Origin of the sequence: Streptomyces sp. NBC_01283, assembly GCF_041435335.1 — a bacterium.
In the GTDB taxonomy this organism is placed as follows: domain Bacteria; phylum Actinomycetota; class Actinomycetes; order Streptomycetales; family Streptomycetaceae; genus Streptomyces.
This window is the reverse complement of the sequence record NZ_CP108430.1, coordinates 4,531,383-4,644,741: the sequence shown is the minus strand read 5'-3', so window position 1 is coordinate 4,644,741 and position 113,359 is coordinate 4,531,383. Positions and strand designations below refer to the sequence as shown.

105 protein-coding genes and 3 tRNA genes (2 of these 108 only partly in view) are annotated in these 113,359 nt (G+C 69.8%); 57 read left to right on the top strand and 51 right to left on the bottom strand.

Annotation, left to right across the window (positions count from 1 at the left end):
- The 8 genes from dnaN to OG302_RS21115 form a co-directional block, all read left to right on the top strand.
- Window positions 1-300: the end of a DNA polymerase III subunit beta gene (gene dnaN, locus OG302_RS21150; protein ID WP_344518427.1), read on the top strand. The gene continues 831 nt to the left of window position 1, outside the view; only the last 300 of its 1,131 coding nucleotides appear in the window; the start codon falls outside the window, past its left edge; the stop codon is at window positions 298-300.
- Window positions 301-389: 89 nt separating this feature from the next.
- On the top strand, window positions 390-1,274 hold the full coding sequence (gnd, locus tag OG302_RS21145; RefSeq protein WP_371528205.1) for a phosphogluconate dehydrogenase (NAD(+)-dependent, decarboxylating): 885 nt from the start codon (window positions 390-392) through the stop codon (window positions 1,272-1,274).
- An 81-nt stretch (window positions 1,275-1,355) separates the two neighbouring features.
- The gene (gene recF, locus OG302_RS21140; RefSeq protein WP_371528204.1) at window positions 1,356-2,477 is read left to right on the top strand and encodes a DNA replication/repair protein RecF; all 1,122 of its coding nucleotides are present in this window, start codon (window positions 1,356-1,358) and stop codon (window positions 2,475-2,477) included.
- A gap of 22 nt (window positions 2,478-2,499) precedes the next feature.
- Window positions 2,500-3,063 (top strand): DUF721 domain-containing protein, encoded by a 564-nt coding sequence (locus tag OG302_RS21135; protein WP_371528203.1) that lies wholly within the window; start codon window positions 2,500-2,502, stop codon window positions 3,061-3,063.
- Window positions 3,064-3,328: 265 nt separating this feature from the next.
- Entirely contained in the window at window positions 3,329-5,398 is a 2,070-nt protein-coding gene (gyrB, locus tag OG302_RS21130; RefSeq protein ID WP_371528202.1) for a DNA topoisomerase (ATP-hydrolyzing) subunit B, read from the top strand.
- A gap of 42 nt (window positions 5,399-5,440) precedes the next feature.
- Window positions 5,441-8,041 carry a DNA gyrase subunit A gene (gene gyrA, locus OG302_RS21125; RefSeq protein WP_371528201.1) on the top strand — a complete coding sequence of 867 codons (2,601 nt, stop codon included), beginning with the start codon at window positions 5,441-5,443 and terminating at the stop codon, window positions 8,039-8,041.
- A gap of 18 nt (window positions 8,042-8,059) precedes the next feature.
- Entirely contained in the window at window positions 8,060-8,785 is a 726-nt protein-coding gene (locus OG302_RS21120; RefSeq protein WP_371528200.1) for a DUF3566 domain-containing protein, read from the top strand.
- A 259-nt stretch (window positions 8,786-9,044) separates the two neighbouring features.
- Window positions 9,045-9,121 (top strand) — tRNA-Ile (locus OG302_RS21115).
- A gap of 55 nt (window positions 9,122-9,176) precedes the next feature.
- Here OG302_RS21115 and OG302_RS21110 read toward each other — a convergent pair.
- The 11 genes from OG302_RS21110 to OG302_RS21060 all read right to left on the bottom strand — a co-directional run bounded on the left by OG302_RS21110 (window position 9,177) and on the right by OG302_RS21060 (window position 16,585).
- Window positions 9,177-10,334, bottom strand: coding sequence for a tyrosine-type recombinase/integrase (locus tag OG302_RS21110; protein ID WP_371528199.1), 1,158 nt, complete (start codon window positions 10,332-10,334; stop codon window positions 9,177-9,179).
- The gene (locus OG302_RS21105; RefSeq protein ID WP_371528198.1) at window positions 10,334-10,522 is read right to left on the bottom strand and encodes a helix-turn-helix domain-containing protein; all 189 of its coding nucleotides are present in this window, start codon (window positions 10,520-10,522) and stop codon (window positions 10,334-10,336) included. Before OG302_RS21105 ends, OG302_RS21110 begins: the two co-directional genes overlap by 1 nt.
- Entirely contained in the window at window positions 10,519-11,913 is a 1,395-nt protein-coding gene (repSA, locus tag OG302_RS21100) for a replication initiator protein RepSA (protein WP_371528197.1), read from the bottom strand. The genes OG302_RS21105 and repSA overlap by 4 nt, the downstream gene beginning before the upstream one ends.
- 7 nt (window positions 11,914-11,920) lie before the next feature.
- The gene (locus OG302_RS21095) at window positions 11,921-12,103 is read right to left on the bottom strand and encodes a hypothetical protein (RefSeq protein ID WP_371528196.1); all 183 of its coding nucleotides are present in this window, start codon (window positions 12,101-12,103) and stop codon (window positions 11,921-11,923) included.
- Between the two features lie 92 nt (window positions 12,104-12,195).
- Window positions 12,196-12,576 carry a hypothetical protein gene (locus tag OG302_RS21090; protein ID WP_371528195.1) on the bottom strand — a complete coding sequence of 127 codons (381 nt, stop codon included), beginning with the start codon at window positions 12,574-12,576 and terminating at the stop codon, window positions 12,196-12,198.
- A gap of 17 nt (window positions 12,577-12,593) precedes the next feature.
- Window positions 12,594-12,782 (bottom strand): mobile element transfer protein, encoded by a 189-nt coding sequence (locus OG302_RS21085; protein WP_371528194.1) that lies wholly within the window; start codon window positions 12,780-12,782, stop codon window positions 12,594-12,596.
- Between the two features lie 18 nt (window positions 12,783-12,800).
- Entirely contained in the window at window positions 12,801-13,454 is a 654-nt protein-coding gene (locus OG302_RS21080; RefSeq protein WP_371528193.1) for a DUF2637 domain-containing protein, read from the bottom strand.
- Window positions 13,455-13,724: 270 nt separating this feature from the next.
- Window positions 13,725-13,901 carry a hypothetical protein gene (locus OG302_RS21075; RefSeq protein WP_371528192.1) on the bottom strand — a complete coding sequence of 59 codons (177 nt, stop codon included), beginning with the start codon at window positions 13,899-13,901 and terminating at the stop codon, window positions 13,725-13,727.
- Between the two features lie 87 nt (window positions 13,902-13,988).
- Entirely contained in the window at window positions 13,989-15,329 is a 1,341-nt protein-coding gene (locus tag OG302_RS21070; RefSeq protein ID WP_371528191.1) for an FtsK/SpoIIIE domain-containing protein, read from the bottom strand.
- Window positions 15,330-15,331: 2 nt separating this feature from the next.
- Complete coding sequence (locus tag OG302_RS21065) at window positions 15,332-15,661, bottom strand: hypothetical protein (protein WP_371528190.1); 330 nt, start codon at window positions 15,659-15,661, stop codon at window positions 15,332-15,334.
- A gap of 186 nt (window positions 15,662-15,847) precedes the next feature.
- Entirely contained in the window at window positions 15,848-16,585 is a 738-nt protein-coding gene (locus OG302_RS21060) for a GntR family transcriptional regulator (protein WP_371528189.1), read from the bottom strand.
- 77 nt (window positions 16,586-16,662) lie between these two features.
- On the opposite strand from OG302_RS21060, the gene OG302_RS21055 reads away from it, so the two are divergent.
- On the top strand, window positions 16,663-17,112 hold the full coding sequence (locus OG302_RS21055) for an NUDIX domain-containing protein (protein WP_371750182.1): 450 nt from the start codon (window positions 16,663-16,665) through the stop codon (window positions 17,110-17,112).
- A gap of 1,431 nt (window positions 17,113-18,543) precedes the next feature.
- Here OG302_RS21055 and OG302_RS21050 read toward each other — a convergent pair.
- Complete coding sequence (locus OG302_RS21050) at window positions 18,544-18,873, bottom strand: DUF6344 domain-containing protein (RefSeq protein ID WP_371528188.1); 330 nt, start codon at window positions 18,871-18,873, stop codon at window positions 18,544-18,546.
- A 336-nt stretch (window positions 18,874-19,209) separates the two neighbouring features.
- Here OG302_RS21050 and OG302_RS21045 point away from each other — a divergent pair, with 336 nt between their 5' ends.
- Both OG302_RS21045 and OG302_RS21040 read left to right on the top strand, forming a co-directional pair.
- A complete protein-coding gene (locus OG302_RS21045; RefSeq protein WP_003999697.1) occupies window positions 19,210-19,338 on the top strand; it encodes a DLW-39 family protein in 129 nt (42 codons plus the stop codon).
- Between the two features lie 247 nt (window positions 19,339-19,585).
- Entirely contained in the window at window positions 19,586-20,938 is a 1,353-nt protein-coding gene (locus tag OG302_RS21040) for a hypothetical protein (RefSeq protein WP_371528187.1), read from the top strand.
- A 13-nt stretch (window positions 20,939-20,951) separates the two neighbouring features.
- Here OG302_RS21040 and OG302_RS21035 read toward each other — a convergent pair whose 3' ends face one another.
- Both OG302_RS21035 and OG302_RS21030 read right to left on the bottom strand, forming a co-directional pair.
- A complete protein-coding gene (locus OG302_RS21035; RefSeq protein ID WP_371528186.1) occupies window positions 20,952-22,448 on the bottom strand; it encodes a serine/threonine-protein kinase in 1,497 nt (498 codons plus the stop codon).
- Window positions 22,449-22,497: 49 nt separating this feature from the next.
- The gene (locus OG302_RS21030; protein ID WP_361828966.1) at window positions 22,498-23,046 is read right to left on the bottom strand and encodes a DNA-binding protein; all 549 of its coding nucleotides are present in this window, start codon (window positions 23,044-23,046) and stop codon (window positions 22,498-22,500) included.
- A 182-nt stretch (window positions 23,047-23,228) separates the two neighbouring features.
- Between OG302_RS21030 and OG302_RS21025 the strand changes: the two genes are divergently transcribed.
- Window positions 23,229-23,301, top strand: a tRNA-Ala gene (locus OG302_RS21025).
- 76 nt (window positions 23,302-23,377) lie between these two features.
- Here OG302_RS21025 and OG302_RS21020 read toward each other — a convergent pair.
- A complete protein-coding gene (locus tag OG302_RS21020) occupies window positions 23,378-24,100 on the bottom strand; it encodes a DUF5324 family protein (protein ID WP_371528185.1) in 723 nt (240 codons plus the stop codon).
- A gap of 250 nt (window positions 24,101-24,350) precedes the next feature.
- On the opposite strand from OG302_RS21020, the gene OG302_RS21015 reads away from it, so the two are divergent.
- Both OG302_RS21015 and OG302_RS21010 read left to right on the top strand, forming a co-directional pair.
- Window positions 24,351-24,884 (top strand): peptidylprolyl isomerase, encoded by a 534-nt coding sequence (locus OG302_RS21015; RefSeq protein ID WP_361828969.1) that lies wholly within the window; start codon window positions 24,351-24,353, stop codon window positions 24,882-24,884.
- Between the two features lie 117 nt (window positions 24,885-25,001).
- Window positions 25,002-25,898 (top strand): rhomboid family intramembrane serine protease, encoded by an 897-nt coding sequence (locus tag OG302_RS21010; RefSeq protein WP_371528184.1) that lies wholly within the window; start codon window positions 25,002-25,004, stop codon window positions 25,896-25,898.
- A 289-nt stretch (window positions 25,899-26,187) separates the two neighbouring features.
- On the opposite strand, the gene crgA is transcribed toward OG302_RS21010, so the two are convergent.
- On the bottom strand, window positions 26,188-26,442 hold the full coding sequence (gene crgA, locus OG302_RS21005; protein ID WP_160506128.1) for a cell division protein CrgA: 255 nt from the start codon (window positions 26,440-26,442) through the stop codon (window positions 26,188-26,190).
- Window positions 26,443-26,534: 92 nt separating this feature from the next.
- Between crgA and OG302_RS21000 the strand changes: the two genes are divergently transcribed.
- The 6 genes from OG302_RS21000 to OG302_RS20975 are packed head-to-tail and all read left to right on the top strand — an operon-like array spanning window position 26,535 to window position 30,981.
- A complete protein-coding gene (locus OG302_RS21000) occupies window positions 26,535-27,305 on the top strand; it encodes a DUF881 domain-containing protein (RefSeq protein ID WP_371528183.1) in 771 nt (256 codons plus the stop codon).
- 38 nt (window positions 27,306-27,343) lie between these two features.
- The gene (locus OG302_RS20995; protein ID WP_371528182.1) at window positions 27,344-28,036 is read left to right on the top strand and encodes a class E sortase; all 693 of its coding nucleotides are present in this window, start codon (window positions 27,344-27,346) and stop codon (window positions 28,034-28,036) included.
- Window positions 28,037-28,040: 4 nt separating this feature from the next.
- Window positions 28,041-28,229 (top strand): hypothetical protein, encoded by a 189-nt coding sequence (locus tag OG302_RS20990; protein WP_371750399.1) that lies wholly within the window; start codon window positions 28,041-28,043, stop codon window positions 28,227-28,229.
- Between the two features lie 23 nt (window positions 28,230-28,252).
- The gene (locus OG302_RS20985; RefSeq protein ID WP_371528181.1) at window positions 28,253-28,906 is read left to right on the top strand and encodes an aminodeoxychorismate/anthranilate synthase component II; all 654 of its coding nucleotides are present in this window, start codon (window positions 28,253-28,255) and stop codon (window positions 28,904-28,906) included.
- On the top strand, window positions 28,903-30,192 hold the full coding sequence (locus OG302_RS20980; RefSeq protein WP_371528180.1) for a class E sortase: 1,290 nt from the start codon (window positions 28,903-28,905) through the stop codon (window positions 30,190-30,192). The genes OG302_RS20985 and OG302_RS20980 overlap by 4 nt, the downstream gene beginning before the upstream one ends.
- A gap of 24 nt (window positions 30,193-30,216) precedes the next feature.
- A complete protein-coding gene (locus OG302_RS20975; RefSeq protein WP_361828983.1) occupies window positions 30,217-30,981 on the top strand; it encodes a class E sortase in 765 nt (254 codons plus the stop codon).
- A 122-nt stretch (window positions 30,982-31,103) separates the two neighbouring features.
- Here OG302_RS20975 and pknB read toward each other — a convergent pair whose 3' ends face one another.
- From pknB to OG302_RS20945, 6 genes are all read right to left on the bottom strand, one after another.
- Window positions 31,104-33,110: a Stk1 family PASTA domain-containing Ser/Thr kinase gene (gene pknB, locus OG302_RS20970; protein WP_371528179.1), complete on the bottom strand. Its 2,007-nt coding sequence runs from the start codon at window positions 33,108-33,110 to the stop codon at window positions 31,104-31,106.
- Between the two features lie 168 nt (window positions 33,111-33,278).
- The gene (locus OG302_RS20965) at window positions 33,279-34,736 is read right to left on the bottom strand and encodes a peptidoglycan D,D-transpeptidase FtsI family protein (RefSeq protein ID WP_371528178.1); all 1,458 of its coding nucleotides are present in this window, start codon (window positions 34,734-34,736) and stop codon (window positions 33,279-33,281) included.
- Window positions 34,737-34,915: 179 nt separating this feature from the next.
- Entirely contained in the window at window positions 34,916-36,343 is a 1,428-nt protein-coding gene (locus tag OG302_RS20960; protein WP_361828988.1) for an FtsW/RodA/SpoVE family cell cycle protein, read from the bottom strand.
- A gap of 26 nt (window positions 36,344-36,369) precedes the next feature.
- Window positions 36,370-37,926, bottom strand: coding sequence for a Stp1/IreP family PP2C-type Ser/Thr phosphatase (locus tag OG302_RS20955; RefSeq protein WP_371528177.1), 1,557 nt, complete (start codon window positions 37,924-37,926; stop codon window positions 36,370-36,372).
- Window positions 37,927-38,057: 131 nt separating this feature from the next.
- Entirely contained in the window at window positions 38,058-38,582 is a 525-nt protein-coding gene (locus tag OG302_RS20950; RefSeq protein WP_361828992.1) for an FHA domain-containing protein, read from the bottom strand.
- A 10-nt stretch (window positions 38,583-38,592) separates the two neighbouring features.
- Window positions 38,593-39,495 carry an FhaA domain-containing protein gene (locus OG302_RS20945; protein ID WP_371528176.1) on the bottom strand — a complete coding sequence of 301 codons (903 nt, stop codon included), beginning with the start codon at window positions 39,493-39,495 and terminating at the stop codon, window positions 38,593-38,595.
- 393 nt (window positions 39,496-39,888) lie between these two features.
- Between OG302_RS20945 and OG302_RS20940 the strand changes: the two genes are divergently transcribed.
- The 4 genes from OG302_RS20940 to OG302_RS20925 all read left to right on the top strand — a co-directional run bounded on the left by OG302_RS20940 (window position 39,889) and on the right by OG302_RS20925 (window position 43,142).
- Window positions 39,889-39,975 (top strand) — tRNA-Leu (locus OG302_RS20940).
- A 238-nt stretch (window positions 39,976-40,213) separates the two neighbouring features.
- Window positions 40,214-41,743, top strand: coding sequence for a DUF2252 domain-containing protein (locus tag OG302_RS20935; protein ID WP_371528175.1), 1,530 nt, complete (start codon window positions 40,214-40,216; stop codon window positions 41,741-41,743).
- A gap of 151 nt (window positions 41,744-41,894) precedes the next feature.
- Window positions 41,895-42,773 carry a J domain-containing protein gene (locus tag OG302_RS20930; protein ID WP_371528174.1) on the top strand — a complete coding sequence of 293 codons (879 nt, stop codon included), beginning with the start codon at window positions 41,895-41,897 and terminating at the stop codon, window positions 42,771-42,773.
- Window positions 42,774-42,794: 21 nt separating this feature from the next.
- Window positions 42,795-43,142: a rhodanese-like domain-containing protein gene (locus OG302_RS20925; protein ID WP_361828997.1), complete on the top strand. Its 348-nt coding sequence runs from the start codon at window positions 42,795-42,797 to the stop codon at window positions 43,140-43,142.
- Window positions 43,143-43,192: 50 nt separating this feature from the next.
- On the opposite strand, the gene OG302_RS20920 is transcribed toward OG302_RS20925, so the two are convergent.
- From OG302_RS20920 to paaA, 6 genes are all read right to left on the bottom strand, one after another.
- Window positions 43,193-44,326 (bottom strand): acyl-CoA dehydrogenase family protein, encoded by a 1,134-nt coding sequence (locus tag OG302_RS20920; protein WP_371528173.1) that lies wholly within the window; start codon window positions 44,324-44,326, stop codon window positions 43,193-43,195.
- A 127-nt stretch (window positions 44,327-44,453) separates the two neighbouring features.
- Window positions 44,454-45,530 carry a 1,2-phenylacetyl-CoA epoxidase subunit PaaE gene (gene paaE / locus OG302_RS20915; protein ID WP_371528172.1) on the bottom strand — a complete coding sequence of 359 codons (1,077 nt, stop codon included), beginning with the start codon at window positions 45,528-45,530 and terminating at the stop codon, window positions 44,454-44,456.
- A complete protein-coding gene (gene paaD / locus OG302_RS20910) occupies window positions 45,530-46,021 on the bottom strand; it encodes a 1,2-phenylacetyl-CoA epoxidase subunit PaaD (protein WP_361829000.1) in 492 nt (163 codons plus the stop codon). The genes paaE and paaD overlap by 1 nt, the downstream gene beginning before the upstream one ends.
- Entirely contained in the window at window positions 46,015-46,764 is a 750-nt protein-coding gene (gene paaC, locus OG302_RS20905; protein ID WP_371528171.1) for a 1,2-phenylacetyl-CoA epoxidase subunit PaaC, read from the bottom strand. Before paaC ends, paaD begins: the two co-directional genes overlap by 7 nt.
- Window positions 46,761-47,051 carry a 1,2-phenylacetyl-CoA epoxidase subunit PaaB gene (gene paaB / locus OG302_RS20900; protein WP_160506146.1) on the bottom strand — a complete coding sequence of 97 codons (291 nt, stop codon included), beginning with the start codon at window positions 47,049-47,051 and terminating at the stop codon, window positions 46,761-46,763. The genes paaC and paaB overlap by 4 nt, the downstream gene beginning before the upstream one ends.
- Window positions 47,048-48,046 carry a 1,2-phenylacetyl-CoA epoxidase subunit PaaA gene (gene paaA / locus OG302_RS20895; RefSeq protein WP_371528170.1) on the bottom strand — a complete coding sequence of 333 codons (999 nt, stop codon included), beginning with the start codon at window positions 48,044-48,046 and terminating at the stop codon, window positions 47,048-47,050. Before paaA ends, paaB begins: the two co-directional genes overlap by 4 nt.
- Window positions 48,047-48,270: 224 nt before the next feature.
- Here paaA and OG302_RS20890 point away from each other — a divergent pair, with 224 nt between their 5' ends.
- The 3 genes from OG302_RS20890 to OG302_RS20880 are packed head-to-tail and all read left to right on the top strand — an operon-like array spanning window position 48,271 to window position 51,129.
- Entirely contained in the window at window positions 48,271-49,071 is an 801-nt protein-coding gene (locus tag OG302_RS20890) for a DUF5819 family protein (RefSeq protein WP_371528169.1), read from the top strand.
- Window positions 49,068-50,333 carry an HTTM domain-containing protein gene (locus OG302_RS20885; protein ID WP_371528168.1) on the top strand — a complete coding sequence of 422 codons (1,266 nt, stop codon included), beginning with the start codon at window positions 49,068-49,070 and terminating at the stop codon, window positions 50,331-50,333. The genes OG302_RS20890 and OG302_RS20885 overlap by 4 nt, the downstream gene beginning before the upstream one ends.
- Before the next feature lie 16 nt (window positions 50,334-50,349).
- On the top strand, window positions 50,350-51,129 hold the full coding sequence (locus tag OG302_RS20880; protein WP_371528167.1) for a TrmH family RNA methyltransferase: 780 nt from the start codon (window positions 50,350-50,352) through the stop codon (window positions 51,127-51,129).
- Between the two features lie 22 nt (window positions 51,130-51,151).
- Here OG302_RS20880 and paaN read toward each other — a convergent pair whose 3' ends face one another.
- Window positions 51,152-52,843, bottom strand: coding sequence for a phenylacetic acid degradation protein PaaN (gene paaN, locus OG302_RS20875; protein ID WP_371528166.1), 1,692 nt, complete (start codon window positions 52,841-52,843; stop codon window positions 51,152-51,154).
- A gap of 196 nt (window positions 52,844-53,039) precedes the next feature.
- On the opposite strand from paaN, the gene OG302_RS20870 reads away from it, so the two are divergent.
- Together OG302_RS20870 and OG302_RS20865 are read left to right on the top strand one after the other, a co-directional pair.
- Window positions 53,040-54,557: a 3-hydroxyacyl-CoA dehydrogenase gene (locus OG302_RS20870; RefSeq protein ID WP_371528165.1), complete on the top strand. Its 1,518-nt coding sequence runs from the start codon at window positions 53,040-53,042 to the stop codon at window positions 54,555-54,557.
- Window positions 54,554-55,147, top strand: coding sequence for a TetR/AcrR family transcriptional regulator (locus OG302_RS20865; RefSeq protein WP_371528164.1), 594 nt, complete (start codon window positions 54,554-54,556; stop codon window positions 55,145-55,147). The genes OG302_RS20870 and OG302_RS20865 overlap by 4 nt, the downstream gene beginning before the upstream one ends.
- A gap of 3 nt (window positions 55,148-55,150) precedes the next feature.
- Here OG302_RS20865 and OG302_RS20860 read toward each other — a convergent pair whose 3' ends face one another.
- The gene (locus OG302_RS20860) at window positions 55,151-55,660 is read right to left on the bottom strand and encodes an Lrp/AsnC family transcriptional regulator (RefSeq protein WP_371750181.1); all 510 of its coding nucleotides are present in this window, start codon (window positions 55,658-55,660) and stop codon (window positions 55,151-55,153) included.
- A 205-nt stretch (window positions 55,661-55,865) separates the two neighbouring features.
- On the opposite strand from OG302_RS20860, the gene pdhA (OG302_RS20855) reads away from it, so the two are divergent.
- The 9 genes from pdhA (OG302_RS20855) to OG302_RS20815 all read left to right on the top strand — a co-directional run bounded on the left by pdhA (OG302_RS20855) (window position 55,866) and on the right by OG302_RS20815 (window position 65,769).
- Window positions 55,866-57,038, top strand: coding sequence for a pyruvate dehydrogenase (acetyl-transferring) E1 component subunit alpha (pdhA, locus tag OG302_RS20855; protein WP_371528163.1), 1,173 nt, complete (start codon window positions 55,866-55,868; stop codon window positions 57,036-57,038).
- Window positions 57,035-58,063, top strand: coding sequence for an alpha-ketoacid dehydrogenase subunit beta (locus OG302_RS20850; RefSeq protein ID WP_361829016.1), 1,029 nt, complete (start codon window positions 57,035-57,037; stop codon window positions 58,061-58,063). Before pdhA (OG302_RS20855) ends, OG302_RS20850 begins: the two co-directional genes overlap by 4 nt.
- Window positions 58,063-59,538 carry a dihydrolipoamide acetyltransferase family protein gene (locus OG302_RS20845; protein WP_371528162.1) on the top strand — a complete coding sequence of 492 codons (1,476 nt, stop codon included), beginning with the start codon at window positions 58,063-58,065 and terminating at the stop codon, window positions 59,536-59,538. The genes OG302_RS20850 and OG302_RS20845 overlap by 1 nt, the downstream gene beginning before the upstream one ends.
- 185 nt (window positions 59,539-59,723) lie before the next feature.
- On the top strand, window positions 59,724-60,791 hold the full coding sequence (locus tag OG302_RS20840) for an NTP transferase domain-containing protein (protein ID WP_371528161.1): 1,068 nt from the start codon (window positions 59,724-59,726) through the stop codon (window positions 60,789-60,791).
- The gene (locus OG302_RS20835) at window positions 60,788-62,371 is read left to right on the top strand and encodes a molybdopterin molybdotransferase MoeA (protein WP_371528160.1); all 1,584 of its coding nucleotides are present in this window, start codon (window positions 60,788-60,790) and stop codon (window positions 62,369-62,371) included. Before OG302_RS20840 ends, OG302_RS20835 begins: the two co-directional genes overlap by 4 nt.
- On the top strand, window positions 62,368-63,480 hold the full coding sequence (locus tag OG302_RS20830; RefSeq protein ID WP_371528159.1) for a TrkA family potassium uptake protein: 1,113 nt from the start codon (window positions 62,368-62,370) through the stop codon (window positions 63,478-63,480). The genes OG302_RS20835 and OG302_RS20830 overlap by 4 nt, the downstream gene beginning before the upstream one ends.
- Before the next feature lie 39 nt (window positions 63,481-63,519).
- Complete coding sequence (locus OG302_RS20825; RefSeq protein ID WP_371528158.1) at window positions 63,520-64,497, top strand: NAD(P)H-quinone oxidoreductase; 978 nt, start codon at window positions 63,520-63,522, stop codon at window positions 64,495-64,497.
- Window positions 64,498-64,683: 186 nt separating this feature from the next.
- Entirely contained in the window at window positions 64,684-65,106 is a 423-nt protein-coding gene (locus OG302_RS20820) for a hypothetical protein (protein WP_371528157.1), read from the top strand.
- Between the two features lie 120 nt (window positions 65,107-65,226).
- A complete protein-coding gene (locus tag OG302_RS20815; RefSeq protein ID WP_361829027.1) occupies window positions 65,227-65,769 on the top strand; it encodes a bacterial proteasome activator family protein in 543 nt (180 codons plus the stop codon).
- Between the two features lie 82 nt (window positions 65,770-65,851).
- Here the strand turns inward: OG302_RS20815 and OG302_RS20810 are convergent, their stop codons facing one another.
- Window positions 65,852-67,483 carry a protein kinase gene (locus tag OG302_RS20810; RefSeq protein WP_371528156.1) on the bottom strand — a complete coding sequence of 544 codons (1,632 nt, stop codon included), beginning with the start codon at window positions 67,481-67,483 and terminating at the stop codon, window positions 65,852-65,854.
- Between the two features lie 295 nt (window positions 67,484-67,778).
- On the opposite strand from OG302_RS20810, the gene OG302_RS20805 reads away from it, so the two are divergent.
- Complete coding sequence (locus tag OG302_RS20805) at window positions 67,779-69,356, top strand: protein kinase (RefSeq protein WP_371528155.1); 1,578 nt, start codon at window positions 67,779-67,781, stop codon at window positions 69,354-69,356.
- A gap of 103 nt (window positions 69,357-69,459) precedes the next feature.
- On the opposite strand, the gene OG302_RS20800 is transcribed toward OG302_RS20805, so the two are convergent.
- Together OG302_RS20800 and OG302_RS20795 are read right to left on the bottom strand one after the other, a co-directional pair.
- The gene (locus OG302_RS20800; RefSeq protein ID WP_371528154.1) at window positions 69,460-69,897 is read right to left on the bottom strand and encodes a pyridoxamine 5'-phosphate oxidase family protein; all 438 of its coding nucleotides are present in this window, start codon (window positions 69,895-69,897) and stop codon (window positions 69,460-69,462) included.
- 103 nt (window positions 69,898-70,000) lie between these two features.
- Complete coding sequence (locus OG302_RS20795) at window positions 70,001-70,663, bottom strand: response regulator (protein WP_371528153.1); 663 nt, start codon at window positions 70,661-70,663, stop codon at window positions 70,001-70,003.
- A 381-nt stretch (window positions 70,664-71,044) separates the two neighbouring features.
- Between OG302_RS20795 and pdhA (OG302_RS20790) the strand changes: the two genes are divergently transcribed.
- From pdhA (OG302_RS20790) to OG302_RS20780, 3 genes are read left to right on the top strand one after another with little or no spacing between them, the layout of a single operon-like run.
- Complete coding sequence (gene pdhA / locus OG302_RS20790; protein ID WP_371528152.1) at window positions 71,045-72,223, top strand: pyruvate dehydrogenase (acetyl-transferring) E1 component subunit alpha; 1,179 nt, start codon at window positions 71,045-71,047, stop codon at window positions 72,221-72,223.
- Window positions 72,224-72,225: 2 nt separating this feature from the next.
- Entirely contained in the window at window positions 72,226-73,206 is a 981-nt protein-coding gene (locus OG302_RS20785; RefSeq protein WP_371750180.1) for an alpha-ketoacid dehydrogenase subunit beta, read from the top strand.
- A gap of 11 nt (window positions 73,207-73,217) precedes the next feature.
- Window positions 73,218-74,726: a dihydrolipoamide acetyltransferase family protein gene (locus OG302_RS20780; RefSeq protein ID WP_371528151.1), complete on the top strand. Its 1,509-nt coding sequence runs from the start codon at window positions 73,218-73,220 to the stop codon at window positions 74,724-74,726.
- Window positions 74,727-74,839: 113 nt separating this feature from the next.
- Here the strand turns inward: OG302_RS20780 and OG302_RS20775 are convergent, their stop codons facing one another.
- Entirely contained in the window at window positions 74,840-75,730 is an 891-nt protein-coding gene (locus OG302_RS20775) for a D-alanyl-D-alanine carboxypeptidase family protein (RefSeq protein ID WP_371528150.1), read from the bottom strand.
- A 167-nt stretch (window positions 75,731-75,897) separates the two neighbouring features.
- Between OG302_RS20775 and OG302_RS20770 the strand changes: the two genes are divergently transcribed.
- Window positions 75,898-76,572, top strand: coding sequence for a GntR family transcriptional regulator (locus OG302_RS20770; RefSeq protein WP_371528149.1), 675 nt, complete (start codon window positions 75,898-75,900; stop codon window positions 76,570-76,572).
- Window positions 76,569-77,876, top strand: a complete 1,308-nt coding sequence (locus OG302_RS20765; protein WP_371528148.1) for a nitrate/nitrite transporter — start codon at window positions 76,569-76,571, stop codon at window positions 77,874-77,876. Before OG302_RS20770 ends, OG302_RS20765 begins: the two co-directional genes overlap by 4 nt.
- A gap of 14 nt (window positions 77,877-77,890) precedes the next feature.
- On the opposite strand, the gene OG302_RS20760 is transcribed toward OG302_RS20765, so the two are convergent.
- Window positions 77,891-78,715 carry a maleylpyruvate isomerase family mycothiol-dependent enzyme gene (locus OG302_RS20760; protein WP_371528147.1) on the bottom strand — a complete coding sequence of 275 codons (825 nt, stop codon included), beginning with the start codon at window positions 78,713-78,715 and terminating at the stop codon, window positions 77,891-77,893.
- Between the two features lie 169 nt (window positions 78,716-78,884).
- Between OG302_RS20760 and OG302_RS20755 the strand changes: the two genes are divergently transcribed.
- Window positions 78,885-79,688 carry a carbon-nitrogen family hydrolase gene (locus tag OG302_RS20755; RefSeq protein WP_371528146.1) on the top strand — a complete coding sequence of 268 codons (804 nt, stop codon included), beginning with the start codon at window positions 78,885-78,887 and terminating at the stop codon, window positions 79,686-79,688.
- Between the two features lie 55 nt (window positions 79,689-79,743).
- On the opposite strand, the gene OG302_RS20750 is transcribed toward OG302_RS20755, so the two are convergent.
- From OG302_RS20750 to OG302_RS20725, 6 genes are all read right to left on the bottom strand, one after another.
- Window positions 79,744-80,241, bottom strand: a complete 498-nt coding sequence (locus OG302_RS20750; protein ID WP_361829044.1) for an LURP-one-related family protein — start codon at window positions 80,239-80,241, stop codon at window positions 79,744-79,746.
- Between the two features lie 112 nt (window positions 80,242-80,353).
- Complete coding sequence (locus OG302_RS20745) at window positions 80,354-81,073, bottom strand: DUF4232 domain-containing protein (protein WP_371528145.1); 720 nt, start codon at window positions 81,071-81,073, stop codon at window positions 80,354-80,356.
- Window positions 81,074-81,206: 133 nt separating this feature from the next.
- Window positions 81,207-83,399 (bottom strand): BTAD domain-containing putative transcriptional regulator, encoded by a 2,193-nt coding sequence (locus OG302_RS20740; protein WP_371528144.1) that lies wholly within the window; start codon window positions 83,397-83,399, stop codon window positions 81,207-81,209.
- A 167-nt stretch (window positions 83,400-83,566) separates the two neighbouring features.
- Window positions 83,567-83,788, bottom strand: a complete 222-nt coding sequence (locus OG302_RS20735) for a DUF6458 family protein (protein WP_361829050.1) — start codon at window positions 83,786-83,788, stop codon at window positions 83,567-83,569.
- A 119-nt stretch (window positions 83,789-83,907) separates the two neighbouring features.
- Window positions 83,908-85,263, bottom strand: a complete 1,356-nt coding sequence (locus OG302_RS20730) for a M18 family aminopeptidase (protein ID WP_371528143.1) — start codon at window positions 85,261-85,263, stop codon at window positions 83,908-83,910.
- 194 nt (window positions 85,264-85,457) lie between these two features.
- The gene (locus OG302_RS20725; RefSeq protein ID WP_371528142.1) at window positions 85,458-87,284 is read right to left on the bottom strand and encodes an acyl-CoA dehydrogenase; all 1,827 of its coding nucleotides are present in this window, start codon (window positions 87,282-87,284) and stop codon (window positions 85,458-85,460) included.
- Window positions 87,285-87,420: 136 nt separating this feature from the next.
- On the opposite strand from OG302_RS20725, the gene OG302_RS20720 reads away from it, so the two are divergent.
- The 3 genes from OG302_RS20720 to OG302_RS20710 all read left to right on the top strand — a co-directional run bounded on the left by OG302_RS20720 (window position 87,421) and on the right by OG302_RS20710 (window position 90,185).
- Window positions 87,421-87,909 carry an SseB family protein gene (locus OG302_RS20720; RefSeq protein ID WP_361829056.1) on the top strand — a complete coding sequence of 163 codons (489 nt, stop codon included), beginning with the start codon at window positions 87,421-87,423 and terminating at the stop codon, window positions 87,907-87,909.
- Window positions 87,910-88,054: 145 nt separating this feature from the next.
- On the top strand, window positions 88,055-89,011 hold the full coding sequence (locus tag OG302_RS20715) for a pirin family protein (RefSeq protein ID WP_371528141.1): 957 nt from the start codon (window positions 88,055-88,057) through the stop codon (window positions 89,009-89,011).
- A gap of 82 nt (window positions 89,012-89,093) precedes the next feature.
- Window positions 89,094-90,185: an AI-2E family transporter gene (locus OG302_RS20710; RefSeq protein ID WP_371528140.1), complete on the top strand. Its 1,092-nt coding sequence runs from the start codon at window positions 89,094-89,096 to the stop codon at window positions 90,183-90,185.
- Here the strand turns inward: OG302_RS20710 and OG302_RS20705 are convergent.
- A complete protein-coding gene (locus tag OG302_RS20705; protein ID WP_371528139.1) occupies window positions 90,113-92,320 on the bottom strand; it encodes a SpoIIE family protein phosphatase in 2,208 nt (735 codons plus the stop codon). The two genes, OG302_RS20710 and OG302_RS20705, sit on opposite strands and share 73 nt — an antisense overlap.
- A 164-nt stretch (window positions 92,321-92,484) precedes the next feature.
- On the opposite strand from OG302_RS20705, the gene aspS reads away from it, so the two are divergent.
- Entirely contained in the window at window positions 92,485-94,269 is a 1,785-nt protein-coding gene (aspS, locus tag OG302_RS20700; protein WP_371528138.1) for an aspartate--tRNA ligase, read from the top strand.
- 103 nt (window positions 94,270-94,372) lie between these two features.
- Here aspS and OG302_RS20695 read toward each other — a convergent pair whose 3' ends face one another.
- Window positions 94,373-95,251: an NAD(P)-dependent oxidoreductase gene (locus OG302_RS20695; protein ID WP_371528137.1), complete on the bottom strand. Its 879-nt coding sequence runs from the start codon at window positions 95,249-95,251 to the stop codon at window positions 94,373-94,375.
- 104 nt (window positions 95,252-95,355) lie between these two features.
- On the opposite strand from OG302_RS20695, the gene OG302_RS20690 reads away from it, so the two are divergent.
- Window positions 95,356-95,964 (top strand): TetR/AcrR family transcriptional regulator, encoded by a 609-nt coding sequence (locus tag OG302_RS20690; RefSeq protein WP_371528136.1) that lies wholly within the window; start codon window positions 95,356-95,358, stop codon window positions 95,962-95,964.
- Window positions 95,965-96,132: 168 nt separating this feature from the next.
- Here the strand turns inward: OG302_RS20690 and OG302_RS20685 are convergent, their stop codons facing one another.
- The 3 genes from OG302_RS20685 to OG302_RS20675 form a co-directional block, all read right to left on the bottom strand.
- The gene (locus OG302_RS20685) at window positions 96,133-96,318 is read right to left on the bottom strand and encodes a hypothetical protein (protein ID WP_361829068.1); all 186 of its coding nucleotides are present in this window, start codon (window positions 96,316-96,318) and stop codon (window positions 96,133-96,135) included.
- Between the two features lie 202 nt (window positions 96,319-96,520).
- The gene (gene metG / locus OG302_RS20680) at window positions 96,521-98,152 is read right to left on the bottom strand and encodes a methionine--tRNA ligase (RefSeq protein WP_371528135.1); all 1,632 of its coding nucleotides are present in this window, start codon (window positions 98,150-98,152) and stop codon (window positions 96,521-96,523) included.
- 85 nt (window positions 98,153-98,237) lie between these two features.
- Window positions 98,238-99,431 carry a VWA domain-containing protein gene (locus tag OG302_RS20675; protein ID WP_371528134.1) on the bottom strand — a complete coding sequence of 398 codons (1,194 nt, stop codon included), beginning with the start codon at window positions 99,429-99,431 and terminating at the stop codon, window positions 98,238-98,240.
- A gap of 558 nt (window positions 99,432-99,989) precedes the next feature.
- On the opposite strand from OG302_RS20675, the gene OG302_RS20670 reads away from it, so the two are divergent.
- Window positions 99,990-102,098 carry a PhoX family phosphatase gene (locus OG302_RS20670; RefSeq protein ID WP_371528133.1) on the top strand — a complete coding sequence of 703 codons (2,109 nt, stop codon included), beginning with the start codon at window positions 99,990-99,992 and terminating at the stop codon, window positions 102,096-102,098.
- 85 nt (window positions 102,099-102,183) lie between these two features.
- On the opposite strand, the gene OG302_RS20665 is transcribed toward OG302_RS20670, so the two are convergent.
- Both OG302_RS20665 and OG302_RS20660 read right to left on the bottom strand, forming a co-directional pair.
- On the bottom strand, window positions 102,184-103,212 hold the full coding sequence (locus OG302_RS20665) for a hypothetical protein (protein ID WP_371528132.1): 1,029 nt from the start codon (window positions 103,210-103,212) through the stop codon (window positions 102,184-102,186).
- Window positions 103,213-103,419: 207 nt separating this feature from the next.
- Complete coding sequence (locus tag OG302_RS20660) at window positions 103,420-104,358, bottom strand: LysR family transcriptional regulator (RefSeq protein WP_371528131.1); 939 nt, start codon at window positions 104,356-104,358, stop codon at window positions 103,420-103,422.
- 219 nt (window positions 104,359-104,577) lie between these two features.
- Between OG302_RS20660 and snpA the strand changes: the two genes are divergently transcribed.
- Window positions 104,578-105,243, top strand: a complete 666-nt coding sequence (gene snpA / locus OG302_RS20655) for a snapalysin (protein WP_371528130.1) — start codon at window positions 104,578-104,580, stop codon at window positions 105,241-105,243.
- An 89-nt stretch (window positions 105,244-105,332) separates the two neighbouring features.
- On the opposite strand, the gene OG302_RS20650 is transcribed toward snpA, so the two are convergent.
- Window positions 105,333-105,725: a hypothetical protein gene (locus OG302_RS20650; protein WP_371528129.1), complete on the bottom strand. Its 393-nt coding sequence runs from the start codon at window positions 105,723-105,725 to the stop codon at window positions 105,333-105,335.
- Window positions 105,726-105,797: 72 nt separating this feature from the next.
- Entirely contained in the window at window positions 105,798-106,235 is a 438-nt protein-coding gene (locus OG302_RS20645; RefSeq protein ID WP_371528128.1) for an SH3 domain-containing protein, read from the bottom strand.
- Between the two features lie 180 nt (window positions 106,236-106,415).
- Between OG302_RS20645 and OG302_RS20640 the strand changes: the two genes are divergently transcribed.
- The 3 genes from OG302_RS20640 to OG302_RS20630 are packed head-to-tail and all read left to right on the top strand — an operon-like array spanning window position 106,416 to window position 110,372.
- Complete coding sequence (locus tag OG302_RS20640; RefSeq protein ID WP_371528127.1) at window positions 106,416-107,264, top strand: hypothetical protein; 849 nt, start codon at window positions 106,416-106,418, stop codon at window positions 107,262-107,264.
- Between the two features lie 48 nt (window positions 107,265-107,312).
- Window positions 107,313-108,353, top strand: a complete 1,041-nt coding sequence (locus OG302_RS20635; protein ID WP_371528126.1) for an endonuclease/exonuclease/phosphatase family protein — start codon at window positions 107,313-107,315, stop codon at window positions 108,351-108,353.
- A gap of 51 nt (window positions 108,354-108,404) precedes the next feature.
- Entirely contained in the window at window positions 108,405-110,372 is a 1,968-nt protein-coding gene (locus OG302_RS20630) for an FUSC family protein (RefSeq protein ID WP_371528125.1), read from the top strand.
- Window positions 110,373-110,527: 155 nt separating this feature from the next.
- Here the strand turns inward: OG302_RS20630 and OG302_RS20625 are convergent, their stop codons facing one another.
- Window positions 110,528-111,814 carry an SGNH/GDSL hydrolase family protein gene (locus OG302_RS20625; RefSeq protein WP_371528124.1) on the bottom strand — a complete coding sequence of 429 codons (1,287 nt, stop codon included), beginning with the start codon at window positions 111,812-111,814 and terminating at the stop codon, window positions 110,528-110,530.
- Window positions 111,815-111,998: 184 nt separating this feature from the next.
- On the opposite strand from OG302_RS20625, the gene OG302_RS20620 reads away from it, so the two are divergent.
- Both OG302_RS20620 and OG302_RS20615 read left to right on the top strand, forming a co-directional pair.
- A complete protein-coding gene (locus OG302_RS20620) occupies window positions 111,999-112,910 on the top strand; it encodes a LysR family transcriptional regulator (RefSeq protein ID WP_371528123.1) in 912 nt (303 codons plus the stop codon).
- 37 nt (window positions 112,911-112,947) lie between these two features.
- Window positions 112,948-113,359 carry the 5' portion of a MarC family protein gene (locus OG302_RS20615; RefSeq protein WP_361829088.1) on the top strand. The gene runs 218 nt beyond the window's last position, so only the first 412 of its 630 coding nucleotides appear in the window; its start codon is at window positions 112,948-112,950; the stop codon falls past the right edge of the window.

Here is a 113,359-nt window from a genome sequence, read left to right as displayed (position 1 = left end):
GAGCGGAACACTCCGGTCCGGCTCAGCTTCGAGCAGGGCGTGCTGATCCTGGAGGCCGGCTCCAGCGACGACGCACAGGCTGTGGAGAGGGTCGACGCCCAGCTCGAGGGCGACGACGTCTCGATCGCCTTCAACCCGACGTTCCTGCTCGACGGCCTGAGCGCGATCGACTCCCCGGTCGCCCAGCTGTCGTTCACGACGTCGACGAAGCCCGCACTCCTGAGCGGCAGGCCGGCCGTGGACGCGGAGGCCGACGAGGCCTACAAGTACCTGATCATGCCGGTACGTCTGAGCGGCTGAGCCCACAGGTGTGAGCGTGCGTCCGGGCGTAGGCTCGGACGCGGGTACGAAGGTGCCTCCACGCCACATCGCGACTTAAGGAACCACTGATGGAGCTCGGTCTCGTCGGCCTCGGCAAGATGGGCGGCAACATGCGCGAGCGCATCCGCCGCGCAGGCCACACCGTCATCGGATACGACCGGAACGCGGACGTCGCGGACGTCCACAGCCTCGAAGAGCTTGTGGGCAAGCTCAAGGGCCCGCGCGTCGTATGGGTGATGGTCCCGGCCGGAGCCGCGACCCAGTCCACCGTCGACGAGCTCGCCGAGCTGCTCCAGCCCGGTGACGTCGTCGTGGACGGCGGGAACTCCCGCTGGACGGACGACGAGAAGCACGGCGAGCAGCTCGCCGCCAAGGGCATCGGCTTCGTCGACTGCGGCGTCTCCGGCGGCGTCTGGGGCCTGCAGAACGGCTACGCCCTGATGTACGGCGGCGACACCGAGAACATCGCGAAGGTCCAGCCGATCTTCGACGCCCTCAAGCCCGAGGGTGACTTCGGCTCGGTCCACGCGGGCAAGATCGGCGCCGGCCACTTCTCGAAGATGGTCCACAACGGCATCGAGTACGCCATGATGCAGGCCTACGCCGAGGGCTGGGAGCTCCTGGAGAAAGTCGACTCCGTCACGGACGTGCGCGAGGTCTTCCGCTCGTGGCAGGAGGGCACGGTCATCCGTTCCTGGCTGCTCGACCTCGCGGTCAACGCCCTGGACGACGACGAGCACCTGGCGAAGCTGCGCGGCTTCGCGCAGGACTCCGGCGAGGGCCGGTGGACGGTGGAAGCCGCCATCGACAACGCCGTGCCGCTGCCCGCGATCACGGCCTCGCTCTTCGCCCGGTTCGCCTCGCGCCAGGACGACTCCCCGCAGATGAAGATGATCGCCGCGCTGCGCAACCAGTTCGGTGGCCACGCCGTCGAGTCCAAGAGCGAGAACTGATCCACAGCCTGTGGGGAACGCCAGCCGTTTCCCACAGGCCTCTCAGCAAGTGAAGTAAGCCGGGGGAGGTCGGCGCACACCATGCACGTCACGCATCTGTCGCTGGCCGACTTCCGCTCGTACTCCCGGGTCGAGGTCCCTCTCGATCCGGGAGTCACCGCGTTCGTGGGCCCGAACGGCCAGGGCAAGACGAACCTCGTGGAGGCCGTCGGCTATCTCGCCACGCTCGGCAGCCACCGGGTCTCCTCGGACGCCCCCCTGGTGCGCATGGGCGCCGAGCGTGCCGTCGTCCGGGCCGCGGTCCAGCAGGGCGAGCGCCAGCAGCTGGTCGAACTGGAGCTCAACCCGGGCAAGGCCAATCGCGCCCGGATCAACAGGTCCTCGCAGGTCAGGCCCCGCGATGTGCTCGGGATCGTCCGCACGGTGCTGTTCGCCCCCGAAGATCTGGCGCTGATCAAGGGCGACCCGGGTGAGCGCCGTCGGTTCCTAGACGAGCTGATCACGGCGCGTTCCCCGCGCATGGCCGGTGTGCGGTCCGACTACGACCGTGTGCTGAAGCAGCGCAACACCCTCCTGAAGTCGGCGGCCCTGGCACGGCGGCACGGTGGCCGCACCATGGACCTGTCCACCCTCGACGTCTGGGACCAGCACCTCGCGCGCGTGGGTGCGGAGCTGCTCACCCAGCGGCTCGACCTGATCGCCGCGCTGCAGCCGCTCGCCGACAAGGCGTACGAACAGCTGGCACCCGGCGGCGGCCCCGTCTCGCTGGAGTACAAGCCGTCGGCGCCCGGCGATGGCCACACCCGCGAGGTGCTGTTCGAGCAGCTGATCGCCGCCCTCGAAGAGGTGCGCAAGCAGGAGATCGAGCGGGGCGTGACGCTGGTCGGCCCGCACCGCGACGACCTGCTCCTCAAGCTCGGCCAGCTCCCCGCCAAGGGGTACGCGAGCCATGGCGAGTCCTGGTCGTACGCCCTGGCGCTGCGCCTGGCCTCGTACGACCTCCTGCGCGCGGAAGGCAATGAGCCCGTGCTCGTCCTGGACGACGTGTTCGCGGAGCTCGACGCGCGCCGCAGGGAGCGCCTCGCGGAGCTGGTGGCGCCGGGCGAGCAGGTCCTGGTCACGGCCGCGGTCGACGACGACGTGCCGGGCGTGCTCGCCGGGACGCGGTTCGCGGTGGCGGACGGCGCGGTGGAGCGCGTATGACGCACGTCAACAGGGAGCGCGCATGAGCGCCGAAGAGCCCGCCAAGGACACCCCCTTGGACGCTCCCCAGGAGAAGCCGAAGACCCCCGAGCCCTCCGGCGTCGACCTCGCCCGGGTCGCCCTCCGCGCGGCCAAGGAACAGGCACGCGCGCGTGGCGACGCCGCGCAGCAGAAGAAGCAGGCCCGCAGGGGCGGCCTGCGCTCCGGCGCGCGCGCCGACGGGCGTGACCCGCAGCCGCTCGGCTCCGCCATCAACCGCCTGATCACCGAGCGCGGCTGGGAGACGCCGGCCGCGGTCGGCGGGGTGATGGGCCGCTGGCCGCAGATCGTCGGCGAAGACCTGGCCAACCACTGCGTCCCGCAGCGGTACGACGAGAACGAGCGCGTCCTGACCGTCCAGTGCGACTCCACGGCCTGGGCGACGAACCTGCGGCTCCTGGCCCCCCAGCTGGTCGCGCGCCTCAACGAGGACCTGGGCCACGGCACCGTGCGCCTCATCAAAGTCCTCGGTCCCGGCGGCCCCGCGCGCCGCTTCGGACCCCTGCGCGCGCCGGGCAGCATGGGCCCCGGGGACACCTACGGCTGAGGCCGTACCGGGTGGTAGCTCAAGGTTGACACCCCGAAGCGCTGAGTGCCGCTGTGAGCCTCTTAGAGCCCCGGGCCGCATATGGGGAGTCGGATGATGCCGGTTCAGGACGGCACATGCGGACTCAGGTACCGGCAAACCCCCATCACTGTCGGCGCTACCGGTAGACTGGAAGCTAATCGCGCCCCACGCGTGGGACGCATAGAACAACGCTGACTATCGCTGAACGACGCAGCCGCTCCGGCCACCGCCGGGTGCTTGGCCTGTGCTGTGCCAGAAAGGGCGCTTCGTGGCCGATTCCGGCAACCCCAACGAGAACATCCCGTCCACCGTCGCTGGCGAGAACGGCGAGGTCACAGCCTTGTACGACGCCAGCGCGATCACCGTCCTCGAGGGTCTGGACGCGGTCCGCAAGCGACCTGGCATGTACATCGGGTCGACCGGCGAGCGTGGCCTGCACCACCTCGTGCAAGAGGTTGTCGACAACTCCGTCGACGAAGCCCTCGCCGGGCACGCGGACACAATCGACGTCACGATCCTCGCCGACGGCGGCGTACGCGTCGTCGACAACGGCCGAGGCATCCCGGTGGGCATCCACCCCGTCGAGAAGAAGCCGGCCGTCGAGGTCGTGCTCACCGTGCTGCACGCGGGCGGCAAGTTCGGCGGCGGCGGATACGCGGTCTCCGGTGGTCTGCACGGCGTCGGTGTCTCCGTCGTGAACGCACTGTCGACGAAGCTCGCCGTGGACATCAGGACCGACGGCTACCGCTGGACCCAGGACTACAAGCTGGGTGTGCCGACGGCCCCGCTCGCCAAGCACGAGGCGACCGAGGACACGGGCACCACGGTCACCTTCTGGGCCGACCCGGACGTCTTCGAGACGACCGAGTACTCCTTCGAGACGCTGGCACGGCGCTTCCAGGAGATGGCGTTCCTCAACAAGGGTTTGACGATCAAACTCACTGATGAGCGCGATTCGGCGAAGGCGACGGCGGGTGCGGACTCGGCCGAGGCCACCGACGACGAGGCCGCCGAGGCCCGCACGGTGACGTACTACTACGAAGGCGGCATCGTCGACTTCGTGAAGTACCTCAACTCCCGTAAGGGAGAGATGATCCACCCGACCGTCATCGACGTCGAGGCCGAGGACAAGGAGCGCATGCTCTCGGCCGAGATCGCCATGCAGTGGAACTCGCAGTACACCGAAGGTGTCTACTCCTTCGCGAACACGATCCACACGCATGAGGGCGGTACGCACGAGGAGGGCTTCAGGGCCGCGCTGACGGGCCTGGTCAACCGGTACGCGCGCGAGAAGAAGCTGCTGCGCGAGAAGGACGACAACCTCACGGGTGAGGACATCCGCGAGGGCCTGACGGCGATCATCTCGGTGAAGCTGGGCGAGCCGCAGTTCGAGGGCCAGACCAAGACCAAGCTGGGCAACACGGAGGCGAAGACCTTCGTGCAGAAGGTCGTGCACGAGCACCTCACGGACTGGTTCGACCGGAATCCGAACGAGGCCGCGGACATCATCCGCAAGGGCATCCAAGCCGCCACGGCCCGCGTCGCCGCCCGCAAGGCGCGGGACCTGACCCGTCGCAAGGGCCTGCTCGAATCGGCCTCGCTGCCCGGAAAGCTCAGCGACTGCCAGTCGAACGACCCGACGAAGTGCGAGATCTTCATCGTCGAGGGTGACTCCGCCGGTGGTTCGGCGAAGTCCGGCCGTAACCCGATGTACCAGGCGATCCTGCCCATTCGAGGCAAGATCCTGAACGTCGAGAAGGCACGGATCGACAAGATCCTTCAGAACCAGGAAGTCCAGGCCCTCATCTCGGCCTTCGGCACGGGTGTGCACGAGGACTTCGACATCGAGAAGCTCCGCTATCACAAGATCATCTTGATGGCGGACGCCGACGTCGACGGTCAGCACATCAACACCCTGCTCCTGACGTTCCTGTTCCGCTTCATGCGGCCGCTCGTCGAGTCCGGCCACGTCTACCTCTCGCGGCCGCCGCTCTACAAGATCAAGTGGAGCCGGGACGACTTCCAGTACGCGTACTCGGACCGCGAGCGCGACGCGCTGGTCGAGCTCGGCCGCCAGGCCGGCAAGCGCTTCCGGGACGACTCGGTCCAGCGATTCAAGGGACTCGGTGAGATGAACGCCGAGGAGCTGCGCATCACGACGATGGACCAGGACCACCGCGTGCTCGGCCAGGTCACCCTGGACGACGCGGCGCAGGCCGACGACCTCTTCTCGGTGCTGATGGGAGAGGACGTCGAGGCACGGCGCTCGTTCATCCAGCGCAACGCCAAGGACGTCCGCTTCCTCGACATCTGAGTCGGCCGTACAAGCCGCACCTCGAAAGGACTTTGACCAGCAATGGCCGACGAGAACACCCCTGTGATGCCCGAAGAGGAGCCCGCCATCCCCGGCGTGGGCATGCGTGTCGAGCCTGTCGGGCTCGAGACGGAGATGCAGCGCTCGTACCTCGACTACGCGATGTCCGTCATCGTGTCGCGTGCGCTGCCCGACGTACGGGACGGCCTGAAGCCCGTGCACCGTCGCGTCCTGTACGCGATGTACGACGGCGGATACCGCCCCGAGAAGGGCTTCTACAAGTGCGCCCGCGTCGTCGGCGACGTCATGGGCACCTACCACCCGCACGGCGACTCCTCCATCTACGACGCCCTGGTCCGCCTGGCCCAGCCGTGGTCGATGCGGATGCCCCTGGTGGACTCCAACGGCAACTTCGGCTCCCCGGGCAACGACCCGGCGGCCGCCATGCGGTACACCGAGTGCAAGATGGCGCCGCTGGCCATGGAGATGGTCCGTGACATCGACGAGGAGACCGTCGACTTCACGGACAACTACGACGGCCGCAACCAGGAGCCGACGGTCCTGCCGGCGCGCTTCCCGAACCTGCTGATCAACGGCTCGGCGGGCATCGCGGTCGGCATGGCCACCAACATCCCGCCGCACAACCTCCGCGAGGTCGCGGCGGGCGCGCAGTGGGCGCTGGAGCACCCGGACGCCTCGCACGAGGAGCTGCTCGACGCTCTCATCGAGCGCATCAAGGGCCCCGATTTCCCCACCGGCGCACTAGTAGTGGGCCGAAAGGGCATCGAGGAGGCGTACCGCACGGGCCGTGGCTCCATCACGATGCGCGCGGTCGTCGCGGTCGAGGAGATCCAGAACCGCCAGTGCCTGGTGGTCACCGAGCTCCCCTACCAGACCAACCCCGACAACCTCGCGCAGAAGATCGCCGACCTGGTCAAGGACGGCAAGGTCGGCGGCATCGCCGACGTCCGCGACGAGACGTCCTCGCGCACGGGACAGCGCCTCGTCGTCGTCCTCAAGAGGGACGCGGTCGCCAAGGTCGTACTGAACAACCTCTACAAGCACACCGACCTCCAGTCGAACTTCAGCGCCAACATGCTGGCGCTCGTCGACGGCGTGCCGCGCACCCTCTCCCTGGACGCGTTCATCCGCCACTGGGTGACGCACCAGGTCGAGGTCATCGTCCGGCGTACGAAGTACAGGCTGCGCAAGGCCGAGGAGCGGGCCCACATCCTGCGCGGCCTGCTGAAGGCCCTGGACGCCATCGACGAGGTCATCGCACTCATCCGGGCCAGCCAGACCGTCGACGTCGCGCGTGAGGGCCTGATGGGCCTGCTCTCGATCGACGAGATCCAGGCCAACGCCATCCTCGAGATGCAGCTGCGCCGCCTCGCCGCCCTGGAGCGCCAGAAGATCGTCGCCGAGCACGACGAACTGCAGGCGAAGATCAACGAGTACAACGCGATCCTGGCCTCGCCCGAGCGGCAGCGCCAGATCATCAGCGAGGAGCTCGCGGCGATCGTCGACAAGTTCGGCGAGGACCGTCGCTCGGCGCTCGTGCCCTTCGACGGCGACATGTCCATGGAGGACCTGATCGCCGAGGACGACATCGTCGTCACGATCACGCGCGGCGGTTACGTCAAGCGTACGAAGACGGTGGATTACCGCTCCCAGAAGCGCGGCGGCAAGGGCGTCCGCGGCACGAAGCTGAAGGAGGACGACATCGTCGACCACTTCTTCGTGTCGACGACCCACCACTGGCTGCTGTTCTTCACCAACAAGGGCCGGGTCTACCGCGCGAAGGCGTACGAACTGCCGGATGCCGGACGCGACGCCCGCGGCCAGCACGTCGCGAACCTGCTCGCCTTCCAGCCGGACGAGAAGATCGCCGAGATCCTCGCCATCCGGGACTACGAAGCGGTGCCCTACCTGGTGCTCGCCACCAAGGGCGGTCTCGTGAAGAAGACCCCGCTCAAGGACTACGACTCACCGCGCGCCGGTGGCGTCATCGCGATCAACCTCCGTGAGACGGACGACGGCAAGGACGACGAGCTGATCGGCGCCGAGCTCGTCTCGTCCGAGGACGATCTGCTGCTCATCAGCAAGAAGGCACAGTCGATCAGGTTCACCGCAACGGACGATGCGCTGCGTCCCATGGGGCGCGCGACCTCGGGCGTCAAGGGAATGAGTTTCCGCGGTGGCGACGAACTGCTCTCGATGAATGTCGTCAGGCCGGGTACTTTCGTCTTCACCGCAACCGACGGTGGGTACGCGAAGCGCACCAACGTCGACGAGTACCGCGTCCAGGGCCGTGGCGGCCTCGGCATCAAGGCCGCCAAGATCGTGGAGGACCGCGGGGAGCTCGTGGGCGCGCTGGTGACGGAGGAGACCGACGAGATCCTCGCGATCACCCTGGGCGGCGGTGTGATTCGTACGCGAGTCAACGAGGTCAGGGAGACGGGCCGTGACACCATGGGCGTCCAACTGATCAACCTGGGCAAGCGCGATGCCGTGGTCGGTATCGCTCGTAACGCCGAGGCCGGGCGCGAGGCCGAAGAGGTCGACGGAGACATCGTCGTCGATTCGGCCGAGGGCGAGCAGGCCGACGGTACGGACGAGGGCACGGAGTCCGCGGCCGAGTAGCGCGAGGAGAGAGTCATCGTGAGTGGAGCCACGGGCGCCGGAGCTAGTGGAGCCGGCCCAGCCGGTACAGACGGTGTCCGTGGCTCCGCCACTGATTCTCCCGACTCGCATGAGTCTCGTGGATCCCAGGGGGGAACCGTGACAGACACCCGAGGGCCGCAGCCCGCACAGTCAGCGCAGTACGGCGGCGGGACTCAAGGAGCCCAAGGGACCCAAGGGGGCCAGGGGGCGCAGAACGCCACCGGTGCTCTGCCCGGCGAGCGCCAGCCCCAGCAGCAGGGATCGCAGCCGTACCACCCGCCGCAGGCCTACCAGCAGGGATCCCAGACGGGCTCCGTGCGCAGGCCGCGGACGGGGGCGCGCACGATGCCTCGTACGCGCAAGGCGCGGCTGCGGGTGGCCAAGGCCGATCCCTGGTCGGTGATGAAGGTCAGCTTCCTGCTCTCCATCGCGCTCGGCATCTGCACGATCGTCGCGGCCGCCGTGCTGTGGATGGTCATGGACGCCATGGGCGTCTTCTCCACGGTGGGCGGCACGATCTCGGAGGCGACGGGCTCGAACGAGTCCAACGGCTTCGACCTGCAGTCCTTCCTGTCGCTGCCGCGCGTCCTGATGTTCACGACGATCATCGCGGTCATCGACGTGGTCCTCGCCACGGCGCTGGCGACGCTCGGCGCGTTCATCTACAACCTCTCCGCGGGCTTCGTGGGCGGCGTTGAGCTGACGCTGGCCGAGGACGAGTAGTTCTCGCCTCTCGTTTCCCGTTCTCTTCCCGCTCTCTTGGTTACTGGTCCAGGGTCTCGCTCGTACGGAGCGGGGCCCTGTTCCGTATTGCGGCTGGGCCGGGCAGTGGGGTGGTCGGACCCTGGGGTGGACCAGCCTGAGCCGGGCTGAGCCCGGCCCGCACGGCCGGCCCGGTGCCCGCGGAGGTATCGATTTTGGGACTGGCCCGCACGTGCGCTAATCTTCAGAGGTCAGCGCGCGGGACATACCGCAGCGCGGCGGGGCTATAGCTCAGTTGGTTAGAGCGCATCCCTGATAAGGATGAGGCCACAGGTTCAAATCCTGTTAGCCCCACCAGCACAAAGACCCCCAGCCAATCGCGGCTGGGGGTCTTTGACATCTACGGCTGACATCAGCCGATGAGCGGATCTTCCAACAGGTCGGCGAGCAGCGAGACGGCTTCCCGCTCCCCGTCGCCCACAACGTGTGTATAGACATCCATGGTCATGCTGATCTGGCTATGCCGAAGGATCGCCTGAGCGACCTTGGGATGCACCTTCAGGAACGCGAGCAGGGTGCCGCAGGTGTGCCGAGCGAGCCGGACCGTGATCCGGCGGACTCCGGCACGCTTCACCAGAGCGTTGAACATCCGCGAGAACCCGACCGGGTCCGTCAGCCCACCGCGCTCGGACGAGAAGATCACGTCGTAGCCCGGCTCTTGCGCCCAGGCATCACCGACGATCTTCCGCTCCAGCTCTTGCAGCGTTCGCCGCTCCTCCAGGGCTCGGGCGCAGAACTCTGGCAGGGGTAGAACCGCCTGTGAGGACTCAGTCTTGAGGTCCTTGAGGACCAGGCCCACGCCCTTCTCGCGCTGGACCTGCTTGGTCGGCGTGAACTGTCCGGTCTCGAAGTCGATGTCCTGCCAGCGCAGGCCCAGGACCTCACTGCGGCGAAGGCCGAGGACGAGCACCAGGACGCAGGCGGCATAGAAGCGGTGAGCACGCGACGCCCGGAGGAAGGTGATCGCCTCCGGGGCGTTCCACGCCTTGCTCTTGTCCTTGCTGACCTTGGGCATGTCGACCAGCAGGGCGACGTTCCGCGTGAGGATCTCCTCTTTCACGGCGCGATTGAGCGCGTTCCGGAGGGTCCGCAGGACCTCGAAGCGGGTAGCCGCGCCGACCTTCGCGCGCGTGAGAGCACTCATGAACGCACGGAGCTGCGCCGGAGTGAGCTTGACCATCGACTTCTTGCCCAGGTGGGGTTCGAGGTAGAGCCGCACCTTGGACTCGTACTTCACGTACGTGTTGTGCTCCTTCTCCGGCTTCACGATGTGCTCTAGCCAGTAGGCCAGCCACTCGCCGAGCGACCACGAGCGAGACGGCACCGGGATGCCGTTCCGTTCCTGGTCCTGGAGCTTGCCGAGCTTCTCGTTGGCTTCGTCCCACGTCCGGCCGTACACGTACTTACGGACGCGGTTGCCGTCCGAGTCGGTGACGTACGCGGCTCCCTGGTAGCGGCCATCTGCCCGCTTGGTGATCGTTCCTCCGCCGTTGGGGCGTCGCTTGGCCATCAGGCAGCCTCCCCGATCTGACCGGTGATGAAGTCGCGAACCGCCTGGTCCGGGATACGGCGGCACCCGTCGACCTTGATGGACACCAGACGGTGCGTGCGGATCAGGTCGTAGACCTTGGTCCGACCTACCTTGAGTCGCGCCATGACATCGGGCACGGTCAGCAACTCGGGTACGGCGGTGGTCACGTGACGGCTCCTTCCATGTCGAGGAGCGTGGCTTTCTCCTCGCGGGCGAGTTCGCGGTTCTGCTCGATGTCGCGGCGGATGTTGGCCGCCAGCCAGGATTCGCCGGGGGTGTGGCCGTGCCCGGCGTAGGTCCAGTGGGCGAGGGTGAGGGTGGTCTCCTCCGGGATGTCGCCGGGGTCGGGCAGCCCGAGGGCGGCACGGTGTTGAGCGGCGCGGTAGTCGGCGCGGACCTGGCGCAGGGCGCCGAGGGTGGTCGAGTAGCGGCGCGACTTGGTGGAGAAGTGGCCACGGAAGCCGAGCATGTGGGCCCAGTCGCGGAGCTTGCGGTCTGGGTAGGCGTGGTGGAGGTCGAGGCAGGCTTCGATGAGCCGTCGGGGGTGGTCGGGCACGCCAAGCAGGGCCAGAGCCTCCTTGTTGCCGATGCGGCGGTCGACGGTGCCGGTGGTCTCGGCGGCCTTGGTGGCGTACTTCGCGACGTAGGAGGCCACGGCCTGTTCCGTGATCTCGGAGCCGTCGCCGAACGCTTTGACCGGCTGGACGTCGAGCCGGTCACCCCAGCGCAGGACGCGGGCGGGCTGGTCGCCGGAAGCCAATAGGTCGACACGAACACGGGACGCGGCGGCATGAATGGCGTCGGTGAGCAGCTGGAGGGTTGCCCAGAGCGGGGGCGGGGTGTCGGGTCCCTCTGGACCGTCGAACCGAATCACGGCGTGGAAGTGGATCGCACCGCGCTTCTGGTACTCGGCGACCTTGCCGAAGGACAGCCGGGCCTGTTCCTTCGCGGCATTCTGGGTGAGCCCGGCGCGGGCGGCGATCTCGCGGCGCAGGTAGATCGTGAAGAAGCGCCACAGCTCGGAGGCGTGGTTGTTCCACAGCACCGAGCCCGCGTAGTCGTAGGTCTCCGGGTCGAGCGGGGTGCCCAGCTCGGATGCGTCCTCCGAGTGCCGGGTGCCGCAGCGGCAGGCACGGGAGCCAGGCCGATTGTGGACCGGGCCGAAGCTGGGTGCGGTGAGGGTGGCGAAGACGCGGGGGTGTTCGCGCACGGTGTGCGGGGTGCCCTTGTCCGGGTCGCCGACGAGACCGGCACGGATCAGGTGGTAGGTGTCCCCGGCGTAGGTCCAGGCGCACGAGGGGCAGCGCGAGGCACGGCGGTTGCCGCAGGCGACCCGGAGTCTGCCGCCGGGTTCGTGCTCGGTGGAGTAGGAGTAGAGGGCCTGTCCGGTGGTGCGGTCGCGGGTGACGGTGGCGCCCTGGAGGTGGATCGGGTCGGAGCAGCCGCCGGTGCGGCGGATCTGGTCTTGGACGCGGTCGAAGCCGGGAGATCCGGCCACCCTCAGGATGTCGATGAGGGTGGCCGGGTCCAGGCCCGCCATGGTGGCGGTGTCGGTCATCAGCAGGTCACCGTCCGGCGCGAGCGAAGGCGGCGGCCGGGGTGGTGTGACCGTGGCCGTTGCAGGTGCGGCAGTCGGCCTGAAGGGTCACGCGGGAGCCGTCGCGGTTGCGGGCGCCGGTGGTGATGGCGACGGTGGCAAAGCCGTCGCAGTCGCGGCAGATACGACGGGCAGGAGTGGGCTGGGCCATGATGGGACTTCCCTTTCGGGTCCGTTGGATCTGGATGGGCGGAGCCGTCCGGGGCGGCGGAAGTTTGGCGACCGAGGCCGCCCCGGGGGGCGCTAGTACCTGCGAGAGCGACTCTTGGACCGAACAGGCCGTGAGCGCGTAGGGCGCCTGCGAGGTGAGCGGGAGCGGCCCTTGGAGGTGCGGCCGGATGAACCGCTGCTCTTGGATGCGCGGTTGAGCGTGTAGCTGAGACCGCAGCTCGCGGAAAGGACCGCGATGATGGATGCGGCGATGATCTGGACGACGAAGGCGAGCACCAGCAGCACGACCGCGCATCCTGCGGTGATGGCCAGGGTGAGCAGGATCGGGCCCTTGTAGGAGCGGGGGGCCTCCTGCACGATCACGACCGCTCGCGGGTCGGTGCCGGGCGGAAGACGCTCGTAGAGATCGGCGGGGATGTGACCGGCACGGAACTGTTCGTCAGGCAGTCGCATGGGACGGCGCTCCCTCGTCAGACCGTGCAGCGGTGGGTGCGGGCCGCGAGTTCAGCCGCCGAGCGATTGCCATGCTCGGTGGAGAAGCCGCAGTTCGGAGCCGTGCAGGCGGCAGTGTGCTTGGTGCGTCCGCGTCCGTCCTTGTAGCTGGCGACCTTGACGGGACCGATAAGGATCAGGTCGTAGAAGCGGTTCGGGCGAGGCATGGTGGATCTCCTCTCGTGTCAGGCGAGTTGGGCGACGAGCGTGCTGGCGAGTGCTTCGGGGACCCCGAGCCGGGCGCGCAGGGTGGCCGCGTCGATCCGGGTTCCGGTCCGTGTGTGGTGCTCGGTTGCGACCTTCCGGGCGTGCTCGATGAGCGCCGGGGGAACCGCAGGGGCCACCGCTTCGGGCAGCGCTGCAACCGGCTCGGAAATGGGGATCTCTTCGTGCTCGGGTTCCGGGTCCGGGGTGGGATTTTCAGGTGCGGGGGCCGGGGCTGCGGGCGCCGGCGGAACCGGCACCCGGTCCCCAGCCGGGTTGGGTGAGTGGGCCAAGAGTGTGCCGCCGAGGAAGGCCAGCGCGGGCCATCCGGCAACGCCGAACCGCAGCCAGGCCGGGGGGTGCTGCATGTCCAGGAATCCGGCGGTGGCCACGTTGGCGCCCAGCGAGGCCACCAGGGCGACCACGAACCAGCACCAGGCCAGCCGGGACGGTCCACCGGCCCGGAGCCGACGCCAGGCGGCGACCAACAGCAGGTCAACCGAGATCGGGTAGGCCCAGGCTTTCCAGCCGTCTTGTCCGGCAGCGGCGGCAAGGTCATGCAGGTGAGCGAAGGACAGCGCACCGGCGATGACGGCTTGCACGAGCACCGCATCCACGCGGATCGAGCGGTTCATGTCCTCACCTCCTTCGTGGGGTTGAGCCAGGGCGGGGATTCGTGTCCTGTCGCCCACCCCGGCGCGGTCAGCGTCGGTCGAAGCCGGGGCACCCGTTGACCATGTGGTCCACGCACTGCGGGCAGTCCCCCCTCAGGCCCCTGTGCACCGTGCGGTCATGGGCGTGCCTCCAGCACTGCGGGCACTCGTCCTCAGGCGTGGACTCAGCGGTACGCGGCGACTTTCCGAACAGAGCCATCACGGGGTTCCTCTCCTGTTGGCGGCGGGTGTTCAGTCCTGGAGCGCTTCGCCGGTGCCCCAGCACTTGGTGCACAAGGCGGTCTGCTGGTTGGCGGTGGCGCGTCCCTTGCGGGCGCCGACCCGGACGGTTTCGGTGATCTCGCCCTTGCCCTTGCACTCCGAGCACTTCTTGACCCGGGGCTTGGCGGCGGGCTTGCGTACGGCCATGAGCGGTCTCCCATCTGGCTTTTGGCATGGGGCGGGTAGGGACGTGGCGCGAGATGGTCACGCCGACCGGGAAGCGGGGATGCGCTGTTACTCGGTGACCGGCCGTGGATTCACCAGCGGCGGGGCAGGCTCCGGCGGCTCGGGGCGCACGAGCGGCCGGAAGGGGGCCAAGAAGGCCAGCTCGGGAGTGAGATGAGTGAACTCCCGGCAGATAGCCGCAGCCTCAGCGGGCGTCATGGCGGGAGTGCGGATACGGGACCAGCCGCCGGAGGAGTCACCGGCCACCGCCACCCCGGGGCGATCCGGTGCGATGGTGGTCACAGCCTGGACCGCTTCAGGGGCGATGTCCCCCAGGCCCATCTCACCGGTCTGTTTGTCGTTGACGCGGTGCACGACGCGGCCGGTGAGCTGGGCTCGGAGTGTGGTGGCGCCCTTGCCGAGTTCGGAGCCGAAGCGCTGCCCGCAGATCTCCAGGTAGATGCCGATCGCGCGGGCCATCTGCGAGAGCCGGACCATCTGCATGACCATCTGGTCCCGGGCCGCTTCATCCTTCTTGGCGGCCACGAGGAAGAGTTCGGCGACCTCGTCGACCAGGACCACCAGCGGCACCGGGCGGGCATCCTCCGGCAGGTCCCACAGGTCGGAGGCGCCGTGCAGGCTGAGCAGGTCGAAGCGGTCTTCCATCTCGATGACCAGTGCGTCCAGCAGGCGTCCGGCCTCTTGGGGGGTGGTCGCCAGCGCCGACAGGCGAGGGGCGTACCGGCTCTGTTCCACCCCGCGCTTGCAGTCGATGCCGACCAGCCCCACTGGCAGTTTCGCCAGACCGGCGACCAGGTTGCGCTGATACATCGACTTGCCCGACTGGTTGGCACCGAGCGTCAGGGCGTGCGGCACCTGGGGATAGTCCCGGGCGAACACCGAGCCGTCCTCCCGCAGCGCGACGGGAACGACCATCGGGCCGTCGACCTTCGAGCGCGGCATGCGGACCCGGGCAAGGACGTCATAGCCGGTCATCCGGAGTTCGACGATGCCTGGACGGGTCTCCCGCACGATTACCGAGCGAACTCCCCACGCGTGCCGCAGCCGTTCAGAGGCCGCCGCCAGATCCGCTGGTTCCAGCCCGGCGGGGAGCCGCAGGGAGATTCGTAGTCCGGTGGAGGTGGGCCGCACCCGGCGGACCTTCGGGGGCTGCGGCCGAACCTCCCGCCGGGCCACGTTGCGGGTCATGAACGCCCGCAGGCCCGAGGGCTGCACCGTGAGCCCGCAGACCTCCATCGTGGAGCGGTAGGTCAGCATGAACCGGCCCCAGGTGAGCGGCAGGCCGACCAGCGACCAGTACACGCGAGGAGCGCGGACCTTCGCGAAGCCGAGTCCACCGGCGACCGCCGCGACAGCGGCAAGCAGTAACCAGCCGGTCAGGTTCTCCATGATCAGGACCCCGTCGTGATGGCGACGGCACGGAAGGAGATGCCGTGGCGCTTCTGGCCGTTGAACTCGTTCTCCCAGTCACGCGCCTTGAGGCCGACCACCGAGACATGCATGCCCGGCGTCAGGCTCTCCGGGATACCCGTCTCCGGCACAGTCACCTGGTAGAGGTTCCCCTCTCCCTCGTCCGAGATGAGCAGGCCCACCGTCGACAGAGCCGCGCCGGTTTCCCGGTCCATGGCCCGCTCGCCGGTCTGCTTGTTGATGACCTTGGGCGTCGGGGCGGTCGCCACGAACACCACAGCGGTCGAAACGTCGATCTTGAAGGACGGCATGGAAGTTCTCCTCACAGAGGGTGAGAGCGGGAGTGGAATCAACCTCCCTAGGGAGATTGAAGCGCACCTCCCTAGGGAGGTCAACCATCCTTTTCAAGGGTGCCGTCACAAAGCGACTCAAGGGCACAGCAAAAAGGCCCACCGAAGTGGGCCTTTGTGTTCACTTGCTTAAATTCTGATGGAGCGTCAGCTGTCGAAGGTGTAGCGCAGGGCGTAGGCGCCAGCATCCAGCAGCATCCGGTTGACCTCGACCGCGCGCCCCTCCGATGTGAGGGCCGTTCGACAAATCTCGATCACTGGCGTCCCCGGAAGGATGGCCAGAGCCGATGCTTCCTCAGAGTTGGGCATACGAGCTCGCAGGTCCTCGCCGAAGCGAACGGGTTCAGCTCCAAGCTCCGCCAGGCGCTTATAGATACCGCCCTCGCCGGGGTCAGGTTGAGCGATACGAGACCCTCGCACCAGATCGGCAGACAGATAGGAGACAGCCCTGAGCACCGGCTCATCGTCCACTAGGTACCGCCGACTGCGCACAACCACGCGCGCACCTTCATCGAGCCCAAGCGCGCGGGCCGCCCAACGAGGAGCCTCCTCCTCGCGAACCTCCAGATCGGCGACGGTCATTGGGCGCTCGCCGACATCGCTCGACCAGATCGACTCACCCGCATCCCGCCGTTCCCGCGAAAGGCGCTTCGTGGCGTCACGAAGGATCGGCTTGAACTCCCGCACGTACGTGCCGGAGCCGGGGCGTGAGACCGCAGCACCTTCCGCCACGAGCAGTTTCAGTGCGCCGCTCGCTGTCATCTTGGCCACGCCGTATTCCCTGACGAGCGCGGGCTCCCCTGGGAGTCGAGCACCAGGCCCGAACTCACCATCATCGATCCGTGCCCGCAGGTCGTCGGCGATCTGCCGCGCCGTTTCGGGCATCGATCAGCCTCCAGGTCCCTAGGGTGGTTCCACCGTACCGGTGACTACCACCGAGCGCGAAGACAAGAGCGGAAGGAATTCACAGAGTGCGCAAATCCCTACATTCGGTATCCGTGGTGGGGGTCGTCATACGTGAGGACGGACGCGTGCTGGTGATCCGTCGTGCCGACAACGGGCGGTGGGAACCGCCAGGCGGTGTGCTTGAGAGGGACGAGAAGATCGAGGTTGGGGTGTGCCGCGAGGTCTATGAAGAGACCGGGATCAAGGTGCACGTCGAGCGGCTCACCGGGGTCTACAAGAACATGACGATGGGTGTCGTCGCCCTGGCCTTCCGATGTCGGCCGAATGGTGGTCGCGAACAGCTCTCGGACGAGTCGACCGCTGTGGAGTGGCTACCCCCGGACGAAGCCATGACCAAGATGAGTGAGGCCCACAGCGTCCGCATCGCAGATGCCCTGACCGACGACCTGGTGCCCCACATCCGAACCCATGACGGCCGCAAGCTCATCGAGCCGGACGGCAACTAGGCCAACTGCCCGTGGGTCGAAGAGCTGTTACGAGTTTCTCTACCTCATCAAGCACCCGGCTGCGCTCCGCTCCGCCGGGCGGGCTTCCCGGCTCCGCTCGGGGCTGCCGCTCCTGCCTCCGGCCCGCTCCGCCCCGGCTGCGCCGACGCCCGCCCACACATGGATAAGGCCCGGGGCCATGAGCCGAACACCGTAACCATGGCGGCCCTGGTCAAGGACATGCCTCCGGCGGGGGCGCTCTGACTCTGGGATGGCGGGGGCGCCGCTTGCGAGTGCCGGGCGAATGGGGCGGGCGTAGGAAGCTCCCATCCCGTCTGCCATCGACCCAGGCAGAGCCGAGCGGACGCGGCCCAGGGCGTCAAGGTCGTTCGTACAGTGGCGCGCTCCACCTTGACGCCCTGAACCACGCCCACTCCACGGTGTGTGGGTCGACGGCAGACGGGATGGGAGCTGGGGTGAGTGGTGGGTGGAGGACGGGGCGCGAGGGGATACTGCCGACGTGAACGCCACCGTCGCAGTCGCAGCCATCACAGCCGGATCTACTCTTTGTGGTGCTGCGTTAACCGGCGGTTTCACCCTCTGGTTGCATGCGAAGCAGAGTGCTTCCCAGCGCGCGTCAGCTCGGGAAGAAGCGCGTCGCACTGCCTACGCCACGTTTCTGACCGCAGCGACACAAGCATGGATGGCGCTCGACGACATATGGACGTTGAGGCCGCCCTCACACCTCTCCGAGCAGGCGCCAGCCCAAATCGCCACAGCCGAAGCGGCCCTCAAAGACCTGGACCACGCTATGCACGTGGCAGTGCTCCACGGCCAGTAGAGGTGAGCGAGCCCGCTGGAGCCATCTACTTCAAAGCAGTCGAGGAGTATGTGACCGCTACCGGCCTGCTGCTGAATGGCACAGGCCGACGTGAGACAGCGTCACAGCTTCACGGAAGAACGGCCCCCGACCGAGCAGGCCGCCTAAGTCAGCGACATGTCTTCGTCGTGGTGGCTCGCCGGGCATCCGGAGGGGAACAGCACCTCTGAGCAGCCCACAGCGAGTGTCGCTGGAAGTGAAATCGTGTTGTCGCTCTCGTGCCAAAACAGATGGAGCTGGACGCGCATACCTCGGGAGAGGCAGGGGGCGCCTTTTCAAGACGGCCCGGACTCGTGACATCAGCACCTGACACCAACACGGACGGACGACGTCGGTCTACGCCGAACCTCGGCAGCCGTCGAGCAGGGGCAGGCGTGCGGTTAGACGAGGTCGAGGAGCCCCATTGATCGACCTGATAAGGATGAGGCCACAGGTTCAAATCCTGTTAGCCCCACAGATACGAAGAAGACCCCCAGCCGACGGGCTGGGGGTCTTCTTCGTATCTGTGTCTTCGTCTGTCTTCGTCTGTCTGTGTCTGTGGGGCTGTCTGTGTCTGCGGGGCCCTGGTGTGACTACGGCTCCGCGGCGAGCCCGCCCGGATGGGCTTCGGCCTCAATGGCCGTCTCCGTGCCGTCCGTGGGGAGGTGTCGGCAGCTCGGGGACGATCCGTGGGCCTCGGCGCGGATGCGTTGCTTCATCGTGGGCGGCAGGGACCGTTCGTACGCTGCTGCCCAGTAGGCCGCGAGCGGGGCCGTCATGGCCGGCGTGCTCTTGCACGTTTCCGTGGCCTGCTGCACGGGCGTGGCCGCCGTTGCCGTGGTCGTGAATCCCAGTGTGGCGAAGAGTGCGAGGAAGGCGGTGATGAGCGTGGTCCACAGCTTCATGGCCTTGGTGCCGGTCATGGCGTCTCACTTTCGGGTTGGGCGATTTGCGTACTTTCCTCATGATGTGTATGCGGGGCCGAGAGTGGGGGACCGACGCTCGTGGCGCGTCGATGTTCAGATGAACACCACCCGTATGGCCGTAAAAGGCCCCTGGAGGGCCTGGCAGAGGTCCGGGCGAGGTCCGGAGCGGTGAATGTCGCGGCGGGCCGTGAGGCGGCGGAGAGCGGCGATGCCCGATTCGACTGCTGTGTTCAGGGCGGCAGTTGGGGTGGATCCAGGTCACCGATCGGTATCGGTCGGTGTGTATAGTCGGGCGCCAGAGGTCCCTTACGTCAAGAAAGACGAGGTCGCGCGGTGAAGAAGCTTCTCCTGGTCGCACTGGCCGCCATCGGCGGGCTCCTCGTGTACCGCCAGATCCAGGCGGATCGCGCCGAGCAGGATCTGTGGACGGAGGCGACTGACTCCGTGCCCACGGGTTCGTGAGTACCGACAACAGTCTCTTTACAGAGCCCCGGTCGCTTCTGCGGCCGGGGCTCTGTGCTGTCCGGATCTCTTCGGTCCTGCGGCCGATCCGGTTTGCGCGGGCAAGCTCTCGCCTTGCGTGAGCAAAGACTGTCGGGCTTCCGCGTGAGCAGAGGTTGTCGTGCTTCCGCGTGGGCATAGTGGGCGGGACGGCTGGGGCTCAGGGGAGGGGTGGCGCGTGATGGGGCGGCTGGGCAGAGGCCGGGCGATGTCGGCCGTGGGGGCGGCAGCACTGTGCGCGGTGATGGCGTTCCAGGCCCCGGGACAGGCCGGGGCCGCGGCGGGCGGCACGTCGAGTCCGAACCCGGGTCCGAACGCGAGCCCGTACGCCTTCGCCGAAGGGGCCACGTCGGTCGACGGCGCGCAGAACAGCGTGGACAGCGTGAGGCTTACGCCCGGGGCTACGTACAAGAGCTCCCTCGCGCGCGGGGGCAAGGTCTACTACCAGCTCCGACTCGACGCCAGTGAGACCGTGTACGTCTCAGCGACCGCCGTTCCCGGCCTTGATGCCAAGGTCGCCTATGGGGACGGCGTAGAGGTGTCCTTGCAGGACGCGAACGGCAACAACTGCGACTCCGGAGACGCGCGATTCGGTACGTCGCAGAGTCCGCGGCCCATTTCCGCCTGGGCGGTACGTGCGGTGGGCCCCGCCGAGAACCGGTGCAAAGCGGCCGGCACGTACTACGTGGTGGTGGAGCGGAACAGTGACCCCGGCTCCAGTACGGAGACGTGGGACACGGAGCTTCGTGTCGTCTCGGAGCCCGGAGTGTCCAAGAGAGGCTCCACGACGCCACCCGACTCGTGGAACTCCGCCTCGCCCACGCCGGCCGACGGTACACGCGAGGAACGCAGGGGCGGCACGGGCTTCAACGATGCGCGGGCGCTGAAGACGGGCGTCTGGGGCGACCGGATCAAGCCGGGCCAGACGCTCTTCTACCGTGTGCCGGTCGACTGGGGGCAGCAGATCTCCGCCAGTGCCGAGCTGGGCAGTGCGAGCGGGGGCAGGGACGAGTACGTCACGTCGGCGCTCGTGATGTCACTGGCCAATCCGGTTCGCGCACGCATCGACGACGCCGACACGGCATACGACGGCCAGCAGAAGACGACCGCGCTGAAACCAGTGGCTCCCGTGGCGTACGAGAACCGCTTCTCTCCGATGGACCGCGTGGCCGGAACCCGGTTCGCCGGGTGGTACTACCTCTCGGTCCACCTCAACCCGCAGGTCGCCCGGCAGTTCGGCAAGGGGCCGCTGGACCTGACGCTGCGGGTGAACGTCGACGGGGTGGCGAAGGAGGGGCCCGCGTACGTGGGGACAGCGCGGCCCGCCGACGAGTTCAGCGTCACCGGTGAGGACGAGGACGCGGCGGTGCGGGGTGAGACGGATGCCGGGAGCGGTGGCGGCAGCGGGAACGGCAAAGGCGACGGAGACGCCATGAAGGTGGTTGCCGCCGGTGGGTTCGGTGGTGGGGCCTTGCTGCTGACGGTCCTGGGTGTGTGGACGCTGATCGGGCGGCGGAGGGCTGCGGCTGCGGCTTCCGCTTCGACCGCGAACGGCAGTTGAGGGCGGCCAGACGTCAGATCTGGGTCAGGGCCCAGATGCCCACCGCGAAGCACGCCAGAGCGGCGAGCAGCATCGGGATCGCCACCTTCGCGGGCGGTCCCGGTCGTTTCTGTCGCCTCTGCCGGTGCGGAACCGGCCGGTGCTGGAGTGGAACCTGCGGGGCGTGGGCGGTGTATGGATAAGTAGGGGCGGATACGCCATGCGCCAGTTCCATCACGGAATGTGACGGATGGTGCGCCGGGAGCTGGGCGGGGGTCTGAGCCGGTACGTGGACTGGGACCGGAGCGGGAGCGGGAGTCGGAGCCGGAAACGAGTGGGGGGAGGGGACATGCGGGGACTGAGCGGGGGGACCGGGCGGCGGAGGCGGCGTTGCCGGTTGCTGTATCGGCTGGACCGGTGGCTGGGCCTGTACCTGCTGATCGTGCTGAGCCTGCTGCACCGACTGCACCGACTGCACTGGCTGCACCGGTTGCACCGACGGCGGCGTGGCCTGCGGTGGCATCGACTGCGGTGGCGTCGCCTGTGGAGGTGGTGGCGGAGGCGTCTGCGGGTAGCTGCCGGTCTGGGGTGCGGAGAGAGGCGGGGGCGGTACGGAAGGGGGAGCGAAGCCTGGCTGCTGCGGTGGGGCCGTGAGAGGGCCGTCGGGCCCGAACCCCTTTGGGAGCGGACCCAGTTGGTCGAAGATCTCCACGATCTCGTCGTCGGGCCCCGGCTCGGGCAGCAGCTCGGTGGCCGAGTTCAACGCCTTGCGCGCGCCCGTGGCGGTGCGGAACCGCGCTTGCGGATCCGGCTGCAGAAGCGTGGCGACGACCTGCCACAGCGGCTCCGGCACGCCCTGCGGCGCCCCAGGTGTGCCCTGCGCGGCGAAGTGCTCGATCAGCGCCTTGGCGTCCGGCTTGGCGCCCTGCAGCAGATAGAGGGCGACCAGGCCGACGGCGAAGAGATCGGCCGTGAAGTGCGGCTCGGCGCCCAGCATTTGCTCGGGCGCGAAGTAACCGGGCGTCCCCACGACGTGGTTGGTCTCCGTCAGGCGTGGCTCGCCCATCCGCATGGAGATGCCGAAGTCGGAGAGCCGCAGATGCGGGCGCGCGATGCCGGTGGCCTCGAGCAGGATGTTGGCGGGCTTGATGTCGCGGTGCACGACCCCCTCGGCGTGCACCGCCGCGAGCCCGGAGAGCAGCTGGTCCAGGAGCGTGCAGACCAGGCGGGGCGGCAGCGGGCCGTAATCCCCGACCACATGGGCCAGCGAGCCGCCGGCGACCAAGGCCATGGTGAACAGGACCTTGTCGTCGTCGGCGGCCCAGCTGGCGGGCGCGAGTACATGAGGGTGGTCGATCCGCAGCGCCTGCTCCCGCACGAAGCGCAGCAGCGCGTGCGCGTCGCTCTGCTGGAGGACCTTGGCCGCCACATAACGGCGCCGCCGGTGGTCCCAGGCGCGCCAGACCGCTCCGACTCCCCCGCGGCCGACCGGGTCGACCAGTTCGTAGCGGCCGGCGAAGACCTCACCCATGGTCGCGCATTGCTCCCCCTCCGGGCCGCCCGGTGGCCCGGTCGACGGCTCAGTTCTGGTGCGCCTCGTAGTGGGCGACCGCGTCCGCGGTGCGTCCGGCACCGTATACCCGGAGGAACTCTGCCAGTTCCGGGTGGGTCGGGGCGAGGGAGTCCGCGGCATCGATGATGTCGCCCGCCGCCGCGACGGAGCGCAACAGCGACTGGATCTCGCGCACCACGCGCTTCACCGTGGGCGCACCCGAACTCGTCGTCGCCTGCGTCGTGTTGGTCAGTACGGAGCCGCCCTGGGACTTCTTGATCTCGTCCATGCGGTCGGTGGCCTCGGCGGCGCTCACGCTGCCGTCGGCGACCTGGCCCGCCAGCTCCTGGAGGAGCTGGACGCGCTGGACGACCGCCGGGTTGCCGATCTTGGCGCGCTGTCCGCTCATCAGCTGGGACAGCATGGGCGCGGACAGACCGAGGACGCCGGCGAGGCGTGCCTGGTTGAGGCCCAGATCATCGATGAGACGACGGAAGAGCGCCCCCAGCGGCTCTCCGTACCAGTTCCGCTGGAGCTCTCGTGCTCTCGCGGTCGTCTCTTGTTGTGCGGCGTCCATTGCGTCTCCCCATCGCTTCCCCAAAAACCGTGGTTCGCTGCCGCGAACCACGCCGAGCATCTTACGGAGCGTGGTCGTTCACCGGGACCCCCAATCCTTTTGCGAGATCTGGGGGGAGACCCGGTACTCTGGTCTGCGTTGCTCACCGGAGCGGGAATCTTCCGGCTGGGCGCACCATTTTTGGGGCCTTAGCTCAGTTGGTAGAGCGCTGCCTTTGCAAGGCAGATGTCAGGAGTTCGAATCTCCTAGGCTCCACAGAAACGCCGTAGGGCGGGTGGTCCCCAGCTGGGGACCACCCGCCCTACGGCGTTTTCAGTACGGTCAGCGCAGGTCAGCGCAGGTCGTCGCGCTCCGAGGCTTCCGACTCGGCCTGCTTGGCCTGGACCTCGGGGTCGAGTGAGGCCTGACCGCTGCCGTCGACCGAAGTCAGCGGCGCGCTGTCGGGGACCTCGGTCGCGGCCGGCGGCTCGACGAGCCAGTCCGGGTTGGCCTGCTTGTCCCACCACTTCCAGGCGGCCACCGCGCCACCCGCGAGGACGCCCAGGACCACGAGGCCCTTGGCGACGCGTCCGGCGCGGGCCCGGCGGTTGTGCTTGCGGGCCAGCCGCTGGATCTCCTTGGGAGTGACCTCACCGCGCAGCGCGGCGAGGGCCGCGGCCCCGCGGGACGCCGCCTCGTCGCGGACGGGCTGAGCCACGGCCACGGCGTGCTCGATCCGGGGCTTCGAGTAGTCGGCGGCCTGCTTGGCTGCCTTGCGGGTCTGCTTGGCCGCCTTGCGGGTGCGGACAGCGGCTTCGTGCGCGGCGTGGTCGACCTTCGGCGGCACATGCGTACGGGCCTGCTCGATGCGCGGGCCGACGTGAGCGCCGTACTGGACACGGGCTTGCTCGGCGGCCTGCGACACCTTGGGCGCGAGGCGGGCACGGCTTTCGTGCGCGTAATGGACGGCCTGCTCCTTGGCCGTTCCGGCGTAAGGGGCCACCGCCTCCGCGGCATGCCGCACGCTGTCCCTAGCCGAACCGGTCGCGGCGCGCACGCTGTCGATGCGGGTCACAGGATCCTCCTCCTCGGTGGCTTATAGGTATGTCACCTTTCCACCCTTTCAAGGATCATGCCTTCCGGATCGCTCCGAGGCATGACGCAGCCGGGCATCCGGGTGCGATCATTCTGATCAAATCGGCACAAGGGGAGTGCTTTGCCGACAATGCCACGGATCGTCGCGGCGCGCGCCCACTCGGTGACTACTCGTCGCAATCCGGTCCGTGGGAGGATCGAACGTCACAGAGGACAACGGAAGGCAGACCGTGGCCGAGCAGCTTTACGCCACCCTGAAGACCAACCGAGGCGACATCGAGGTGCTGCTGCACCCCAACCACACGCCGAAGACGGTCAAGAACTTTGTCGAGCTCGCTCAGGGCGAGCGTGAGTGGGTCCACCCGGCGACCGGCAAGAAGACCACGGACCGGCTCTACGACGGCACGGTCTTCCACCGCGTCATCAGCGGCTTCATGATCCAGGGCGGCGACCCGCTGGGCAACGGCACGGGCGGCCCGGGCTACGAGTTCGCGGACGAGTTCCACCCCGACCTCGCCTTCGACAAGCCCTACCTGCTCGCCATGGCCAACGCCGGCCCGGGCACCAACGGCTCCCAGTTCTTCGTGACGGTCTCCCCGACCGCCTGGCTCACCCGCAAGCACACCATCTTCGGTGAGGTCACGGACCCGGCGAGCCAGAAGGTCGTCGACGAGATCGCGGCCACGCAGACCAACCCGCGCACCGACCGCCCGGTGAACGACGTGGTCATCGAGTCCGTCGTCATCGAGACCCGCGACGCCTGACACCGGCGCATCCCACCAGGGAACCAAACCGCCCCGCTCATCCGTAAGGAAGGGCGGGGCGGTGCGTTCGCACGCGTGGGCGTCGCCGTGCCTTCGTACGGAAATTGAGGGGACCCCATGGACCAGGCACCAGGCAGCCCGCAGGGGCCGAAGGACGCATCGCGCCTCCCCGGCTGCTATCGGCATCCGGACCGCGAGACCGGCATCAGCTGCACCCGCTGCGAGCGTCCGATCTGCCCGGAGTGCATGATCAGCGCCTCGGTCGGCTTCCAGTGCCCCGAGTGCGTGAGCGAGGGATCGGGCACCGGCCACGCGCCCACCGCGAACCAGCCGCGCACGCTCGCGGGCGGTTCGATCACCGACGACCCGCGTCTGGTCACCAAGATCCTGCTCGGTCTGAACGTCGCGGTGTTCATCGCCGTCCTCGCCATGGGCGACCGCCTGGTCAATGAGCTGGTCCTGATCGGGGCGTGGCCGCCGGAACCCTTCGTGCCGACCGAAGGCGTCGCCGAAGGCCAGTGGTACCGCCTGGTCACGTCGATGTTCACGCACCAGGAGGTCTGGCACATCGCGTTCAACATGCTCGGCCTGTGGTGGCTCGGCGCCCCTCTGGAAGCAGCGCTCGGCCGCGCCCGCTATCTCTCGCTCTACCTGCTGTCCGGCCTGGCCGGCGGGGCACTGACGTATGTCGTAGCGGCCCCGGACCAGGCCTCGCTCGGGGCGTCCGGGGCGATCTTCGGGCTGCTCGGCGCGACGGCGGTCCTGATGCGGCGCCTGAACTACGACATGCGTCCCGTCATCGCGCTGCTCGCGCTGAACCTGCTCTTCACCTTCACCTGGAGCGGCATCGCCTGGGAGGCGCACGTCGGCGGTCTGGTCGCCGGTGTCGCGATCGCGTACGGGATGGTGCACGCGCCCCGCGAGCGGCGGACGCTCGTGCAATGGGGGACCTGTGCCGTGGTGCTGGTCGTCATCCTGGTGACCGTGGTCGTCAGGACCGCTCAGCTCATCTGAGAACCCCCGGGACGGCCCCGTTGTCGTCCGATGGCCAAAGTTGTCCACAGCGTGTGCCCACGCTTGTGCATTCTGTGGGGAACAACAGTGCCCCTTGTCGCTGACCTGGGTTTCCCCAGGAAGGACAAGGGGCCTGTGAGGGCTTACGGGCGATCAGCCAGTCATACCGGCGTCAACACCGAGAGGGTTATCCACAGATCGTCGTTCTTTTCCCCAGCCCGTGCCGGAATGTGGATAGCGCTGTGGATAACTCAGGGCAAGGCTTGCGCACAGCCCTGCGGAGGTGGGGCTACTTCCACTGTGTGGAGACGCCGAACCCCGCAGCGATGAAGCCGAAGCCGACCACGATGTTCCAGTTGCCCAGCGGGTCGATCGGCAGCTTGCCGTCGGTGACGTAGAAGACGACGATCCAGGCGAGCCCGATGAGGAACATCGCGAGCATCACCGGAGCCACCCAGCTACGGCTGGTCAGCTTGATGTTCGTCGCCTTCTTCGCGGGCGGCGTGTAATCGTCGGCCTTCTTGCGGATCCGTGACTTCGGCACGAGGGTCTCTCCTGTCGATACGGGGAGCTGAGCCCTCCCCCGGGCGTCCGTTAGCGTAGTGCTTCCGCGGCGCTGAAGGAGATAAGGGTACGTTGAGCAATTCTGCCGACTCCCCCACAGGTCCGGGTCGTCGCCCTCGCTGGCGGCCGGTCCGGTTGCTGACGGCCGCCGTTTTCGCCCTCGCGGGCCTCATCTTCTTCACCAGCTTCAACACGGCCAAGGGCACGAACATCCGTACCGACGCCTCTCTCCTGAAGCTCTCCGACCTGATCCAGGAACGCAGCCACAAGAACGGCAAGCTGGACGAGTCCAACGGCTCGCTGCGTGACGACGTCGAGTCCCTGGCCGAGCGCGACAACGGCGGCACCAAGGCCGACGAGGCGCGGCTCAAGGCCCTGGAGAAGAACGCGGGCACCAAGAAGCTCAGCGGTGACGCGGTCTCCGTCACCCTCGCCGACGCCCCACCGAACGCCACCGCCAAGCTCCCCGGCTACCCCGAGCCCCAGCCGAACGACCTGGTCATCCACCAGCAGGACCTCCAGGCCGTCGTCAACGCGCTCTGGCAGGGCGGAGCCGAGGGCATCAAGGTCATGGACCAGCGGCTCATCTCCACCAGCGCCGTCCGCTGCGTGGGAAACACCCTGATCCTCCAGGGCCGCGTCTACTCGCCCCCTTACAAGGTGACCGCGGTCGGTGACCCGGAGAAGCTCAAGACGGCGCTCGCCGCGTCCCCGGAGATCCAGAACTACATGCTGTACGTGAACGCGTACGGCCTCGGCTGGAAAGTCGATGACGACGGGGCGATGACTCTTCCCGGCTACTCGGGCACAGTGGATCTCCACTACGCGAAGCCCGTGGAGTAAGCCGCCCGTCGAGCAAGCCGCTGGGGGAGCCTGTGTCGGTGCGAGTGCTCGTCAGGACGTTCAGCGAACTGTGCATCACCGTCGGCACATTGATCGTGCTCTTCGTGGTGTACGTCCTGTTCTGGACCGGCGTGAAGGCCGACAACGCCATGGACAGCCAGATCGACACACTGCAGGACCAGTGGGCGCAGGGTTCGGTGCCGGCGCAGGCGGATGACGCGCCTTCGGAGACGTCGTCCCCGAAGCAGCCCCCTTCTTACGAAGACGGCAAGCCCTTCGCCGTGATGTACATCCCGCGCTTTGGTTTCACGTGGAACAAGCCGGTGCTCCAGGGCACGGGCACCGACGTACTCAAGAAGGGCCTCGGTCACTACGGGGACACCGCGCAGCTCGGCCAGCGGGGCAACTTCGCCGTGGCGGGCCATCGCCGCACCTACGGAGACCCGTTCAAGGACTTCCCCGAGCTACGGCCGGACGACCCCGTGGTCCTGACCGACGGCACCACATGGTTCACCTACCGCATCGACAAGAAGCCGTACAAAACGCTGCCCGGCGACATAGGTGTCATCGATCCGGTTCCGCGCAAGTCCGGATACGAGGGGCCGGGCCGTTACCTCACGCTTACCACCTGTGAGCCAGAGTGGGGCCACAGCCACCGGTTGATCGTCTGGGCACACCTTGATGCCACCCAGCCCGTCGAGGCCGGGAAACCGGAGGCACTGCGCCGTTAGTCTGGTGCCGTACGGCTACGGAAGGGACGGCATGTACGGCTGGATCTGGCGGCATCTGCCGGGAAACGCTTGGGTAAGGGCGCTGCTTTCGCTGATGCTCGTCTTCGCTGTGGTCTACGTACTCTTCCAGTACGTCTTTCCCTGGGCCGAGCCGCTGCTTCCCTTCAACGATGTGACGGTGGACGGCCAGTGAGTCCTGTGAGCCCGGTGAGCCCTGTGAGTACCGAAGAGCGCCCCCGCCGCATCCTGGTCGTCGACAACTACGACAGCTTCGTCTTCAACCTCGTCCAGTACCTCTACCAGCTCGGTGCCGAGTGCGAGGTCGTGCGCAACGACGAGGTCGAGCTGCGCCACGCACAGGACGGCTTCGACGGCGTCCTGCTGTCCCCGGGACCGGGCACCCCGGAGCAGGCGGGTGTCTGCGTCGACATGGTGCGCCACTGCGCCGGCACCGGTGTGCCCGTGTTCGGCGTCTGCCTCGGCATGCAGTCGATGGCGGTGGCGTACGGCGGAGTGGTGGACCGTGCGCCGGAGTTGCTGCACGGCAAGACGTCCCCGGTGGTCCACGAGGGCAAGGGTGTCTTCGCCGGTCTGCCGTCGCCGTTCATCGCGACGCGCTATCACTCGCTCGCCGCCGAGCCGGCCACGGTTCCGGCCGAGCTGGAGGTGACCGCGCGTACGGAGGACGGCATCATCATGGGCCTGCGCCACCGTGAACTGCTGGTCGAGGGCGTGCAGTTCCACCCCGAGTCCGTCCTCACCGAGCACGGCCATCTGATGCTCGCCAACTGGCTCGTCGAGTGCGGCGACAAGGGGGCGGTCGGCCGGTCGAGCGGGCTTGCCCCGGTGGTGGGCAGGGCCACGGCGTGACCGCGTTGCGTCCCGAGCGCGATTCCTCCGGAGTTCCGTACGACGAGCAGTACGCGTCGTACGGGGAGCCTGGGGCGTTTGAGGAGCCCGGGGCGTTCGAAGCGGCTGTCGATCACCTTGCCGATCCGCTGACCGACCCACTGCCGGGTCAGCACCCTTCACCGTGGTTCCGCAGCGGTCCCGCCGAGCCGGAGCCGCCACGGCAGCCGGTGCCGCCGCAGCAGCCGGAGCAGCCTCAGGAGCGGGAGTGGTACGACCCCGAGGGGTACGCCCGCGACTGGTACGGGGTGCGGGAGCCGACGTACGAGGAGCTGTACGGCGCGTACGCCCCTCAGCAGGCGGCATCCGAAGTCCCGCAGCCCCAGCCCCAGCCGCCGGTCGACGACGAGACCGTAGGCCTGCGTACGGCGGACACGCGCCGAATAGCGGATCCGGAACCGGCCCACGACGCACCGCTGGAAGGCGAGGGCCGCGCCGCGCGCCGCAAGGCCGCCAGGAAGGGCTCCCCGCGCCCCTCAGGCAGTGGCGGCGCCTCCGGCAGCTCCAGTGCCACCGCGGGCTCCGCCGCCCCCCTCTCCCGCGTGGAGGCCCGTCGCGCCGAGCGCGCGCGCAGGCCCACCACGGGCGCCGTGGTGAGCCGGGGGATCGGCGAGCTGTTCATCACCGTCGGCGTCCTGATGCTCCTGTTCGTCACGTACCAGCTGTGGTGGACGAACATCCGCGCCCACCAGCAGGCCAACGGCGCCGCCAGCGACCTTCAGGAGAAGTGGGCGAAGGGCAAGGGCAAGCCGGGCGCGTTCGAGCCCGGACAGGGCTTCGCGCTCCTGCACATCCCCCGCCTCGACGTGGTCGTGCCGATCGCCGAGGGCATCGACAAGTCGAAGGTCCTGGACCGCGGCATGGTCGGGCACTACAACGAGGGCGGCACCAAGACGCCCATGCCGGACGCCAAGAAGGGCAACTTCGCGGTCGCCGGGCATCGCAACACCCATGGTGAGCCGTTCCGTTACATCAATCAGCTCGAACCGGGCGACCCCATCATCGTGGAGACGCAGGACAAGTACTTCGTCTACAAGATGGCGAGCATCCTGCCGCAGACCCAGCCCAGCAACACCTCGGTGATCGGGCCGGTACCGCCGGGGTCGGGCTTCACCAAAGAGGGCCGGTACATCACACTGACCACCTGCACCCCGGAATTCACGAGTAAGTATCGAATGATCGTCTGGGGCAAGATGGTCGAGGAACGACCGCGCGGCAAGGGCAAACCGAGCGCGCTCGTCAATTAGAACGGTGAGAACGGGGCGGAACCAGTGGCAGCCACGACCGACAACGACGAGGAGCAGGCCGAGGAGCGGTCCGAGGAGCAGCAGGCCGAGAAGCCCGCGCCCTCCCGCGCACCCCGGCCACGGGGCCGGGGCCCCGTCGCCACCGCGGTCAGCGTCTTCGGTGAACTCCTCATCACCGCGGGCCTGGTGCTCGGCCTCTTCGTCGTCTACTCCCTGTGGTGGACCAACGTCGTCGCGGACCGCGAGGCGCACAAGCAGGGCGACAGGGTGCGCGACCGCTGGGCGGGCGGCCCGGGGAACCTGAACACCAAGGACGGCATCGGCTTCCTGCACGTGCCCGCGATGGGCAACGGCGAGGTCCTGGTCACGAAGGGCACCAGCAGCAAGGTGCTCAACCACGGTGTCGCGGGCTACTACGAGGACCCCGTCAAGTCGGCTCTCCCCGAGGACAAGGAAGGCAACTTCACGCTGGCCGCGCACCGCGACGGCCACGGCGCGAAGTTCCACAAGATCGACAAGATCAAGAAGGGCGACGCGATCGTCTACGAGTCCCGGGACAAGTGGTACGTCTACAAGGTGTACTCGACGCTCCCCGAGACCTCGAAGTACAACGTGAAGGTCCTGAACCCGGTCCCGAAGGAATCGGGCGCGAAGAAGCCCGGCCGCTACATCACCCTGACGACGTGCACGCCGGTCTACACGTCCAACTACCGCTACGTGGTGTGGGGCGAGCTGGAGCGCATCGAAAAGGTCGACAACAAGCGCACGCCGCCGGCGGAGCTGAACTAGCCGCCCGGCACGTATCCGTACGCATACGAACGCATACGACGCATACGAAAGAGCCCCGGACACCGTGCCTGCTGGCCGGTGTCCGGGGCTCTTCTCCGTACTGCTGGGGGTTCCTGGACCCGTCAGTCCTCGCTGTCGCGGGAGAAGCCCATGCCGCCTCCGAAGAGGGTGCCTCCGCCGTCGTCCCCGCCGTTGCCGCCGCCGTTGTCGCCCTGGTTGCCGCCGGCCGTGGTCAGGTTGATCGCGGTGTCGGGATCGACCTGCTGGTTGGCGGGCGGATCCGAGAGGACCACGAGGGCGTTGTCATCCTGCGGGCCCTGGATGTTGCCGACCGTCAGGCCGGCGTCCTCGATGGCCTTGCGGGCGTCCTTGAGCTTCTGGCCGGTGAGGGCCGGGACGGTGGCCTGTTCGGCCTTCTTGGCGACCTTCAGCGTCACCGTCGAGCCGGGGTCGGCCTGGCTCTGCGGGGGGAGGCTCTGCGAGATGACCTTGCCGGGGTCGACGGAGTCGCTCTCTTCTTCCTCGCAGGTGCCGACGAGGTCGTTGGTCTGCAGCTGGGCCTTGGCCTCGTCGCAGGTCTTGCCGGTGACGTCGGGCACCGTGGCCTTGTCGGCCTTCTTCGCCACCTCAAGGGTGATCTTGCTGCCCTTCTCCACATCGGTACCCGCGAACGGGTCCTGGTCGAGGACCTCGTCCGGCGTACCGCTGGACTCCACGGGCTTCGTGTCGACGTCGAACTGGTACTTGGGGCTCTCCAGCTTCTTCGTGGCGGCGTCGATGTCCAGGCCGATGACCTTGGGCACGGAGACCTTCGGCGCGCCCGTGGAAACCGTCACGGAGATCGTGTCGCCCTTCTTGACCGTGGCGTTCGCGCCCGGGTCCTGGGAGCAGATCTCACCCTTCGGGTACTTCTCGCACGGCTTGTGGGTGGAAGCGTCCAGTACGAGGTCCACGTTCTTGGCCGACTGCTTCGCGTCCGCGAGCTTCTCGCCGACGAAGTTCGGAGCCTTGATCGAATCGTCGCCGCCACCGCCCCCGGTGAACGCCCACTTCCCGATGAGGATCGCGCCGACCAGGACGAGCAGCCCCGCCACGACCAGCAGGATCGTGGAGGTGTTGCTCTTCTTCTGGCGGCGCCGCGAGTGGTCGTCGTAGCCGTCGTCCGGGCCGACCGGCGGCATCATCGATGTCTGGCCGCCGCCGTTCTGCGGGCGCAGCATCGCCGTCTGCTGGTCATCCGGGTGGCCGCCGTAGCCGACCGCGCCCATGGCGGCCGTCGCCTGGACGGGCTGGCCGTCGAGGCAGGCCTCGATGTCGGCGCGCATGTCGTCGGCCGACTGGTAGCGGTAGTCCGGGTCCTTGGTGAGGGCCTTCAGGACGATGGCGTCCATCTCCGGCGTGATCTCGCCGTCGAAGACGCTGGGGGCCTGGGGCTCTTCCCGTACGTGCTGGTAGGCGACCGCCACCGGGGAGTCCCCGACGAACGGCGGGCGCACCGTGAGGAGTTCGTAGAGCAGGCAGCCCGTCGAGTAGAGGTCGCTTCGCGCGTCGACCTGCTCGCCCTTGGCCTGCTCCGGCGAGAGGTACTGCGCGGTGCCGATGACCGCCGCGGTCTGCGTCATCGTCATACCGGAGTCGCCCATGGCGCGGGCGATGCCGAAGTCCATGACCTTGACCTGGCCGTTGCGCGTCAGCATGACGTTCGCGGGCTTGATGTCACGGTGGACGATGCCGTTGCGGTGGGAGTACTCAAGGGCCTGGAGGATGCCGATCGTCATCTCCATGGCGCGCTCGGGCAGCAGCTTGCGCCCGGAGTGCAGCAGCTCACGCAGGGTGGAGCCGTCGACGTACTCCATCACGATGTACGGGATCGAGACCCCGTCCACGTAATCCTCGCCGGTGTCGTAGACCGCGACGATCGCAGGATGGTTGAGCGAGGCGGCCGACTGGGCCTCGCGGCGGAACCGGGCCTGGAATGACGGGTCGCGCGCGAGGTCAACGCGCAGCGTCTTCACCGCCACGGTGCGTCCGAGGCGGGTGTCGTGCGCGAGGTATACCTCCGCCATCCCGCCTCGGCCGAGCACCTGGCCCAGCTCGTACCGCCCGCCGAGGCGACGCGGCTCTTCCATAGCTAATCCAGCCCTCTCCGTCGGTCCCGACCGCACCCTTGTGTGGTCCGGCGGTGTGCTGTCCGGGCATACCGTACCCGGCTCGCCTTACGTGACCCGGCCACGACCGTCACCCGATACATGACCGGTATCGCAACGTGCACTGATGCGAAGAGGCCGTGACGGGGGTCACTTCTTGCTGTCGAGAACCGCCTTCATCACGTCCTTGGCGATGGGGGCGGCCAGACCACCACCGGAGATGTCGTCACGGCTGGCGTCACTGTCCTCGACGACCACGGCGACGGCCACCGGCGAACCGGATTCGGTCTTGGCGTAGCTGATGAACCAGGCGTACGGGTTCTCGCTGTTCGCGACACCGTGCTGGGCCGTACCCGTCTTGCCGCCGACCGTGGCACCGGGGATCTTGGCGTTCGTACCGGTGCCGTCGTTGACGACCGTCTCCATCATGTCCTGGAGCTTCTGCGCGTTCTCCTCGGAGAGCGGCCGGCTCATCTCCTTGGGCGCGTGCTTCTCGATCACGTCCAGGTTCGGGGCCTGCAGCTCGCTGACCATGTACGGCTCCATCAGCTTGCCGTCGTTGGCGATGGCCGAGGCGACCATGGCCATCTGCAGCGGTGTCGCGGCCGTCTCGAACTGGCCGATGGACGAGAGCGCGGTCTGCGGCTTGTCCATGTCCTTGGGGAAGACCGAGGCGTTCGAGCGGACCGGCACGAACTGCTCTTCGTTGAAGCCGAACTTCTCGGCCGTCTCCCGCATCTGGTCCTTGCCGAGGTCCGAGCCGATCTTGCCGAAGACGGTGTTGCAGGACACCCGCAGCGCCTCGCGCAGCGTGGCGTTCTTGCAGGGGATGTTCCCCTCGTTCTTCAGCTCGGTCTGGGTGTTGGGCATCGTCCAGGGCAGCGGCGACTTGGTCGGCGAGTCGATGCCGTCGTACAGGCCGTGCTCCAGGGCCGCGGCGGCGGTGACCGCCTTGAAGGTGGAGCCGGGCGGATACGTCTCGCGCAGGGCGCGGTTCAGCATCGGCTTGTTCTTGTTCTTGTCCAGCTTCTGGAAGGCCTCACCGTCGGACCCGGCGAAGGTGGACGGGTCGTACGACGGAGCGGAGGCCAGCGCCAGGATCGCGCCCGTCGACGGGTCGAGCGCGGCGACCGCACCCTTGCCGCGGCCCTTCAGACCGTCGTACGCGGCCTTCTGCGCGGCCGAGTCGAGGGTCGTGACGACATTGCCGCCCTCCTTCTTCTTGCCGGTCAGCATGTCGAGGCTGCGGCGGAAGAAGAGACGGTCGTCGTTGCCGGTCAGGATGCCGTCCTCGATGGACTCCAGCTGCGTCGCGCCGACACTCTGCGACGCGAAGCCGGTGACCGGGGACCACATGGAACCGTTCGTGTACGTCCGCTGGTACTTGAGGTCGTTGCCGCCGCTCGTCTCCTTGGAGCCCGTCACCGGCTTGCCGTCCACGATGATGTCGCCGCGCGGAGTGCCGTACCGCTCGATGGTCACGCGGCGGTTCTTCTCGTCCTTGGCCAAAGTGTCGGCCTGGACGTACTGGAGCCAGTTGTCCCGGACGATCAGGGCCAGGACGAGCAGACCACAGAAGATAGCGATCCGGCGTAGCGGTTTGTTCACGGTCCGAACCTCTTCGACTTGCGGTCACCATGGCCAGGTCCGGAAGATTCTAGTACCAGGGCCTGTCGCCTTACGGTGAGTGATTACGGGCAGCCCGGAGGCGGAATCGAGCCGTACAGCGCGGCATTTCCCCGGGCGGCGGACAGGGCGGGCGCCCTCACACTCGCCCGCCACGCGGCTCAGCCAGGCCGGACCACCTGGGTCATCTCGGCATCGGGATTCGGGGCAGGCGCGGGCGCGGGACGGCGGGCCGTGTCGCTGATGCGGATCAGGATCCCGATCAGCGCCCAGTTGGCGATCACCGATGAACCGCCGTACGCGAGGAAGGGCATCGTCATACCCGTCAGCGGGATCAGGCTCATGACGCCGCCGGCGACCACGAAGACCTGAATGGCGAAGGCGCCGGACAGGCCGATCGCCAGGAGCTTGCCGAACGGGTCACGCGCGGCGAGGGCGGTGCGGACACCGCGCTCCACGATCAGACCGTAGATCAGCAGGATCGCCATGATCCCGGCGAGGCCGAGCTCCTCGCCGAAGGTGGCGAGGATGAAGTCCGAGTTGGCGGCGAACTTGATCAGGTCGGAGTTGCCCTGACCGAGACCGGTACCGAGCGTGCCACCGGAACCGAAGGCCCACAGGGCCTGCATCGCCTGCTCGGAGTGGCCGACCACACCGTCCTGGCTCAGCGTGTACTCACGCATGGGGTCGAGCCACGCGTCGACACGCTGCTTGACGTGCGGCTCGAACGACGCGACACCGACCGCGCCGACCGCGGACATCAGCATGCCGAACACGATCCAGCTGGTGCGCTCCGTGGCCACGTACAGCATCACGACGAACATGCCGAAGAACAGCAGCGACGTACCGAGGTCGGTCTCGAAGACCAGGATCAGGATCGAGATGATCCAGATGACGACGATCGGGCCCAGGTCACGGCCACGCGGCAGGTACAGCCCCATGAAGCGGCGGCTGGCCAGCGCCAGGGCATCGCGCTTCACCATGAGATAGCCCGCGAAGAAGATGGCGATGACGATCTTCGCGAACTCACCGGGCTGGATGGAGAACCCGCCGACGTGGATCCAGATCTTGGCGCCGAACACGTTCATGCCGAGGCCGGGAACCAGGGGCAGCAGCAGCAGGATCAGCGCGCCGACCATCGAGATGTACGTGTAGCGCTGCAGGACACGGTGGTCCTTCAGTAGAAGCAGCACACCGACGAACAGGGCGATGCCCACCGCGGAGTACATGAGCTGGTTCGGCGCGGCAGGGCTGAAGTTGGGCAGCGCCTGCAGCCGCTTCGACTGGTCGAGCCGCCAGATGACCACCAGACCGAGCCCGTTGAGCAGCGTCGCCAGGGGCAGCAGCAGAGGGTCGGCATACGGGGCGAACTTGCGCACCACGAAGTGGGAGATGCCGGCGAGTAGACCGATTCCCGCCCCGTACCCGAGCATGCCGGAGGGCAGCTCCCCGTCGATCGCCAGGCCTACGTTGATGTAGGCGAACAGCGGGATGACGACGGCGAACGCGAGGAGCGCGAGCTCGGTGTTGCGCCTGCTGGGCGCTCCGATCGCGCCGATGGTCGACGTGTGTGTAGTGCTACTGCTCATGGCGTGCAGAGGCCCCCAACGGCTGCTTACTGCTTACCGCACAGCGGGACCAGCTTCTCCTCATCGTCGGAGAGGCTGGGGCCGGGTGTGGGAGTCGGCGCGGTCTTGGACTTGTTCTTGTCGGTCGAGCTGTTCTTGTCGTTCGTGTCGCTCTTGTCGTTCTTGCCCGCCGGGTCGGTCGGATCGTCGCTGGGAGCCTTGGCCGCCAGGCCGGTCGTACCGCCCGCCTCGCCCTCGCCGGGCTTGGCGTTCTCGCGCTCGGCCTCGCGGCGCTTCGCATCCTTCTCACAGGCCGAGGCCTGCAGACCGAGCTCCTCGATCTTGCTCTTGGCGTCGTCGAGATTGCCCTCGGCGATGGTCGCCTCGACCTGCTTGCGCTGATACGGCGGCAGGTACTTGAGTTCGATCTTGGGGTAGTCCTTCTCGACCTTCGACAGGCTGACCCACGCCAGATCCTGGTCGATGCCGCGGTACAGGGCGACGTTCTCTTCGTTCGTGCCCACGTAGTACTGCGTCTGGGTCCAGCGGTAGCCGCCGTAGAGACCGCCGCCGATGACCGCCAGGGCGAGCACGGTGTACAGAGATCTCTTGAGCCACTTGCGGCCGCCGCGGGGCTTCACGAAGTCCTCGTCGCTGTACGCGCCGAAGCTCCCCTCAGGCACGTACCCCGCCGTGTCGCCGCTCCCGGGCGGCCCGAAGCCGCCTCCGGAGGGCTGCGGCGGCACCGGACGACCGAGGCCCGACGCGCGGCCCGCGGGAGTCTGCATCGCGCCGTCGTCCTGCGACTGGAGCTGGTTCTCGGCGACCGCACCGACGACCACGGGGGTGTCGGAGAGCTGTCCGGCGAGGGTGTCGCCGCTGTCGATGTCCAGGACATCGGCGATGATCACCGTGATGTTGTCGGGGCCGCCGCCGCGCAGAGCGAGCTGGATGAGCTCCTGCACGGTCTCCTGGGGGCCCTGGTAGCTCGCGAGGGTGTCTTCCATCGTCTGGTGCGACACGACGCCGGAGAGGCCGTCCGAGCAGATCAAGTAACGGTCGCCGGCGCGGACTTCACGGATGGAGAGGTCCGGCTCGACGTGCTCACCACTGCCCAGCGCGCGCATCAGCAAGGAGCGCTGCGGGTGAGTGGTGGCCTCCTCCTCGGTGATCCGGCCCTCGTCGACCAGCCGCTGCACCCAGGTGTGGTCCTGAGTGATCTGCGTGAGGACGCCGTCCCGAAGGAGATAGGCGCGCGAGTCACCGACGTGCACGAGACCGAGGCGCTGCCCCGTCCACAGCAGCGCGGTCAGGGTCGTCCCCATGCCCTCGAGCTGGGGGTCCTCCTCGACCATCAGCCGCAGCTGGTCGTTGGCCCGCTGCACGGCGGTGCCGAGCGACGTGAGGATGTCCGACCCCGGTACGTCGTCGTCGAGAGTGACGAGCGTCGAGATCACCTCGGAGCTCGCCACCTCACCCGCGGCCTGGCCCCCCATGCCGTCGGCGATCGCGAGGAGACGCGGACCGGCGTAACCGGAGTCCTCGTTCCCCTCCCGGATCATGCCTTTGTGCGATCCGGCGGCGAAGCGCAAAGACAGACTCATGCGCACCTCGCCCGTCGGCTCCGGGTACATCCGCACGGTGCCCACCCTCCGGTCGGGAGCGCGCTGGCGTCCAGTGTGTGGACAGCCGTTTCGGCTCGCTCGCTCCGCTCGCGCTCTGTCATGACGTAGTACTACTTCCGCAGCTCGATGACGGTCTTGCCGATGCGGATCGGCGCGCCCAGCGGAACGGGCGTCGGGGTGGTGAGTCGGGTCCGGTCGAGATACGTGCCGTTGGTGGACCCGAGATCCTCGACGATCCACTGACCGTCACGGTCCGGGTAGATCCTGGCATGCCTGCTGGACGCGTAGTCGTCGTCCAGCACGATCGTCGAATCGTGCGCACGGCCCAGCGTGATCGTCTGACCCTGCAGGGCGACCGTCGTACCCGCCAGGATCCCTTCGGATACGACCAGCTTGCTGGGGGCGCCACGGCGCTGCCGCCCGCCGCCCTGCTGCTGGCGCTGGGGAGGTGGTGTTGCCGCCTGCTGTTGCTGGCGTGCGGCCTGCTGCGGTCGTGCGTTCTCACGGCGCGAACCGCGCTGTGTGACGCGCGTACCGAACAGGTCGCTGCGGATGACCTGGACGGCCACGATCACGAACAGCCACAGAACGGCTAGGAAACCCAGCCGCATGACCGTCAGGGTCAGCTCTGACATTGCCCCCGCTTCACCCTTCGGCTTGCCGGTAAACGATGGTGGTTTGGCCCACGACGATCCGCGAGCCGTCGCGGAGCGTAGCGCGGGTGGTGTGCTGCCCGTCTACCACGATGCCGTTGGTAGACCCGAGATCCTGGATCGTCGAGGGCGTTCCGGTCCGGATCTCACAGTGCCGGCGCGATACGCCGGGGTCGTCGATCCGCACATCGGCGTCGGTGCTGCGTCCCAGCACCAGCGTCGGGCGGGAGATCTGATGGCGATTGCCGTTGATCTCGACCCAGCGCCGCACCTGCGCACCCGGAAGAGGTCCCGCGCCGGGCCCCTGAGGGCGGCTCGGAGCCGGTGCGGCCCCGCCGGGACGACCGCCGGGAGGCGGCGCGGCGGGCATGGGAGGGGCACTGGAGGGCTGAGGGGGCTGTGGGTAGCCGTAGCCGCCACCCGCGCCGCCTCCGCCGCCGGCGGGCGGCCTGGCGGGGCTGTGGCCGGCGCCTGCGGGGCCCGAGGGGCCCGCAGGGGCACGCTCAGGGCTCTGCGAGCTGCTGGACGCGAGCGTGCGGCTGCGCACCCGGTACAGGCCCGTGTCGAGGTCCTCGGCCTTCTCCAGGTGGACCTTGATGGGACCCATGAAGCTGTACCGCTGCTGCTTGGCGTACTCGCGCACCATCCCGGAGAGCTCGTCGCCGAGCTGCCCCGAGTAGGGGCTCAGGCGCTCGAAGTCGGGCGCGCTGAGCTCCACGATGAAGTCATTGGGGACGACGGTCCGCTCGCGGTTCCAGATCGTCGCGTTGTTGTCGCACTCGCGCTGCAGGGCGCCGGCGATCTCGACGGGCTGGACCTCGGACTTGAACACCTTGGCGAAGGTGCCGTTGACGAGACCTTCGAGTCGCTGCTCGAACTTCTTCATGACTCCCATGGGGCACCTCCTCCGTCGTAGTCATCCTGGTACTGCTTACTGATCGTATCCACGCGCCGGGAAATCGGCTGGTTCCCCCTGTCCGCCCAGTCGATGAGTGTCGCCTCTCACAAGGCATGCCCGCACCAGGGTTCCGGGATCCTTCCGGGCTCCTCTCAGGCTCCTCTACCAGGGATCGTAGAGGGGGCCTCAAACCAGTGTCGCGCACCCGACTGCGGACCTTCGCCGGGTACGGCGCAAGTCGGTCGGTCGGACCCGTATCTCTCCGGATCACCAGGGCAGGTGCCCGCGAATACGGATGTGAATCCACCGTCTGCAGCGTGCTAATCTTCTGGATGTCGGCAGGCGCTCGCACCACAGAGCAAGCGGTGAGAGACCCAAGACAACACCCATGCGCGGGTGGCGGAATAGGCAGACGCGCTGGATTCAGGTTCCAGTGCCCGAAAGGGCGTGGGGGTTCAACTCCCCCCTCGCGCACCATGTGGAGCGGGTCTCCACCAGGATGAAAGTCCTGGTGGGGGCCCGCTTCTCGTTGTGCTGCGGCGGGTCGTGCCGTGGGTGCCCGGCACGGTGATGTATGTCACCGGCTATCGGTTCGGTGCGCCGAGTTGTCCACAGGCCGCGGGTTGTCCACAGGCTCTGACGCTGTTCCGCACCCGGCGGTACCTTCATGCCAGGTGAGGCCCGCGGGGGGCCGCCCGGACGGCTGGGGGTGGGCATGACGGAGTTCAAGGGTGCGCGGCTGCCGTACGTAAAGGGGTTCGCGCGGTGGCCCTCACAGAGCGGGGCGGCTTCGGGCGGTTCGGCTGGTTCTGACGGCTCGGCGGGCTCGGGGGGCTCGGGGGGTTCTTCGGGCTCGGGCGGTCCGGGCGGCGGCCCGGGTGGTTCGGGCTCGGTGGCTTCGCCGAAGCGGAAGGGCAAGGCGCTGCGGGAACGCGTCAGCCGTGCCTCGCACGAGTGGTTCGCCGAGGACGACAACCGCCCCGATCCGGTCCAAGCCGTCGAGGAGTCCAACCACAGCAGGCTCCCCGAGCTCACACCCATCCGCATGGGCAGGATGGCCGCGTCGCCCTTCGCCTTCCTGCGCGGCGCCGCCGGACTGATGGCGTACGACCTCGCGCGGACCCCCGTGACAGGGATCGGCGCCCAGATATGCGGAGACGCCCACGCCGCGAACTTCGGTCTGTACGCGGACGCGCGCGGCGGCCTCGTCATCGACCTGAACGACTTCGACGAGACGGTGCACGCACCCTGGGAGTGGGACGTGAAACGCCTCGCGGCATCCCTCGTACTCGCGGGACGCGAGGCGGGAGCCGACGAGGACGTCTGCAAGGAAGCGGCGTTCGACGCGGTGGGGGCGTACCGGCGCACGATGCGGCTGCTCGCGAAACTCCCCGCGCTCGACGCGTGGAACGCCATCGCGGACGAGGAACTCGTCTCCCACACGGACGCGCGGGACCTGCTCGGCACCCTGGAGAGCGTCTCCGAGAAAGCACGGCAGAACACCAGCGCCCGGTTCGCCGCCAAGTCGACCGAGCGCGTCGAGGACGAGGCCGGCCACGCGGTACGCCGCTTCGTCGACGCCCCGCCGGTGCTGCGGCGAATACCGGACGCGGAAGCGGCCGAGGTCGCGTCCGCCCTCGCGGAGTACGTGGGCACGCTGCCCGAGGACCGGCTGCCGCTGCTCGAACGGTACGCGGTCCAGGACGTGGCATTCCGCGTCGTGGGCACGGGCAGCGTCGGCCTGCGGTCGTACGTGGTGCTGCTGCTCGACCACCGGGGCGAGCCGCTGGTGCTCCAGGTCAAGGAGGCACGGCCCTCCGCGCTGCTGCCGCATCTGCCCACGGTGGGCTTCACGGTGCCCGAGGTCGCGCACGAAGGGCACCGGGTGGTGCTCGGACAGAAGCGGATGCAGGTGGTCAGCGACTTCCTGCTGGGGTGGACGACGGTGGCCGGGCGGGCCTTCCAGGTACGGCAGTTCAGAAACCGCAAGGGCAGCGTGGACCCGGCGGCCCTGGCAGCCGACCAGATCGACGACTACGGCCGGATGACCGGCGCCCTGCTGGCCCGCGCCCACGCACACAGCGCCGACCCACGGCTCATCGCGGGATACGTCGGCAAGAACGACGAGCTGGACACGGCGGTGGCCGCGTTCGCCGTGGCGTACGCGGACCGGACCGAGACCGACCACGCGGAGCTGGTGCGCGCGGTCAAGGAGGGGCGGGTGGAGGCGGAGGTGGGGGTTTGAGGGGGGTGGGGTGAGGGGGGTGGGGTGAGGGGGGAGGGAGGGGGGAGGGGGAGGCCCCCCGGAGAGGTTGGGTGGCGAGGCTTCGGGGGGCCTCAGGTGGCATGGCCCGTCACGCGGACAGGGCGGTGTCGCGGTGGCCTACGCTGGACGGGTGACGACCCCGGAAGCCGAGCCTACGCAGCCCCAGACACCCGATCCCGATCCTGTGACCGCCGGTCGCGAGGCTCCTGACGGGGCGGCGGGCCAGGGCGGTGCCGCGCGGCCGGAGGACCGGCTGGAGAAGGCCGTCCGGGCGGCCGAGCAGGCGCTGATCGAGTACGAGATCGCCGTGGAGACGTTCCGCGTCGAGGTGGAGAACTTCTCCCGGCTGCACCACCAGAAGCTCGGCCCGATGTACGCGCGCCTCGACGAGCTGGACGCGGAGATCGCCGAGGCCCTGGCCGCCCGCAGTGGTGACCCGGAGGACCGGCGCAAGGCGGACGAGGCGCGGGCGCGGGTCATGCCGATGCCCGGGGTCGAGGAACTGTTCCACGGCTGGATGGACGGCGACGGCCTCTATCCGGAGGCCGCCGCGATGCTGACCGATCAGTCGGTGCGGCCGCCGCAGCGGGTGCGGCCCAGTGACGAGGCACGCAAGCTCTACCGCGAGCTCGTCCGCAAGTCCCACCCCGACCTGGCCCAGGACGACCAGGAACGCGGCCGGCGCGAGGAGTTCATCACGCGGGTGAACGCCGCGTACGCGCGTGGCGACGAGCCCCTGCTTCGGGAGCTGTCCGAGGAGTGGGCCGCGGGGCCGGTGGCCGAGCAGCAGTGGCCGAGCAAGAGCGAAGAGCTCTACGCCCGCCTGGAGTGGCTTTCCCAGCGCAAGGAGCTCCTTACGGTGGTCGCCCGGGAGCTGGAGGAGGGGGCGATCGGCGCGATGCTGCGGATGGCTCCGGACGATCCGGACCAGCTTCTCGACGAGATCGCTGAGCAGTTGCTCACGCAGGTCACCGAGCGCGAGGCGGAGCTTGCGCGGCTGAGCGCTTAGCGGGTCGGGTAGCGTCGGGGCATGGCTTTCGGATCACAGGTGCCCACGGTCGGGATCGGCGAACTCGCGCCCGACGCCTTCATCCTCGACGTCCGCGAGGACGAGGAATGGCAGGCGGGCCACGCGGCGGGTGCGCTGCACATCCCGATGAGCGAGTTCGTCGCCCGCTTCGGTGAGTTGACCGAGGCCGCCCCGCAGGACGGCAAGGTCAATGTCATCTGCCGGGTCGGTGGACGCTCGGCGCAGGTCGCCATGTACCTCGTCCAGCAGGGCATCGACGCGCTGAACGTGGACGGCGGCATGCAGAGCTGGGAGGCCGCGGGCCGGCCGGTCGTCGACGACAAGGGCCAGCCGGGCGTCGTCATCTAGTTCGTTCGGCTTCCTCTGGTTCGGCTGGTTCAGCCGGTTCGGCTTCGGCTTCAGCCGAGTGGGTGGGCGGCCAGCAGGTCGCCCAGTGCCTCCTCGTGCGCCGCTGCCGGGCCGAGGGACAGCTCCAGCTGCTTGGCCCACGCGTGGTAGCGGTGGAGGGGGTAGTCGGTGTCGGATCCGAAGCCGCCGTGCAGATGCTGTGCCGTCTGCACCACCCGGCGTACGCCGTCCGACGCCCAGATCTTGGCGACGGCCACGTCCCCCGAGGCGGGCAGGGCGCCGCTCGCGCCGGTGCTGATGCGCCAGGCGGCCTGCCAGAGGGTGACTTCCATCGCGCGCAGGTCGATGTAGCGGTCGGCCGCTTGTACGGCCACGGCCTGGAAGGTGGCGACGGGGAAACCGAACTGCTCGCGTTTTCCGGTGTATTCGCTGGTCATACTCAGTACGCCCTCTCCGAGGCCGAGTGCGAGCGCGCAGGTCCCGGTGGCGAGCAGATCGCGCAGCCAGTCCCAGGCCCCTTCGGCCTCGATGACGTCGGCGCCGGCGATCCGTACGGACTCCAGGCTGAGCTCGCCGAGGCGCTCACCGCTGGTGGACACCTGGTCGGCGAGGGTGAGGCCGTCGTGGTCGCGGGGGATCAGGGCGAGGACGGTCCGGCCGGCCGGTGTGTGGGCGGGCACCACGACGAGGTCGGCGTTCTGCGCCCAGGGCACGGCCGTCTGTGTGCCGTCGAGCAGCCAGTCGTCGCCGTCCCGCCGTGTGGTGACGGCGAGTTCGGCGGGGTCGTGCCCGCTGCGGCCGTTCGCCGCGACGGTCAGGACGAGCTCGCCGCGGGCGGCCTTCGGCAGGATCCGCTGCTTCAACTCCTCGCTGCCGTAGGTCTGTACGGCATACGCGGCAGCGCTGCTCTCCAGGAGCGGGACTCGGGCGAGTTTCTTCGCCGATTCGCGCAGGACCAGGCAGAGGGCGATGGCGTCGAGGCCCGCACCGCCGTGCTCGGGGTCGATGAGCAGGCTCAGCAGATCGGCTCCGGCGAGCTTGGCCCACAGGGCGCGGTCGAAGTCCTCGGCGACGGCGCCCGGCACGAGGGCGGGGCTCGGCACTCCGTCGGGGGCGACGGAGGCGAAGAGCGCCTTCGCCGCCTCGACGGCCGCCTGCTGTTCCTCGGTGAAGGTGAAGTCCACTGCTTGTCCTCCCGCGCACCGGCCCGACGGTCTGTCCTTGCTGTGCCCGCCGTTTCTGACGGGTCGTCAAGATAGAACAGGTTCTACGGGAAGGGAACAGTGGCGGTCCTCCGAGCCGCTGGAGCACTCAGCGGTCGAAGTCCAGCTCCACCGTGTCCGTGGCCGGATGGGACTGGCACGCGAGCACATACCCCGCCTCGGTCTCCTCCGGCTCCAGCGCGAAGTTGCGGTCCATCCGCACCTCGCCCGAGACCCGGAAGGCCCGGCAGGTCCCGCACACCCCGCCCTTGCAGGCGTAGGGAGCGTCCGCGCGGTTGCGCAGCACGGTGTCGAGGAGGGATTCCCCGTCCTGTACCGGCCACGTGCCGGAGCGCCCGTCGAGCGTCACCGTCACGGTGCTGTGCGCGGGGGCGGCCGTCGCGGCTGCGGGTGCCGGGGCGGTGAGGCCGCCGTCCACGTGGAATATCTCCTCGTGGATGCGCTGCCTTGGCACGCCCAGTCCGCGCAGTGTCTTCTCCGCGCCCTGCACCAGACCGAACGGGCCGCACAGGAACCAGCCCGCGACCTCCTCGACGGACAGCAGCGCAGGCAGCAGGCTGCCGAGCCGCTCCTCGTCGAGCCGTCCGGAGTCGAGACCGGACTGCTGCTCCTCCCGGGAGAGCACGGTGACCAGCTGGAACCGGTCCGGCCAGCGGTCCTTGAGGTCGGCGACCTCCTCCAGGAACATCGTCGACGCGGCGGTGCGATCGCTTCGGATGAGACAGAACGTGGCCTGCGGTTCGCGTTCGAGGAGCGTCGTGACGATGGAGAGCACCGGGGTGATCCCGCTGCCGCCGACGACCGCCGCATAGCGCCCGGGTGCCGGATCCAGCGTGAAGCGCCCGGCCGGGGTCATGACTTCGAGTTCATCGCCGACGGCGATTTCCTTCAGGGCGTACGTCGAGAAGGCGCCGCCTTCGACGAAGCGCACCCCGACCCGCAGGGTCCGCGGCTCCGTGGGGCTTTCGGGGCGGGGCGCCGGTGCGCAGATCGAGTACGTACGCCGGATCTCGGTGCCGTCGACGAAGCGGCGGAGGGCGAGGTGCTGGCCCGGCACGAAGCGGTACTCCTCGCGCAGGGCGGGGGGCACGTCGAAGGTCAGCGTCACGGAGTCGTCGGTGAGCCGCTCGACCGCCGCTATCCGGAGCTGGTGGAAGCGTGCCATCACAACTCCTTGAAGTGGTCGAACGGTTCCCGGCAGGAGACGCATCGGCGCAGGGCCTTGCAGGCCGTCGACGAGAAACGGCTGAGCAGCTCGGTGTCGGTCGAGCCGCAGTGCGGGCAGCGGACCGAGAGGGTGAGGGGTATCGGCCCGCCCGCGCTGTGCGGGCGCGGGGGCGCTATGCCGAACTCCGCCAGTTTGCGGCGGCCCTCGGCGCTGATGTCGTCCGTCGACCAGGCGGGGGAGAGCACGGTACGCACGGAGACCTCCGCCATGCCGCGCGCACGCAGGACCTGCTCGATGTCGGCGGTCATGGCCTCGATGGCCGGACAGCCGGTGTACGTGGGGGTCAGCTCGACGTCGACCTTGCCGATGCCGCGGACGTGCACGCCGCGCAGCACCCCGAGCTCGGCCAGCGTGATGACCGGCAGCTCCGGGTCGGGCACGGAGCCCGCGAGGGCCAGGAGCTCCTCCTCCAGGGCGGTGGTCACCATGACGCCCCCGGGTGGCTGCGGTGCAGGTGCTGCATCTCGGCGAGCATCCGCCCGAAGGATTCGGTGTGCAGGCCCTGGCGGCCCGCACCGGCGGCCCAGGCCCCTTCCTGCGGGCCGGTGGGCACGGTCAGGGTCGCCTTCTCGATGACGGAGGTCACCGAAGCCGTCCAACTCGATTGCAGCGCTGCCCAGTCGAGGCCCGCGGAGCCGTCCGCGCCGTCGAGGCCCTCCACCGGCTGGAACATCTCGCCGGTGAACCGCCAGAGCGCGTCGAGCCCGCGCTGCATCCGCTCATGGCTCTCCGCCGTGCCGTCGCCGAGCCGCAGCGTCCATTGCTCCGCGTGGTCCTGGTGGTAGGCGACTTCCTTGACCGCCTTCGCCGCCAGCGGGGCGAACGTGCCCTCTCCGCTCGCCAACTGGCCGTACAGCAGCGTTTGGTACGTGGAGAAGTAGAGCTGGCGGGCGATGGTGTGGGCGAAGTCGCCGTTCGGCTGCTCGACGAGCTGGAGGTTGCGGAAGGCGCGCTCCTCGCGGAGGTAGGCCAGTTCGTCCTCGTCCCCGGCCAGGGAGAGCAGGACGCGGGCCTGGCCGAGCAGGTCGAGGGCGATGTTCGCCAGGGCGACCTCTTCCTCGAGGACGGGCGCGTGGCCCGCCCACTCCCCCAGCCGGTGCGAGAGCACCAGTGCGTCATCGCCCAGGGCGAGGGCGGTGGCGGTGGCCGTCGGGGCCAGCGGCGCGGTCACAGGTGCTTCACCCCGTCCGGGATGTCGTAGAAGGTCGGGTGGCGGTAGGGCTTGTCGCCCGCCGGTTCGAAGAAGGAGTCCTTCTCGTCGGGCGAGGAGGCGGTGATCTGGGTGGACGGCACGACCCAGATCGAGACGCCTTCGCTTCTGCGGGTGTACAGATCGCGGGCGTTGCGCAGGGCCATTTCCGCGTCCGGCGCGTGCAGGCTGCCCGCGTGGGTGTGGGAGAGCCCGCGGCGGGAGCGCACGAACACCTCCCACAGCGGCCAGTCGGTCGAGCTGCTCATGCCTTCGCCTCCCCGTGCTTGGCGGCGAACGCCGCTGCTGCCTCGCGCACCCACGCGCCTTCTTCGTGTGCGCTCCTGCGCTGCGTGATCCGCTGTTCGTTGCAGGGGCCGTTCCCCTTCAGGACCGCCCAGAACTCCGTCCAGTCGATCGCGCCGAAGTCGTGCTGTCCCCGCTCCTCGTTCCACACGAGGTCCGGGTCGGGGAGCGTGAGTCCCAGGGACTCGGCCTGGGGGACGCAGATGTCCACGAAGCGCTGGCGCAGCTCGTCGTTCGAGTGGCGCTTGATCTTCCAGATCATCGACTGCTCGGAGTGCGACGACTCGTCGTCGGGCGGGCCGAACATCATCAGGGACGGCCACCACCAGCGGTCCACGGCGTCCTGCGCCATCGCGTGCTGGGCCTCGGTGCCCCGGCTGAGGGCGAGCAGGGACTCATATCCCTGGCGCTGGTGGAACGACTCCTCCTTGCAGACGCGGACCATCGCGCGGGCATAGGGGCCGTACGAACAGCGGCAGAGCGGGACCTGGTTCGTGATCGCGGCGCCGTCCACCAGCCAGCCGATCGCGCCGACGTCGGCCCAGGTCAGCGTCGGGTAGTTGAAGATCGATGAGTACTTCTGGCGGCCCGAGTGCAGCTTGTCGAGCAGCTCGTCCCGGCTGGTGCCCAGGGTCTCGGCCGCGCTGTACAGATACAGGCCGTGGCCGGCCTCGTCCTGGACCTTGGCCATCAGGATCGCCTTGCGCCGCAGGGACGGGGCGCGCGTGATCCAGTTGGCCTCCGGCTGCATGCCGATGATCTCGGAGTGCGCGTGCTGCGCTATCTGCCTGACCAGCGAGGCGCGATAGGCGTCGGGCATCCAGTCCCGCGGCTCGATGCGCTCGTCGGCCGCGACGGCGGCGTCGAAGGCCGCCTCGTGCTCCGCCGTGCGTGCGGCGTCGGCCGCTGCCTGGTCCGGCTCGGACCGGGCCGTCTGATGCTCGGCTGCTGTCGCCATCGCGGTCCCCCTCGACCTTTAGCTAGCTACCGACCGATCGTTCGGTTCGTGGAATTCAATGGTGCGGCTCAGCGCCATAAGGTGTCAACCCTGTGGATAACTTCACGGACGCTGTGCCTGGCGCGCAGGCATGAGTACCGTTCCGCTGCGACGGGCGGGCAGAGAGCCGTGTGACGAGCGGGCCGACAGGCGCATCACCGTGCGGGATCGGGAATCGGGGCGGAATGGACGCGAACGACAGCAACGCGAGCGAGCCGCCGTCCCCATCCTTCGACACCGTGCCCCCGCCCCCGGACGGCACCACCGCCGCCCCGCCGGCCCCCGGCATCGTGCCCGCACCCGCACCAGCGCCCCGCATCGGCATCGCCGTCCTCTCCCCGCGCTACCAGGTGGCGGCCGCCCTCGCGCTCGCACTCATCGCCGTCACGGCCTGCGTCCACGTCGGGATGCTCTTCCTCCACGTCGCCCCCGCGAACACCATGACCAAGCAGCACGGGCAGGCCGTCGACGACTGGATCTACCCGGAGTTCGAACAGAACTGGAAGCTCTTCGCGCCCAATCCGATGCAGCAGAACATCGCGGTGCAGGCCCGCGCCCAGATCCGTACGAAAGACGGAACCACCCGGACCACCGGCTGGTACGACCTCTCCGCACGCGACGGCGCCGCCATCGACGGCAATCTGCTGCCCAGCCACACGCAGCAGAACGAACTGCGCAGGGCCTGGGACTTCTACGTCGCCGCCCACGACACGCAGAATCGTCCCCGCGGCCTGCGCGGACAGCTCTCGGAGCGCTACATCCGCCGCATCGCGATGATGCGCGTCGAGCGTGAGGGGGCCCTGGACCGGGGCGCCACCGTCGAGCGCGTCCAGGTCCGCTCCAGAACCACGAACGTGCCGCCCCCCGAGTGGAGCGATGAGAAAGTCACGACGAAACCGGCGCTCCGCCAGCTGCCGTGGTGGTCCGTGACGCCCGACGACATGCCCCTGGGCAAGGCTCAGGGAACCGAGGGGGACGCCCGATGAACCGCTTCGGCTCCCTGCTCGGGCGCGGCATCGAACGGATCACCGCGTCCGCTCTCGGCCCCTATCAGACCGCCGTGATCCGCATCGGATTCGCCGCCACCTGGCTGCTCTTCCTGCTGCGCGAACTCCCCCACCGCCATGAGCTCTACGGGCCCGACGGCCCGTGGAACTGGGACATGGCCCAGCAGCTCATCGCGGAGAACGACGCCTTCACGGTCCTGATGTGGTCCGACGGACGTCTCTGGTTCGAGGTCGTCTACGCGCTCGCCGTCCTCAGCAGCGTCCTGCTGGTGGTCGGCTGGCGCACCCGCACGGTGTCCGTGCTCTTCATGATCGGCGTGCTCTCGCTGCAGAACCGCTCCATCTTCATGGGCGACGGCGGTGACAACGTCATCCACCTCATGGCCACCTACCTGGTGTTCACGCGCTGCGGCCAGGTCTGGTCGCTCGACGCCCGGCGCGCGGCACGCGCGCGTAGGGCGCCTGCCGAGCAGGGGGAGGCACCGCTCGACCTGGCGAAGACGGCCGGCCCCGTCGACAAGGCCGACCGGACCGGCCCTGTCCTGTGGTGGGTCCTGGGGCTCGCTCTCTCCGTGGTGACGTTCATGGGGGAGCTCAGCGGGGGCTGGCTGCTGGTCTTCTGGGGGCTGTGGCTCGCGCACGGCCTGTGGTGGGCCGTCGGACGGCGCGCGCCCGACAGCGAGGCGCGCGAGCTGCTCGACGTCATCGTCAGGCTCGCGCACAACGCCGCACTGCTGGTGATCATGGTCGAGGCGTGTCTGATCTACGCGACGGCCGGCTGGTACAAGATCCAGGGCAGCCGCTGGCAGGACGGCACGGCCGTCTACTACCCGCTGCGCCTGGACTACTTCTCCCCCTGGCCCGCGCTCTCCGACCTGCTCGCCTCGCACGGCCTCATGGTGATGCTGGTGACGTACGGGACGGTTGCCATGCAGGTCGCCTTCCCCTTCACCCTCTTCAACAGGCGGGTCAAGAACGTCCTCCTGGCCGCCATGATCTTCGAGCACGCGGTCATCGCGGTCGTCCTCGGCCTGCCGTTCTTCTCGCTCGCGATGATCGCGGCCGACGCGGTGTTCCTGCCGACGTCGTTCCTGCGCCGCGTCGGCGGATGGGCCACGCGCGCGCGTGACGCGCTGTTCTCGCGGTTTCCGCGCGGCAGGGCGGTGCCGGGGCAGCGCGGGGCGGACGAGGAACCGGCCCCGGAATCCGCCGAGCACGCGCGCGTAGGCTTTCCTTCGTGAACGGGACGTGTGCGGGATGAACGGGACGCGGCAGAGTGACCCGGACGACGCCGTCCGTGCCTGGCGAGGGCTCGCCGGCACCTCGGTGCTGCTCGACGGCTTCCACGCCATCAAGCACGCGTTGCGCTTCGAAGCACTCATCCCCTCGGCGCTGACCAGCGACAAGGCCGCCGTCCTCGCCCTCGCCGACGAGCTCGCGCCCGATGTGAAGGACGCCCTCGACACGCTCCTCGTCCAGGTCCCGGACGCCACCCTGCGCGCCCTTGTGCCGCGTCTGCACCCCACGGGGGTGGCCGCTCTCGCGGTACGGCCGTCCCGGGCGGCCAACCTCGACGCCCTGGCCCGCATGCCGAGGACCGCGCCGGTCGTCGTCCTCGACGATCCGCGCAATCTGGGCAACGCCGGGGCCGTGATCCGGCTCGCCGCGGGCTTCGGGGCGACAGGCGTCGTCACGACCGGCACGCTCGACCCGTGGCACCCCACGGTCGTGCGCGGTGGCGCGGGCCTGCACTTCGCCACGGCCGTCGAGCGGATGGACGTAGACGAGCTGCCGCAGGGCCCGGTGTACGCGCTCGACGCGGAGGGCGTGGACATCCGCGGCCTCAAGCTGCCGGACGACGCCGTGCTGGCCTTCGGGTCCGAGCGGAGCGGCCTGTCCGCGCGGCTGAGGGAGCGCGCCGACCACTTGGTGTCCCTGCCGATGCGGCCCCAGGTCTCCAGCTACAACCTGGCCACCAGTGTCGGGATGACGCTCTTCCACTGGTCGGCGGGCAGGCCCCCGGGCGCGGAGGCCTGAACCCGCCGTCAGGCGTCAGGAATCAGGCGTCCCTGCGGATCTCCACCACACGGAAGCGGTTGGCCACGAAGGCGCCGTCGCACAGGGCGGCGTTCGCGGCCGGGTTGCCGCCCGAGCCGTGGAAGTCCGAGAACGCCGCCGTCTGGTTCACATAGACGCCGCCCGTGAGGTTCAAGGAGAGCTGGGCGCACTCCTCCAGGCAGGTCTCCTCCACGGCGTCGGACACCTCGTCCGACGTCGTGTACGCGCCGACCGTCATCGCGCCCTTGTCGCGCACCGTGCGGCGCAGCAAGTCCACGGCGTCCGAGGACGAGTCGACCGCGACCGCGAAGGAGACGGGCCCGAAGCACTCGTTCAGATAGACCGCCTCGGAGTCCGGCTTCGCGCCGTCCAGCTTGACGATGACCGGGGTGCGGACCACGGCGTCCGGGAACTCCGGGTTGGCGATCTCCCGTGAGGGGAGAGCCACTTCGCCGAGTCCGGACGCGGCCTCCAGGCGGGCCTTCACATCCGGGTTGACCAGGGCGCCGAGGATGCCGTTCGCCCGTGCGTCGTCGCCGAGCAGGCCGTTCACCGACGCGGCGAGGTCGGACACCACGTCGTCGTACGACTTCGCGCCGGCGTCCGTCGTGATGCCGTCCCGGGGGATCAGGAGGTTCTGCGGGGTCGTGCACATCTGGCCGCTGTAGAGGGACAGGGAGAAGGCCAGGTTGGACAGCATCCCCTTGTAGTTGTCCGTCGAGTCGACGACGACCGTGTTCACGCCGGCCTTCTCCGTGTAGACCTGCGCCTGGCGGGCGTTGGTCTCCAGCCAGTCACCGAAGGCCGTCGAACCCGTGTAGTCGATGATCTTGACCTCGGGGCGGACGGCGAGGGTCTTGGCGATGCCTTCGCCCGGCCGCTCGGCGGCCAGGCACACCAGGTTCGGGTCGAAGCCCGCGTCGGTGAGGGCCTCGCGCGCGATGCGCACCGTCAGCGCGAGCGGGAGCACCGCGCGCGGGTGGGGCTTGACCAGCACGGGGTTGCCGGTGGCCAGGGAGGCGAACAGGCCCGGATAGCCGTTCCACGTCGGGAAGGTGTTGCAGCCGATCAGGAGCGCGATGCCGCGCCCCACGGGCGTGAAGCGCTTGTCCAGGGCGATCGGGTCGCGCTTGCCCTGGGGCTTGGACCACTCCGCGTTGTCGGGGGTGCGGGCCTGCTCCACGTACGCGTACGCCACCGCTTCGAGGCCGCGGTCCTGGGCGTGCGGGCCGCCCGCCTGGAAGGCCATCATGAAGGCCTGGCCGCTGGTGTGCATGACCGCGTGCGCCAGCTCGTGCGTGCGCGCGCTGATGCGCGACAGGACCTCCAGACAGACCATCGCGCGCACTTCCGCGCCCGCGTCGCGCCAGGCGCGCATTCCGGTGCGCATGGCGGGCAGCAGCGTGTCGATGTCCGGGTGGGGGTACGTGATGCCCAACTCGGGCCCGTACGGAGAGACTTCCGCGCCCGTCCAGTCGTCCGTGCCCGGTTGGTCGAGCTCGAAGCGGCTGCCCAGGAGCGCGTCGAAGGCGGCCTTGCCCTCGGGCAGACTCAGGCTGCCGTTCTCTCCATAGGCCTTGGGGTGCTCGGGGTGCGGCGACCAGTACGCGCGCGTGCGGATCGTCTCCAGCGCCTGGTCGAGTGTGGGCCGGTGCGTGGCGATCAGCTGGTGCGCGGTGAGTTCGGCGGCCATATCGGACCAACTCCTCGTCGAGCCGGCTCTTCGTCGAGCCGGCGAGCTGGGCAGGGCAGTGGGCAGGAACGGACAGACAGAGCTAGAGTAACCGAACGATCGGTCGGGACAAGGGGGTCCGCCGAACCTGTGGACAACTTCTCGCCGGGCACCCCCGCACCCTCCGGCGGACACCTCGTGCGGGAGGATCGCGAGCATGACAGCACTCGAGCTCAGCAGCCCCGTTGCCGTGGTCGGCACCGGCACCATGGGTCAGGGCATCGCCCAGGTCGCCCTGCTGGCGGGCCACCCCGTGCGGCTGTACGACGCCGTGGAGGGCCAGGCCAAGGCCGCGGCCGCCGCGATCGCCGCACGCCTGGACCGGCTGGTCGAGAAGGGCAGGCTCACCGCCGGTGACCGGTCCGCCGCGGGGGAGCGCCTCGCGCCGGTCGAGAGCCTCGCCGAGCTGGCCGGGTGCGGACTCGTCGTCGAGGCGATCCTGGAGCAACTGGCCGTAAAACAGAGCCTCTTCGAAGAGCTGGAAGAGATCGTCGCCGAGGACTGTCTGCTCGCCACGAACACGTCCTCCCTCTCCGTCACCGCCATCGCGGGCACCCTCAAGAAGCCCGGCCGCTTCGTCGGCCTGCACTTCTTCAACCCCGCCCCGCTCCTCCCCCTCGTCGAGGTCGTCAGCGGATTCGCGACCGACGAAACGGCCGCCACGCGCGCGTACGAGACGGCGCGGGCCTGGGGCAAGACGCCGGTGCGCAGCGCGGACACCCCCGGCTTCATCGTCAACCGGATCGCCCGCCCCTTCTACGCGGAGGCGCTGCGCCTCCACGAGGAGGGGGCCGCCGACCCGGCCACCATCGACGCCGTCCTTCGCGAGTGCGGCGGCTTCAAGATGGGCCCCTTCGAGCTCACGGACCTCATCGGCCAGGACGTGAACGAGGCCGTCACCCGCTCCGTGTGGGAGTCCTTCTTCCAGGACCCCAAGTTCACGCCGTCACTCGCCCAGCGCCGCCTCGTCGAATCCCGCCGCCTGGGCCGCAAGTCGGGGCAGGGCTGGTACGCGTACGGCGACGACGCCCCGCGCGCGGAGCCGCACACGGCGGCGCCCGCACCGGCCCCGGCGTCCGTCGCGGTGCACGGTGACCTGTTCCAGGCGCACGACCTTGCCGGGCTGATCGACGACGCCGGGATCGGCCTCGTGCACAAGGAGCCCTTCGACCCCGGCCGCCCCGGCTGGATCGAACTGCCCAGCGGCGTGCGGATGTTCCTGAGCGACGGTTCCACCGGGAACGACGCCGAGACCGCGGTGGTCCAGTTCGATCTCGCGCTGGACTACCGTTCCGCGACCAGGATCGCCCTGGCTCCCTCCGTGGCGGTGAGCGAGGAGCAGCTCCAGGAGGCCGTGGGCCTCTTCCAGGCGCTGGGCAAGCAGGTCAGCGTCATCGCCGATGCCCCGGGGATGATCGTGGCCCGTACCGTCGCCATGCTCGTCGACTTCGCCCAGGACGCCGTCGCGCGCGGTGTCGCCAGCAGAGAAGACATCGACACGGCGATGCTCCTGGGCGTCAATTACCCCCGCGGACCCCTCGCATGGGGCGACGCGCTCGGCGCGCACTGGGCCATCGACACCCTGGAATGCCTGCACCAGGAGTACCCCGCCGGCCGCTACGCGCCGTCCCAGGCGCTGCGCCGCGCGGCAGCGCGAGAGGACCTCAACGCATGAACACCACCAGGCGCGACACGTACACCCCGGAGACCCTCCTGACGGTGGCGGTCCGGATCTTCAACGAGCGCGGGTACGACGGCACCTCCATGGAGCACCTCTCCAAGGCGGCCGGCATCTCCAAGTCGTCGATCTACCACCACGTCTCCGGCAAGGAGGAACTGCTGCGCCGCGCGGTGAGCCGGGCGCTCGACGGGCTCTTCGGGATCCTCGCCGAGGAGCACGCGCGCGTGGGCACCGCCGTGCAGCGCCTGGAGCACGTAACACGGCGCACCGTCGAGGTGCTGATCGCCGAACTGCCCTATGTGACGCTGCTGCTGCGCGTGCGGGGCAACACGGACACCGAGCGGTGGGCCATGGAGCGGCGCAGGGAGTTCGACCAGCAGGTCGCCGATCTGCTCAAGGAAGCCGTCGCCGACGGCGACCTGCGCTCCGACGTCGAGCTGCGCCTCGCCACCCGGCTGCTCTTCGGCATGATCAACTCCATCGTGGAGTGGTACCGCCCCGACGCCCGGGGTGCCTCCTCGGGCGAGCAGGTCGCCGACGCCGTGGTCCAGATGGCCTTCGCGGGGCTGCGCAGCGGGATCTGACGGTCAGCTCTCCGGTTCCAGGTCGTCCTCCTCGAAGACCAGCAACGTACGCGTGCTGAGCACTTCGGGGATGGACTGCAGCCGGGTCAGGACCAGCTCGCGCAGCGCGCGGTTGTCCGGCGTGTGCACCAGGAGCAGCACGTCGAAGTCGCCGCTGACCAGCGCGATGTGAGAGGCCCCCGGCAGCGTGCGCAGATGCTCGCGGACCGTGCGCCAGGTGTTCTGGACGATCTTGAGCGTGATGTACGCGGAAGCGCCCTGACCTGCTCGTTCATGGTTGATACGGGCGCCGAATCCGCGGATGACCCCGTCGTCGATGAGGCGGTTGATGCGCGCGTACGCGTTGGCGCGCGACACGTGCACCCGCTCGGCCACGGCCCGTATCGACGCGCGACCGTCCGTGTGCAGGATCTGCAGGATGTCGCGGTCGATCGAGTCCAGCGGCCGGGGCAGGGGCTCCTGGCGGTCGCCGGACCGGCCCTCCGGGCGATCACCGTCGCGTCCGTCGGCCATTCGTTCAGATGCCATGTCCCCCCGCCTCCCTACCATGGACGTACTGCATCCATCCCAGGCTGTGCAGAACCGTTTGTCCACAGCCCGGAGGTGCCTGTAGCCAAAATGTGCCGACGACCGAACAATCGGTAGGTGAGGCGCCTCACATTGCCGCGCCTCTTTTGCCGCTCCCAAGAGGAGATCGCTTCCACATGGAGGTGCCGACATGACGGTCATGGAGCAGCGGGGCGTCTACCGGCCCACCCCGCCACCCGCATGGCAGCTCAGGACCGATCCCGCCCCGCTGCTGCCCGACGCCGAGCCGTATCGCGTCCTGGGCACCGAGGCCGCGGGCAAGGCCGACGAGGAGCTCCTGGGCCGCCTGTACGCACAGCTGGTGCGCGGACGGCGGTACAACACGCAGGCGACCGCCCTCACCAAGCAGGGCAGGCTCGCCGTCTACCCCTCCAGCACCGGCCAGGAGGCGTGTGAGGTCGCCGCCGCGCTCGTCCTGGAGGAGCGGGACTGGCTCTTCCCCAGCTACCGGGACACGCTCGCCGCGGTCGCCCGCGGCCTCGACCCCGTCCAGGCGCTGACCCTGCTGCGCGGCGACTGGCACACCGGCTACGACCCGCGTGAGTACCGCATAGCACCCCTGTGCACACCGCTGGCGACCCAGCTCCCGCACGCCGTGGGGCTCGCGCACGCCGCCCGCCTGAAGGGCGACGACGTGGTCGCGCTCGCCATGGTGGGCGACGGCGGCACCAGCGAGGGCGACTTCCACGAGGCGCTGAACTTCGCGGCCGTCTGGCAGGCGCCCGTCGTCTTCCTGGTGCAGAACAACGGCTTCGCGATCTCCGTGCCGCTCGACAAGCAGACGGCCGCCCCGTCCCTGGCCCACAAGGCCGTCGGGTACGGAATGCCGGGACGCCTGGTGGACGGCAACGACGCGGCGGCGGTGCACGAGGTGCTGAGCGAAGCGGTCTCCCGCGCGCGTGAGGGCGGCGGCCCCACGCTCGTCGAGGCGGTCACGTACCGCATGGAGGCTCATACGAACGCCGACGACGCCACGCGCTACCGCGGGGACGCCGAGGTCGAGGCCTGGCGCGCGCACGACCCGATCGTGCTCCTGGAGCGGGAGCTGACCGAGCGCGGCCTCCTCGACGAGGACCGGATGCGGGCGGCCCGCGACGACGCCGAGGCCATGGCGGCCGATCTGCGGGGGCGGATGAACCAGGACCCCGATCTCGACCCCATGGACCTCTTCCGCCATGTGTACGCCGAGCAGACCACACAACTGCGCGAGCAGGCAGCCCAGTTGCGGGCCGAGCTCGAGGCGTCGAACGAAGAGCACACAGACGGAACAGACGGCACGGACGGCGAGGAGAACGCGCGATGAGTACGGTCGCGGCCGAACGGGCCACCAAGAAGGCAGCCAAACCGGCCACCATGGCGCAGGCGCTCGGGCGCGCGCTGCGGGACTCCCTGGCCGAGGACCCGGCCGTGCATGTCCTCGGAGAGGACGTCGGGGCGCTCGGCGGAGTCTTCCGGGTCACCGACGGACTCACCAAGGAGTTCGGCGAGGACCGCTGTACGGACACCCCGCTCGCCGAGGCGGGCATCCTGGGCACGGCCGTCGGCATGGCGATGTACGGACTCCGGCCCGTCGTCGAGATGCAGTTCGACGCGTTCGCCTACCCCGCCTTCGAGCAGCTCATCTCCCATGTGGCGCGGATGCGGAACCGCACCAGGGGCGCGATGCCGATGCCCATCACGGTGCGCGTGCCCTACGGCGGCGGCATCGGCGGCGTCGAGCACCACAGCGACTCCTCCGAGGCGTATTACATGGCGACTCCGGGGCTGCATGTCGTCACGCCCGCCACGGTCGCCGACGCCTATGGCCTGCTGCGGGCCTCCATCGCCTCCGACGACCCGGTCGTCTTCCTGGAGCCGAAGCGCCTCTACTGGTCCAAGGCCGACTGGAACCCGGACGCGCCGCAGGCCGTTGAACCCATAGGCAAGGCAGTGGTGCGGCGCACCGGGCGCAGCGCCACGCTCCTCACGTACGGACCCTCCGTGCCTGTCTGCATGGAGGCGGCGGAGGCCGCGGTGGCCGAGGGCTGGGACCTCGAAGTGGTCGATCTGCGCTCGCTCGTCCCCTTCGACGACGAGACGGTGGCGGCCTCCGTGCGGCGGACCGGGCGCGCGGTCGTCGTGCACGAGTCGGGCGGGTTCGGCGGACCCGGCGGAGAGATCGCCGCTCGCGTCACCGAGAGGTGCTTCCACCACCTGGAGGCGCCGGTGCTGCGCGTCGCCGGCTTCGACATTCCCTATCCGCCGCCGATGCTCGAGCGGCATCATCTGCCGGGCGTGGACCGGATCCTGGACGCGGTCGCACGGTTGCAGTGGGAGGCGGACAACTGATGGCGCCCGGTCTGAGTGTGAACAGCCGCGAGTTCAAGCTGCCCGATCTCGGTGAGGGGCTCACGGAGGCGGAGATCACCCGCTGGCTCGTGCAGGTCGGCGACGTCGTCGCCGTGGACCAGCCCGTCGTCGAGGTGGAGACGGCCAAGGCGATGGTGGAGGTGCCCTGCCCGTACGGAGGCGTGGTGACGGCCCGCTTCGGTGAGGAGGGGTCGGAACTGCCGGTGGGAGCACCGCTGTTGACGGTCGCCGTCGGCGCCCCCGCCGGAGACGGGGCTGCGGCTCAGGCTCCGGCGCCCGAGGAGCCGGCGGAGCGAGCCCTGCAGGCGGCTGCCGCCGAGGAGTCCTCCGGCAACGTCCTGGTCGGGTACGGCACGGCGGCGGCGCCCGCGCGGCGCAGGAGGGTGCGGGCGGGTGCCGTCACGAACGGCACCCCGAAGCCTGCCGTGCGACCCGCCGCGCTTGCCTCACCACTCCCGCCCGCCCCGCAGGAGCCCGCCGGGACATCTGTCGCCGCGGGCCCTGGCACCCTGCCGCGCCCGGACGGTCCGATACCGGTGATCTCCCCTCTCGTGCGCAAGCTGGCCCGTGAGAACGGGGTGGAGCTCCGCGAGCTGACGGGGACCGGCCCGGACGGGCTGATCATGCGCGCCGACGTGGAAGCGGCCATCGCGGCGGAGCTGGCCATAGCGGCGGAGCCGACGGCCGGGCCCGCGGCCTCGGTCACTCCCATCACCTCGGTCACCCACACGCCGGCGGCAGCGGGCACGGCGGCGGAAGAGCGCTATCCGCTGACCGGGATCCGTGGGCTCGTCGCGGACAAGATGTCCCGCAGCAGGCGCGAGATACCGGAAGCCACCTGCTGGGTCGACGCCGACGCGACGGAACTGCTCGCGGCGCGCGCCGCGATGAACGCCGCCGTCAAGCAGGGCGAGGGGCGCAAGATCTCGCTGCTCGCGCTGTTCGCCCGCATCAGCGTGGCCGCACTGGCCCGCTACCCGATGCTGAACTCCACCGTGGACATGGAGGCGCGCGAGGTGGTCCGGCTCGCCGACGTCCACCTGGGCTTCGCCGCGCAGACCGACCGCGGTCTGGTCGTCCCCGTGGTCCGGAACACGAACACGCGGACCACCGAATCGGTCAACGACGAGCTGATCCGGCTCACGGAGTCGGCGCGGGACGGAAAGCTGACGCCGGGGGAACTGACGGGCGGCACGTTCACGTTGAACAACTACGGGGTGTTCGGCGTCGACGGCTCCACGCCGATCATCAATCACCCCGAGGCGGCCATGCTCGGCGTGGGCCGGATCGTGCCCAAGCCATGGGTGCATCAAGGGGAGTTGGCGGTGCGGCACGTCGTGCAGCTCTCGCTCACCTTCGACCACCGGGTGTGCGACGGCGGCACCGCGGGCGGGTTCCTGCGGTTCGTGGCGGACTGCGTGGAGCAGCCCGCGGTCCTGCTGCGGACGGTGTGAGGGGGCCCGGGGCGGTGGTGTGAGCCCTGGCCCGGTGACGTGAGTCTGCGTGCAGCGGTGAACAGCGGCGGTGTGCGTCTGTATGCAGGGGTGAGTCTGCGTACAGGTGTGAGTCTGCGTACAGAGGTGGGGTGAGAGCCCGTACGGAGGGTGGCAATGATCCTTCGTACGCCCATACTCGGGGGATGACCGCGCAGAGGGCCCCGGGTGGCGCCGAATCCGCCGCCTCGCACGCCGTCCCGACCGATCTCCCGAGTGCCGCCCCTTCCGACGGCTCGCACGCCTCGCCGCACGGCACCCCGTACGACGCCGTGGTGCTCGCGGGCGGCGGCGCCAGACGGCTCGGCGGTGCGGACAAGCCGGGCCTGCGGGTGGGCGGCCGTGCGCTGCTGGACCGGGTGCTCGGCGCGTGTTCCGGCGCGGGGACGACCGTGGTCGTCGCCGCGCCCCGCTCGACCGCCCGCCCCGTGGTGTGGGCGCGCGAGGAACCCGCGGGGGCGGGGCCGCTCGCCGCGCTCGACGCGGGGCTGCGGTGTACCGGGGCGGAGCAGGTGGTGGTGCTCTCCGCCGATCTGCCGTTCCTGGAGGAGCGGACGGTGGGCGGGCTCCTCACCGCGCTGCGCGAGAGCGGCGCGGACGGCGCGGTGCTGAGGGATCCCGGCGGCTGGGACCAGCCGCTGGTCGCGGCCTATCGCAGTGCCTCGCTGAAGCGTGAGATCGCGCGGCTCACCGCTGAGCACGACGGTCTGACGGGCCTTCCGCTGCGGTCGCTCACCGCGCGGCTCGAACTCACCAGGGTCGCCGACGCCGTGGCGTCCTTCGACTGCGACACCTGGGACGACATCGCGGCCGCCAGGGCCCGTATCAGGGAGCATGGGCACGTGTTGGATGAATGGATTTCCGCAGTCAAGGACGAACTGGGCATCGAGCTCGACGTCGACACCGGCCTTCTGCTCGACCTCGCCCGCGACGCCGCACACGGTGTCGCCCGGCCCGCGGCCCCGCTGACCACCTTCCTGGTGGGGTACGCGGCGGCGCGGGCCTCGGAGGGCGGTGGGCCCGAGGCAGTGGCAGAGGCCGTCCGCAAGGCGGCGGCGCTGGCCACGCGGTGGGCGGAGGAGGGCGGTTCCGACTCGGCGCCGGGTGCGGTCGCCGACGGGAAACCGGCGGCCGGGCCCGACCTGACGTCGCCGGACGACCGCCCCGACCCGGGTCAGGACGCGAGGGCCGACATGCGGCCGGACGCCGGATGAGTGGGCAGCCCGCGCCGGACGCCGAGCTCGACGAGGCGCTCGCCCTGGTGAACGACGACCATGGCCGCAGGACCGGCAGGCGCGCCGACGACGAGCCCGTCGGCGGTGGCCTCCGGGGCGCGCCGGACGCCTCGGGCGACGCGGGGCACGACAGAGGGCACGACAGAGGGCAGGACAGCGGGCCCCACGCCTCGGCCACGCCCGCTCCCACCGCATCCGCCGCCCCGGCCCCCCGAAGGCAAGTGACGACCCCGAACACCAACCCCGGCAACCCCGGCGAACCCGGCAACCCCAACGACCCCAAGACCACCCCCTGGCCCGCGGCCCGCACCGCTGCCGGGCGTGCCCCGCGGCCAGTGCCCTCCACCGCCGCGCCCGTCACCGTCCCCCTGGGGCAGGCGCTCGGTCTCGTTCTCGCCGCGCCCCTGGTCGCCCTCACCGACCTCCCCTCCTTCGACACCTCCGCGATGGACGGCTGGGTCGTCGCGGGGCCGGGCCCCTGGGAGGTCCAGGCCGACGGAATCCTTGCCGGGCACGAGCGGCCTGAGTCGCTCTCCGACGGGGAAGCCGTGCGCATCGCGACCGGGGCGCGGATCCCGCAGGAGGCCACCGCCGTCATCCGCAGCGAGCACGGCCTCACCGACGACAAGGGGCGTCTGCACCCCCGGCGTGACGTCACGCAGGGCCAGGACATCCGGCCCCGCGGCCAGGAGTGCCGCTCCGGAGAGCACCTCCTGCCGCCCGGCTCCCAGGTGACCCCGGCGGTGCTCGGGCTCGCGGCAGCCGCCGGATACGACGAACTGCCCGTGATCCCCCGGCCCAGCGCCGAAGTGCTGATCCTGGGCGATGAGTTGCTCACCGACGGGCTCCCCCACGAGGGCCTCATCCGTGACGCGCTCGGGCCCATGCTGCCGCCCTGGCTGCGCTCGCTCGGCGTGGACGTCATCGCCGTACGCAGGCTCGGTGACGACGCCGAGGCGCTCCACCAGGCGATCACCACCTCCGCCGCCGACCTCATCGTCACCACCGGCGGCACCGCCTCAGGCCCGGTCGACCACGTCCACCCCACCCTGAGCCGCATCGGGGCCGAACTCCTCGTGGACGGCGTCGCGGTGCGCCCGGGGCACCCCATGCTGCTCGCCCGCATCCGCCCCGACCAGCACCTCGTCGGCCTGCCCGGCAATCCGCTGGCCGCGGTCTCCGGCCTGCTGACCCTGGCCGAGCCCCTGCTGCGCACGCTCTCGGGGCGCCCCGCCACATCGCCGTACACCGCGGTTCTGCGCGAGGACGTCCACGGGCACCCGCACGACACCCGCCTCGTCCCCGTCACCCTCCACGCCGATCACGCCGTGCCCCTGCGCTACAACGGTCCGGCGATGCTGCGCGGGATCGCGGTGGCCGACGGGCTCGCGGTCGTCCCGCCGGGCGGCGCGCGCCGGGGCCAGGAGCTGGAGGTCCTCGACCTCCCCTGGGCCCTGCCGGATGCAGCCGCCCAAGCAGCCGCACACGCAGGGAAGCAAGCGGGATCGCCAGCAGGATCTCAAGCGGGCACAGACCCGGCCGGGGAGTGTTTCACGTGAAACTTCCCGGCCACGACGCCATCGCCCGCAACCCCGACGAACACCTCGTCACCCACCGGATCAAGCTGCCCCGCCGGGTTGTCGAGCGGCCCCTGCTGCAGGTCGGCAAGCGGCTGCTGATGGCGCTCGCGGTGCTCGCCCTGACGACCTTCATCGTCTGGATCGACCGCGGCGGCTATCACGACAACTCCGATGACAGGCTCGACTTCCTCGACGCCGCCTACTACTCCACCGTCACGCTCTCGACCACCGGCTACGGCGACATCGTCCCGTACAGCGACAGCGCGCGGCTCTGCAACATCCTCCTGATCACGCCGCTGCGCGTGCTCTTCCTGATCATCCTGGTCGGTACCACCCTTGAAGTACTCACGGAACGTACGCGCGAGGAATGGCGTCTGAACCGCTGGAGGTCCAACTTGCGTGAACACACCGTCGTCGTCGGCTTCGGCACCAAGGGTCGCTCGGCGATCCAGACCGTCTGCGCGACCGGTCTGAAGCCCGAGCAGATCGTGGTGGTCGACCCGAGCGCGAAGGTCGTCGACGCCGCCACAGCGGAGGGGTATGCGGGCGTCATCGGCGATGCGACGCGCAGCGATGTCCTCCTGCGTGCCGAGGTGCAGCGCGCCCGGCAGATCATCATCGCGACCCAGCGGGACGACACCGCCGTCCTGGTCACGCTGACCGCCCGGCAGATGAACCGCGCGGCGAAGATCGTGGCCGCGGTGCGCGAGGAGGAGAACGCGCCGCTGCTTCGGCAGTCCGGCGCCGACGCGGTGATCACCAGCGCCAGCGCGGCGGGACGGCTGCTCGGCCTCTCCGTGCTCAGCCCCAGCGCGGGCATGGTCATGGAGGACCTGATCCAGCAGGGCAGCGGCCTCGATCTCGTCGAGCGGCCGGTGATAAAGGCCGAGGTGGGGCTCGGCGTGCGCGAGACGGACGACCTGGTCGTCAGTGTCGTGCGCGGACACCGGGTGCTCGGGTACGACGATCCGGCCGTCGGGAAACTGCAGTTGATGGACCGTCTGATCACCATCGTGCGGGCGACGCCGACGTCACCGATGGCGCCCGACGCCCGGTCGAATCCGCCGCGCGGAGGCCTGCGCACGTAGACGGACCGGCCGGAATGCGCAGGGAGTAGCCTCGCCCGCATGCATGCGATCACGATCCCCGAAGCCGGTGGACCCGAAGCGCTCGTATGGGCCGAGGTCCCCGATCCCGTACCCGGTGAGGGTGAGGTGCTGGTCGACGTCGTGGCCAGCGCCGTGAACCGCGCCGACCTGCTCCAGCGCCAGGGCTTCTACAACCCGCCACCCGGCTCGTCCCCGTATCCGGGGCTCGAGTGCGCGGGCCGCGTCACCGACATCGGGCCGGGCGTCTCCGGCTGGAAGATCGGCGACGAGGTGTGCGCGCTGCTCGCCGGCGGCGGATACGCCGAGCAGGTCGTCGTCCCCGCCGGACAGCTGCTGCCCGTGCCCGAGGGCGTCGACCTCGTCACCGCGGCCGCGCTGCCCGAGGTGACGTCGACGGTCTGGTCCAACGTCTTCATGATTTCCCACCTCCGGCCCGGCGAGACGTTCCTCGTGCACGGCGGCTCCAGCGGTATCGGGACCATGGCGATCCAGCTGGCGAAGGCCGTCGGCGCCAGGGTGGCGGTCACGGCGGGCACCAAGGAGAAGCTCGACTTCTGCGCGGAGCTCGGCGCGGACATCCTCATCAACTACCGCGAGCAGGACTTCGTCGAGGAGATCAAGAACGCGACCGAGCGAGCGGGCGCGGACGTCATCCTCGACAACATGGGCGCCAAGTACCTCGACCGTAACGTGCAGTCCCTCGCCACCAACGGTCGTCTCGCGATCATCGGCATGCAGGGCGGCGCCAAGGGCGAGCTGAACATCGGCGCACTCCTCACCAAGCGCGCCGCCGTCACCGCGACATCGCTGCGCGGGCGGCCCGCCGAGGAGAAGGCGTCGATCGTTGCCGCGGTGCGGGAGCATGTGTGGCCGCTGATCGCCGCGGGACACGTACGCCCGATCGTCGACCAGACGGTGCCGATGAGTGACGCGGCGACCGCCCATCGCGTACTGGAGGAGAGCAACCACATCGGGAAGGTGCTGCTCGTCCGCTGAGGGCCGGCGCTGAGGGCCGGCGCTGAGCGCTGCCGTTGACTGCGGGTGATCCGTGGCTTGTCGCGCGGTTCCCCGCGCCCCACCGTGGGCGCGGGGAACTCGAGATGCCGGACAAGCGTCACCATGTGACGCTTGATCCAAGCTTCAGTGATCTCTCCGACCCGGTAGCGGGAGGGAGTCGGCGCGGTGACTCCATGGCTTCGCCCCTTGTTGATCCTGACGGTGCTGATCGCCGTCGCACCTGTCTCCTTCGCGTGCTCCCTCGCGTACGCGGTCGAGCCCTCACCCCGTGAGACCCGTGCCGGCAGCGTCCCCGGGGAGGGCCGTGCCAGGCCCGGCCGCGATGACCCCCCGCCGTCGGCCGCGACGCCCCTGCCGCCGCACAGGCCGGCGACGCAGGCCCCCACACCCGCCGTGAAGCCCGCAGAGCCCGTACAGCCGGTACGGCCGGTGCGGCCCCCGGGTCAGTCCACCACCGCGTCCGACATCACCCGGCGGACAGCCGCCCAGCCCGCTGTGCCCGGCCTCCGCGTGCTCCCGCTCGGCAGCGGCCTGGTCCTCATCGGCCTCGGTCTCGGGTCCTTCGCCGTGCGGCTGCGGCGGGGCTGACCCGGACGGACCGGCAGACGCCGACACGGACGGGCCCTTCGTCCACGGCCGTACATGGTGGATCAGTGGCAAATGGGGGCACCACCGATGTGTGACGTACGGGTGCGAGAGAATGGCGGCATGGAGATGCCGAGGAACGAAAGGTCGCCGGAGAGCCCCCAGGTCCTGGTCGTTGGACAGGACGGAATGGCGCTCGGCGGCGGCGGAGACGACGAATCCCGCGAGGTCCCGGTGACGGACATGGTCGAACAGCCGGCGAAGGTCATGCGCATCGGCAGCATGATCAAGCAGCTGCTCGAGGAGGTGCGGGCGGCACCTCTCGACGAGGCGAGCCGAGTGCGGCTCAAGGAGATCCACGCCAGTTCGGTCAAGGAGCTCGAGGACGGTCTCGCCCCCGAGCTCGTCGAGGAACTGGAGCGTCTCTCCCTCCCCTTCACCGACGAGGGAGTGCCCAGCGACGCCGAGCTGCGTATCGCGCAGGCCCAGCTGGTGGGATGGCTCGAAGGGCTCTTCCACGGGATCCAGACGGCCCTCTTCGCGCAGCAGATGGCGGCGCGGGCGCAACTGGAGTCGATGCGCCGCGCGTTGCCGCCCGGCGTGGGCGGCGGCGAGGAGGAAGAGGACGGCGGCATCGCGGGACGGACCGGAGGGCCTTACCTCTAAGCCTCCTGAAACAACGCGAAGGGCCCGGTCGCCTTGTGACCGGGCCCTTCGCGTCGATTACTGCGGCTGAGACTGAGGCAGATCAGGCCGGGTTGCCCGTGGAGATGGTGAACTCGATGTTCACGTCCTTCGGGTCGATGTCCGAGCCCTCCTTCGGGGACTGCATCATGACCGTGTCCTGCCCGTAGGTGTTCTCGTCCACCGTGCGCTTGTCGAACTGCCAGCCCGCCGCCTGCAGGCACTTCTGCACGGAACGCCAGTCCCGGAACGTGAAGTCAGGGACCTTGATCTTGGTCTCGTCGTTGTACGCCGTGTCGGGCTCGGTGCACTCTTCGGTCTCGATCGTCTTCGACCGGTCCGGACCGCGGTGCCCCGCCACCGGCGCCTTCGACTCCTTGCCCTTGGCGCCCTTGTCGTCGTCGCCGCCCATGGACATCGCCGTGATCAGGCCGCCGATGGCGAGCAGCGCGACGACGATCGAGCCCACGATCACCGGCATGTTCCGCTTGCCGCCGCCAGAGCCGCCGCCCTGCGCCGACGTCTGCGTCGGCTGCTGCGGCGAGAGGGTGTACGGCGGCGGGGTCTGCGCGGACTGCGGGGCGTACGCGTTCACGGGCGCCGGGGTCTGGTAGCCACCCTGCTGCGGGTAGCCGTAGCCCGGCGTGACGGGGCCCGGGGCCGGGGTGGGCGGGCCGTACGGACCCGACTGGTACGGCGTCTGGACGCTGCCGCTCTGCGGCATCGAGGAGTCGACCGGCGGGAAGACCGCGGCGCCGACGCCCGCGCCGCTCGCGGTCTGGGCGCCCGGCACGATGCTCGGCGCGGCCGACTGCAAGGACTGCGCGACCCGAAGGCACTCGTCGCGCATGGCCTCGGCGGTCGGGAAGCGCTCGTTCGGGTTCTTCTTCAGCGCGCGGGCGATGATCGCGTCGACCGCCGGCGGCAGCGAGCGGTTGATCGAGGACGGAGCGACCGGCTCCTCCTGGACGTGCGCGTACGCGATGGCCAGCGGTGAGTCCGCCTCGAAGGGCAGCCGCCCGGTGGTCAGCTGGAAGAGCATGATGCCGACGGAGTAGAGGTCGGACCGGGCGTCCACGCCGCGGCCGAGGGCCTGCTCCGGGGAGAGGTACTGGGGGGTGCCGACGACCATGCCGGTCTGCGTCATGGAGGTGACGCCGGACTGCATGGCGCGGGCGATGCCGAAGTCCATGACCTTGACGACGTTGCGCTTCGTCATCATCACGTTGCCGGGCTTGATGTCGCGGTGGACCAGGCCCATCTCGTGGCTGATCTCAAGAGCGGCCAGCACATCGGCGGTGATCTTCAGCGCCTGGTCGGTGGGCATCGCGCCGAACTGGGCGACGGACGCGTCGAGCACGGAGCCGAGCGGCTTGCCCTCCACGTACTCCATGACGATGTACGGCATGGTCGCGCCGTCAAGATCGTCCTCGCCGGTGTCGAAGACCGACACGATGTTCGTGTGCGTGAGCTTGGCCACCGACTGGGCCTCGCGGCGGAAGCGCTCGCGGAAGGACTGTTCGCGTCCGAGCTCGGTGTGAAGCGTCTTGATCGCTACTTGACGGTCGAGCACCGAGTCGTACGCCAGGTGAACGGAGGCCATGCCGCCTTCACCGAGAAGATCGCGCAGCTGGTACCGGCCACCGGCCAGCGAGCGTCCCGCATACCGTCCCTGTGCGCCGTCCTGGCTGCTCATGTCGTGCGTCCCCCATCGGCGCGGTGTGCCGGACGGCTCCGCGATCTGTGATCGATTCCCGCTATTCCTGGCCAAGTCTGCCCGAGGGCACCGACACGTCAAGCTCGATGCCCGTTCCGTGACCGTACGCGCAAGAAGCGTCTCGGAAGCGTTACAAGTTTGCTCGGGAGGGCACTCGGCGGGTTTGATGTCCGGTCCACCTCGAACCGCCGTGCCGCGCGAAGGCTGTAGCGTGGCCCGGCGGGGTTCCCCCGGTACCACCGAGCACCACGACCAGAAACGACGGCGAGGACTGATGGCACAGACGCAGCGCGCTCAGGGCCCGTCCGACCCCGAGGCGAGTGGCGGCGGCATGTCAGACGCGCCGGAGTTGTGGGGTAACGGCGGACTTGTCGGAGACGGCCGTTACCGGCTGACCCACAGACTCGGCCGGGGCGGCATGGCGGAGGTGTTCGCGGCCGAGGACGTACGTCTCGGCCGTACGGTCGCCGTCAAGCTCCTCCGCTCCGACCTCGCGGAGGACCCGGTCTCCAAGGCCCGCTTCACGCGTGAGGCCCAGTCGGTGGCGGGGCTCAACCACCATGCGGTGGTGGCGGTCTACGACTCCGGCGAGGACGTCGTCGGGCCGAGCGTCGTCCCGTACATCGTCATGGAGATCGTCGAGGGCCGGACGATCCGCGATCTGCTGCTCAACGCGGAGGCGCCGGGCCCCGAGCAGGCCCTGATCATCGTCTCCGGGGTGCTCGAGGCGCTCGCGTACTCGCACCAGCACGGCATCGTGCACCGCGACATCAAGCCCGCGAACGTGATCATCACCGACACCGGCGCGGTCAAGGTGATGGACTTCGGCATCGCCCGTGCGCTGCACGGCGCGCAGTCGACGATGACGCAGACCGGCATGGTCATGGGCACGCCCCAGTACCTCTCCCCGGAGCAGGCACTCGGCAAGGCGGTCGACCACCGCTCCGACCTTTACGCGACCGGCTGTCTGCTCTACGAACTCCTCGCGCTGCGGCCCCCGTTCACCGGTGAGACGCCGCTCTCCGTGGTCTACCAGCACGTCCAGGACATCCCCGTACCGCCGTCGGAGACCTCGGACGGGTCGCCGCCGGAGCTGGACGGCCTGGTGATGCGTTCGCTCGCCAAGGACCCGGACGACCGGTTCCAGACGGCCGAGGAGATGCGCGGCCTGGTCCAGTACGGGCTGCAGATGCTGCACGAGCAGGGCAGCCACACCGGGACCTGGAACACCGGCCCCGTCGACGTGGCGGGCATGCACGAGGGCGGCAGCACCCCGGCGATGGGCGTCGCGGGCACCACCGCGATGCAGCACCCGGGCGACTCCGGCACCGCGCAGATCCCCGGCGCCATGCTGCGCCCGCCGGGCGGCGACGACGGCGGCTTCGAGGGCGGTCACCGCGACGGGAACGGCGGCGGCCGGGGCAAGGTGTGGATCCTCGCCGTGCTCGCGGTCATCGCGATCGCCGTGGGTGTCGCGTATGCGCTGACGGCCGGCGACGGCAAGACGAAGGACAAGGACACCCCGACCAAGGCGCCGACGAAGCAGTCGGAGACGAAGAAGCCGAGCAAGAGCGCGGACGAGGAGACCTCGGACGATTCCGCGACGCCCGGCGACGGCTCCGGCGGTCAGGGCGACTGGACCCCGTCCGCGCCGAACACCACCGGCCCGACGGCGCCCACGACGCCGACCGAGACCGAGCCGTCGGACGACCCGACGCAGCCGACGGGTGAGCCCACCGAGCCGACGGACGAGCCCACCGAGCCGACGGACGACCCCAGCTCCCCGGAGAGCGAGGACCCGCCGGTGACCGGCGGACCTGAGGGCGGCGACTCCTCCGGCGCCGACGGCTGAGCCCAGGCGCACAGCCCGTAAACGAGACGCACGCGCGCGTGGAGCCCCGAATGGGCCCCACGCGCGCGTGCGTCGTCTTCAGTCGTTTCAGAGAGTCAGCCGTTCAGAAGGTGCGCTGCAGCTGTCGCTGCCGGCCGCCGTGGAGGGTGTGCACCGTGGCCAGCTGCGGCTCGATGCGCATGTAGACCGGGTCGTAGAGCTCGCCGTCCACGTAGTGCGGGCCGGGGCCGAAGAGTTCGAGCTCGGCGGTGGTCGGCTCGACGGCCTCGCAGAGGCCCACGAACTGCACGGTCCACTGGCCCGTGCGCGCGGTCTCCGCACTGAGGTTGTCCGCCCCGTAGGCGACGACACTGCCGGTGCAGGCCTCGTGGTAGCCGTATCCCTTGTGCATCCGCAGGAGGATCCGCCCGTCCACGACGACGTGGCGGGCAGCGGCGAGGAAGGGCAGCGCGCGCATGCTGGTCGCCACCCGGCCGTAGTCGGTGCGGCCGAGCAGTTCGAAGGCGAGCCGTTCGTCCTGTTCCTGATCTTCGGAGGGCATGCGTCCACCCTCGGGTACCGGCGGGGGGCCGGGGAAGGGGATCCCGCCCCTAGGGGACGGGGACGTAAGTCCCCTTTTCGGTCACAAAACGTGACCGAGCGTGTCAGTGCTGTTGTTCCGCCTGCATGCGTGCCACGTACGCGGCGGCCTGGGAGCGGCGTTCCATGCCGAGCTTGGAGAGCAGGCTGGACACGTAGTTCTTGATCGTCTTCTCGGCGAGGTGCAGCCTTTCACCGATCACCCGGTTGGTCAGGCCCTCGCCGATCAGGTCGAGGATCTTCCGCTCCTGGTCCGTGAGGTTCGCCAGACGGTCGTCGCCCTTGGGGGTGTTCCCGTCGCGCAGCCGCTCCAGGACGCGGGCCGTGGCGACGGGGTCGAGCAGGGACTTTCCGGCTGCCACGTCGCGAACGGCGGAGAGGAGTTCATTGCCGCGAATGGCCTTCAGGACATAGCCCGAAGCGCCGGCCATGATCGCGTCGAAGAGAGCCTCGTCGTCCGCGAACGAGGTGAGCATCAGGCATTTGATGTCCTCGTTCCGCGAACGGATCTCGCGGCAGACCTCCACCCCGCTGCCGTCCGGCAGGCGCACGTCGAGAACGGCCACGTCCGGCCGTGTCGCCGGGATCCTGACCAGGGCGTCCGCCGCCGTTCCTGCTTCTCCGACCACCTCGATGTCGGACTCCACGGAGAGCAGCTCATGGACTCCACGGCGGACCACTTCATGGTCGTCGAGGAGAAATACCGTAATTTTTCCGTCTTCGCGCACGGAGCCAGTCTCACACATGATCTCTCCCAGTGCCCGAGCTGAACTCTTCCCGTGCACGGGGTGGCCGGGATAACGTGCCGGTGTTCCGGCCCCCTGCCAGGCTGTGATCAGTGCTGTGACCAGGAACTGTTCCCGACTTTCTGCATTTACTCGGAAATCCAAGCAGTCAGGTACTTGGAAATCCAAGCAAATTCGCAGGTCAGATGGGGTTTCACAGAATTGGTAAGCACTGGGTAACGTGCATTGTGCAGGGCGCTCGCCGGGGCACCTGTCACGCCTGTTCCCGGCCGAGTCGCACCCACCCCGTGCGCGGGCACGGATCAGGCGAGCCGCACTGGCTTACCCGGTAATCCCGGGGGCCGGACCGACGGAGGAGCACACGTGACCGTGGAGAGCACCGCCGCGCGCACACCGCGCCGCAGCAGTACGAGCGGCGGGAAGCGCGCCAGCGCCAAGAAGGCCGCGCCGAAGAAGAGCACGGAGCCCCAGCTCGTACAGCTGCTGACCCCCGAGGGCAAGAGGGTCAAGAACGCCGAGTACGACCAGTACGTCGCCGGGATCACCGCCGATGACCTGCGCGCCCTGTACCGCGACATGGTCCTCACCCGCCGCTTCGACGCCGAGGCCACCTCCTTGCAGCGCCAGGGCGAGCTGGGCCTGTGGGCGTCGCTGCTCGGCCAGGAGGCCGCCCAGATCGGTTCCGGCCGTGCCACGCGCCAGGACGACTACGTCTTCCCGACCTACCGCGAGCACGGCGTCGCCTGGTGCCGCGGGGTCGACCCGACCAATCTGCTCGGGATGTTCCGCGGCGTGAACCACGGTGGCTGGGACCCGAACACCAACAACTTCCACCTGTACACGATCGTCATCGGCTCGCAGACCCTGCACGCCACCGGTTACGCGATGGGCGTGGCCAAGGACGGCGCGGACTCGGCCGTGATCGCGTACTTCGGGGACGGCGCCTCCAGCCAGGGCGACGTCGCGGAGGCCTTCACCTTCTCGGCGGTCTACAACGCTCCCGTCGTGTTCTTCTGCCAGAACAACCAGTGGGCCATCTCCGAGCCCACCGAGAAGCAGACCCGGGTGCCGCTCTACCAGCGCGCACAGGGCTTCGGCTTCCCGGGCGTGCGGGTCGACGGCAACGACGTCCTCGCCGTGCTCGCCGTCACCAAGTGGGCCCTGGAGAGGGCGCGTACGGGCGAGGGCCCGGCGCTCATCGAGGCGTTCACCTACCGCATGGGCGCGCACACCACGTCCGACGACCCGACCAAGTACCGCAGGGACGAGGAGCGCGAGGCCTGGGAGGCGAAGGACCCGATCCTGCGCCTGCGGACCTACCTCGAGGCCGAAGGTCACGCGGATGAGGGATTTTTCGCGGAACTCGAGGCGGAGAGCGAAGCGTTGGGCAAGCGAGTGCGAGAGGTGGTGCGGGCGATGCCGGATCCGGATCTGATGGCGATCTTCGAGAACGCGTATGCGGACGGGCATGCGCTGGTCGACGAGGAGCGCGCGCAGTTCGCCGCCTATCAGGCGTCTTTCGCTGAAGAAGGCGGTAAGTGACCATGGGCGTACAGAAACTTCCTCTTGCCAAAGCGATCAACGAATCGCTGCGTACGGCGCTGGACACCGACCCCAAGGTCCTCATCATGGGCGAGGACGTCGGCAAGCTCGGCGGCGTCTTCCGGGTGACGGACGGGCTGCAGAAGGACTTCGGCGAGGACCGTGTCATCGACACCCCGCTCGCCGAGTCCGGCATCGTCGGCACGGCCATCGGCCTGGCCCTGCGGGGTTACCGCCCGGTGGTGGAGATCCAGTTCGACGGCTTCGTCTTCCCGGCGTACGACCAGATCGTCACGCAGCTCGCGAAGATGCACGCCCGCGCGCTCGGCAAGATCAAGATGCCGGTCGTCATCCGCATTCCGTACGGCGGCGGCATCGGCGCCGTCGAGCACCACAGCGAGTCGCCGGAGGCGCTGTTCGCGCACGTGGCGGGGCTCAAGGTCGTCTCGCCGTCGAACTCGTCGGATGCCTACTGGATGATGCAGCAGGCCATCCAGAGCGACGACCCGGTGATCTTCTTCGAGCCGAAGCGTCGCTACTGGGACAAGAGCGAGGTCGACACGGAGGCCATCCCGGCGCCGCTGCACAAGGCCCGCGTCGCCCGCGAGGGCACGGACCTGACGCTCGTCGCGTACGGCCCGATGGTGAAGGTCTGTCTGGAGGCCGCGGCGGCCGCCGCCGAAGAGGGCAAGTCCCTTGAGGTCGTGGACCTGCGCTCCATGTCGCCGATGGACTTCGACGCCGTGCAGACGTCGGTCGAGAAGACGCGGCGGCTCGTCGTGGTCCACGAGGCCCCGGTCTTCCTGGGCACGGGCGCGGAGATCGCGGCCCGTATCACCGAGCGCTGCTTCTACCACCTCGAAGCTCCCGTGCTGCGGGTCGGCGGCTTCCACGCGCCGTATCCGCCGGCGCGGTTGGAAGAGGAGTACCTGCCGGGTCTCGACCGGGTGCTCGACACTGTCGACCGCTCGCTGGCGTTCTGAGGGAGAGGGTCGTGACGACGATGACAGACGCTGCGCTGGCCGAGTTCAAGATGCCCGACGTGGGCGAGGGGCTCACCGAGGCAGAGATCCTCAAGTGGTTCGTGGCGCCCGGCGACACGGTCACCGACGGGCAGGTGGTGTGCGAGGTCGAGACGGCCAAGGCCGCCGTCGAGCTGCCCATTCCGTTCAACGGTGTCGTACATGAACTGCGCTTCCCCGAGGGCACCACGGTCGATGTCGGCCAGGTGATCATCGCGGTGGACGTCTCCGGTGGAAGCGCGCCCGCCGCGCCCGCGGAGGCAGCCGCCGCCCCGGCGCAGGAAGCCGCTCCCCAGGAGCCCGATGCCGAGGAGGAGGCTCCTCAGGGCCGCCAGCCGGTGCTGGTCGGCTATGGGGTCGCCGAGTCCTCGACGAAGCGCCGCGCGCGCAAGTCGGCGCAGGACCAGGCCGATGCCGCCGGTACGTACTACGCGGCCGCGGTCCAGGCCGAGCTGAACGGCTCAGGGGCGGCTGCCGCCTCCGCCGCGCCCCCGGCCCCCGCGCCCGCCGCCCCGGTGGGCAGCAGGCCGCTGGCCAAGCCGCCGGTGCGCAAGCTCGCCAAGGACCTGGGAGTCGACCTCGCGGCCATCGTGCCGTCCGGGGCCGACGGGATCATCACGCGCGAGGACGTGCACGCGGCGGTGGCCCCGGTCTCCGCCGCACCGGCAGCCTCCGCACCGGCTGCCCCCGTGGAAGCCCCCGCCCCCGTGGCCGCCCCGCAGCGGACGCAGAACGAAGCACCCGTCGCCGCCCCCGTGGCGAGCGGCGACGCGCGCGAGACCCGCATCCCCGTCAAGGGCGTCCGCAAGGCGATCGCCCAGGCGATGGTCGGCTCGGCCTTCACGGCGCCGCACGTCACGGAGTTCGTGACGGTGGACGTGACGCGGACGATGAAGCTGGTCGATGAGCTGAAGCGAGACGCAGACAAGTACGGCTTCACGGGCCTGCGGGTCAATCCGCTGCTGCTCATCTCCAAGGCGCTGCTCGTGGCGATCCGGCGGAACCCGGACGTCAACGCGTCCTGGGACGAGGCGAATCAGGAGATCGTCCAGAAGCACTACGTGAACCTGGGCATCGCCGCCGCCACGCCGCGCGGTCTGGTCGTCCCGAACATCAAGGACGCGCACGCCAAGACACTGCCCGAACTGGCCGAGGCGCTCGGCGAGTTGGTGTCCACGGCCCGCGAGGGCAAGACGTCGCCGGGCGCGATGCAGGGCGGCACGGTCACCATCACGAACGTCGGCGTCTTCGGCGTCGACACCGGCACGCCGATCCTGAACCCCGGTGAGTCCGCGATCCTCGCGGTCGGCACGATCAAGCTCCAGCCCTGGGTCCACAAGGGCAAGGTCAAGCCGCGCCAGGTGACGACGCTCGCGCTCTCCTTCGACCACCGTCTGGTCGACGGCGAGCTCGGCTCCAAGGTGCTCGCCGATGTGGCGGCCATCCTGGAGCAGCCCAAGCGGCTCATCAGCTGGGCATAGTGCCTGGGTACAGCGTCCGGTAGAGCTGGACGCATACGCCGACGGGGCCCCGCCACACATCGTGGCGGGGCCCCGTCGGCGTATGCGAGAACTGCTGAAGTGCCGCTTCCGGGCTACACCTTGAAGCCGTAGTCCATCAGCTTCTTCGCGTCCTTCGTGCGGTTGTTCACGGAGGACGAGGTCAGGACCGTGCCGATGACCGTCTTGCCGTTGCGGGACGCGGCGAAGACCAGGCAGTACTTGGCCTGCGGGCCGGAGCCGGTCTTCACGCCGATGGCGCCGCTGTAGCTGCTGAGCAGGTTGTTCGTGTTCGACCACGACATGTAGCGGTAGCCGCCGCTCTTCGTGGTGACCTTCTGCTTCGTCGACTTCGTCTTCACGACCGTACGGAACGTGGAGCTCTTCATCGCGCTGCTCGCGAGCTTCGTCAGGTCGCGGGGCGTCGAGTAGTTGCCCGCGCCGCCGATGCCGTCGAACGAGTCGAAGTGCGTGTTCCGCAGCCCGAGGCTCCTGGCCTGGGTGTTCATCTTGCCGATGAACGACTTCACGCGGGCCGAGCGGGTTGAGCCCTTGCCGAACTTGTCCGCGAGGGCGTACGCCGCGTCGCAGCCGGACGGCAGCATCAGGCCGTACAGGAGCTGGCGGACGGTGACCTTGTCGCCGACGATCAGCCGGGCCGACGAGGCGGTGTTCCTGACGATGTAGTCGCTGTAGGCCTTTTCGATCTTGACCTTGGAGTTGAGGTTGAGGTTCGGCTGCGAGAGCACCACCTTCGCAGTCATGATCTTGGTGGTGGAGCCGGTGGACCGGCGTGTGTCCGCCGACTTGGTGAAGAGCGTCTTGCCCGTGCCGTTGTTCATGACGAAGCCGCCCTTGGCGACGATCGACGGCTTGGGCAGCGAGGCCGCATGGGCCGGGGTCGTGAGGGCTCCGCCCGCGAGAACCGCACTCGCGGTGACGATAACGGCCGATGTGCGGCGAATGCCCTTAATGGGGGTTTTCAAGTTCAATGCTCCAAATGCCCCTGGAATGCGGCCACATGAGGGTGCCGCTTGATAGTGAGACACACGAGGGAGGCAAATGGATGCGCCTGAGTGCGGTCCTATAAGGGTGATGTCCGGATCGTGGAATGGACGACCCCATGGGTACGTGTTGTATCTATGCTGTGCGCATGCCTGTCGCACCCGCCTCGTCCCCCACTCGCGCCCTGAAGCAACCACCCGCCGCCGAGCGTGTGTACGCGCACGTGAAGCAGGGGGTTCTCGACCGCCGGTACGAGGGCGGCACGCTGCTCACCGAAGGTGAGCTCGCCGAGGCCGTCGGGGTGTCCCGCACCCCGGTGCGCGAGGCACTCCTGAAGCTGGAGGTGGAGGGGCTTCTCCGGCTCTACCCGAAGAAGGGCGCGCTGGTCCTGCCGGTGTCCGTGCAGGAGATCGCCGACGTCGTCGAGACGCGGCTCCTGGTGGAGACGCACTCGGTGCGCAAGGCGGTGCCCGCGCCCGGGGCGCTGATCGCCCGCCTTGAGGAGCTGCTGCGGCAGCAGCGCGAGCAGGCCGCTGCCGGGGACCTCTCCGCCGCCGCCGTGACCGACCGGTGCTTCCATGCCGAGATCGTGCGGAGCGGGGGGAACGAAATCCTTGCCCGTCTGTACGACCAGCTCCGTGACCGGCAGCTGCGGATGGGCGTCGCCGTGATGCACTCCCACCCCGACCGGATCGCCAAGACGCTCGCCGAGCACGAGGAGATCCTGAACGCCCTGCGCGGCGGGGACGCGGATGCCGCGGAGGCGGTGGTCACCCGGCACGTCGGGTGGTTCCAGAATCTCGCGCGAGGGGACGTGCGATGAGCTCGGCCTCCGCTCCCGTTTCCCTCCCCGGTGACCCTCCCGGTGGCAGGAAGGCCGTGCTCGTCTGGGGGATCGGTGTCGCCGTCTACTTCGTCGCCGTCATCTTCCGGACCTCCCTCGGCGTCGCCGGGCTCGACGCCGCCGACCGGTTCCACGTCAACGCGTCCGCGCTCTCGACCTTCTCGATCCTCCAGCTCCTCGTCTACGCGGGCATGCAGATACCCGTCGGCCTGATGGTCGACCGGCTCGGCACCAAGCGTGTGCTGACGATCGGAGTCGTACTCTTCACGCTCGGGCAGCTCGGCTTCGCGTTCTCCCCCTCGTACGGAATGGCGCTCGCGTCCCGCGCGCTGCTCGGCTGCGGTGACGCGCTGACCTTCATCAGCGTGCTGCGCCTCGGCACCCGCTGGTTCCCGGCCCGGCGCGGCCCCCTGGTCGCCCAGCTCGCGGGCCTGGTCGGCATGGCGGGCAACCTCGTCTCCACCCTCGTCCTCGCCCGGCTCCTGCACTCCGTCGGCTGGACCGCGGCCTTCGCGGGCAGCGCGCTCTGCGGTGTCGTCGTCCTCGTCCTGATGACCCTGTTCCTCAAGGACCACCCCGAGGGGCACGAGCCGGAGCCGGCCCGGCACACCGGCGGGGCCTTCGTGCGCAAGCAGATCGCCCTGAGCTGGCGCGAGCCCGGCACCCGGCTCGGGCTGTGGGTGCACTTCACCACGCAGTTCCCCGCGATGGTCTTCCTGCTGCTCTGGGGGCTGCCGTTCCTCGTCGAGGCGCAGGGGCTCTCACGGGCGACGGCGGGGACGCTGCTCACGCTCGTCGTGCTGTCCAACATGGTGGTGGGCCTGGTCTACGGCCAGATCGTCGCCCGGCACCACGCGGCCCGCACGCCCCTGGCGATCGGCACCGTCGCCGCGACGGCCACGATGTGGGCGGTCACGATCCACTACCCCGGCGACCACGCCCCGATGGGCCTGCTCATCGCGCTGTGCACCGTGCTCGGCGCCTGCGGACCCGCGTCCATGATCGGCTTCGACTTCGCGCGGCCCGCGAATCCGCCGGAGCGCCAGGGCACCGCCTCCGGCATCGTGAACATGGGTGGCTTCGTCGCCTCCATGACGACGCTGCTCGCCATCGGCGTGCTCCTGGACGCGACCGGCGACAACTACCGGATCGCCTTCTCCGCCGTCTTCGTCCTGGAGGCGGTCGGCCTCAGCCAGATCCTGCGGCTGCGGACGCGCGCGGTGCGCAGGGAGAAGGAACGGCTGGTCGCCAGCCGCGTCGAGGCCGTCCACGTGCCCGTCTGAGGCCGCGTCGGGGGCTACGGCGTGACCGCGAACTCCCGCAGGATCGCCTCGCCCAGACCGTGATCGCCCTCGATCTTGATCCGGTCGGCCACCGAGGCGTACGTGACGCGACCGCACGCGAGGCGGAAGTACGTCTCCCAGTCCAGGCTCAGCGTGGCGAGCGGGCCGAGGGAGGGGGTACTGTCGACCGTCGCGTGGCCGTCGGCGTCGACGCGGACCGTGCGCAGGAACTCGACGGGGCCGCTGACGTCGAGGACGACCGCCGAGTTCGCCGGTGCCGCGGCCTTCTTGGCGACCACCTTGGGCAGTCCGTGCAGGAGGAGGTCGCGCGCCACGTACGCCCCCTGGGAGTCGAGGTTGCCGGGCTTCTTCAGCGTGGTGCGCAGATCCTGCTCATGCACCCAGACGTCGAACGCCCGCATCCGCGTGGCCAGTTCGAGGGTCTGCTCGGTGCCGAGCGGGCCGCGGATCTTGTGGGAGGGGTCACGCGACTCGTTCCGCAGCTGCCGCGAGCGGCGGATGATCGTGTACTCCAGCTCGGAGGTCATCTCGGGCGCGGTGTGGTGGCGCCGGACGTCGACCTGGACCTCCATGTAGCGCTGGCCCTCGGTCTGTACGTGGTACAGGTCGCGGGGCAGGGTGTGGATCGGACGCGGGTCGCCCAGCATCTCGCAGTCCAGGCCTATGACGTGGGAGACGACATCCCGCACCGACCAGCCGGGGCAGGGCGTGGCCCAGTTCCACTCTGCCTCGGCGAGCGGTGACACCAGCTCGGATATGGCTGATACGGATTGGGTCCAGGCGTCGGCGTAGGTTTGCAGGCTGGGATGGAGACTCACGGGACCCCTCGACGGTCGTACGCGGGCGGTGGGTGACTGAGACGCGTTGTGGGGGCCCGGGGGAGTCCCCCGGAAAATCACAGTACGCTGCCCGCAGGCACCCCGGCAGTGCTTTCGTGTGACGATCGTAGGCCCGTGTTGACGGCTCGAATGCCAGGACGGTGGTAGTGTGCGCGCCTCCCTCATCCAGATCGCCGTAGACGAGGGCGAATCGGTCAATTCCCGTCGCTCGCGGGTCTCTTCGCTGGTCCGCGAGGTCGCGGCGAGCGAGCGGCCGGATCTCGTCGTTCTTCCCGAACTGTGGACCACGGGCGCTTTCGCGTACGAGTCGTTCGCGAGCGAGGCGGAGCCGCTCGAAGGTCCCACGTACGAAGTCATGGCCAAGGCCGCGAGCGACGCGGGCGCCTGGCTGCACGCGGGGTCCATCCCGGAGCAGGACGCTGCGGGGGACCTCTACAACACCTCGCTCGTCTTCTCGCCCGAGGGCGAACTCGCCGCCTCGTACCGGAAGATCCACCGGTTCGGCTTCGACAAGGGCGAGGCCGTGCTGATGGGCGCGGGGACCGAACTGACCACGGTGCGGCTGCCGTCCACGACACTGGGCCTCGCCACCTGTTACGACCTCCGCTTCCCCGAGCTCTTCCGGGGGCTCGTCGACGCGGGCGCCGAGATGTTCGTCGTCCCCGCGGGGTGGCCCGCGCGGCGGCGCGAGCACTGGACGCTGTTCGCGCGGGCGCGCGCCGTCGAGGACCAGGTGTTCGTCCTCGCGTGCGGTACGGGCGGTACGCACGCCGGGGTTCCCCAGGCCGGGCACAGCATCGTCGTCGACCCGTGGGGCGAGGTGCTCGCCGAGGCGGGGGACGGCGAGGAGGTCCTCACCGTCGAGCTCGACCCGGCGAAGGTCGCGGCCACGCGGGAGCAGTTCCCCGCGCTGAAGGACCGGCTGCTCGGGATGGACACGCCCCGGCGCTGAGGCCTCGGGTCGCTGAGGCCTCGGGCCACTGAGACCTCCGGCCCGGTCGGCCGCCTCAGTCGTCGTCGCCCCGTTCCTTCTCCGCAAGACGGATCACGCAGACCGCGACGGCCAGCAGGAGGGACGCGTCGGCGTCCTCCCGGACGATCTGGAGGCCGTACGCGTCGCGGACCGTGAACCAGCGGCGGGAGATGTCGGCGAGCAGTTCGCCGTCGTACTCGATGGCGAACTCGCGGTCCAGGATCTTGCCGCTCACGTCGAGCTCGGTGCCGTCCACCAGGGCCACGCGGTAGTGGTTGCGCAGGAGCGAGAGGCGTTTGCGCTTGATCGTGGCCAGCTCCTCGCCGTCCCGCTCGATCACCATCGTGTCGCGCAGGGCCAGCATCTTGGCCCGGATGTCGATGAGGACGCGGCCCTGCATGTCCTTGAGCTCGAAGGTCTCGCGCAGGCGCATCGCCTTGCCGTCGACGAGGAAGACCTTCTGCCCCTGGTCGTCCTCGATCCAGTAGTCGTCACCGATGCCGAGCAGCCGGTCGCGTACGAGAAGTTTCATGGGTCCATGACTACCCCGCCGCGCCCATGACAGCGCACGACACAGCCGGTCCGCGCCACTCGGGGGAAAGTGGGACACGGACCGGCTGCGGATCAGGGGAGGCCGCGCGGTCTTACGACATGGCGTCCTCAAGGGTGTTCTGCCAGTAGGTGACGTGCGAGTCCGCGTTGAGCAGCAGGCCCGCGGCGCCGGGGGACTTCACCGTGACCTGGCCGTTCTGGCCGTCCTTGGCGTCCTTGGCGTTCTTTGCCGCGAGCGTGATGCCGAGGGTCTTGGCGCGGTGGGTCTTGACGGCGTCCATGCCCGCGAGGTTGATCGCGGCGTAGGCGGACCGGGCCGGTCCGACGCGGACGACCGACTGGGGACGGGTGTTCTCGGCCGTCGGGAAGTCCTCGCCCGTCGTCGGGTCGCTGACGACGGGGGCACCGAGGACCGAGCAGGCCTTGCCGCCGTTGTTGGTGATCTTGAGCAGGACGAAGGGCGCGGAGCCGCCGGTGTCCTCAAGCGTGATCTTCGTGGTGGCCAGGGTGCAGCCGTCACCGGCGGCTCGTGGCGCGGGGGCCGCATCACCCGGCGTGCTGGCCGTCTCCTCCCCGCTCGACGAGCCGCCCGCACTGCCCTCGCCGCCCGACGCGTCCGTGCCCGCCGCCCCCTGGCCCGCACCGGCTGCCTTGCCGTCGTCGCTCCCGCCGTCGCCGCTGCACGCGGTGAGCGAGAGGGACAGCGCGGCGAGGACCGCGACGGCGACCGCCGTGTTCTTACGGGTGGAGCGGGAGGAACGGGCAGTATCGGCGATACGGGTGGAGCGTGTGGCGCGAGCGGTGGTGCGCATTGCGGTGACTCCCCCGTGAGCGGTGGCCGGTCGTGCTTGCTGCACTGAGCCTGCCGCCCCGCACTGGCGTTCCGCTAACACCTGACTAATGAATCGTTCACGCAACTCACGTAACTCACAGAGCTCACAGAGCTCACAGAGAGGAGTCCGGCACGGACCGGAGCGGCTCCTCGGCACGGGGCCGGGGGGCCGCAGCGGGCCCGGGTGCTTCCAGGCCGCGGGCGAAGAGCCGCACCAGGTCGTGCAGGACGTAGCGCCCCGACCCCTCCTCCCGGATCAGGTGGGCCGCGGCGAGGCGGTCGAGTCCCTGGTGCGCGGCGGCCACGTCCATGCCCGCGAGGGCGGACGCCGCGTGCGCGTCCACGTCAGGAGTGGAGGCGTGGGCCAGCCAGGCGAGCAACCGGGTGTCACTTCCCGGGAGTTGGGCCACCGAGGTGCGCAGGGCAGCCGCGACGCCGGTGTCCTCGGCGGAGAGCAGGGCCAGCCGCTGCTCTCCGTCGGCGAGTTCGGCGGCGAGTCCGGCCACGGTCCGCTGGGGGCGCCCGATGAGCCGGGCGGCGGCGATGCGCAGGGCCAGCGGGAGGCCGTCGCAGAGGCGGGCGATCTCGCGTACGTCCGCGGAGTCGGCGTCCAGGCCGGCCCGTTGCCCCAGGGCGCGGAGGAACAGCTCGGCGCCGTCGCGCTCGCCGAGCATGCCGACCGGCACGGGCCGCGCGCAGTCCGACGCGACGAGGCCGTCGAGGCGGTTGCGGCTGGTGATGAGGGTGGTGCAGTGGGGCGCGCCGGGCAGCAGCGGGCGGACCTGGGCGGAGTCGTGGGCGTTGTCGAGCACGACGAGGACGCGCCGTTCGGCGAGGAGCGAGCGGTAGAGGGCAGCCGCCGGTTCGATGCCGGCGGGCACCTCCTGCTGCCGCACGCCCAGGGCGAGGAGGAGCTCCCGCAGGATGCGTTCGGGGTGGGCGGGGGCGCCGCCGCTGAAGCCGCGCAGGTCCGCGAAGAGCTGGCCGTCCGGGTGGGGGGCCGCGTGGTGGTGCGCCCACTGCAGGGCGAGGGCGGTCTTTCCCACGCCCGCGGCGCCGGTGAGGAGAACGATCGGCGCCTCCGTCTCCTCGACGAGTACGGCCTTCAGGGCGGCGAGCTGCTCTTCACGGCCCGCGAAGGCGCGGGGCGCCCTGGGCAGGAGGCGGGGGATCACGGGCCCCGGCGGAGGGCCTTCCGCCGGGGCCGCGGGAGCTGCGGGGCCGGTGGCCGCAGGCCCGGTGGCCGCAGGCCCGGCGCCACGGCTGTCGGCGCCCGGGATCGTGAGCCGTGCCCGCCCGTCGCCGGACTCACGGCCCCGCTCGGCCGTGGGCGGCCCCACGCGCTGAACGGTACGGCTTCCCTCGGCGGCCTGCGCGGGAGCCACAGGTGCGCCGGGAGTGCCGGGCCCGCCAGGGCCTGCGGGCGCCGCGGGGAATGCGGGAGCGCCGGGCGAGGCGGGAGCGCCGGGCGCGGCAGGGGCAGCCTTCGCGCCCCCGAGCCCCAGGTCGTACCGCCCCCGGCGGCGCGGCGGCGGATTGCCCAGCATCGGGTGGGCCCCGGTGTCGGGCTCACCGGCGAGGATCTCCTCGTAGGCACGGCGCAGCTTCTTGCCGGGGTCCACGCCCAGCTCCTCGGCAAGGAGCTCCCGCGTCCGGTTGAAGTACTCCAGCGCCTCGGACTGCCGGCCGCACCGCTGCAGCGCCCGCATCAGGGCGGCCACCAGGCTCTCCCGCAGCGGGTGCTGGACCGATTCCGCGGTCAGCAGGCCCACGGCCTGTCCGTGCGAGCCGAGGCGTCCGTAGGCATCGGCGAGCTGCTCGACGGTGACGAGGCGGCTCTCCTCCAGGCTCCGCGCGGCGGCCAGCATCGGCTCCGTGGCGACGGTGCCGGTCAGCGCGGGCCCGTTCCACAGCGCGAGCGCCTCCCGCAGCATCAGGGCCGCGTCCGAGGCCTCCCGCTGCCGCCCGGCCAGCGTGACGAGGTCCTCGAAGCGGTTGACGTCGAGCAGGGTCTCCGGGAGCTGGAGGGAGTACGCACCGCCCTGCGTGGCGAGTTCGACGCCGTACGCGTCGAGGCCCGCCTCGACGAGCAGGGCGCGCAGCCGGGAGATGTGCCCCTGGATGACGGTGCGCGCGTGCATCGGCGGTTCGCCGTCCCACAGGGTCTCGGTCAGGGCGTCCACCGATACCGGCGTACCCGCCCGCAGCAGCAGCGCCGCGAGCAGGCTGCTGCGCTTGGCGGGGCCGAGGGGGACGGATCCGCTGCCTCCGGCGACGGTCACCGGCCCGAGCAGCTGGAACTCCACCTGGCCTCAACTCCTTTGCCGTGCCCGTGCCGCACGCCTGGACAACGCCTCGAATAACACTTCGAACAAGGCCCAAGACTATCGCCGGGCCCGGCAGCCATGGAGATGGCTGCCGGGCCCGGCGAAAAGGAGCGGCTGAAACGCCCGCCCGCGAGCGGGGCGGGCCGTCAGTAGCGGTGGTGGTGGTCGTCTTCCGTCTCGACCACGGTCGCGCCCGGGGGCACGACGGTCTTGCGGCGCGCGTTGGTGAACGCGGCGACGCCGATCACACCCACCGCCATCATGATCAGACCGGTGATGGTGAGGTTGATGCCCTCCATCTCCCAGTCGGTGGCGAACGCGAGGATGGCGCCCGCGGCGATCAGGATGATGCATCCGCCCAGGCCCATGTGGACCGCCTCCCTAAGTCGTGGCAGGGCTCCCGGGTACCCGGGCCCGGCACGGTCACACGGAGAAGCGGAAATAGGCCTTCAGCCTTCGAACCGGCCTTCAGCCTTCAGATCGGACTTCAGCCTTCGAGGAACGCCACAAGGGCGTTGGCCAGCAGATGCGGGTCGTCCGCCCCGCACAGCTCGCGCACGCTGTGCATGGAGAGGATCGCGACGCCGATGTCGACGGTCTTGATGCCGTGCCGGGCCGCGGTGATCGGCCCGATCGTCGTGCCGCAGGGCATGGCGTTGTTCGAGACGAACGTCTGGAAAGGCACCCCGGCCTTCTCGCACGCGGCGGCGAAGACGGCGCGTCCGGCGCCGTCCGTGGCGTACCGGTTGTTGACGTTGACCTTGAGGATCGGGCCGCCGTTGGCACGCGGGTGGTGCGTCGGGTCGTGCCGCTCCGCGTAGTTGGGGTGCACGGCGTGGCCCGTGTCGGAGGAGAGGCAGACGGTGCCGGCGAAGGCGCGCGCCCTGTCCTCGTACGTGCCGCCGCGCGCGAAGACGGAGCGTTCGAGCACCGAGCCGAGGAGCGGGCCGTCCGCGCCCGTGTCGGACTGCGAGCCGTTCTCCTCGTGGTCGAAGGCGGCGAGCACGGGGATGTACGGCAGGGAGTCGGCGCCGTCCGCCGTGGCGACGGCGGCCAGCGCCGCCGTACAGGCGTGCACGGAGAGGAGGTTGTCCATCCGCGGGCCCGCGATGAGGTCGCGGTCGCGGCCGAGGTAGGCGGGCGCCTCGACGGGGTGCGTCATCAGGTCCCAGCCGGTGACGTCGCCGGGGGCGAGCCCCGACTCCTCCTCCAGGAAGGCGATGAGGTCGCCCTCGTGCACGTCGTCACCGAGCCCCCAGATGGGCTGCATGTGCTTCTGCTTGTCGAGCTTGAGGCCGTCGGCGATCACCCCGCGGTCCATGTGGATCGCCAGCTGGGGGACCCGCAGCAGCGCCCGGTCGATGTTCACGAGGCGCGTCGAGCCGTCCCGCAGCGAGAGCCGGCCCGCCAGGCCGAGGTCGCGGTCCAGCCAGGAGTTGAGCAGCGGCCCGCCGTAGATCTCGACCGCGACCTGCCGCCAGCCGTGCGCGCCGCTGTCCGGCTTCGGCTTGACGCGGAGGTTCGGGGAGTCGGTGTGGGCGCCGACGATGCGGTACGGGGTGTGCGCGGACGCCCCCTCGGGGACGAACCAGGCGATGATCGCGCCGCCGCGCAGCACGTACTTCCCGCCGGTCGAACCGTCCCAGGCGTCGGTCTCCTCGACCTGCCGGAAACCGGCCTTCTCTAGCCGCTCCGCGGCGCTCGCCACCGCGTGGTACGGCGAGGGGCTTGCCGCCAGGAAGGTCATGAGGTCGTCGGAGTGGCCGCGGTCGAAAGCAAGAGCGGTGCGCGGAGCGCTCTTTGCAGGGGTGGCGGCGGGAGACGGGAGGGCGGGTGTGCTCATGGCTTCCAGCCTAGCTAGCGGTCACCCCCTGGTGCGGGGGGCCTTTTCCGGGAGGTTCTGTACCGGATGTGCCCGTAACCGGGACAGTTGTAGCGCCGTTCCGTGCAGGATCTCCCCGTCCGCCGGCCGCCCGGAAACGACCGTGGCCCGCCCCCGTAACCGGAAGCGGGCCACCCTGGAGTGTCGGGTGGAGGCTAGAACGCCGCCTCGTCCAGGTTCATCAGGTCCAGCTCCACGCCCTCGGCGAGCTTCCGCTCGGTGGCGACGGACGGCAGGACGTTCGCGGCGAAGAACTTGGCCGCGGCGATCTTGCCCGCGTAGAAGGCCTTGTCCTTCGCGGAGGCCGTCTCCAGCTTCTCGGCGGCGACGGCCGCGCCCCGCAGCAGGAGGTAACCGACGACGACGTCGCCGGAGACCATCAGGAGGCGGGTCGTGTTGAGACCGACCTTGTAGATGGACTTGACGTCCTGCTCGGTGGCCGCGAGGTCCGTCAGCATGGCGCCGACGATGGCCTCCAGGTCGACCGCGGCCTTGGCCAGCTCCTCGCGGGCCCCGGCCAGGTCCTCGCCGCCCGTGCCGACCGCGAGGAACTTCTTGATCTCCTCGGCGAGGCCGTTCAGCGCGGCACCCTGGTTGCGGACGATCTTCCGGAAGAAGTAGTCCTGGCCCTGGATGGCCGTCGTGCCCTCGTAGAGGGTGTCGATCTTGGCGTCCCGGATGTACTGCTCGATCGGGTACTCCTGGAGGTACCCCGAGCCGCCGAACGTCTGGAGCGACTGCGCCAGCTGCTCGTACGACTTCTCCGAGCCGTAGCCCTTGACGATCGGCAGGAGGAGGTCGTTGAGCGCGATCAGCGCCGACGCGTCCTCACCCGCCGCCTCCTTGATCTGGATGTCGTCCTGGACGGCCGCGGTGTGCAGCACGAGGGCGCGCATGCCCTCCGCGTACGCCTTCTGCGTCATCAGCGAGCGGCGCACGTCCGGGTGGTGCGTGATGGTGACCTTGGGGGCCGTCTTGTCCATGAACTGGGCCAGGTCCGGGCCCTGCACGCGCTCCTTGGCGTACTCCAGGGCGTTCAGGTAGCCCGTCGAGAGCGTCGCGATGGCCTTCGTGCCGACCATCATGCGGGCGAACTCGATGATCATGAACATCTGGCGGATGCCGTCGTGCTTGTCGCCGATCAGCCAGCCCTTGGCGGGGTGCTGGTCGCCGAACGTCATCTCGCACGTGTTGGAGGCCTTGAGGCCCATCTTGTGCTCGACGTTCGTGGCGTAGACGCCGTTGCGCTCGCCCAGCTCGCCGGTCTCCCAGTCGAACTCGTACTTCGGGACGAGGAAGAGCGAGAGGCCCTTCGTGCCGGGGCCGTGGCCCTCGGGGCGGGCGAGGACGTAGTGGAGGATGTTCTCCGACATGTCGTGCTCACCGGACGTGATGAAGCGCTTCACGCCCTCGATGTGCCAGGAGCCGTCCTCCTGCTTGATGGCCTTCGTGCGGCCCGCGCCGACGTCCGAACCGGCGTCCGGCTCGGTCAGGACCATCGTCGAGCCCCACTGCTTCTCGACGGCGATCGCGGCGATCTTCTTCTGCGCCTCGTTGCCCTCGTCGTGCAGGATGCCCGCGAACGCCGGACCGGAGGAGTACATCCACACGGCCGGGTTGGCGCCGAGCAGCAGCTCCGCGTAACCCCAGATCAGGGAGCGGGGAGCGGTGGTGCCGCCGATGCCCTCGGGCAGGCCCAGGCGCCAGTACTCGGAGTCCATGAAGGCCTGGTAGCTCTTCTTGAAGGACGCCGGCACGGGCGCGGTGTTGGTGGCCGGGTCGAAGACCGGCGGGTTGCGGTCGGCGTCCTCGAAGGACTCGGCCAGCTCGTTCTCGGCGAGGCGGCGCAGTTCGTCGAGGATGCTCTTGGCGGTGTCGACGTCCATCTCCGCGAACGGGCCGGTGCCGTACAGCTTGTCGCGGCCGAGTACCTCGAAGAGGTTGAACTCGATGTCGCGGAGATTCGACTTGTAGTGCCCCATGGCGACGGCTCCGTAAGCAGAAAGGGAGTAAGTACCAGCAAGTAGCTACGATGATGCTACCCGCCAGTAATAAGAAGCAACCCCTAATAGGTCATCTGTGACTCACTACTCGTGCGGGCTCAGTACTCTTGCGGGCATGTACGGCTACGACCAGAGCCCAGGCGCCCAGCAGCAGTACGCCCCGCCCGGGGCCCAGCCGCCGCCGCAGCAGATGTCCGGCGGCGCGGGCGGGTACGCGCAGCAGCCGCCGCTCTATCCCGAGCCGTCGCCCCCGTCCCTCGCGGACGCGGTGCGCGCCTTCACCACGGGTTCGATGTCCGCCGAGGACTTCCAGCAGGTCTTCGCCACCTCGAAGGTCTACTGCCCGCGCGGCGACAACCCCGGCTTCCTCGCCCTGCACAACACCCAGCAGCCGGTGATCCCGATGTTCACCTCCCTCAAGGAGCTGCGCCGGTACGCGGGCAAGGAGTCCAAGTACTTCGTGATCACGGGCGCCGAGGTCATCGACCTCCTCCCCACCGGGTACGGCTTCGTCCTCGACATGGAGGGTGAGCACCGCATGGTCTTCGACGCCAAGGCCGTCGAGCAGATGGTCGACTTCGCGATGCGCCGGATGTATGGCTAGACGCCATTGCTGCGCAGACGGCTGGCCGCCGCCGAGAACAAGCCACCGAGACGCCCGGAGGGAATTCCCTCCGGGCGTCTCGCGTTCCCGGTGGCAAGAAGTTCTACGTTCAACTAAAGTGGACGTACGAAGAAGGAGGCACGACATGCCCGCTGTGACCGTCGAGAACCCGCTGACCCTGCCCCGTGTGGCCGCGTCCGGCGACGCCGTGGCCCGCCCCGTGCTCGCCGTGACAACCGCGCCCAGCGGTTTCGAGGGCGAGGGCTTCCCGGTGCGCCGGGCGTTCGCGGGGATCAACTACAAGTACCTCGACCCGTTCATCATGATGGACCAGATGGGTGAGGTGGAGTACGGCGCCGGGGAGCCCAAGGGCACGCCCTGGCACCCGCACCGCGGCTTCGAGACGGTCACGTACCTGATCGACGGCACCTTCGTGCACCAGGACTCGAACGGGGGCGGCGGCACCATCCAGAACGGCGACACCCAGTGGATGACCGCCGGGTCCGGCCTCCTGCACATCGAGGCCCCGCCGGAGTCCCTCGTCCAGTCCGGCGGCCTCTTCCACGGCCTCCAGCTCTGGGTGAACCTCCCGGCGCGGGACAAGATGATGGACCCGCGCTACCAGGACATCCGCGGCGGCCAGGTCCAGCTGCTGACCTCCCCCGACGGCGGCGCGCTCCTGCGCGTCATCGCGGGTGAGCTCGACGGGCACCAGGGCCCCGGCGTCACGCACACGCCGATCACGATGATCCACGCGACGGTGCGCCCCGGCGCCGAGGTCACGCTGCCCTGGCGCGAGGACTTCAACGGCCTCGCGTACGTCCTCGCCGGGCGCGGCACGGTCGGTGCCGAGCGCCGCCCGGTCCACATGGGCCAGACGGCGGTCTTCGGCGCGGGCTCCTCGCTGACCGTCCGCGCGGACGAGAAGCAGGACGGGCACACCCCCGACCTGGAGGTCGTGCTGCTCGGCGGGCAGCCGATCCGCGAGCCGATGGCGCACTACGGGCCGTTCGTGATGAACAGTCAGGCCGAGCTCCAGCAGGCGTTCGAGGACTTCCAGAAGGGCCTGCTCGGCACGGTCCCCGCCGTGCACGGCATGTAGGCACGGCCGTGCACGGAATGTAGGCACGGCTGTTCGGCGCACACGACGTGCGGGGCCGCACGGCCCGTGCTCGGGTAGGAGGGTGAGCACCCTTCTGCCCGAGCCCGCACGCCGTACCGCTGCCTGGTGCGTCTTCCTCCTGCTCGTCGCCGGCGTGGCCGCCGTGGCGATCTGGCTCTTCGTCACCTTCAAGACGGCCGTCACCCCGGTGCTGCTCGCCCTCCTCGGCACGGCGCTCCTGGGGCCCGTCTACCGCTGGCTCCTCAAGATGAAGGTGCAGCGGTCGCTGGCGGCCGGGCTCACCTGCGCGGCCGTCGTCGCGGTCGTCGGCGGCGCCATGTACATCGTGGTCAAGGCCCTGATCGACACCGGCGACCAGATCGTCGCCTCCCTGAAGCAGGCCGCCGCCGACCTCTCCGAGCACTTCGGTGCGGCGGGGACCTCCCTGGACGACATGGCGTCCAACGCCAAGGACCTGCTGGGCAAGTTCGGCGGTTCCGCCGCTTCCGGGGTGATCAGCGGGCTCAGCGTCGTCGGCGAGATGATCGCCATGGGCGTCCTCGCGCTGCTGCTCGTCTTCTTCTTCCTGCGTGACTCCGACCGGGCGCTCGGGTCCATGCGCTCGCTCGCCCCGCGCGGCACCGCCGACACCGTCGAGGCGATGGGCCGCCGGGCCTTCGAGGCCGTCGAGGGCTTCATGCGCGGGACCACGTTCATCGCGCTGATCGACGCCATCTGCATCACCGCCGGGCTCCTGATCCTGCGGGTGCCGGGGGCGTGGGGGCTCGGCGCGCTCGTGTTCATCGGCGCCTACATCCCCTATCTGGGTGCCTTCATCTCCGGGGCCGTCGCCGTGCTCGTGGCGCTGGCCGACCGGGGCTTCGTCATCGCGCTGTGGGCGCTCGGGGTCGTGCTGGCCGTACAGGTCCTGGAGGGGCACGTGCTCCAGCCGGTGATCCAGAGCCGCACGGTGCAGATGCACCCGGCGGTCGTCATGCTGGCGATCACCGCCGGGGCGTCCGTGGCCGGGATCCTCGGGATGCTGCTCGCGGTGCCGGTGACGGCCGCCGCTTTCGGGGTGATCTCGGAGCTGCGGGGGCGCTACCCGGCAGGGTCCTCAGCCGGGTCCGATGCCTCGGCGGGCCCGTCGGAGGGCTCCACGGCACCCTCGTAGAGCTCGAACCAGATGCTCTTGCCCTCGCCCCTGGGGTCCACGCCCCACTCGTCGGCGAGCAGCTCCATCAGGACCAACCCCCGCCCGGACGAGGCCAGTTCACCGGGGTGGCGCTTGTGCGGCAGGTCGTCGCTGCCGTCCGAGACCTCGGCCCGCAGCCGCCGCGATCCCGGCTCCCCGATGACCTCGGCGACAAGCAGCGCGTCGCCGTCCGTGTGTACCAGTACGTTCGTGATCATCTCGGAGACCATCAGGACCGCCGAGTCGACCTGGTCCTCCACCGCCCAGTCGTGCAGCAGCTCCCGCACATGGCGCCGCGCCCCCGCGATGCGCTCGGGCTCGGCCTGCGCGACCGTCAGGACGGTGCGGCGGGCGGGGGTGCGATGCGCGGGGTGGCCAGCCCTGCGGAGCAGCAGGACCGCGATGTCGTCCTCGCGGCGGTCCACCAGGGGCCCGGTGTTCTGGTGCGAGGAGGGCCCGTGCACGGCCTGTACGAGGGTGTCGGCGAGTTCTTCGAGGCCGTCGTCGCCATCACCCCCGTCCTCCTCAAGAATCTTGCGGATCCGCTTCCAGCCGCTGTCCAGGTCGTGGCCGCCGGTCTCGATGAGGCCGTCGGTGCAGACCAGCATCGTCTCGCCGGCCTCCAGGACGAGGCGCGTCGTGGGGTAGTCCGCGTCCGGGTCGATGCCGAGCGGCAGGCCGCCCGCCGTGGGGCGCAGCAGGACCGTTCCGTCACTCATCCGTATCGCCGGCTCCGGATGGCCCGCGCGGGCGATCTCCAGGACGCCGGTGGCCGGGTCGGCCTCCACGTAGAGGCAGGTCGCGAAGCGCGGGTCGGCGGGGTCGCCCCCCGCGTCGCCGTCCGAGCCGATCGCGATGCCGTCCGTGATCCCTGACAGGAAGCGCGTCGCCCGGGAGAGCACGGCGTCCGGGCGGTGCCCCTCGGACGCGTACGCGCGCAGGGCGATCCGCAGCTGCCCCATCAGGCCCGCGGCCCGCACATCGTGGCCCTGGACGTCACCGATGACGAAGGCGATGCGGCCGTTGGGCAGCGGAATCATGTCGTACCAGTCGCCGCCCACCTGGAGCCCGCCGCCGGTGGGCACATACCGCGCGGCCACGGTCATCCCCGGGATGCGCGGCCCGAGCAGCGGCAGCATCGAGCGCTGCAGCCCTTCCGTGAGCTCCCGTTCCGACTCGGCGACCCCGGCCCGCGACAGGGCCTGGGCCAGCATCCGGGCCACCGTCGTCAGGACGGAGCGCTCGTCCGGCGTGAACGAGACGGGGTAGGCGAAGGCGGCCAGCCAGGCGCCCATCGTGCGGCCCGCGACCGTCAGCGGCAGGAACGCCCACGACTGCCGGTCGAAGGGCCTGGCCAGCGGCCATGTGGCGGGGTAGCGGCGGTGATACTCCTCCGGCGACGAGAGATAGACCGCGCGGCCCGTGCGGACCACCTCAGCGGCCGGGTAGTCCGTGTCCAGCGGCATCGCCGAGAAGGGCAGGTCGTCGCCGGGCTGGTGGCCGTAATGCCCGATGATCTTCAGCCGGTCGCCCTCGACCCCGAAGACCCCGAGCCCGTCCGGCGAGAACCCCGGCATGGAGAGCCCGCTGGCGACCCGCAGCACCTCCGCGGTCGACCGTGCCTCGGCGAGCGCGCGCCCCGCGTCCAGCAGGAACGCCTCGCGGGAGCGCCGCCAGTCACCGGTGACCGGGGTGCGGGCCGCGGCGCCCGGCGGGGGCTCGCTGACCTCCTGGAGGGTGCCGATGAGCTCGTACGACTGCCTGGCCTCGTCGACGATCGGCTTGGAGCGGCTGCGCACGATGCGCAGGACCCGCCCCTGGTCGTCCATGATCCGCAGGCGGGCCTCGGCGAGGGTGCCCTCGGCGACGGCGAGCTGGACGATGCCGTCGATCTCGTTCCAGTCGACGGGGTGGAAGCGGGAGCGCACGCCCGCCTCGGTCAGGACCTGGGCGTGCGGGGGAAGCCCGAGGAGCCGGGCCGCCTCGGCGTCGAGCGTGACGGTGCCGGCCGCGTTGTTCCAGCGCCACAGGCCGGTGGCGATGGCGGCGAGGACGTCCCGTACGGGAGGCAGGGGTTCGTCCCCCGCCTGCTGCAAGGGATCGTCGGTGCGCATTGACCCACTTTAGGAAGATCCGCGGACACACCGCCACCGCCGGGGGCGGTGAGGAGCGCTCCGGGAGTGATCCGCGAAGTAATACGGAAAGCGATCTCCGCCCGGACGGTAGCCTTGGGGACTGTCTGCTCTCTCCCCTATTCGCGAAGACTGGATGAACGAAGATGCATCGGTACAGGTCCCACACCTGCGGCGAGCTCCGCGCCTCTGACGTCGGCTCCGACGTCCGGCTGAGCGGCTGGCTGCACAATCGCCGAGACCTGGGTGGCATCCTCTTCATCGATCTGCGCGACCACTACGGCATCACGCAGCTGGTGGCCCGCCCCGGCACCAAGGCCGCCGAGGTCCTGGACAAGCTCTCCAAGGAGACGGTCGTCCGGGTCGACGGCAAGGTCGTCTCGCGCGGCGCGGAGAACGTGAACCCCGAGCTGCCCACCGGTGAGGTCGAGATGGAGGCCGCCGAGGTCGAGGTGCTCGGCACCGCCGCCCCGCTGCCCTTCACGGTCAACGCGGACGACGGCGTGAACGAAGAGCGACGCCTGGAGTACCGCTTCCTGGACCTGCGCCGCGAGCGCATGCACCGCAACATCATGCTGCGGTCCTCGGTCATCGCCTCGATCCGCTCGAAGATGGTCGCCCTCGGCTTCAACGAGATGGCGACGCCGATCCTCGCCGCGACGTCCCCCGAGGGCGCCCGCGACTTCGTCGTCCCGTCCCGCCTGAACCCGGGCAAGTTCTACGCCCTGCCCCAGGCCCCGCAGCAGTTCAAGCAGCTGCTCATGATCTCGGGCTTCGACCGCTACTTCCAGATCGCGCCGTGCTTCCGCGACGAGGACGCGCGCGCCGACCGCTCGCCGGGCGAGTTCTACCAGCTCGACGTCGAGATGAGCTTCGTGGAGCAGGAAGACGTCTTCCAGCCCATCGAGAAGCTCATGACGGAGATCTTCACGGAGTTCGGGAACGGCCGCGAGGTCACCTCGCCCTTCCCGCGCATCCCGTTCCGCGAGTCGATGCTGAAGTACGGCAACGACAAGCCCGACCTGCGCGCGAAGCTCGAACTGACCGACATCACGGACATCTTCGCCGACTCCGAGTTCAAGGCGTTCGCCGGCAAGCACGTCCGCGCCCTCCCGGTCCCGGACACGGCCTCGCAGTCCCGCAAGTTCTTCGACGGCCTCGGTGACTACGCGGTCGAGCAGGGCGCGAAGGGCCTGGCCTGGGTGCGCGTCGCCGAGGACGGTTCGCTGACGGGCCCGATCGCGAAGTTCCTGACGGAGGCGAACGTAGAGGAGCTCACGAAGCGCCTCGGCCTCGAAGCGGGCCACGCGGTCTTCTTCGGCGCGGGCGAGTTCGAGGAGGTCTCGAAGATCATGTCGGCCGTCCGCGTCGAGGCCGCCAAGCGCGCGGGCCACTTCGAAGAGGGCGTCTTCCGCTTCTGCTGGATCGTCGACTTCCCGATGTACGAGAAGGACGAGGACACCGGCAAGATCGACTTCTCCCACAACCCCTTCTCGATGCCCCAGGGCGGCATGAAGGACCTGGAGGAGAAGGACCCCCTCGACATCCTCGCCTGGCAGTACGACATCGTCTGCAACGGCATCGAGCTCTCCTCCGGCGCCATCCGTAACCACGAGCCCGAGGTCATGCTCAAGGCCTTCGAGATCGCGGGCTACGCGCGCGAGACCGTCGAGCAGGAGTTCGCGGGCATGCTCCGCGCCTTCCGCCTCGGCGCCCCGCCGCACGGCGGCATCGCCCCCGGCGTCGACCGCATCGTCATGCTCCTCGCGGACGAGCCGAACATCCGCGAGACGATCGCGTTCCCGCTGAACGGCAACGCGCAGGACCTGATGATGGGCGCCCCCTCCGAGCTGGAGGAGTCCCGTCTGCGCGAGCTGAACATCCAGCTGCGCAAGCCGGTGGCCTCCGGCAAGGGCGACGCGGACAAGTAACCCTGGCAGCTGACCAGTCGAGGGCCCGGAACCGTTCGGTTCCGGGCCCTTTCCTGTGGGGACGTGACGCACGACGGGACGTAGCGGCGGCCCCTGGGAAAGCCTAGGAAAGCTGCTCCTGCCCCAGCAGTTCCACGATGCTTGAGAAGCTGTCCGCCGCGTGGCCAGCGGCCATGCCGCGGCGGAACAGGTCCGCCACCGCCGTCGGCAGCGCGGCGTCCACCCCCGAGTCGGTGTGGGTGTCCACGACGTGCCGCATGCTGGCCAGGCCCATCGCCAGACGGTCCACGTCGCCCTCGTGGTTGCCCGCGTCGATGCGGGACGAGTAGAAGGACAGGAACTCCGGCATCCCGGTCATGTTCAGCGAGGCGTACGGGAGGATGTCCGTGGCCGACAGGCCGTTGGCCTTGGCGAGCGCGACCGCGTACCAGTAGCTGGAGACGCTGGTCCAGAAGATGACCATGTTGAGCTGGTACATCAGCGCCGCGAGGCCCGGGTCCTCGCCCCGGTAGTCCGTCTCGCCCGTCAGCACCTCAAGGGTCGCGCGGTGCTTCGCGTACGCCTCGCGCGGCCCGCTGTAGAACGTCGACGACCCGGGCTTTCCGATGCCGGAGGGCGGCACGAGCACGCCTCCCGTGAGGTGGGCGGCACCGTGCCCGGCTGCCCATTCCGCCGCCTCGCGGGCCTTCTTCGGGGTGTCCGAGCTGAGGTTGACGATCACCCGGCCGGAGAGGGCGGCTGCCGCCGGCCCCAGTACGGAGTACATCGCGTCGTAGTCCGTGAGGCTGAGGATCACCAACTCGTTGGCGGCGACGGCCTCCTCGGGGCTCGCGGCGAGCGTCGCGCCGCGCTCGACCAGATCGTCGGCGCGGGACGCCGTGCGGTTCCAGAGGGTGACCTGATGGCCCTTGTCGAGCAGGGCGGTGGCCATCGCGTGGCCCATGGGACCGAGTCCGATCAAAGTGACGGGAGTGGCGTTCACGTCTTACCTCCACGATTAGAACGAGCGCTCTATCTAGAGCATGCGGGAAACGTAGCACGCCTCTGGAACGAACGCTCTAATTAGATGGGAGGTAAGGTGGCCGCATGTCTCGGACCAGCAGCGCAGCCGCAACGACCGGCACCCGCGACCGCATCGTCATCGCCGCCGCACGGCTGCTGCAGCGTCAGGGCTATGTCGGCACCGGCATCAAGCAGATCGCGAAGGACGCGGAGGCCACGCTCGGCTCCGTCTACCACTTCTTCCCCGGCGGGAAGGAGGCCGTCGCGGTGGCCGCGATCACGCACAGCGGCGAGGAGTTCGCCGTGCTGCTGCGCGACGCGCTGACCACGGTCGACGCCCCCGGCGCCGCGATCGAGGCCTGCGTGGCGGAACTCGCCGTGGGGCTGCGGGAGTCGGGCTGGGTCGACGGCTGCCCCGTCACCGCCGCGGCCCTGGAGACGCTGGGCACGGACTCGGAGATCCAGCGGGTGTGCGCGGCGGCGCTGGCGAGCTGGGAGCGGCTGGTCGAGGAGAAGCTGCTCGGCGCGGGCTTCGCCGCGCGGGACGCGCGGGAGCTGGCGACCACCGTGATCAGCGCCATCGAGGGAGCCGAGGTCACGGCCCAGGTCAACCGCAGCGAGGAGCCACTACGGGCCGTGGGGCGTCAGTTGGCGCGGCTCGTGGGGTCGTACGAGGTCGAAGCGGGCGGCTGAGGCTGCTGACCGAACCAGTCGGCGCAAGGCGCGATCCGGCCCGCGGGGCGGCGGTTCACGTGGAGGGCGAAAGGTGCCGCTGTGCCGCCGTTGTCGCATCGCGTCGCGGGTGGCTCATGCGAGCCGCTCGGTTGTTGAATCCCGTCGCGTCCGGCTCACGCCGTTCGCTCACACGGCCGGTGAGTGCGACGCCGCATCGGCGGTCGCCTCGGCCCACTCCGCCACCAGCTTTTCGTACTCAAGGTGTTGCTCGGGGCGAAGATATCCGCCGGTGCGCAGCCAGAGCGCACGTATCTCCTCGTTCACCTCGGCCGCGGGGCGCGGCCGGTCGGGGGTGCCGGGAGTCGTGGTCATACAGTGAAGCGTACGTATGAAGATGTGAAGACGACGTGAGTTCTGGTCGAATGTGATCGGTATCGCTATTTGACCCGCATGAATCAGCCAAGTTGGGCAAGAAGCAGAGGTCCGGCGGCGCGCATCCGGTGGCCCGAGATGCGAGAAAGTCCCGGTGCCCACCCGTAATCACGGGTGGGCACCGGGACTTTCCTGCATGCGCTCAGGCCTTCGGCTCCTCCAGGCGCGGGAACAGCACCGCGCCCTTCGTCACCGTCGCGCCCACCGGGAGCTGGCCCCACGTGCCCGCGGACTGGACCTGCTGGTCGGCGAGGGCGCCCAGCGAGGCCTCGGCGCCGAGCGAGTCCCACAGCTTCTGCGAGGTCTCCGGCATGATCGAGTTGAGCAGGACGGCCACGGCGCGCAGCGACTCCGCGGCCGTGTAGAGGATCGTCGCCAGGCGGGCCTGGCCCTCCGGCGACTCGTCCTTGGCCACCTTCCACGGCTCCTGCTCCGTGATGTAGCCGTTGACCTGCTTGACGAAGGCGAAGACCGCCAGGATGCCGCCCTGGAAGTCCAGCTCCTCGCCGATCTTCAGGTCGGCCGTCGCGACCGCCTTGGCCAGGCCTTCCTGGACCGCCTGCTCCGCGGCACCGACCGCCGTCGCCTCGGGAAGCGCGCCGCCGAAGTACTTGCCGACCATGGCCGCCACGCGCGAGGCGAGGTTTCCGTAGTCGTTCGCGAGCTCGCTCGTGTAGCGGGCGGTGAAGTCCTCCCACGAGAACGAGCCGTCCTGTCCGAACGCGATGGCACGCAGGAAGTACCAGCGGTACGCGTCGACGCCGAAGTGCGAGGTGAGGTCCTGCGGCTTGATGCCCGTCAGGTTCGACTTCGACATCTTCTCGCCGCCGACCATCAGCCAGCCGTTGGCCGCGACGCGGCCCGGCAGCGGCAGACCCTGCGCCATCAGCATCGCGGGCCAGATCACCGCGTGGAAGCGGAGGATGTCCTTGCCGACGAGGTGGACGTCGGCGGGGAACGTTGACTTGAACTTTTCCTCGTCCGCGCCGTAGCCGACGGCCGTGGCGTAGTTGAGGAGAGCGTCGATCCAGACGTAGATGACGTGCTTGTCGTCCCACGGGACCTTGACGCCCCAGTCGAACGTCGAGCGCGAGATCGACAGGTCCTGCAGGCCCTGCTTGACGAAGTTCACGACCTCGTTGCGCGCCGACTCCGGCTGGATGAAGTCGGGGTTCGCCTCGTAGTGGGCGAGGAGCTTGGGGCCGTACTCGCTGAGCTTGAAGAAGTAGTTCTCCTCCTTGAGGAGCTCCACCGGCTTCTTGTGGATGGGGCAGAGCTTCTGCCCCTCGAACTCGCTCCCGGCCTCGCCGTCGATCAGGTCGCCGGGGAGCTTGTACTCCTCACAGCCCACGCAGTACGGGCCTTCGTAGCCGCCCTTGTAGATCTCGCCCTTGTCGAAGAGATCCTGGACGAACTCCTGCACGCGGTCCGTGTGACGCTTCTCCGTCGTGCGGATGAAGTCGTCGTTCGCGATGTTCAGGTGCTCCCAGAGAGGCCGCCAGGCCTCGTCCACGAGCTTGTCGCACCACTCCTGGGGCGTGACGTCGTTCGCCTCGGCAGTGCGCATGATCTTCTGACCGTGCTCGTCCGTGCCGGTGAGGTACCACACCTTCTCGCCGCGCTGACGGTGCCAGCGCGTGAGCACGTCCCCTGCAACGGTCGTGTAGGCGTGGCCCAGGTGAGGAGCGTCGTTTACGTAGTAGATAGGGGTCGAGACGTAGAACGCCTTCGCGTTCTCGCCCGCTCCCTGCTTCTCGGATCCAGTGGCCGCCATGGTCGAAATCCTAACGGCCATGGAGCGGGCGATTCACCTCGATTCCAGGGGGTGGACCCGGCGGTCCACCCCCTGTCACTCCTGACTACGGGCGCCAGGCCGCCAGCAGGCCCTCGTACAGCTCCGCGTCCGTGAGCTCGCGGGGGGTGGGGCCCGCGTGGAAGAAGGCGGCGTTCTCCGCCTTCAGCTTGCGGAGGTAGTCGAAGCCCTTCGCCTCGTGCTCGCCGAACGCGACGAACTGGAAGAAGAGGGGGTGCTTGGCCGCGTCCGCGAGAGCCTGGTTGGCGGGGCCCTTCGCGTCCGGGGGGCCGTCCGTCTGGAAGACGACGAGGGCGGGCTCGCCCTTGTGCTCCGACTTCTCGTAGTGGGCCACGACCTCTTCGATCGCGGCGTGGTAGCTGGTGCGGCCCATGCGGCCCGCCGCCGCGTGCAGCTCGTCGACGCGGCCCTCGTGCTCGGGGAGCGTGAGGGTGCCGGTGCCGTCGATCTCGGTGGAGAAGAGGACGACGTGGACGGTGGGGGCCTCGGGGTCGGGGGCGGTGTGCGCGGCCAGGGCCAGCACCTGCTCGCCCAGGCTCTGGGCGGAGCCGTCCTTGTAGTACGAGCGCATGGACCCGGAGCGGTCCAGTACGAGGTAGACGGGGGCGCGCACCCCGGTGAGCTCCCGCTTCTGCAGGGCCTGCCCGGCGGCCTTGTACGCACTGACGAGCCCAGGGGCCCGATTCTTCAACTTCGCAGCACTGAGAGCGGGCTTCGCGGGGGTGGCGGGGGCGACCGGCGCCTCCTCCGCCACGGGGGCGTCCGCCGCAGCGGCGGCGGGCTCGTCCACTGGCTCGGCCTCGGCGGCAGTGGGGGTCGCTTGTTGTGGGCATTCGTCCCGCTGGGCGGGACGGGTGGGCACAACTGACGGTTCCGGGTCAGCGGCGTCCGCGACAACCGCCGTGGGCTCCGCCTCGGGCTCCGGGGCGACGGCCTCGACCTCCGGTTCCACGGTCTCGGGGGCCTCCGCCGCCTCGGGCTCCGGGGCGACGGCCTCGACCTCCGGCTCCACGGCCTCGGGGGCCTCCGCCGCCTCGGGCTCCGGGGCGACGGCCTCGACCTCCGGCTCCACGGCCTCGGGGGCCTCCGGCTCCACCGCCTCGGGGGCCTCGGGGGCCTCCGCCTCGACCTCGGGGGCAGCCTCAGCCTTCGAAGGCTGAGGCTCAGGCGTCGGCTCCGGCGAAGGTGCCGGCACCGTCACGCGGTCGCGGTCGAACGCCGCCGCGACGAGATCGTCCACCGCCGAAGGCGAAGGCTCGGACGACGGTCCGGGAACCGTCGCCTTCGGCTCGTCAGCCGGAGGCACCCGCTCGGACGAGGGCGCCGGAACGGTCGCAGAGGTGGCGGAAGCGGCAGAGGAAGAGGTGGCCGCCTCAGAGGCCTCCGCAGCCCCCGCAGCCTCAGAGGTCTCCGCGGTCAGCGAAGCCTCCCCGGCCCCCGGGGTCTCCCGGCTCTCCGAAGCTTCCGGGAGGCTCGCCCCGGGCTCCGGAGCCTGATCCCCCTTGCGTGACGACCGTCCGAACGCGTTCCGCAGGACACTCAGAATGCCCATGGGTGCACCCCTTCGCGTGAGTTGATTCCCGATAACCCCTGGCCAGGGCGGACACGTAAGGTTAGCCGCCGCGACAGGCGATCTTGGTGAGGGTCGCCCAAGCGTCACCCTCACCGAGCACACGCACCTCAACTGCCCTCTGTGCGCCCGCGATTCACCTCCCGTTCACCCTCAGGCCGTCGCCCTGCCGACCTCCGCGCCTAGCGTCACGGCGGAATCAAGCCATGCCCACCCAGCGGAGGAAACGTGCCCAAGCTGCTGCCGATCATCACCTCGCACCAGGGGAGCGGCGGCCGTTCCGCCATGACCTGCCGGTTCCGGTGTGGTGATGCCTGCTTCCACGAGGTGCCCAACACCAGCGACAACGAGTACGTCGGTGACGTCATAGCCGGCGCGCTCAGCCGCCGCTCCATGATGCGCGCCGCCGCCGTCGTGACCGTGGCGACCGCCGCGGGCGGCGCCGTACTCGCGGGCCCCGCCGCCCCCGAGGCCGCCGCCGCGGCCGGGAAACCGGCGGCGCCGACGAGCGACAAGAGCAACAAGAGCAAAAAGGGAGCGCGCGGCCTTCGCTTCACGCCCGTAGCGCCCAACACCGCCGACTCCGTGACGATCCCGGACGGCTACGCCCAGAACGTCGTCATCCGCTGGGGCGAGCCCATCCTCCGCGGTGCCCCCGCCTTCGACGCGGACAAGCAGACCGCGAAGGCGCAGGCCGGACAGTTCGGCTACAACAACGACTTCCTGAGCCTCCTGCCGCTGCACCGCGAGCGCGGGCGTCAGGTCCTCGTGGCCAATCACGAGTACACCGACGAGATTCTGATGTTCAAGGGGTATGACGCCGCCAACCCCACCCGCGAGCAGGTCGAGATCGCCTGGGCCGCCCACGGCCTCTCCGTCGTGGTCGTCGAGGAGGAGCGCAGGAGCGGGAAGCTGGCCGCCGTCACGCGCCACCAGCTCAACCGCCGTCTCACCGCCACCAGCGAGTTCCGGCTCAGCGGCCCCGCCGCGGGCAGCGCGTTCGTCCGGACGAAGGCCGACCCGCGCGGCACCACCGTCCTCGGCACCCTGAACAACTGCTCGGGCGGCACCACCCCGTGGGGCACGACCCTGCACGGCGAGGAGAACTTCAACCAGTACTTCGCCAACGCCGAGAAGGTCACCGACCCCACCGCCGCCGCGCGCCTCAAGCGCTACGGCGTCATCGGCGCCGCGTCCGAGCGCAAGTGGGAGCGGTTCGACGACCGCTTCGACCTCGCCAAGGAGCCCAACGAGGCCAACCGCTTCGGCTGGGTCGTCGAACTCGACCCGTACGACCCCGACTCGACCCCGCGCAAGCGCACCGCGCTCGGCCGCTTCAAGCACGAGGCCGCGCAGCCGCGCCTGACGCACGACGGCCGCCCGGTGGTCTACATGGGCGATGACGAGAAGTTCGACTACTTCTACAAGTTCGTCAGCAGCAAGCACGTCGCCAAGGGCTCGTCCCGTGCCGCGCACGCGCACAACCTCACGCTCCTCGACGAGGGCACGCTGTACGTAGCCAAGCTGACCGGCGACTCCCCCGCCGGTGACATCGACGGCACCGGCAAGCTGCCCGCCGACGGCGAGTTCGACGGCAGCGGCGTCTGGATCCCGCTCGCCACCGCGGGCCCCAAGGGCCACGCCGTCTCGCACGTCGAGGGCATGACCGCCGAAGAGGTGTACGTCTTCACGCGCCAGGCCGGTGACAAGGTCGGCGCCACCAAGATGGACCGCCCCGAGGACATCGAGCCGTCGCCGCACACCGGCAAGGTGTACGTCGCGCTCACGAACAACTCCGACCGCGGCAAGGCGGGCAAGGCCCCGGCCGACGAGGCCAACCCGCGCAACCTCAACAAGCACGGGCAGATCCTGGAGCTCACCGAGCGCCGCAACCGCCCGGAGTCGACGACCTTCGCCTGGTCGCTCTTCCTGGTCGCGGGTGACCCGGAGGACCCGGCCACGTACTTCGCGGGCTTCCCGAAGGACAAGGTCAGCCCGATCTCCTGCCCGGACAACGTCGCCTTCGACCCGCACGGCAACCTGTGGATCTCGACGGACGGCAACCAACTCGGCTCGCACGACGGCCTGTTCGGCGTCGCGACCAAGGGTGACCGGCGCGGTGAGCTCAAGCAGTTCCTGACCATGCCGACGGGCGCGGAGACCTGTGGCCCGCTGGTCCAGGACCGTCGCGTGCTCGTCTCGGTGCAGCACCCGGGCGAGGTCGACGGCGCGTCCGTCGAGAAGCCCGCGAGCGCGTGGCCCGACGGCGCCGGTAAGATCGTCCGGCCGTCGGTCGTCTCCGTGTGGCGCAAGGACGGCTGCGACATCGGCGTCTGAGCAGGCCGAGCACGACCACGTACGCGTCTTGGGGCACCCCCTCTCCCAGGGGGTGCCCCATCGTCGTACCGCCGCTGCCGCGACGTCAGTTGTTCTGCTTGCGGCGGTACAGCGCGAAGCCGAGGCCCGCCGCACCGAGTGCCGCCATGCCGCCGCCCGCCGCCATCAGGGGGGCGCTGTCGCCTGCCGGGGACATGCCGTCGGCCCCGGCCTTGACGCCGCCCTTCGGGACGACGTGGGAGGCGCCGTTCTTCGGCTGGACCTGGACCTGCGGCTTCTGGCCGTGACCGGTGTTGCCGTTGCCGTGGGTCTTGCCCTCGGTCCAGCCCTTCATGGTGCCGTCCGGGTTGAGCACGAAGTGCGCGCCGTTGTGCTGCCCGTACGCGGGCTTGTGGCCGGACTGCTTGATCGTGTCCCAGACGACCTTCTTGCCGGTGTCGGTGGACTTGGCGATCATGTCGGCCTCGTAGCCGGCCTTGGTCTTGTAGACCTTCGCGTCGAAGCCGGTGCCGCCGAGGTTCGTGTACTGGTGGACCAGGTGGCGCTTGTGGTCCGGCTTCGGCTTGGGCTGCGGCTTCGGCGGGACCGGCTTGGCGCCGGTGCGGGTGATGGTGCCGTCCGCCGAGAGCTTGAAGGTGTTCCCGTCGATCTTGGTGGTCTTCGGGTTGATGTACGCCTCCAGGGAGCCCTTGGCCTTGCCGTTGAGGGTGACGGCGGCCTTGGCGCTGCGGGCGGACGCGTTCACGTCGACCTTGGCGGACCAGCCCTTGCCGAGGTCCGTGGTGCCCTTGGACTCCCAGCTGCCGGGCTTCGGCGTCTCCGGGTCCTTGGACTTGTCCTGATCGGTCTTGTCCTGGTCCGTCTGGTCCTTGTCGGCCTGGTCCTTGTCCTTCTGGCCGTTGTCCGTCTGGTCCTTGTCGGTGTGGTCCTGGTCCGTCTGATCCTGGCCGTTCCCGTCCTGGTCCGAGGCGCCGGGCCGGTCACCCGCGGCGACCTGACCCTGCGGGTTCGACGGGGCGTCGGCGGCGAAGGCCGCCGTCGTCGGGACGGCGAGAGCGGCGATCGCCCCGGTGGCGATGGCGGCGGTGCGGAAGGTACGGCGGGTGGCACGCATAGCGGATCCCTTATGACTGGTCGGTCGAACTGTCCGTCTTTATGCCTCTTTGTGGCGGCGACAGACATGAAGCTACGGGCGCTGTGTGTGCGTCATCCGTAGGGAACGTAACAACCGGCCGCATGCGGTGGCGCGGAACCGTAAAGCGGGTAAAAGTGCAGGTCAGAGGTGGTCAGGTCGAAGGTCATCGGTTGTTCGGGACCTACGTCATGCCGCCTCCGCCCGCCCCGCGAGCCACTCCCCGTAAGCGGGCGCCTGGCGTGCCGCCTCCCAGTACGAGGCTTCGAGGTCCCCGTACACCGCGTCGAGCTCCCCCTCCGTACGGGCCGCCACAACGAGGCGTACGCCGAGCGGGTCGCCGTGCAGTGGCCGGACCGTCATGTTGGGTCTCGCGTGCGAGGTCGGCTGGCAGACCGTGACGACCTCGCCGGTGGCCACGAGGGAGGACGCGGTGAGGTAATCGCCGTGCAGGACACGGGGGTTGAGCCCGGCCTCGCGCAGCACCCGGAGCAGCCCGTCCCACTCGCCGTCCACCGTAGGGTCCACCATCCACCGGTCATCGGCGAGATCGGTGAGGTGCACGACGGCCTTGCCCGCCGCCGGGTGGTCGGCGGGCAGGAAGACGAACTGCGGCTCCCGCTCGACCAGCACGCGCCGCCGCAGCCGCTCCGGCATGCGCAGCGGACTCCCCTCCACCTCGTGCACGAAGGCCACGTCGAGCTGCCCGCCCGCGACCATGCGGAGCAGCGCGTTCGCGGAGACGTCCATCTGGAGCGACGTCTCGGTGGTGGGCAGGCGCAGCCGCAGCCGGCGCAGCCAGCCCGGTATGGCGCAGCTCGCCGTGGAGCCGATGCGCAGCTGCGGGCCCTCGGAGGCGCGGGCGGCGGCGGCCTTGGTCTCGTTGACCAGCGAGCGCATCTCGCTGACCAGGGGGCGGGCACGGCTGAGGACGAGGCGCCCGAGCGGGGTCGGACGGCAGCCGGTGCGTCCGCGGGCGAAGAGCTGGCCCCCGATCTCCAGCTCGATGCGGCGCAGCTGGGTCGTCAACGACGGCTGGCTCATGCCGAGTTGGCGCGCCGCCTTGTGCAGGCTGCCGGTGTCGGCGATGGCGCACAGCGCGCGGAGGTGCCTCACCTCGAGCTCCATGGCTGTGAGCGTAGAGCGGTGGGCGTCGGTGCACCAGACTCACAAACCCCACGTGAACCACCTGAGTTGGGCACACCCGGAGCCCGCCCGAAGGTTGGCCAAGGGCGGGCGATAGCCCGGCACTATCACCACTTGCCATCATCCGCGGAAGCCCCGGTTCCCTGAGACTCCCCCTACCGAACCGTTCACCTTTCACCGAACGAGTAGGGAGCCCCCCACATGAACAAGCGTTACCTCTCTGTCGCGGCCGTCATCGGCCTCGCTGCCGCAGGTATCGGCACGACATCAGCGACGGCCGCGACCCCCACCGCGCCGTCGTCCGTCTCCGCGTACGCCAACTACGCGGGCTCCGGCGAGGAAGCCAAGGCCAACAAGGCCTTCTTCGACGCCGTCCTGAAGTCGGTCGCCGAGAAGCGCGCGGCCAACCCCGGCACGAAGCAGGTCACGGTGGTGTACGACGCCTCCGGTGCCCCCACCTTCGCGCAGCAGATAGCCAGCAGCACGTCCATCTGGAACAGCGCGGTCTCCAACGTGAAGCTCCAGGCGGGAAGCAGCGGCGCGAACTTCGAGTACCGCGAGGGCAATGACCCGCGTGGCTCGTACGCGAGCACGGACGGCCACGGCAGCGGGTACATCTTCCTGGACTACGCGCAGAACCAGGAGTACGACTCGACCCGTGTGACCGCGCACGAGACGGGCCACGTCCTCGGCCTTCCGGACCACTACGAAGGCCCGTGCAGCGAGCTGATGTCCGGTGGCGGACCGGGCACCTCGTGCACCAACTCGCAGCCGGACGCCAATGAGCGGTCCCAGGTGGACCAGCTCTGGGCCAACGGTCTGGCGAAGGCGCTGGACAAGCTGGACAGAATGGAGAAGGTCGGCTGACCTGCCGCTTCACCCACTGTGCCCATCAGCGCGCTCGACGCTGATGGGCACAGTGCTGCCGCCGGTCCCGGTGCCGGTCCCGGCGTCCGTCACTCGCTCGTGTAGTAGCGGTAGAACGTCATCGCGAACACGCCGCCCGCCACCGCGAGCGACATGATCACGGACCGCAGGACCGTCGCGTCGGTCAGGCTGTAGAGATAGCCGAACGCGATTCCGGCGAAGGCCGCCCAGGCCGCCGCGCGCAGCTCGCGCGGCAGCCGGGGCGCGATCGTGCGCAGCCCCATGAAGACCGCCGCGACGACGACTCCGGCCACGACGCCGAGCAGGACGTTGCCGGTGGTGATGGGCCCCGCGTCGCGTGCGATGCCCGCCGCCCAGATGCCGTAGACGAGGCCGAGGAGCACGGTGGCCGTCGCCGCCCTGGTGGCGGCGGAGCCGCCGAGCACGCGGGGTGATGTCGAAGTGGATGCCACGTGAGCCATGACGGGTCCTCCAGACACGGTCGCCCCCCATCCAGGGCACACCCGCCCGCGCCGCCCGGCAACTCGGCGGCTTCAGTGGTAGCGGTTGTAGCCGCCCTGGCACGAGTCCCAGCACGGCTTGTACTGCTGGCACGGGTCCGCGGTGGCGCAGCTGGGCACATGCTGCCCGCCGGTGTCCACGTACGCGGCGCTGGCCCAGCCCTGCACCCCGCCGAGCCAGTACCAGGACGTGTCGCCCCAGACGCTGGACCCCTGCGTGACGCACTCGACGCGGTCCTGGCTCTCCGCCGGGAGCTTCGCGACGATCGAGGCGCTGGTGGACGGCGCGTCCCGGATCTTCAGGTCGACGGGGGCGACGATCGTCCCCCAGACCACATGGTGGTCGTGCGTGGGTGCCGCGGCGACGGCCGGTGACGCGCCCCCGAAGGACAGCGCGCCCGCGGTCAGGAGCGCGGTGACGAGAGTTCCCAGGGCGGCCGGAGTGCGCCTCAGGGCCGGAGTGGTCCGCATGATCGACCTCCTCGTTCCCCCTGTTCCCCCGGATCCCTCCACCCCTTTTCTCCCCCCTCCAGCAAACACCCGTTCGGGCTAGGGCTCCACCGGACGAGTGAGTTCACAGGTGGGAGTTCTTGCCCCCGTATGCACTCGTCCCGGTCGCGCCCCGCGTGATCGGGACTTCTGCTGGGGGACGTGCTCAGACGTTCGCTGTCCGCCGTCCTCCTCGTGCTCGCCGTCCTCCTCGTGCCGCTCGGCGCGCTCTCGACCTGGGCGAAGTACGAGATCGAGGACGCCGACCGGTACGTCGCCACGATGGCGCCGCTGGCCTCCGACCCCGATGTGCGGGACGCGGTGGCGGACGCGGTCACGGACGGGGTGGCGAAGGCGATCGACGCGGGGCCGCTCCAGGACACCGTCGAGTCGTTCGTACGGGACGCGGTGCGGTCCTTCACCGGGACCCCGGCGTTCGAGGCGGCCTGGAAGGCGGCCAACCGCGAGGCGCACGCCGCGGTGCAGGACGCCCTCACCGACCAGGCCGACGGCGGCGCCGTCACCATCGACCTCGCGCCGATCACCGAGCAGGTCGAGCGCCAACTGGACGCGGACGGCGTGCCGTTCGCGGACCGCATCCCCGTCACCCACACCGAGGTGACGCTCATGGAGTCGTCGGACCTCGGGCCCTTCGGGAAGGGATTCCACATGCTCCAGGTGGCGGGCCTCTGGCTCCCCCTCGCCGCGGTACTGCTCGCCGTGGCCGGCATCTTCCTGGCGGTGCACCGCCGCCGCGCGATCATCCGCACGGCCCTCGGCGCGGCCCTCGCGGGAGCAGCCCTCGCCCTCGCCGTCATGGTGGGCCGGGGTCTGACCCTGGACGACCTGCCGAAGGACGTCTCCCGCCCGGCGGCGGAAGCGGTCTACGACGCGTTGACGTCCTCGCTGAGCGTGGCCGGCTGGGTGATCCTCGGGGTGGGCCTGGCGGCGGCGCTCGCCGCATGGCTGCTCCGGCGAATGCAACCCTCCCGTACCTCCCGCCGTCTCTAGGGGAAGATTCGCGCAGCACCCCAGACGGATCAGACGGAGAGGCCGGCCTTGGACAGCGCAGACAGCGCAACGGCAGCCAGGACGGCTCCCCACGAGGAGCGGCACGAGCCGCGGGCGAAGCGGCGGCCGGTGCACCGCTTCTCCGCCTGGCTCGCGGCTCTCCTCCTGGCCGGTGTCAGCACCGTCATCGGCTTCCGGACCGCCGACTCCGACGGCGTCACGCCCGTACCGCAGATCCTCGCGTTCCTGCCCTGGCTCATCGTCCCTGCGGTCGCCGGGCTGCTGCTCGCCGCGCTCGCCCGCTGGCGCGTCGGCCTCGTCTGGGGAGTCGTCGTACTCGGCGGCGTCGCCTGGTTCATGGAGCCGTACGGCAAGACCGACGACCCTGAGGGGCACGCCGTCGCCGAGATCCGCGTCATGGCGTCCAACGTGGAGTTCGGCCAGGCCACCCAGGGGCTGCTCAAGGCGGTCCGCAAGGAGAAACCCGACCTCCTCTTCGTCCCGGAGTGCGACTACAGCTGCTCGGACACCCTGCGCGACGAACTGCCCCGCTCCGACTACCCCTACCGCACCGCGAGCGAGGCCGGCGGCGCCGAAGGCTCGGTGATCGTCAGCAAGCTGCCCCTGAAGAAGGCGAGCGGCCTCGCGGGCACCCTTGGCATGCCCGGCGCCGTCGCCGAGCTGAAGAACGGCCACCAGGTCCGCGTCCAGCTCGCCCACCCCATGCCGCCGCTGCCCAGGCAGCTCTCCACCTGGCGCACCGAACTCGCCGGGATCCGCGACTACGCCGCCGAGGGCAAGCGAGCGAACCGGTCCACCATCATCGCGGGCGACTTCAACGCCACCCAGGACCACGCGGCCTTCCGCGACATCCTGGACACCGGCGGGGTACGCGACGCCGCCAGCCTCGCGGGTTCCGCCCGCACCCCGAGCTGGCCCGCCGACCTGATGTCACCGCTGGGCACCCAGATCGACCACGTTCTGCTCACCCCGGACTTCTCGGCCCGTGACGCCCGCTTCCTGGAGATCGGCCACACGGACCACCGGGCCCTGGTGGTGGACGTGACGCTGCACGGAACGGACCGGTAAAACGCAGGTCAGGCCGGGCAGCGCGGCAACAGCGGCAGCGATAATGGCCGCATGCCCCGCCGTGAGTCACCCGCACCACCGGGCCCTCTGAGCGCCCTCGCCCCACCCCCCTGGCTGGTCAGGACGCTCAAACCGCAGACGGCGCCGGTCCCGTGGGCCGCGGTGGCGCGCGCGGCCGTCGCCATGGCGCTGCCCCTCCTCATCGGCCTCGCGGCAGGGCAGCCCGCGTACGGGGCGCTCGCCTCCATGGGCGCCCTGTCCGGAGTCATCGGCGACACCGCCGACGCGTACCGCATGCGGATCTTCAACATCGCCGTGCCGCAGCTGTTCGGCGCGATCGGCGTCACCATCGGCTCGCTCGTCTTCGGCCACGGCTGGGTCGCGGTCGGCGTGGTGACCCTGGTCGCGCTCGTCTCCGGGATGATGTCCACGATCGGCGCGGTGGCATCCGTGTCAGGGCTGCTGCTCCTCCTCAACTCCGTGGTGGGCGCGGGGCTTCCGATGCCGGGGGAATGGTGGCTGGCCCCGGCCCTGATGACGAGCGGCGGCCTGCTCGTCCTCCTCCTCGCCCTGCTCGCCTGGCCGCTGCGGTCCGGCATCCCGGAGCGGGCCGCCGTCGCGGCGACCTACCGCAGCGTGGCCGCGCTCCTCGAAGCGGCGGGCACCGAGCGGTACGACGAGGCCCGCACCGCCGTCACCGCCTCCCTGAACCAGTCGTACGACCTCGTCCTCGCCCGGCGCACCCGCGCGCACGGCCGCAACCCCGATCTGGTGCGCCTGATCGCCCAGTTGAACGCGATCACGCCCGTCATCGAGGCCGCGCCGGCCGCCCACCAGTGCGGGGTTCCGATGCCGCCGGAGTTCCCCGCCGAGGTGCGGCGCCTCGCGGACGAGGTGGCGTCCCCCGGAGCCGCCCGGGTCCCCGAACCGGTGCTCCCCGAGCCCGTCGAACCCTCCGCCGACGCCGTCGACCACGCCCTGCGGCACGTGGCCGAACTCCTCAACGACCCCGACCCGCACGGCGTCGTGCACGTCGACGACCGCCTCGGCCGCCCCGCCGCCCTGCGCGTGCGGGCCCGCAGAGCCGCCCGCAACGTCGTCCTGTCGAGCGCGTCCTGGCGCTACGGCCTGCGTCTCGCGCTCTGCATCGGCATCGCGCAGTCGCTGGTGTCCCTGATCGACGTGCCCCGCTCGTACTGGGTGGCGCTCACCGTCACGTTCGTCCTCAAGCCGGACTTCGGCTCGGTCTTCTCGCGGGCGGTGCTGCGGGCGATCGGCACGGCGGCCGGGCTCGTGGTCGCCGCCGCCGTCCTCGCCGAGGTGCCGCGGGGCTGGTGGGACGTGCCGGTGATGCTGGTCCTCGCGGCGCTGATCCCGGTGTTCACGACGCGGGGTTACGGCTACCAGACCGCCGCGATCACCCCGGTCATCCTGCTCCTGTCGGACGTCCTGAACCACCAGGGCTTCGGTCTCGTCGTGCCCCGCCTGGTGGACAGCCTGATCGGCTGCGGCATCTCCCTGGTGGCGGGTTACCTGCTGTGGCCGGAGAGCTGGCACACCCGGATCGGCGACAGCCTTGCCGACGCGGTGGCCGATACGGCGTCGTACGTCGAGAGCGCGTTCGGCACGGCGGTGGACGTGGCCGCGCGGGCGCGGATGCGGCGCGGCCTGTACCGGGACCTGTCCGTCATCCGCACCGAGTTCCAGCGCGCCCTGACGGAACCGCCTCCGATGGGGGCGCGGGCGGCGGCGTGGTGGCCGCTGGTGATCGCGGTCGAACGGATCGTGGACGCGACGACCGCCGCGCGGGTGCGGATTCGGCATGGGGCGGGGGAGCCGAGCCTCACTGAGGTGGGGGAGGTCGCCCGGCAGTTGCGGGAGTTGGCGCAGGGTCTGCGGGACTCGGAGACCCTGGAGGAGGTCTCTGCTTCCTTCATGGGCGCCCAGGAGAGTGTCCTGGAGCCGCTTCGCCAGGAGGTGGCGGCGGCGAGGGCGATCGCGTCGCCGCCGCGGGTGTGAGGTTCGGGCGTTCCCTGCGGGGCTTTCCCCAATCCCACCCCTTCCCGAAACCATGGGGCTCCGCCCCCTGGACCCCCGAAAAGATGGCCTCAAACGCCGGCCAGGCTATATCTGGCCTGGCCAGCGTTTGAGGCCGAACTGGGCGAAGCCGGTGATTACAGCGCTTCCAGATCTACCGCTCGGGCCATCGCCCGATACCCCGCATCATTCGGATGCAGGTGATCCCCGCTGTCGAACTCAGGGGCGATCCGCTCCCCGTCCGCCGGATCCGCAAGCGCCCGGTCGAAGTCCACGTACCCGTCGTACTCCCCGGAGTTACGCACCCACTCATTGAACTCGTCGCTCACCTTCGCCGCCCGCTCCCCGTAGTGATCCGAACCCCCCAGCGGCAGCAAGGTCGCCCCCACCACCTTGACCCCCTTCGCGTGCCCGGCCCGGATCAGCTTCCGGTGCCCCGCGATGAGTTCGGCCGCGCTCACCTTCGGCGCGGGCTTGTACGTGGGCGTATCGCTCTCGCTGAAGCCGATGTCGTTCAGGCCTTCGAGGACGACCACCGTCCCCACCCCGGGCAGGTCGAGCGCGTCCCGCCCGAAGCGGGCGGTACCCCTCTCCCCGTACCAGGCCGAGTCGTTGAGGACGAGGTTGCCGCCGATACCGGCGTTCAGGACCGGCCGGGGCGTCCCCGCCTTGGCGAGCCGCTCGGCGAGCGCGTCGGACCAGCGGCGGTTGAGGTCCGTGGAGGAGGCGAAGCCGTCGGTGATGGAGTCGCCGAACAGGACGATGCCGTCACGGGCATGTGCACGGTCACGGTCGCGTGCGCCCCTCACGTCCACACCCGACAGGAAGTACCAGGACTCCGTCGACTCGTCGAACGCCCCCGCACCCGCGTCCCCCACATGATCCCCGTCCGCCCGGTAACTCGTCGCGAACGACTGCGCGTGGAACGTGGCGGGACCCGTGGTCCGCGCGAGGTGCAGGGTCACCGTGACCGACTCGAAGGGCTTCAGCCTCAAGCCCGCCTCGTCACTGGAGAGTTGGCCGTGTGCCGGGATCTCCACCGACCGCCTCCCCTCGAACGTGAGGCGCCGCACCGAGCCCTCCTCGACCGCCGCCCCTTGCTTCGTGCGGGCGATGGTCGCCCCCGCGATGTGCAGCGGCGACGTGCCGTACGCGTTGGAGAGCCGGATACGGGCTCTGTCACCGCCCTCGGTGACGCGGACGACCTGGCGCAGGGTGTGGCCGGAGAAGCCGTCCTCCGACCAGTTGGCCTTGAAGCCCGTGCTGGCACGCTGCGGCGACGCGGCCCAGGCGGCGGTCCAGGCGGGGCCCGACGGCTTCGAGCCCGAGGCGTGGGCCCCCGTGACGGCGAGGCCGAGACCGGCCGTCAGGGCGAGCGCGGCGGTGGCGGCGACGGCGGCGGACGTACGAGTACGCGAACGCATGGGAATCTCCGGGGAGTTGAAAGGAGTGGAAGGAGGCATCCGGTGACCGGACTCCTCCAAGATCCGCCTCCGCCCACCCCCGATCAACGGCGATCCGTGAAACGATTACCACGCTCAGGCTTATCGATGCAGGTCAGAGCCGTAAAGGGCAGAGAAGGACCTACGGACGGGGCGGGGAACAGCAATGGAACGCCAAGAACTCGAAACCTTCCTCACGCTCGCCGAAGAGCTCCACTTCGGCCGCACCGCCGAACGCCTCCTCCTCTCCCAGGCCCGCGTCAGCCAGACCGTGAAGAAGCTGGAGCGCAAGATCGGCGCCCCGCTCTTCGAGCGCACCAGCCGCAAGGTGGAGATGTCCCCGCTGGGGCGGCAGTTGTACGACGACCTGGCGCCTCTGCACGTACGCATGGAGGCCGCCGTCGCCCGTGCCAAGGACGTGGCACGCGGCGTCGAGGGCGAACTGACCGTCGCCTTCCTGGGGTCGGGCGCGGGCTCGCTGACCTCCGCGATCCTCCGGACGTTCCGCGAGCGCTGCCCGGGCTGCGACGTCCGGATGCGCGAGACCCAGTACGGCGACCCGCTCGGCGCGCTCCGCGGCGGTGACGCCGACGCGCTGTTCACCTGCCTCCCCGTCGAGGAGCCGGACCTCACGGTCGGGCCGGTCGTCATCAACGAATCCCGCATGCTCGCCGTGCCGCTCGGCCACCGCTTCGCCGGGCGCGACAGCGTGTCCCTCGAAGAGTGCGCGGGCGAGACCTTCTTCGGTGTCGTCAACGGCGCTCCCGGCTACTGGTGGGACTTCCACCACCCGCCCCGCACCCCCAGCGGCCTGCCGATCCGCCGCGGTCAGTCCGTCGCCGGGTTCCAGGAGCTGATGACGCTGGTCGCCATGGGGCAGGGGGTGTCGCCGGTCGTCGCGTCCGTGGAGAAGTACTACGCCCGCCCGGACATCGTCTTCGTCCCGCTGGACGACGTCCCGTCGGCCGACGTCGCCCTCATCTGGCGCACCGCCGCCGAGGGCACCCCGCGCCTCGACGCGTTCGTCCGCGCGGTGCGTGACTCCGTCGCGGCAAACGGAGGACCGGCGCGGTTCTGACGCTCACGCGCGGCCCCCGCGCGGGAAGATGCCGTGCGTGACCGCTGCCCTGACCTACTCCGCCGCATTCATCACCTTCTTCTCCGTCGTCGGGCCGCCCAAGGTGCTGCTCGCCTTCGGCGGCCTCGCGCAGAACCATCCGGTCCGCGAGCTGCGGATGATCGCGCTCGTCTCGTCCGGTGCCGCCGTCGTGGTGGGCCTGATCGCGGGCTTCACCGCGCCCTGGCTCCTGGAGCTCTTCCACATCTCCACACCAGCGCTCCAACTCGCGGGCGGCGTCATCTTCTTCATCTACGCCGTCGGCCTCGTCCTCGGCGTCCACCTCGGCTCGGACGGGGCGAACCAGGACGCCCCCGACCTCGTCAGCGGCGTACGCGAACTGCTCATGCCGTACATCGTGAGTCCGCTCGCCATGACCGCCGTGCTGATCGAGGCGGCGGCCCGCGACA

Coding starts and splice junctions, on each gene's coding strand:
- OG302_RS20785 (WP_371750180.1), top strand. CDS start 72,226: ATGGGCGTACAGAAACTTCCTCTTGCCAAAGCGATCAACGAATCGCTG.
- OG302_RS20890 (WP_371528169.1), top strand. CDS start 48,271: ATGGACGCGAACGACAGCAACGCGAGCGAGCCGCCGTCCCCATCCTTC.
- OG302_RS20730 (WP_371528143.1), bottom strand. CDS start 85,263: ATGAGCACACCCGCCCTCCCGTCTCCCGCCGCCACCCCTGCAAAGAGC.
- OG302_RS21095 (WP_371528196.1), bottom strand. CDS start 12,103: ATGGCCCAGCCCACTCCTGCCCGTCGTATCTGCCGCGACTGCGACGGC.
- OG302_RS20850 (WP_361829016.1), top strand. CDS start 57,035: ATGAGTACGGTCGCGGCCGAACGGGCCACCAAGAAGGCAGCCAAACCG.
- OG302_RS20735 (WP_361829050.1), bottom strand. CDS start 83,788: ATGGGCCTGGGCGGATGCATCATCCTGATCGCCGCGGGCGCCATCCTC.
- OG302_RS21010 (WP_371528184.1), top strand. CDS start 25,002: ATGGACCAGGCACCAGGCAGCCCGCAGGGGCCGAAGGACGCATCGCGC.
- OG302_RS21080 (WP_371528193.1), bottom strand. CDS start 13,454: ATGAACCGCTCGATCCGCGTGGATGCGGTGCTCGTGCAAGCCGTCATC.
- OG302_RS20665 (WP_371528132.1), bottom strand. CDS start 103,212: ATGCGTGCCACCCGCCGTACCTTCCGCACCGCCGCCATCGCCACCGGG.
- OG302_RS20750 (WP_361829044.1), bottom strand. CDS start 80,241: ATGAAACTTCTCGTACGCGACCGGCTGCTCGGCATCGGTGACGACTAC.
- OG302_RS20825 (WP_371528158.1), top strand. CDS start 63,520: ATGCATGCGATCACGATCCCCGAAGCCGGTGGACCCGAAGCGCTCGTA.
- OG302_RS20660 (WP_371528131.1), bottom strand. CDS start 104,358: ATGGAGCTCGAGGTGAGGCACCTCCGCGCGCTGTGCGCCATCGCCGAC.
- OG302_RS20685 (WP_361829068.1), bottom strand. CDS start 96,318: ATGACCACGACTCCCGGCACCCCCGACCGGCCGCGCCCCGCGGCCGAG.
- OG302_RS20645 (WP_371528128.1), bottom strand. CDS start 106,235: ATGCGGACCACTCCGGCCCTGAGGCGCACTCCGGCCGCCCTGGGAACT.
- OG302_RS21075 (WP_371528192.1), bottom strand. CDS start 13,901: ATGGCCGTACGCAAGCCCGCCGCCAAGCCCCGGGTCAAGAAGTGCTCG.
- OG302_RS20620 (WP_371528123.1), top strand. CDS start 111,999: ATGGAACGCCAAGAACTCGAAACCTTCCTCACGCTCGCCGAAGAGCTC.
- paaA (WP_371528170.1), bottom strand. CDS start 48,046: ATGGCGACAGCAGCCGAGCATCAGACGGCCCGGTCCGAGCCGGACCAG.
- OG302_RS21035 (WP_371528186.1), bottom strand. CDS start 22,448: ATGGGTGAGGTCTTCGCCGGCCGCTACGAACTGGTCGACCCGGTCGGC.
- OG302_RS20705 (WP_371528139.1), bottom strand. CDS start 92,320: ATGCGCACCGACGATCCCTTGCAGCAGGCGGGGGACGAACCCCTGCCT.
- OG302_RS20935 (WP_371528175.1), top strand. CDS start 40,214: ATGACGGAGTTCAAGGGTGCGCGGCTGCCGTACGTAAAGGGGTTCGCG.
- OG302_RS21135 (WP_371528203.1), top strand. CDS start 2,500: ATGAGCGCCGAAGAGCCCGCCAAGGACACCCCCTTGGACGCTCCCCAG.
- paaN (WP_371528166.1), bottom strand. CDS start 52,843: ATGGCCGCCGAACTCACCGCGCACCAGCTGATCGCCACGCACCGGCCC.
- OG302_RS20715 (WP_371528141.1), top strand. CDS start 88,055: ATGCCCGCTGTGACCGTCGAGAACCCGCTGACCCTGCCCCGTGTGGCC.
- paaD (WP_361829000.1), bottom strand. CDS start 46,021: ATGGTGACCACCGCCCTGGAGGAGGAGCTCCTGGCCCTCGCGGGCTCC.
- gyrA (WP_371528201.1), top strand. CDS start 5,441: ATGGCCGACGAGAACACCCCTGTGATGCCCGAAGAGGAGCCCGCCATC.
- OG302_RS20835 (WP_371528160.1), top strand. CDS start 60,788: ATGAGTGGGCAGCCCGCGCCGGACGCCGAGCTCGACGAGGCGCTCGCC.
- OG302_RS20625 (WP_371528124.1), bottom strand. CDS start 111,814: ATGCGTTCGCGTACTCGTACGTCCGCCGCCGTCGCCGCCACCGCCGCG.
- OG302_RS20885 (WP_371528168.1), top strand. CDS start 49,068: ATGAACCGCTTCGGCTCCCTGCTCGGGCGCGGCATCGAACGGATCACC.
- OG302_RS20690 (WP_371528136.1), top strand. CDS start 95,356: ATGTCTCGGACCAGCAGCGCAGCCGCAACGACCGGCACCCGCGACCGC.
- gnd (WP_371528205.1), top strand. CDS start 390: ATGGAGCTCGGTCTCGTCGGCCTCGGCAAGATGGGCGGCAACATGCGC.
- metG (WP_371528135.1), bottom strand. CDS start 98,152: ATGGCGGCCACTGGATCCGAGAAGCAGGGAGCGGGCGAGAACGCGAAG.
- OG302_RS21060 (WP_371528189.1), bottom strand. CDS start 16,585: ATGCCCGAAACGGCGCGGCAGATCGCCGACGACCTGCGGGCACGGATC.
- OG302_RS20880 (WP_371528167.1), top strand. CDS start 50,350: ATGAACGGGACGCGGCAGAGTGACCCGGACGACGCCGTCCGTGCCTGG.
- OG302_RS20630 (WP_371528125.1), top strand. CDS start 108,405: ATGCCCCGCCGTGAGTCACCCGCACCACCGGGCCCTCTGAGCGCCCTC.
- OG302_RS20800 (WP_371528154.1), bottom strand. CDS start 69,897: ATGCCCTCCGAAGATCAGGAACAGGACGAACGGCTCGCCTTCGAACTG.
- OG302_RS20770 (WP_371528149.1), top strand. CDS start 75,898: ATGCCTGTCGCACCCGCCTCGTCCCCCACTCGCGCCCTGAAGCAACCA.
- OG302_RS20840 (WP_371528161.1), top strand. CDS start 59,724: ATGACCGCGCAGAGGGCCCCGGGTGGCGCCGAATCCGCCGCCTCGCAC.
- OG302_RS20945 (WP_371528176.1), bottom strand. CDS start 39,495: ATGGGAGTCATGAAGAAGTTCGAGCAGCGACTCGAAGGTCTCGTCAAC.
- OG302_RS20860 (WP_371750181.1), bottom strand. CDS start 55,660: ATGGCCGACGGACGCGACGGTGATCGCCCGGAGGGCCGGTCCGGCGAC.
- OG302_RS20720 (WP_361829056.1), top strand. CDS start 87,421: ATGTACGGCTACGACCAGAGCCCAGGCGCCCAGCAGCAGTACGCCCCG.
- OG302_RS21070 (WP_371528191.1), bottom strand. CDS start 15,329: ATGGAGAACCTGACCGGCTGGTTACTGCTTGCCGCTGTCGCGGCGGTC.
- pknB (WP_371528179.1), bottom strand. CDS start 33,110: ATGGAAGAGCCGCGTCGCCTCGGCGGGCGGTACGAGCTGGGCCAGGTG.
- OG302_RS20805 (WP_371528155.1), top strand. CDS start 67,779: ATGGCACAGACGCAGCGCGCTCAGGGCCCGTCCGACCCCGAGGCGAGT.
- recF (WP_371528204.1), top strand. CDS start 1,356: ATGCACGTCACGCATCTGTCGCTGGCCGACTTCCGCTCGTACTCCCGG.
- OG302_RS20810 (WP_371528156.1), bottom strand. CDS start 67,483: ATGAGCAGCCAGGACGGCGCACAGGGACGGTATGCGGGACGCTCGCTG.
- OG302_RS20745 (WP_371528145.1), bottom strand. CDS start 81,073: ATGCGCACCACCGCTCGCGCCACACGCTCCACCCGTATCGCCGATACT.
- OG302_RS21050 (WP_371528188.1), bottom strand. CDS start 18,873: ATGACCGGCACCAAGGCCATGAAGCTGTGGACCACGCTCATCACCGCC.
- OG302_RS20845 (WP_371528162.1), top strand. CDS start 58,063: ATGGCGCCCGGTCTGAGTGTGAACAGCCGCGAGTTCAAGCTGCCCGAT.
- OG302_RS20725 (WP_371528142.1), bottom strand. CDS start 87,284: ATGGGGCACTACAAGTCGAATCTCCGCGACATCGAGTTCAACCTCTTC.
- OG302_RS20865 (WP_371528164.1), top strand. CDS start 54,554: ATGAACACCACCAGGCGCGACACGTACACCCCGGAGACCCTCCTGACG.
- paaB (WP_160506146.1), bottom strand. CDS start 47,051: ATGAGCAGCTCGACCGACTGGCCGCTGTGGGAGGTGTTCGTGCGCTCC.
- aspS (WP_371528138.1), top strand. CDS start 92,485: ATGCATCGGTACAGGTCCCACACCTGCGGCGAGCTCCGCGCCTCTGAC.
- OG302_RS20960 (WP_361828988.1), bottom strand. CDS start 36,343: ATGAGCAGTAGCACTACACACACGTCGACCATCGGCGCGATCGGAGCG.
- snpA (WP_371528130.1), top strand. CDS start 104,578: ATGAACAAGCGTTACCTCTCTGTCGCGGCCGTCATCGGCCTCGCTGCC.
- paaE (WP_371528172.1), bottom strand. CDS start 45,530: ATGGCACGCTTCCACCAGCTCCGGATAGCGGCGGTCGAGCGGCTCACC.
- OG302_RS20950 (WP_361828992.1), bottom strand. CDS start 38,582: ATGTCAGAGCTGACCCTGACGGTCATGCGGCTGGGTTTCCTAGCCGTT.
- OG302_RS20925 (WP_361828997.1), top strand. CDS start 42,795: ATGGCTTTCGGATCACAGGTGCCCACGGTCGGGATCGGCGAACTCGCG.
- repSA (WP_371528197.1), bottom strand. CDS start 11,913: ATGACCGACACCGCCACCATGGCGGGCCTGGACCCGGCCACCCTCATC.
- OG302_RS20955 (WP_371528177.1), bottom strand. CDS start 37,926: ATGAGTCTGTCTTTGCGCTTCGCCGCCGGATCGCACAAAGGCATGATC.
- OG302_RS21040 (WP_371528187.1), top strand. CDS start 19,586: ATGTCGGCCGTGGGGGCGGCAGCACTGTGCGCGGTGATGGCGTTCCAG.
- OG302_RS21085 (WP_371528194.1), bottom strand. CDS start 12,782: ATGCCTCGCCCGAACCGCTTCTACGACCTGATCCTTATCGGTCCCGTC.
- OG302_RS21110 (WP_371528199.1), bottom strand. CDS start 10,334: ATGGCCAAGCGACGCCCCAACGGCGGAGGAACGATCACCAAGCGGGCA.
- OG302_RS20765 (WP_371528148.1), top strand. CDS start 76,569: ATGAGCTCGGCCTCCGCTCCCGTTTCCCTCCCCGGTGACCCTCCCGGT.
- OG302_RS21090 (WP_371528195.1), bottom strand. CDS start 12,576: ATGCGACTGCCTGACGAACAGTTCCGTGCCGGTCACATCCCCGCCGAT.
- OG302_RS21030 (WP_361828966.1), bottom strand. CDS start 23,046: ATGGACGCCGCACAACAAGAGACGACCGCGAGAGCACGAGAGCTCCAG.
- OG302_RS20815 (WP_361829027.1), top strand. CDS start 65,227: ATGGAGATGCCGAGGAACGAAAGGTCGCCGGAGAGCCCCCAGGTCCTG.
- OG302_RS21065 (WP_371528190.1), bottom strand. CDS start 15,661: ATGCCGTCCTTCAAGATCGACGTTTCGACCGCTGTGGTGTTCGTGGCG.
- OG302_RS20650 (WP_371528129.1), bottom strand. CDS start 105,725: ATGGCTCACGTGGCATCCACTTCGACATCACCCCGCGTGCTCGGCGGC.
- OG302_RS20870 (WP_371528165.1), top strand. CDS start 53,040: ATGACAGCACTCGAGCTCAGCAGCCCCGTTGCCGTGGTCGGCACCGGC.
- pdhA (WP_371528163.1), top strand. CDS start 55,866: ATGACGGTCATGGAGCAGCGGGGCGTCTACCGGCCCACCCCGCCACCC.